Below are 110,595 nucleotides of genomic sequence, written 5' to 3'. Positions count from 1 at the left end.
GCAGCTTCGATCCCGCCGCCTTCGATCTCGTGCTAACGAATCAGCGGCTCTCAGAGGTCAAGTTCTGATCGTCAAGACGGCCTCAGATTGACGCTTACGTCCTAGCCGGATCCGCAAGCGCAAACAAAAAGAGCCGACGTCGCGAGACGCCGGCTCTTTCCTTTTGAATGACGACAAAGCGGGCCGATAAGCCGGATTCTGTGCACGCACCGGCCGAAACCGGCGCACGTGGCAATCATTCCTCTAGACGCGCCATTGCTGACGCGCTCAAGCTTCCTACCCGCAGACGAACGGGGGCCCCGTCCTGCATCGCGAAGATGCTTGCCTGCCTATTTGGAATTGCTCCGGGTGGAGGTTACCGTGCCGGAACGCCTCGCGACGTCCGCGGTGCGCTCTTACCGCACCGTTTCACCCTTACCTGATCTCCGGACTCGCGTCCGAAGCCATCGGCGGTTTGCTTTCTGTTGCCCTGTTCCGCGTGTTGCCACGGATGGCCGTTAGCCATCACCCTGCCCTGTGGAGTCCGGACTTTCCTCGCCCTCTTCGACCGAAACCGTCGAGGCCGCGATTGCCTGGCCCGCTTTGCGGCACCGATTCTAACATCCGGCTAGCGCCGGACCGTCCGGCGTCCCGGCCGGAACACCGTGGAATCGTCGTAGAACGCGGCGTCCGCATTCGCCTCGCACCAACCCGGCACACCCAGCACCGGCAGCGGCGCAAAGGCGCGGCTATCGAACGGCCCGGCGGCGATGCGCGCCGCAACGCTTTCGTCGATGAACGCGCGGCGGCCGTCATCGTCGAGGGAGAAATAGCGCGCCGGCACCTCGACGATCCACGCATGCCCCGTACACGCCTTGTACGGCGCGACGAGCTTCTCCAGCAACGCATGGCCGAAAATGCGCGCCTCGCAACGCGTACCCCACGCCGCGCGCCCGGCGACGAACAGCGCGCGCCAGTCGAAGCCGCGCAGGGCATCGGTGAGCGCGGCATCGGCGGAGAGGAAGACTATGGCGTTTTCGTCGAAGAGCGTGAGGGCATCCCGCACGGCGCCGCGCGTGGGTCCGATGCCGAGCGCCGCGATCTGCTCCGCCTGGCGCGCGTTGAGCGCCGCCTTGATGCGCGGATACGCGAACCACATCGACGCGTTGAAGAAATCGTGCAGGTTGTGGCGCGTGGGCACGCAGCCGGTCTCGGCAATGTGACCTTCGTAGGACGCACCGGCCGGCAACGCGTCCTGCGCGATAAACGCGAGCCGTGCGCCGCGTCCCGTTACGTGCGTGGCATCGAATGCGTCCGCGTTCAGCACCGCGAGATAGTCGGCATGACCGGCAAGCGCCGCGGCCTGCCAGCGCCTGCCGCGCGCTTCGATGGACGCAAGCCACGGCCGCGTCCAGTCGATGTCAGCGAAACCGGCGCTCACACCCGACGCTTCAGCTTGCGTCCGCGAAGCGCCAGCCGATGGTTTCGCCGCCGCGCAACGGCACGATGGTCGCGTCGCCGGCCGTGAATTCCGCGGGCAGCGTCCACGTACCGCGTTCCAGCGTCACGGTTTCCGTGCTGCGCGGCAGGCCGTAGAAGTCCGCACCGTGGAAGCTCGCAAAGCCTTCGAGCTTATCGAGCGCGCCGGCCTTGTCGAAGCTCTCGGCATACAGTTCCAGCGCATGCAGCGCCGTGTAGCAGCCCGCGCAGCCGCAGGCATGCTCCTTCAGTCCCTTCGGATGCGGCGCGCTGTCCGTGCCGAGGAAGAAGCGCGGATTGCCCGACGTCGCCGCCTCGACCAGCGCCACGCGATGCGTCTCGCGCTTGAGCACCGGCAGGCAGAAGTAATGCGGCCGCATCCCGCCGACCAGCATGATATTGCGGTTGTACAGCAGGTGATGCGCGGTGATGGTCGCTCCAATGGTGCCGTCGGGCCCCTCGGCCTCGCGCACATAGTCCGCCGCGTCCTTCGTCGTGATGTGCTCGAACACGACCTTGAGCGCGGGGAAATCGCGGCGCAGCGGCGTCATCACCCGGTCGATGAACACCTTCTCGCGGTCGAACACGTCGATGTCCCCATCGGTGACTTCGCCGTGAATCAGCAGCGGCATGCCGGTTTCCTGCATCGCCTCGATCGTCTTCGCGCACTTCGCGAGACTCGTGACGCCCGCGTCGGAGTTCGTGGTCGCGCCCGCCGGATACAGCTTCACGCCATGCACGAAGCCGCTCGCCTTCGCGCGGCGGATTTCATCGGGCGGTGTGTTGTCGGTGAGATAGAGCGTCATCAGCGGCTCGAAACGCGCACCGGCGCCTTCTTTCGGCAGCGCCGCCAGAATGCGTTCGCGGTAAGCGCTCGCCAGCTCGGTCGTGGTGACCGGCGGCTTCAGGTTCGGCATGATGATCGCGCGGCCGAACTGCCTTGCCGTGTGCGGCAGCACGGCTGCGAGGGTGGCGCCGTCGCGCACGTGCAGGTGCCAGTCGTCGGGGCGCGCGAGGGTGAGCGACTGAGGCGAGGAAGAGGTAGCGGACATGGCGAGATGACGGGGAACGTTGGAATGGCGCAAGCCACCCGAGCACAGGAAAAATCCGCCGTGGAAATTGCACAACGCGCGCGGTTATGAGCGGTTGGGCGATTTTTTCGCGCTTGCCTCGGTGATATGCTTGTCGGACGTATTGTAACAACCCGTTCAGGGCGACCGCCCGCCTGCCTCAGCGACATGTGCCAACTTCTCGGAATGAATTGCGCCGAACCCACGGACGTGACGTTCTCGTTCACCGGGTTTGCAGCGCGCGGCGGCGTAACCGATCATCACGCCGACGGCTGGGGCATCGCATTCTTCGAGGACAAGGCCTGCCGGCTGTTCATCGACCATCAGTCATCGGCCAGTTCGCCTCTGGCGGACATGGTCAAGCGCTATCCGATCAAGTCGAAGAACACCATCGCCCACATCCGCAAGGCGACGCAAGGGCACATCCTGCTGGAGAACTGCCATCCGTTCATGCGCGAACTGTGGGGCCGCCACTGGATCTTCGCGCACAACGGCGACCTGAAAGGCCATGCACCGGAACTGACCGGCGTCTATCAGCCGGTCGGCACCACGGATAGCGAACTCGCTTTCTGCGCGCTGCTGCAAGGCCTGCGCCGCCAATTCCCCTGCTCGCAGCCGCCGCTCGACGAGCTGTTCGACGCCCTCGCCGAACTCACGCGCGACATCACGCAATACGGCGTGTTCAACTTCCTGATGTCGAACGGCCAGGCGCTGTTCTCGCACTGCTCCACCCATTTGTACTATCTGGTGCGCAGCTGGCCGTTCTCGACGGCGCATCTGATCGACGCCGACATGTCCATCGACTTCGCCAAGTACACGACGCCGGAAGATCGCGTGGCGGTGATCGCCACCTCGCCGCTCACCGACGACGAAATCTGGACCCGCTTCGCCCCCGGGGATCTCGCGATGTTCCAGTGCGGCGCGCTGGCGCGCACGGTGAACGTGCCGGTGCCGGAGGCGGTCGCGAAGAAGGCGGCGGAACCTCTGGCGAAAGCCTGCGTCGGCTCGGCGCTGCAGATCGAGGAGATGCGCAGCACGGCCACGGTTGAATCGGAACTCGGGATCGAGTGAGATAAAAAACGGCGCTTCGAAAGCGCCGTTTTCATCATTACGCGGTCAAGCTCAATGCAGGATCTTCGCGAGGAAGTCCTTCGCGCGGTCCGACTTCGGATTCGCGAAGAACGCTTCCTTCTGGTCGTCCTCGACGATCAACCCGCGATCCATGAAGATCACGCGGTTCGCCACCTTCTTCGCAAAGCCCATTTCGTGCGTCACGCACATCATGGTCATGCCTTCCTGCGCGAGTTCGACCATCACGTCCAGCACTTCGTTGATCATCTCCGGATCGAGCGCGGAGGTGGGTTCGTCGAAGAGCATCGCGATCGGGTCCATCGACAGCGCGCGTGCAATCGCCACGCGCTGCTGCTGACCGCCCGACAACTGGCCCGGAAACTTGTCCGCATGCGCCCGCAGACCCACGCGGTCCAGCAGCTTCAGCCCCTTCCGCGTCGCTTCCTCGTTCGAGCGGCCGAGCACCTTGACCTGCGCAAGCGTCAGGTTCTGCGTGATGGTCAGGTGCGGGAACAGCTCGAAATGCTGGAACACCATGCCGACCTTCGAGCGCAGCTTCGACAGATTGGTCTTCTTGTCGGTGAGCGACTGGCCGTTGATCGTGATCTCGCCCTTCTGGAACGGTTCGAGACCGTTGACCGTCTTGATGAGCGTCGACTTGCCCGAGCCCGACGGACCGCACACCACGACCACTTCGCCCTTCTTCACTTCGGTCGTGCAGTCCGTCAGCACCTGAAACTGCCCGTACCACTTGGAAACATTCTTGATAGAGATCATCTTGCGACCTTTTTCTGAAGACTTTTGACGAGGGCCGACGCCACCACGCAAATCACGAAGTAGCAGGCGCCCGCGAACAGGATCATTTCGACGGACGTGCCGTCGCGGTCCCCGATGTTCGTGGCCGTGCGGAAGAAGTCCGCGAGGCTGATGACGTACACGAGCGACGTATCCTGGAACAGGACGATGGCCTGGGTGAGCAGCAGCGGCACCATCGCGCGGAAGGCCTGCGGCAGCACCACCAGCTTCATGGCCTGGCCGTAGGTCATGCCGAGCGCGAACGCGGCGTTCACCTGGCCGCGCGGCACCGCCTGGATGCCGGCGCGAATGATTTCCGAATAGTACGCGGCTTCGAACAGCGAGAACGCGACCATCGCCGAGGCGAGGCGGATGTCGATGTCCGCCGACAATCCGAGCACGTTCTGCAGCAACTGCGGCACGATCAGGAAGAACCACAGCAGCACCATCACGAGCGGGATCGAGCGGAACAGCGTGACGTAGGCGCTCGCGAACCATTGCAGCGGTTTCACGCCCGAGAGCCGGAACAGCGCGAGCACCGTGCCCCAGATGATCCCGATCACGATCGCCAGCACCGTGATCTGCAGCGTGATCTTCGCGCCGGTCATCAGCGTCGGCCAGGACGCGAGGATGTCACTCCAGTTGTAATGCATTACTTGCCTCCGATGTAGCCGGGCAGGCGCGTTCTGGCTTCGAGCCAGCGCATCAGCTGCATCACGATCAGGTTGATGAGCATGTAGGCGATCGTCACCGCGATGAACGACTCATACGTCTGCGCCGTGTAGTCGACGAGCTGGCGCGCCTGCGCGGAGAGATCGAGCAGACCGATGGTCGAGGCCACCGCCGAGTTCTTGAACACGTTGAGGAACTCCGACGTGAGCGGCGGCACGATGATGCGGTACGCGACCGGCATCAGTACGTAGCGGTAGGTCTGCCATTCGGTGAAGCCCATCGCGAGGCCTGCGCTGCGCTGGCCGCGCGGCAACGCGTTGATGCCCGAGCGCACCTGTTCGCACACGCGCGCGCCGGTGAAGAGCCCGAGACAGATGATCGACGATGAAAAGAACTGCGCCGACGGCGGCAGTTGCTTGAACCAGTTGCCCCAGGACACGGGCAGCAACTCCGGAATCACGAGATACCAGACGAAGAACTGCACGATCAGCGGGATATTGCGGAAGATCGCGACATAAACAGTGCCGATGGCCGCCAGCGTGCGGTTCGGGACCGTGCGCAGAATGCCGAACAGCGAGCCGACCACCAGCGCGATCACCCAGGCGGCGAGCGACACGGTAATCGTCACCCAGAAGCCGGAGATCAGCCAGCCGAGATAGGTCGTGGGCTCGCCGGTCGAAACGGGGCTCAGCAGTACGCCCCAGTTCCAGTGATAAGACATGGACTCACTCCAAAAAGAAACGGAAGAAGCAAGCTCCTTCCGTCTCGTTCGCTCAAAACTCGAACCGTTTAGTCAATTGCCTTGTCATTCGGGCTCTTGTAGAGAGCCTTGATGTCATCACTTTCCGGGAAGTTCAGGTTGAGGCCCTTCGGCGGGATCGGGCTTTCGAACCACTTCTTGTAGATCTTGTCGGCGTCGCCCGAGGTTTCGACCTTGGCGATGGCGTCGTCCACGACCTTCTTGAACTCCGGATCGTTCTTGCGGATCATGCAGCCGTACGCTTCATGCGATTGCGGCGCACCGACGATCACGAAATCGCCCGGGTTGTTCGACTTGGCGCGTTCGCCGGCGAGCAGCGCATCGTCCATCATGAAGGCCACCGCGCGGCCGGTCGACAGCGTCAGGAACGACTCGCCGTGATCCTTCGCGCTGATGATGTTCATGCCCATGTTCTTGTCCTGGTTCATCTTGCGAAGCAGGCGTTCGGACGTGGTGCCGGCGGTCGTCACGACAGTCTTGCCCTTCAGGTCGGCCCAGTCCTTCACGCCCGAATCCTTCTTGGTCATGAGACGCGTGCCGATCACGAAGATCGTGTTCGAGAAGGCCACTTGCTGCTGGCGTTCGGCGTTGTTCGTGGTCGAGCCGCACTCGATGTCCACCGTGCCGTTCTGCACGAGCGGAATGCGGTTCTGCGAGGTGATCGGCGTCAGCTTGACCTTCAGCTCGGACATGCCGAGCTTCGTCTTGACGGCTTCGACCACCTTGAGGGCGAATTCGTGGGAATAGCCGACGACTTGCTGCTTGTCGTCGTAGTACGAGAACGGAATGGACGATTCGCGATGCCCCAACGAGATGACACCCGTGTCCTTGATCTTCTTCAGCGTGCCGGCATCTTGCGCGTAGGCGCCCGTTGCGATGAAACCGAGCGCGGCAACCAGCAGCGCAGCCTTTTTAATCTTCATGTGTTCGATCTCCTGTGGCGAAAAACCGGGCCAAGTTTAGCAGGGTAATTATTCTGAAAGAATGATTGTTAACCCACTCCGTCTTATTTTTAAGACGGATGGCCGCCCGATTGCGACGGCGCATGTTACTGGCGTTTTTTGACTAACGCATGGCGTGTTACATCTGCCGCGCCCGCCTGTAGTTTTCATGCAAATGCGTGCGGCATTCTGTCGAATGCCGCACGCATGAATCAGTGAGCGCAACGCGGGTCCGCCTCCTGCAGACCGCTCACCCGTGGACCGCGTAGCAGATCAGGGATACAGGCCGCGCATCTCGCGCGCCTGGAGGATCCGCGAGCACGCGACGATGAACGCCGCCGTGCGCACCGACACCTGATGCTCGCTCGCCACCTGCCACACGCCGGCGAAGGCTTCGCGCATCACGCGCTCCAGACGCTGGTTGATCTCGTCCTCGGTCCAGAAGAAGCTCGAGAAGTCCTGCACCCACTCGAAGTACGACACAGTCACGCCGCCCGCGTTGGCGATCACGTCGGGGATCACGAGGATGCCCTTGTCGGTCAGGATGTCGTCCGCCGCGGTGGTCGTCGGGCCGTTCGCGCCTTCCACGACGATCTTCGTGCGGATCTTGCCGGCGTTCTTCTCGGTGATCTGGTTCTCGAGCGCCGCCGGGATCAGGATGTCGCTCTCGATCATCCAGAATTCGTCGGCCTGCACCGGGTCCGCGCCTGCGAAGCCGCCTACGCCGCCGTTCTGCGCGACGTGCTCGAGCAGCGCGACGGTATCGATGCCCTTCGAGTTATGCAGCGTGCCGGTGTGATCCTGCACGGCGATCACGCGCGCGCCCGCTTCCTGGAACAGCTTGGCCGCGATGCCGCCGACATTGCCGAAGCCCTGCACCGCGATGCGCGCGCCTTCGATCTCCATGCCGATGCGCCGCGCCGCTTCGCTGCCGACCACGAACACGCCGCGTCCGGTGGCTTCCCGGCGGCCGAGCGAGCCGCCGAGTGAGATCGGCTTGCCGGTGACGACGCCGGTGGCCGTCTGCCCCTGGTTCATGGAGTAGGTGTCCATCATCCACGCCATGATCTGCTCGTTGGTGTTCACGTCGGGCGCGGGGATGTCCGTGTTCGGCCCGATGATGATGCCGATCTCGCTGGTATAGCGGCGCGTCAGCCGTTCGAGTTCGCCGCGCGACAGCGTGCGCGGATCCACGCGGATGCCGCCCTTCGCGCCGCCGTACGGCACGTTCACGGCAGCGTTCTTCACCGACATCCACGCGGACAGCGCCATGACTTCCGAGAGCGTCACGTCCTGGTGGTAACGCACGCCGCCCTTGCCGGGACCGCGCGACGTGTTGTGTTGCACACGATAGCCTTCGAAGTGCGCGACGGTGCCGTTATCGAGTTCGATCGGGCAGTCGACGACGAGGATGCGCTTGGGACGCTTGAGGGTTTCGAGCCAGCGGGAGAGAGAACCGAGATAGGGAGCGACGCGATCAACCTGCTTCAGATAGTTTCCCCAAGGACCGAGATCATCGGCATTGAGGTACGACGGGATGGCATGTTTGGCGTCCGGCGTTTGCGCGTTCGACGAAGACATTGATGCTCCAGCGGTGAAGGAATGCAGCCATTGTCGAAAAACGGCCTCTGCAAATCCAATGCCGGATTTTTATCCCGTCATGCGTTTTGTGCATAACGTTCGAAAGCCTTACGTGGCGGCGGTTTCAGCCGCCTTGAGCAGCTCCTCGTTGACCGCGTCCCATAGCGCACGCATCAATGCCTGGCGCGGTTCCTCGCCCATCGATGCCAGCTTGTCGCGATACAGCCGGATGTCCATGGTCAGCGTGAACTGGCCGGCCGGCATGCCGCGCGTGCCCCGGTCGAGACGGATGAGGCGGCCCTCCTCCACCGCATCCTCCACGGCGCTGTGTGGCAGGAAGGCAATGCCGTGGCCCGCGATCGCCATCGCCTTCAGTCCTTCGGCCATGTCGGTTTCATAGACCTTGTCGAGATAGAGGCGTACCGGCGAGGTCGCGATGATCGTCTCGGTCATGCGGCCGAGGTACGCGTTCGGCGTGTACGACAGATACGGCACCGGCGATTCGGCGGACGCCGGCAGCGTGAAGCGCGCGCGGCCACCTTTCGTCACCGCGGAGAACGGGCTGATCGGTTCGGTGCCGAGCGTGAGCATGTCGTAACGCGCGGGATCGAGCGCGACCGGATGGCTGGGATGGTGATAGCCCATCACCAGATCGCAGCCGCCTTCCACCAGGGACAGCACCGCGTCGTGCACGTTGAGCGCGCGCAGGCGGGTGCGGATCCGCCCGAGACGCGCTTCGATATGCTCCAGCCAGCGCGGAAAGTAGGTCAGCGACAAGGTATGCGGCACGGCGAACTCGATGGTCGCCGCCGGCACGCCGCCCTGCCCGCGCAACAGCGTGCGCGCCTCGTGGAACTGCGAGAGCATCGCGAGCGCCTGCTCGTAGAAGACCTGGCCGGCCTGCGTGAGGCGCGTCGGATAGACGGACCGATCGATCAGTTCGGTGCCGAGCCACGCTTCGAGCGCCTGGATGCGGCGTGAGAAGGCGGGTTGCGTGATATGCCGTAATTCAGCGGAGCGGCTGAAGCTGCGCGTCTCCGCGAGCGAAACGAAGTCTTCGAGCCATTTGAGTTCCATGCTTCGTCGTGCGCGCAATGCGCCTGTGGCGGCAAAACACGCATTTTATCGACACACGGGCGACGCAGGCCCGCTGCTCAGCGCGATCTTCAAACCCTCGCCGCATCGCGCTGATCCGCCGCCGCTTCTCCGGTCTTCTGCTGCTGCAACGCCCACATCTGCGCGAACAGACCACCCGCATCGAGCAACTCGGCGAACGTGCCGCGTTCCACGATGCGCCCATGATCCATCACGATGATCTGCTGAGCATGCACCACCGTCGACAGCCGATGCGCAATGATCAGCGTGGTCCGCTCCCGCGCAATCGAATCCAGTTCGCGCTGGATGGCGCGCTCGGACTTCGAATCGAGCGCCGACGTGGCTTCATCGAAAATCAGGATCGGCGGGTTCTTGAGCAGCGTGCGCGCAATGGCGACACGCTGCTTCTCGCCGCCCGAGAGCTTCAGCCCGCGTTCGCCGACCGGCGTGTCATAACCCGCCGGCAAGGCCTCGATGAAATCGTGGATATGCGCCGCACGCGCCGCCGCGATCACTTCGTCGCGGCTCGCGGAAGGACGGCCGTACGCGATGTTGTAATAGATCGAATCGTTGAACAGCACCGTGTCCTGCGGCACGATGCCGATCGCCGCGCGCAGCGAGTCCTGTGTGACGTCGCGAATGTCCTGTCCGTCGATGCGGATGGCGCCGCCCTGCTCGCGCTCGAGATCGTAAAAGCGGAACAGCAGGCGTCCGAGCGTCGACTTCCCCGAGCCGCTGTGCCCGACCACCGCGGTCGTGGTGCCGGCGGCAATCGTGAAATCGACGTCATGCAGGATGGTCCGCGCGCGTTCATAGGCGAAGCTCACGTGCTCGAAGCGCACTTCGCCGCCGCGCACCGCGAGCGCTTGCGCATCCGGCGCGTCGGGCACTTCCCGGCCCGCGCCGAGCAGCGTGAACATGCGGTCCATGTCGGTCAGCGCCTGCTTGAGCTCGCGATACACGACACCCAGGAAATTGAGCGGTATATACAGCTGCAACATGAAGGTGTTGATCAGCACGAGATCGCCGAGCGTCAGGCGGCCGGCCATCACGCCCTGCGTCGCGCGCCACAGGATGAACACGAGCCCGACGCCGATGATCGTCTGCTGGCCGAAGTTGAGCATCGACAGCGAGCGCTGCGACTTGATCGCGGCCGCGCGATAGCGCTGCAGATTCTCGTCGTAGCGGCGCGTTTCCCATTCTTCGTTGCCGAAGTACTTGACGGTCTCGTAGTTGAGCAGCGAATCGATCGCGCGCGAATTCGCCTTCGAATCGAGATCGTTCATCGTGCGGCGGTAATGCGTGCGCCACTCCGTCACCTTCACGGTGAAGACGATGTACGTCACCAGCGCGATCCCCGTGACGATCGCGTAATACGCTTCGTACTTGGTCACGAAGAACGCCAGCACGAGGCCGACTTCGACGAGCGTCGGCAGGATGCTGTACAGCGAATAGGAAACGAGTTGCTGGATGCCGCGCGTGCCGCGCTCGATGTCGCGCGACATGCCGCCCGTCTGCCGCTCCAGGTGAAAGCGCAGCGACAGCGAATGCAGATGCCGGAACACGCGCAGCGCGAGTTGCCGCACGGCGCTTTCGGTGACCTTGGCGAACAGCAGTTCGCGCAGTTCGGTGAACAGCGAGGTGGAGAGCCGCGCGGCCGCATAGGCGACCACCAGCAGCCCGATGCCGCCGATCAGCACGATCCCCGGCGCATCCGTCGCGCGGCCGAGCGCGGTCAGATGCTGCACGGAAGACAGGCCATCGACGATCTTCTTCATCACGATCGGCACGCCCAGGTTCGCGACCTTCGCGCCGATCAGGCAGGTCAGCGCGAACGCGACGCGCCATTTGTACGTGGTGAGATAAGGCAGCAGCGAACGGATCGTCTGCCAGTCGTTGCGCGGGCCCTGGGGCACGGGCCCGGGCTCTCGGTTGGACGTGCGGCGCATGAGTATCGTGGGGCAAGCGCGCCGCTTCCAGCCGGAATGCGGCGCCGGGTAACGCATCGGTCGGCGGGGCGGGAGCCGGTCTCGCGCAGGCTTTCCCGTACAATTTATGGCAAGCGCCCGGCGCCGCTGCAAGTTGCCGCGCGGCCGGAAGCGCATCCATCTAACGGCATTGTCGCAGAAGGCCCAAGGGGCCGCTTGCGCCGGCCGCCCGCTCCTCCCTCGCCAACCGGAAACCTGCCATGACCGAGCAATCCAATCTTCCCCAGAAGCAGGTCGCGCTGCGCGTCGTGCCGCAACCCGCCGACGCCAACGTCCACGGCGACGTCTTCGGCGGCTGGATCATGGCGCAGGTGGACATCGCCGGCTCCATTCCCGCGAGCCGCCGCGCCAACGGACGCGTCGCGACCGTGGCGGTGAATTCGTTCCTCTTCAAGCATCCGGTATTCGTCGGCGACCTGCTTAGCTTCTATGCCGACATCGTGAAGACCGGCAACACGTCGGTCACCGTATCGGTCGAGGTCTATGCGCAGCGCATGAGCCTCGCCGAAGAGGTCGTCAAGGTAACGGAGGCGACGCTCACCTACGTCGCGACCGACCGCGACCGCCGTCCGCGCGTCCTGCCGCCGCTCGACTGACGCGCCTCAGCTCGGCAGCACGCCCTGTTGCAAGAGGCCCGGAATCGCTTCGTGCGGCATCGGGCGCGAGAAGAAGAAGCCCTGCATTTCGTCGCAGTCGCGGGCGCGCAGGAACTCATGTTGCGCGGAGGTTTCGACGCCTTCCGCGATCACCTGCAACTCCAGCGAATGCGCGAGCGCGATGATCGCCGAGGTGATGGTTTCGTCGTCGCTCGACGCGCCGATGTCCGCGACGAACGAGCGGTCGATCTTCAACCGGTGCACCGGGAAGCGCTTCAGATAGGACAGGCTCGAATAGCCGGTGCCGAAGTCGTCGATGGCAATGCCGATCCCGAGCGCGGATAGCTCGGACAGCATCGTGATCGCTTCCTCGGCGTTGCGCATGATCGCGCTTTCGGTGAGTTCGAGTTCGAGATAGCGCGGTTCCAGTCCGGTTTCATCCAGCACGGACGTGACCAGCCGCGCGATGTCGCGTTGCTGGAAATGGCGCGCCGACAGATTCACCGACACGCGCGCGGCCGGCAGGCCGGCGTCCTGCCAGGCCTTGTTCTGGCGGCACGCCTCGCGCAGCACCCACTCCGACAGCGGCCCGATCAAGCCGCTCTCTTCCGCGACCGGAATGAACGACGCCGGCGACACGAGCCCCTGTTCCGGGTCGTGCCAGCGCACGAGCGCCTCGATGCCGACAATCTGGCGCGTCGTCATGTCCACCTGCGGCTGATAGTGCAGCAGGAACTCGCCGTCGCGCAGCGCACGCCGCAGACGGCGTTCGAGATTCATGCGCGCGCCGACGCTCGCGTTCATCTCCGGCTGATAGAACTGATAGGTGTTGCGGCCCATGTCCTTCGCGCGGTACATCGCGAGGTCGGCCTTCTTCATCACGGTCTCGGCGTCGTCGCCGTCCTGCGGATAGAGACTCGCGCCCATGCTGCAACCCACGTACAGCTCGGTGTCGTCGATCCACACCGGCTCCGAGATGGCCGCGCGCGTACGCTCCATCCACGCAATCAGGCCGGCTTCGTCGGTCAGGTCGGGCAGCACGATCACGAACTCGTCGCCGCCATGGCGCGCCACCGTGTCGCTGGTGCGCGCCGTGCGGGCGAGCCGTTCCGCGATCACCGCGAGCAGGCGGTCGCCGACGCTGTGGCCCAGGCTGTCGTTGACGTTCTTGAAGCCGTCGAGGTCCATGAACACGACTGCGATCTTGGTCTCGCGCCGCCGCGCCGCTTCGATCGCGTGCTGCAGGCGGTCCTTCAGCAAATTGCGGTTCGGCAGGCGCGTGAGCGTGTCGTAGTTCGCCTGGTATTCGAGCTCTTCCTGATAGCGCATCAGGTCGGTCACGTCGTTGATGATGCCGATGTGATGCGTCGTCAGTCCCTGCGCATTCGGCACGGGCGCGACGAACAGCTGGTTCCAGAACAGCGCGCCGTCCTTGCGATAGTTGCGCACCACGACGCTCGCTTCGAGGTTGACATCGAGCGCGCGGCGGATCGCCGTGAGGCCGTCCTGCTCGCCGTCCGGACCATGCAGGAAACGGCAGTCCTGGCCGATGACCTCGCTCGGGTCATAGCCGGTGATGCGCTTGAACGCCGGATTCGCGTACTCGATGACATTCGCGCCGTCCACCACGCCCGTGATCAGGATGGCGTTGACGCTGGCGTCGAGCGCGCGGCTTTGCAGGCGCAGCGCCAGTTCGGCGCGCTTGTGGTCGGTGACGTCGTGATACGAGCCGAGCACGCCGATGGTCTGCCCTTCGCCGTCGAGCAGCGGCAGCTTGCTGGTGACGAGCGTGCGCAGTTGCTCGCCGATCACGATGTCGCGCTCGAAGTGCATCTTGGGCACGGTCGTGACGATGACTTCTTCATCGTCGGCGCGCACGACATCCGCAAGCGCGCCCCACGGCAATTCGTAATCCGTCTTGCCGATGACCTGCTCGTTGTACGCCAGGCCCGCGTCGCGCGCGAAGGCGTTGTTGCAGCCGAGATAGCGCAGGTCGCGATCCTTCCAGAACACGCGCTGCGGAATGTTGTCGATGACGGCTTCGAGCATCTCGTTCGAACGGCGCGCCTCGGCTTCCGCGTTGATGCGGTCGGTCACGTCGTTGGCCAGCATGAAGATGCCGGGCCGGTTCGAATATACGAGCGAGTGATGCGAGACATCGGCGGCGATGATCGAACCGTCCTTGCGCCGATAGCGCCATACGCCCGCCGAGGCCTGTCCCGCATTCGCCCGCTCGCCGGTCTCGCCCGCACTGCGCGCGAGCCGGGCGGCGAAGCTGTCGAAGTCGTCGGCGTGATGCAGGTCGCGCAGCGTCATGCCGAGAAACGCGGGTTCATCGAAGCCGAAGTGGGCGAGCGCCGCCGGATTAACCGCGATGAAACGCATGGTCTCGCGATCGACGATCCACATCGGCACCGGATGCGCCTCGAACAGGCTGCGGAAGCGCTCGTTGCTGCGCTGCCGCGCCCGCTCGATGCCGAGCTTCTCGCTCGACTGGCGCTCGTTGCTGGCGAACAGATAGATGAGCACCGCGCTGCCGGCGAGCATCGTGAAGATCAGCAGCAGCATCGCGCCGCTGGAGGCCTGCGCGGATTCGTCGAGCGCCGCAATGGTCGCGTTGTCGATTCTCGTGCGCACCGCCGACAGTTCTTCATCCACCGCCTGCTGGTCTTCGCCGAGCGTCACGAAGGCGGCGTCGGCCCAGGCGCGGGAAGCGTCGGGCGGTGCATGACGGGCGTGTTCGAACGCCTGATTGGCGTCGCGCCGCAACATGGAGGCGCGCGTGGCGAGCGCCTCGAATGCGCCGCTCATGCCGGGCTCGATCGAGAGCTGCGCGCGCAGGCCGCTTTCGAGCGCATCGAGGTGGGCTTCGCGCTCCAGGTGCCGCGCTTCGGTCTCGGCCACGCCGGTGGCCTCGAAGCGGCTGAGCTCGGGCAGCGCCTCGCCGAGCGTGCTGCGGTAGGCGCCCAGATCGCGCATGAGGCTCATCGAGCGCAGGGTGCGCGCATCGCTTTCGCGCAGTCCGCCAATGCGCTCGCAGGCGACGAAAGCGTTTGCGCCGAGCGCGGCCAGCACCACGGCGATGTTGACGAGCAAACCCCTGGAGAGGAAACGAGTCATGCGGCGGGCGTATCCCTTTGGTGCGCGTCGGACGCGGCTCGAAGAGACGCGCCCACGCGGTTGCGCGTTGTGAGAAACGCTCACATCGCGACTATTGGATAACGCCCAATATCGGCAGCAACAGCCCCGTATTTAGGGCTTGTTGCCGAATAATATGATCAATGCGTCAGCAAAACGTTTGCGAGCACTGCTCGTCATTCCAGGAGGCCGAACTCGCGCATGGCCGGCAGGAAGTCGTGATTGACCTTGTCCGTGTTGCGCGAGAGTTTCGCCAGCGCGTAGCGCTGGAAACGGTCGAGTTTGCCCCAGTGGGAAAGACTCGGCGCGCTCACGCCGCACAGGCTGCTTTGACGGATGACGGTCTCGGGCACGGCATCGGCGTGAGCCCAGACCGGATCCGGATCGCGCTCGATCTTCTCGGGTGCGGTGTTCGCATGCGTCTTCATCATCTCTTCGAGCGCGAGGTCGAAGTTCTTCTCGACTTCGGCTTCGTCTTCGACGGGAAAGCGCGCAAGCAATACGCGATCGTCATACGGAAGCTGCTGCCACTCGTCGAGCGTGATGCGCATGCCGAAGCGATCGAGATTGAAGCGCACGGCAAGCGGAATGAAGCGCAGATTCTCTGAAGATTCGACTTCGAATCCAAAGAGTCGCGCGGCGTCATAAAGTCCCATAACAAGCCTCGTTGGATTGAGGGCGTGCGCGACGCGCAGTGCCGCCTTAAGTTATTGTAGGGCCTTGGATCTGGCTGGAACCGTTGCAAACGAGCCGCTGGGCGCACCTTGAAAACGCGCGAACAGCAAGCACAGGCAGCAAGTCGCATACCCGACTTTACTCGAAGAAGCGGTCAGGAGCAGTAAAAGTGAGCCAACTCGAAACCGACGATCAACCCGGCTTCGTCGAGCGTCCGGTGCGCCGGCATCGCGCGGGCGCAAGTTCGGTGGCGGCCGACCAGGTCGGCCAGGAATGGCCGGTCGCGCTGGTGTACAACGGCATCTCGCACGCGGTCATGATGTGTACGCCGCGCGATCTCGAAGCGTTCGCCGTGGGCTTCTCGCTGACCGAGGGCATCATCGAACGCGGCAGCGACATCCACGACATTGAGGTCACGTTTCACGAACACGGCGACGTGCTGCCGCATGCCGAAGTGCAGCTGCAAGTCGTGCAGCAGTCGTTCATGGCGCTGAAGGACAAGCGCCGCGCCATGGCCGGCCGGACCGGCTGCGGCGTGTGCGGGATCGAAAGCATCGAGTTGCTGGATCTGCAGCCCGAACGCGTGCCGGACACTGGTTTTCTCGCGCGTCTCGCGCCGGATGCCATCGAACGCGCGGCGCGCGACCTGTCCGCGCATCAGGTGCTGTCGAAGCTGACGGGCGGCCTGCACGCCGCCGCGTGGTGCGATGAAACGGGCGCGATCCGCTGCGCGTTCGAGGACGTCGGCCGTCACAACGCGCTCGACAAGCTCATCGGCCATCTGGTCCTGCAACGGCAGGACACGACGCAAGGCTTCGTGTTCCTGTCGAGCCGCGCGAGCTACGAGCTCGTGCGCAAGTCGGCGCGCGTCGGCGTGCCGATGATCGCGACCATCTCCGCGCCAACGTCACTGGCCATCGCCATCGCGAAACAGGCGGGCTTGCGGCTCGTCAGCTTCGCGCGCGAGAACAGCTTCGTCGAATACGACGTCGAGTGAAACGGCTCACTCGAACTTGCTGAAGTCCGGCTTGCGCTTCTCGAAGAACGCCTGGAAGGCCTCGCGTGCCTCGGGCGCAGCCAGCATGCGGGCGAAGTGCGCGGCCTCGTCCGCCATGCGCGCGGTCACTTCGCCGGACTGCGCACCCTTCATCAGCGACTTGGTCACACGCAGCGACGACGCCGGCAGCAACGCGAGCCGCCGAGCCTTTTCGAAGGCGTAGGAATCGAGTTGCGCGGCATCGAGCGCGCCGTTCACGAAGCCCATGGCGATCGCCTCGTTCACGTCGAACGCCTCGCCCAGCAGCAGCTTTTCCGCCGCGCGCTGATAACCCGCCACACGTGGCAACAGCAGGCTCGACGCCGCTTCCGGACACAAGCCGAGCTGCGCGAACGGCAGCGAGAACTTCGCGTCCGGACTGGCGTAGACGAGATCGCAATGCAGCAGCATCGTCGTGCCGATGCCCACCGCCGTGCCGCCCACCGCCGCAACCAGCGGCTTGGGAAAGCCGCTCAGACGCCGCAGGAACTGGAACACGGGCGCGTCGAGGCCCTTGGGCGGATCGTTCAGGAAGTCGTCGAGATCGTTGCCCGCGCTGAAGACGCCGCCGTTCGCGCGAATCAGCGCCGCGCGCACGGTCGGGTCCATCTCGGCTTCGTACAGGCCGTCGGCCATTTCCTGATACATCGGCGCGGTGATCGCGTTCTTCTTGTCCGGACGATTGAGCACGATGCTCAGCACGCCGTCCGCGCGTTCGATCTGAATCTCCATGCGCTGCCTCCTTGTACCGGCGCGCGAGCCGTTGCAGAACGCCGGCTCGCGCACCGTTCGCGTCAAAGCCGTTCGATGATCCCCGCCGCGCCCATGCCGGTGCCGACGCACATCGTCACCATGCCGTACTTCAGGTTGCGCCGGCGCAGGCCGTGCACGACGGTCGCCGCGCGAATTGCGCCGGTCGCGCCGAGCGGATGGCCCAGCGCGATCGCGCCGCCGAGCGGATTGACTTTCGCGGTATCGAGACCGAGATCGCCGATCACCGCGAGCGCCTGCGCCGCGAAGGCTTCGTTCAGTTCGATCCAGTCGAGATCGTCCTGCTTCAGGCCCGCGGCCTTCAGCGCGGCCGGAATCGCTTCCTTCGGCCCGATGCCCATGATCTCCGGCGGCACGCCGCGCACGGCGAAGCTGACGAAGCGCGCCAGCGGCGTCAGGTTGAACTGCTTCAGGATCTTCTCCGACACGACGATCAACGCGCCCGCGCCGTCCGACGTCTGCGAACTGTTGCCGGCCGTGACCGAGCCTTTATTGGCGAACACGGGACGCAGCTTGCCGAGTCCTTCCACCGAGGTCTCGGCACGCGGACCTTCGTCGAGGGCGATCTCGCGCGTGTTGGTGCGCACCTGACCCGAGGCGAGATCCGGAAAGCGTTCGTTGAGCGTGTAGGCGGCGATCTCGTCGGCGAATTCGCCTGCCTGCTGCGCGGCCAGCGCGCGCCGATGCGACTCCGCCGCGAACGCGTCCTGCGCCTCGCGGCTCACCTTCCAGCGCTCCGCGACCTTCTCCGCCGTCAGGCCCATGCCGTACGCGATGCCGACGTCCTCATTGCGCTCGAAGATATGCGGCGACAGCGAAGGCTTGTTGCCCATCATCGGCACCATGCTCATCGATTCGCAACCGCCCGCGATCATCGCATCGGCCTCGCCGACACGAATGCGGTCGGCTGCCATCGCGAGCGCCGTCAGGCCCGACGCGCAGAAGCGGTTCACCGTGACGCCGCCGACCGTGTTCGGCAGGCCCGCCAGCAACGCGCCCATGCGCGCCACGTTGAGGCCCTGCTCGGCCTCGGGAATCGCGCAACCGATGATGGCGTCCTCGATCACGCTGGTGTCGAGTCCGGGCGCTTGCGCGACGGCGTTCCTGATCGCGTGGACCAGCAACTCGTCCGGGCGCGTGTTCCTGAACACGCCGCGCGGCGCCTTGCCGATCGGCGTGCGGCTCGCGGCGACGATGTATGCGTCTTGCAGTTGTTTGCTCATTGTGTGCAGCTCCTGTATGTCGCTATGTCGCGCGGGTCAGTTGCGGACCGGCTTGCCGGTCTGCAACATGCCCATGATCCGCTCCTGCGTCTTCTGCGTGCCGAGCAGCTCGACGAAGGCGCGGCGCTCCAGCGCGAGGAGCCATTCCTCGTCGACGAGACTGCCCGCCTCCACTTCCCCGCCGCACACCGCTTCCGCGATGCGGCTCGCGATCAGATAGTCGTGGTCGCTGATGAAGCGGCCGTCGCGCATGTTGACGAGCGACGCCTTGATCGTCGCGATCGCCGAGCGGCCCGCCACCGGCACCTGCTTCACGCGCAGCGGCGGCCGGTAGCCGGCATCGCTCAACGCGCGCGCTTCCTTCTTCGCGATGTCGAGCAGTTCGTGGACGTTGAAGACGATGGTGTCGGTGGGCTTCAGGTAGCCCATCGCGCGGGCATCGAAGGCGGAGGACGAGACTTTCGCCATCGCCGCGTTCTCGAACGGCTTCTGCAGGAACTTGAGCAGGTCGCTGGTGGCATTGACGGCGGCCGCTGCCTCCGCCGCGCGCAACGCCGCTTCCTTCAGGCCGCCGCCCGCCGGCACCAGGCCGACGCCCACTTCAACCAGCCCGATATAGCTTTCGACGTGCGCCACGCGCTTCGCCGACTGCAACAGCAGCTCGCAGCCGCCGCCCAGCGCGAGACCGGACACTGCCGACACGACCGGCACGTTCGCGTACTTCACGCGCAGCATCCCTTGCTGGAACTTCGCGACGAATGGCTCGATGCCCTTGGCGCCGCCCATCATGAACGCGGGCATCGCCTCTTCGAGATTCGCGCCCGCCGAGAACGGGCCGCCCGGCGTACCGAGTTGCAGCGAGCTCGGCTGCCAGATCACCACGCCGCGATACTCCTTCTCGGCGAGTTCGATGGCCTGCGTGAGGCCGTCGATCACACCCGGCCCGATCGTGTTCATCTTCGTCTTGAACGAGACGATCACGATGTCGCCCTGCTCGCGGTCGAGCCATGCGCGCATGCTTTCGGTCTCGAACAGCGTCTTGCCGGAGGTCTTCGGATTCGCACCGGTCTCGCCGATCAGCGGCGCGCGGAATACCTGCTTGCCGTAGACCGGCAGCGTCGAGCGCGGCACGAAGCGGCGTTCAGCAGGCGACCACGATCCTTCGTCCGAATGCACGCCCTTTTCCGCGACCGGACCGTCGAGCACCCATGCCGGCAGCGGCGCGTTCGAGAGCGCCTTGCCCGCGTCGATGTCTTCCTGCACCCAGCGCGCGACCTGTTGCCAGCCCGCTGCCTGCCAGCTTTCGAACGGCCCCTGGTTCCAGCCGAAGCCCCAGCGGATGGCGAGATCGACGTCGCGCGCGTTGTCCGCGATCGATTCCAGATGCACCGCGATGTAGTGGAACACGTCGCGGAAGATCGCCCACAGGAATTGCGCCTGTTTGTTGTCGGTCTCGCGCAGCAGCTTGAAGCGCTCGGCGGGCGGACGCTTGAGAATGCGGCCGATCAGCTCGTCGGCCTTTGCGCCGCCCTCGACGTATTGCGCCGTCTTCGGATCGAGCACCTTGATCGACTTGCCTTCCTTGCGATAGAAACCCGCGCCCGTCTTCTGGCCCAGCGCGCCGTTCTTGACCAGCGCTTCCAGCACGGGCGGCGTCTTGTAGACGGAGAAGAACGGGTCGTCCGGCAGGTTGTCCTGCATCGTCTTGATGACGTGCGCCATGGTGTCGAGCCCGACGACATCCGCCGTGCGGAAGGTCGCCGACTTGGCGCGGCCCAGACGCGCGCCGGTGAGATCGTCGACTTCGTCGAAACGCAGGCCGAACTTCTCCGCTTCCGCGATTACCGCGAGAATCGAAAACACGCCCACGCGGTTCGCAATGAAATTGGGCGTGTCCTTCGCGCGGACCACGCCCTTGCCGATCACGCTCGTCAGGAAGGTTTCGAGCTGGTCGAGAATGACGGGTTGCGTCGCCGCGGTCGGGATCAGTTCAACCAGATGCATGTAGCGCGGCGGATTGAAGAAATGCACGCCGCAGAAGCGCGCCTTCAGCTCGTCCGAAAAGCCCTCCGACAGTGCCGTGATCGACAGGCCCGAGGTGTTGCTCGCGAAGATCGCGTGCGGCGCGATGTGCGGCGACACCTTCTTGTAGAGATCGTGCTTCCAGTCCATGCGCTCGGCAATCGCCTCGATCACGAGATCGCATTCGGCGAGCTTGGCGATGTCGTCGTCGTAATTCGCCGGCTCGATGTAGTGCGCGTCTTCCTTGATGCCGAACGGCGCCGGCGACAGCTTCTTCAGGTTCTCGATGGCCTTCAGTGCAATGCCGTTCTTCGGGCCTTCCTTCGCGGGAAGATCGAAGAGCAGGACGGGCACGCGCGCGTTGATCAGGTGCGCGGCAATCTGCGCGCCCATCACGCCCGCGCCGAGCACGGCGACTTTGCGAATGTTGAGGGTGCTCACGGGTAAGCCTCCGGGATTACGGGTTTGCTTCGAAATGAAAGGCGTGGCGCACGCCGCGTTCCACCATGGATCTCGCAGCGTGCGTGAGACTCGCTCAGAACAGCGCTTCGTCGTAGTCCATCATCGGCTTGGCGCCGGCGCGCGCGGCGCGGATGGTCGAAGCCGTTTCCGGCAGGAGCTTGGCGAAATAGAAGCGCGCAGTGGCGAGCTTGGCCTTGTAGAAGGCATCGCCTGATGCGGCGTTGTCCAGCGCGACGCGCGCCATGCGCGCCCAAAAGTACGAGAACACCAGATGGCCGACCGTGCGCAGATACGGCACCGCGGCCGCGCCCACTTCGTCGGGGTTCTGCATCGCCTTCATGCCGATTTCCATCGTCAGCTTCTGCACCTTCTCGCCGATATCCGCGAGCGGATTGATGAACTCCTGCATCTCCGGCTTCACGCCTTCCTGCTCGACGAAGTCCGCCACCAGCTTGCCGAAGCGCTTGAGCTTCGCGCCCATGTCGCCCAAGATCTTGCGGCCCAGCAGGTCCAGCGCCTGGATCGAATTCGTACCCTCGTAGATCATGTTGATGCGCGCATCTCGCACGTATTGCTCCATGCCCCACTCGGAAATGAAGCCGTGGCCGCCGTAGATCTGCATGCCCATGTTCGTGCCTTCGAAGGCGTTGTCGGTCAGGAAGGCCTTGATGACCGGCGTCAGCAGCGCGACGAAATCCGCGGCCTCGCGGCGCACGGCTTCGTCCGAATGGGAGAGCTCCTTGTCGATGTTCAGCGCCGCCCAGTAGCTGAACGCGCGGCCCGCTTCGGCATAGGCCTTTTGCGTGAGCAGCATGCGGCGCACGTCGGGATGCACGATGATCGGATCGGCGGGCTTGTCCGGCGCCTTCGGCCCGGTCAGCGAGCGCATCTGCAGACGCTCCCTCGCGTACACGAGCGAGTTCTGATACGCGACTTCGGTGAGACCGAGCCCCTGCATGCCGACACCCAGACGCGCGGCGTTCATCATCACGAACATCGCGTTCAAGCCTTTGTTTGCTTCTCCGACGAGCCAGCCATGCGCGCCGTCGAGATTCATCACGCAGGTCGCGTTGCCGTGAATGCCCATCTTGTGCTCGATCGAGCCGCACTTGATGCCGTTGCGTGCGCCCGGCGCGCCGTGCGCATCCGGCACGAACTTCGGCACGATGAAGAGCGAGATGCCCTTGGTGCCCGTCGGCGCGCCCGGCAGACGCGCCAGCACCAGATGGACGATGTTCTCGGCCATGTCGTGCTCGCCGCTCGAAATGAAGATCTTCGTGCCGGTGAGGGCGTAGGAGCCGTCGGCGTTCGGCTCGGCCTTCGTGCGCAGAATGCCGAGGTCCGTTCCGCATTGCGGTTCGGTCAGGCACATCGTGCCGGTCCACACGCCCGAGACGAGCTTCGCCAGATACACCGATTTCTGCTCCGGCGTGCCGTGCGCGTGCAGGCATTCATACGCGCCGTGCGACAGGCCTGGGTACATCGTCCAGGCCTGATTCGCGGAGTTGAGCATCTCGTAGAGCGCGTTATTGACGAACGCGGGCAGGCCCTGGCCGCCGTACTCGGGATCGCAGCCCAGTGCCGGCCAGCCGGCCTCCACATACTGCCGGTAAGCTTCCTTGAAGCCGGACGGCGTCTTCACGACGCCGTCGCCCTCGTAGGTGCAGCCTTCGCGATCGCCGCTCTGGTTGAGCGGAAACACCACTTCCGAACAGAACTTGCCGGCTTCCTCGAGCACCTGGTTGATGGTGTCGGCGTCGAGGTCCGCATGGCTGGGCATGCTTTTCAGTTCGGCTTCGACGTTCAGCACCTCGTGCAGGACGAATTGCATGTCGCGAAGGGGGGCGGCGTACTGTCCCATGAGTCTCTCCAGGTTTCCAGGCTTCTCGTTGCGCGCCGCCTGACCGCTCCAGCCTGTGACTTTTGGGCGGCGCCGCTAACGCGTGTCGGTATGTTGCGAAGTCAGATTGACCGTCCCATTCGCGACCGGCGACACGCCGGTTTCGACGGCCGTACGCGGCAACTGATACGAGACGATCGTCTTTTCCAGCGCGTCCCGCGTCAGTTGCACGGCTTCCGGAAGATGCAGGAAGCGCGCGTCGTGATGCAGGCCGAGCGTAAAGCTGTACAGCTCGAAAAGCATCAGCTGCGGATCAGTCTCCGCTTTCAGATGCCCCTCGTCCTTCGACTGGCGGATCGCGCGCAGCAACGCCTCGCGCCACATGCTCACGCTGTGCACCAGCTGCTCGCGCACCGCGCTCGCGGCGCGGTCGTCGTACTCGACCGCCCCGCTGATATAGATACAACCCGTGGTCACTTCCTGGATGCGCTTCTCCATCCAGCGATTCATCATCGCGCGCAAGCGCGGCAGGCCGCGTGCTTCGCGCAGGCTCGGAAAGAACACCTCGTCCTCGAAGCGCCGGTGGTACTCGCGCACCACCTCCACCTGCAAATCCTCGCGCGACCCGAAATGCGCAAACACACCGCTCTTACTCATCTGCATCCGCTCGGCCAGAAGGCCGATGGTCAGCCCTTCCAGACCGTCCCGACTTGCCAAGTCCAGCGCTGCGTCGAGAATCGCGGCCCGCGTCTGTTCGCCTTTTCGCATGATGTCCCTACCGTTCTTATATGACCCGTGAAATCGAACGGCCGTTCTATTATTATGGCCGGACCAAGGTGAAACAAGCAATTTTTTAGAAACGCGTATCTAAAAATAGTCGAACAATGTCTTTAGGATAAGTCTCAACATTGCCCGCGCACATTGTCGCGTTTTAATTACGGACTGCCTGTAAGTGACTGCCCGACTTCCCAGTTCGTGGGAGCCACGTGCGCGTTTCTAAAATGGTTATTCTTGCGCAATCGTTGCGAGATGACAGATTAATCGTACTGCCCAATGGTGATGACCTTCATCATCAGACGATACGTGTTATACGCAAACCAATTAAGCACCCGCTCCGTAACGGGACGCGCCACATAATGCTTTTCATCGATGCGCCGGCCTTCATCGAAGGCTTTCAGAATGGCATCGTGCAATCCGGCAATTTCAGGATGATTGACGAGCACCATGTTGGCCTCGTTGTTGAGCACGAGCGAGAGCGCATCAAGATTGGATGAGCCGATGGTCGCCCAGTCCGCATCGACCACGGCCACCTTGCCGTGGAGCATGGTCTTCTCGTATTCCGCGATCCGCACGCCGTGCTTCAGCAGATTGCCGTAGAGAAACGGCGTTGCGTAGTCCAGCGCGACGAATTCCTTGCGCCCGATCACCAGCGACACGCGCACGCCGCGCCTGGCCGCATACACGAGCGCGCGGCGCAGCCGGCGGCCCGGCATGAAATAAGGATTCGCAAGCAACACTTCGCGTTCGGCATGGGCGATGGCGCGCAGATAAGCCTTTTCGATGGCGCGCCGGTTCAGCAGGTTGTCGCGCGCGACGAACGCCACGCATGGCCGGTCCACCGCGTGGATTTCGCCGAGACGCGCCCGCCGGCGCGCCACCATCGCGCGCTTCGCGCTCCAGCGGGTCGGCTGCGCCTCGGGTTCGCAGCCCGGCGGCGTTTCCTTTTGCGGCGGCTTCACGCCGAGCCGGATACGCTGCCATTGCGTCTCGAAGGCCTCGCGCACGTCCTTCACCACCGGCCCTTGCGCTTCCATCGCGAAGTCCCAGCGCGGACGCTCCAGTTGCGTGCCGTTCTGGTCGTAATCGTCGACGATGTTGATGCCGCCGCAATACGCGTAGGTGTCGTCGATCAGCGCGAGCTTGCGATGCGTGCGCGACCAGCCCTGCGGCCCGAACAGCAGATGCGGGTTGTAGATGCGATGCTCGACGCCCCGTTCCTGCCACAGCGTGAACATCGGAAGCTTGCTTCCGGTGCCGATGCCGTCCGTGATCACGCGCACCTTGACGCCGCGGTCCGCGGCGCGGATGAGCGCGTCGGACACGGCGCGGCCCATGTCGTCGTTGGCGAAGATGTAGGTTTCGAGCGAGACCGACTGGCGCGCCGCATCGATCCGTTCGATCAGCGCCGGAAAGAACTGCACGCCGCCCTTGAAGATGCGCACGTGGTTGCCGGCGGTGAAGCAGAAGCGCGGCGGACGACGGCCGGAGAACATGGCCTGGCGCAGCCGTTTGAAACTGCGCGTGGGACGCATGCCGATCATCGGTTATGCGCCGCGAGGCGTTCGGGCAATTGCAGGATCGCTTCCCGGTTCGACCACGAGAAGCAGGCGTCGGCGGCCTCGCGCAATGGCAGCCAGCGGTGCGCGGTGTGTTCGCGCGGGGCGAGGATCACTTCGAGACAATGCGGCACGAGCAGGCTGAACTGATGCTCGGTGTTGCGCACGACACCGTCCGCATAGCGATGCCGCCACTGCGGATAGATGTCGTACTGGATGCTGTGATGCCAGTCGAGCAGCGCCTGCTCCGGCACGAGACTTCCACCGATCACGATGCCCGTCTCTTCCGCCACTTCGCGCGCGGCGGTCTCCGCGATCGGTTCGTCGATGCGGTCCTTCGAGCCCGTCACCGATTGCCAGAAACCCTTGTGATCCGCGCGCTCGATGACGAGCACATCGAGCTCCGGTGTATGAATGACGACCAACACGGATTCGGGGATTTTGGGCGGCTTCTGCATGTCGGTGTGAACGCGTGTTGCTCTGTTTTGTCTTTGGCCCAAAGACTGTAACGCAAAAAGCGAAAAAGGCGCATCGAGCGCCTTTTTCATCACACCGACAAGCCGATGTGCTTAGTGCGTCTTCTGCTCCGGCTGACGCAGACGGATGTGCAACTCGCGCAGCTGGCGCTCGTCGACTTCGCTCGGCGCCTGCGTGAGCAGATCCTGCGCGCGCTGCGTCTTCGGGAAGGCGATGGTGTCGCGGATCGAATCGGCGCCGGACATCAGCGTGACCACACGATCCAGACCGAACGCGATACCGCCATGCGGCGGCGCGCCGTACTGCAGCGCGTCGAGCAGGAAGCCGAACTTCAGGCGCGCTTCTTCAGCGCTGATCTTCAGCGCGCGGAACACCTTGCTCTGCACGTCTTCCTGGAAGATCCGCACCGAACCGCCGCCGATTTCCCAGCCGTTCAGCACCATGTCGTAGGCCTTCGCAAGGCAGCGGCCCGGATCCGTTTCCAGATACTCGAGATGCTCGTCCTTCGGGCTCGTGAACGGGTGATGCGCGGCCACGTAGCGGTTCTCTTCCTCGTCGTATTCGAACATCGGGAAGTCGATGACCCACAGCGGCTTCCAGCCGGTTTCGAGCAGGCCCGTCGTGCGGCCGAATTCCGAATGACCGATCTTCAGGCGCAGCGCGCCGAGGCTGTCGTTCACGACCTTCGCGCGATCCGCCGCGAAGAAAATGATGTCGCCGTCCTGCGCGCCCGTGCGCTCCATGATGGCGGCCAGCGCCGCGTCATGCAGGTTCTTGACGATCGGGCTTTGCAGGCCGTCGCGGCCACGCGTCGTGTCGTTGACCTTGATCCACGCGAGACCCTTCGCGCCGTAGATGCGCACGAACTCCGTATAACCGTCGATATCGCCACGCGACAGCTCGCCGCCCTTCGGCACGCGCAGCGCCGCGACGCGGCCGTCCTTCGAGTTGGCCGGCATGCTGAACACCTTGAAATCCACGTCCTTCACGGCATCCGTGAGGTCCGCGAATTCGAGCTTCACACGCAGGTCGGGCTTGTCCGAGCCGAAGCGGCGCATCGCTTCCGAGTACAGCATGACCGGGAACTGCTCCGGCAGCGCGACGTCCATCGTCTCCTTGAAGACGTGACGGATCATGTTCTCGAACAGATCGCGGATTTCCTGTTCCGAAAGGAACGACGTTTCGCAATCGATCTGCGTGAATTCCGGCTGACGGTCGGCGCGCAGGTCTTCGTCGCGGAAGCACTTGGTGATCTGGTAGTAACGGTCGAAGTTGGCGACCATCAGCAGCTGCTTGAACAGCTGCGGCGACTGCGGCAGGGCGAAGAACTGGCCCGCGTTCACGCGCGACGGCACCAGGTAGTCGCGTGCGCCTTCCGGCGTGCTCTTGGTGAGCATCGGCGTTTCGATGTCGATGAAGCCTTGCTCGTCGAGATACTTGCGCACTTCCATCGCGACGCGATAGCGCAGGCGCAGGTTCTTCTGCATCTGCGGACGGCGCAGGTCGAGCACGCGATGCGTGAGGCGCGTGGTTTCCGACAAATTGTCGTCATCGAGCTGGAACGGCGGCGTCACCGACGCGTTCAGCACCGTCAGCTCATGACACAGCACTTCGATCTTGCCGCTCGTCAGGTTCGCGTTGACCGTGCCCTCGGGACGGTTGCGCACGACGCCCTTGACCTGCACGCAGAACTCGTTGCGCACGCCTTCGGCGACCTTGAACATGTCGGCGCGGTCCGGGTCGCAGACGACCTGGACGAGCCCTTCGCGATCGCGCAAGTCGATGAAGATAACGCCGCCGTGATCGCGACGGCGATGCACCCAGCCGCACAGCGAGACGGTTTGACCCAGACGGGCCTCGGTCACCAGACCGCAGTATTCAGATCGCATCGACATGATGTTGTGTCTTTCGTTGTTCGTTGATCAACGGCTCGCGCGTTCGGGTCTCGCTCTTTCGCTCGGCGGACTCACGGGGCGCGCGCGCCGGCATTACATCGGCGGCTCGGTGGGGCGGCGGGCTGGCGCTACCTGCGCCGACGCGCTCGGCGCGGGGGCCACCACGCCCATCGAGACGATGTACTTCAGTGCGGCGTCGACAGTCATGTCCAGTTCGACGACCTCGCTTTTCGGCATCATCAGGAAGAAGCCGGATGTCGGGTTCGGCGTGGTCGGGACATAGACGCTCACGTGTTCTTCATCGAGATGATTCAGCACGTCGCCGCCCGGAATCCCGGTAAGAAAACCGATGGTGTACGAGCCCTTGCGCGGATACTCGATCAGCAGCGCCTTGCGGAACGCATTGCCGCTCGACGACAGCAGCGTGTCCGACACCTGCTTCACGCTGGTGTACAGCGGGCCGACCACGGGAATGTGCCGCAGGACCGCGTCCCACCATCCGACGAGCTTCTGCCCGACGAAGTTCTGCGTCAGCAGCCCGACGATGAAGATGAAGGCCAGCGTCAGCACCGCGCCCACGCCCGGCAGATGGAACCCGACGATGCGCTCCGGCTGCCAGGCCTGCGGCAGCAGCAACAGCGTCTGGTCCATGGTGCCGATGACGAGGCCCAGCACCCAGAGCGTAATGGCGAGCGGGACCAGCACCAGGAGGCCGGTGAGGAACACGGATTTCAGCGTAGTCTTTTTCGTCGTCATTTACACGGGGCGAAGGCTGCGCCGGCTCTCGAAAACAGGGGAGATTCGGCTTGGCGGGCGAGCCGCGCCCGATGGAGCGCGCTCGGCGAGGTCACTGCAAGGCCCATCAGGTTCGGGCCGTTCGGGCCGCTCGGGCGGTGCAGACGGCGTTCTCAGGTAGCGTTCTCAGGCGGCGCTGCCCGAAGAAGCGGACGTGCCCGCCGCAGGCTTGGCCGCTTCCGATGCCGGAGCGGCGCTCGCCGGAGCCGTCGTGCCGCCGCCGGATACCGTGCCGCCTTCCGCTTTCGACGCCGCAGCATCCGATCCGTTCGCACCCGCAGCGTTCGATTCAGCGTTGCCGACCTTGCCGTTATTGCCATTCCCGTTGCTGTTTCCGCCGCGGAAATCGGTGACGTACCAGCCCGAGCCCTTCAGCTGGAAACCGGCGGCAGTCACTTGCTTCGAAAACGATTCCTTTCCGCACGCGGGACATTGCGTGAGCGGCGGATCGCTCAGTTTGCGCAACACATCTTTTTCGTGGCCGCAGTCTGCGCAGCGGTAGGCGTAAATCGGCATGGCACTGTTCCTACAATGATCTTTCGACGCTTGCAAAGCCTTGAATTATAGCCGCAAACCAATATTGCCCCGCGATTTTCAGGAACCCGGGACGCGACGTGAACTGGCTCATAGGTCTGGGCCGTTACGGTGAATTCAAGGGGCGAGGATCAGGAACGCCGCCAGGTCATCCAGCGTTCGCGGCCCGCGAATACGGGAATCGAGTCGCTGACCTCGCGCTCCTCGATCAGCTCGAAGTGCGGCGAGAGCAGCGCATCCAGATCGCCGCGCTCGATGCCGAACGGCGGCCCTTTCGGCGTCGCGCCAATGAAGAAGAAGCCGGCGAGCAGCGCACCGGGCGTCAGCAGCGTTGCCATCCGTTCGGCGTAATCCCGCCAGCGATCGCGCGGCAAGGCACAGAGAAAGGCGCGCTCGTACATCCAGTCGATGGCAAATGGCGGCTGATACGCGAAGAAGTCCGCCTGTTCCACCACCGCCGCGTGCGCGCCAAGTTGCTTGCGCGCGGCGTCGACAGCGCCCGGTGCGAAATCGATCGCCCGGACCGGCCAGCCGCGTTCCGCGAGGTACAGCACTTCATAGGCGCTGCCGCAGCCCGGAATCAGCACGTTCTGCGCATCGCGCGCCGCGACGAAAGTCTTGAACGCCTCAGGGACACCGGACTGGTCCCACGGCATGAAGCGCTCGGCGAAACGCTCGTCCCAGAAACCGGGCGAATTCGGATCGCGGTTGTCGAAGTCCGGGACGGCGGGCTGGGTCGGATCGCTCATGTTGGGGGCTCGCTGAAAAGGGTGCGCCGGAGAATCGATCAGGGATGGCCGAGCCACAACATTTGCGCGATCACGATGCCCGCACCCGCAATCGCGATCAGTCCGACGCCCAGAAGCGTCATCAGCAGACGATTGGTGCGCTTCTGCTCGGCCAGCAGCTGGCGCATCGTTTCTTCATTGCCGCCCTTGGGCGCGTCGTGATGTTCCGCCAGCAGATGATGGATCAGGCGGGGCAGTTGCGGAATCGTCTTGCTCCACTGCGGCGCCTCCATCTGCAGGCGCTCGTACCAGCCGCGCCAGCCGATCTGCTCGTTCATCCAGCGTTCCAGATACGGCTTGGCGGTTTTCCACAGGTCGAGTTCCGGGTCGAGCGAACGCCCGAGCCCTTCGACATTCAGCATCGTCTTTTGCAGCAGCACGAGCTGCGGCTGGATTTCGACGTTGAAGCGGCGCGAGGTGGAGAACAGCCGCATCAGCACCTGGCCGAGCGAGATGTCCTTCAGCGCGCGATCGAAATACGGTTCGCAGACGGCGCGGATCGCGCTCTCCAGCTCCTCGACGCGCGTGCTCGGCGGCACCCACCCGGACTCGAGGTGCAGCGTGGCGACGCGGTGGTAATCGCGCTTGAAGAACGCGAGGAAGTTCTGCGCGAGGTAATTCTTGTCGAAGTCCGACAGCGCCCCGACGATGCCGAAATCCAGCGCGATATAGCGGCCGAACGTTGCCGGATCGAGGCTCACCTGGATGTTGCCCGGATGCATGTCGGCGTGAAAGAAGCCGTCACGGAACACCTGCGTGAAAAAGATCTCGACGCCTTCGCGCGCCAGCTTCGGAATGTCCACGCCCGCCGCGCGCAGCGTCTCGACCTGGCTGATCGGCACGCCGACCATGCGCTCCATGACCAGCACGGTCGGCGCGGACAGGTCCCAGTACATTTCCGGCACCAGCAGCAGATCGAGGCCCTGGAAATTGCGGCGCAACTGGCTGCCGTTGGCGGCCTCGCGCATCAGGTCGAGCTCGTCGTGCAGGTATTTGTCGAACTCGGCCACCACCTCGCGCGGCTTCAGGCGCCGGCCGTCCGGCCACAGCCGTTCGGCCCAGATCGCGACGTCACGCAGCAACGCGAGGTCCGAATCGATCACCGGCAACATGCCCGGGCGCAGCACCTTCACCGCCACCGCCTTGCCCGCGTGCTCGCCATTTTTGATCTTGGCAAAATGAACCTGCGCAATCGACGCGCTCGCCACCGGCACGCGCTCGAAATCGTCGAACAACGCGTCGATGGGCGCGCCGAGCGATTTCTCGATGATCGCCACCGCGAGCGCCGAATCGAACGGCGGCACCTGATCCTGGAGCTTGGCGAGTTCGTCGGCGACATCGACGGGCAGCAGATCGCGGCGCGTCGAGAGCACCTGGCCGAACTTCACGAAAATCGGCCCGAGACTCTCCAGCGCGAGACGCAGGCGGATGCCGCGTTCGATATCGAAACGGCGGCCGAACGTCGTGATGCGCATCAGGTAGCGCACGCGACGATCGTTGATGCCGCTCATGACGAGCTCGTCGAGCCCGAAGCGGACGATCGTGAAAAATATCTTGAGAAAACGCAGAAAACGCATGGTTCGGATTCGCTTCAGCTCGTTATTCGTGCGAGTCGCGCACTGACTCGCCGCCGGGTCGCGCTGAAGCGCCGCTTGCCGGATGCTTGGGTTCGCCTGCGTTCACGCCGGCACGTTCGATTCTTTCGATGCGCTTCTCCACACGCGCCAGCGCATCGCGCGCTTTCGACAACTCGGCGTCGAAGGCCGCGAGCGCGCTGCGACGCACGAGCTGCGGACGTTCGTCGAGGAAAAATTCGCTGAAGGTGTCCAGCAGGTTGCGCCCGGTGCGCTGCGCCTGCTCCTGCACCGACCGCGCGACGATGCCCAGCCGATGCGCGGGCGCGTCGCCGATCACGCGCGCCAGGTCTTCCTCCGGATCCCAGCGCAGATGTTCGGCAAGTTTCGCCAGCGTGGTGGCGAATTCGGCGTCGCCCTCGATCCGCACATGCTTCATCACGGCCGCCTGGCCGCCCTGCACGAAGGCCGGCAGCGCGTCGAGCGGCACGGCGATGGTGACGTCGAACTGGGCGGCTTCGGCTTCGGTGGTCGCGGCGAAGAGGCCGTCCGGTTGCACCAAGAGGGCGATGGAAACCGGCGCGCACGACAGTTTCACGCGTTTGGCGGCATAGGGTTTCAGGCGCTCGAGCGCCCACGGCTCGCGCACGAGCAGATGATTCACGGCGGCCGCGAATGCGCCGGAGGCGGTCTTCAAGGCAGGGTTTGCTGCGGGACGGGCGAATTCGTCTGCGTTCGTCATCGGCTGTGAGATGAAAAAACCCGCGCGAGACGCTTCTCGCGCGGGTTCATATTCTACCGCCGCCACCGGCGATCACACTGACGCTTGCCGGTTCCGGCGGGTGCGCCGGCGCCGCGACGCGCTGGACGCGTCCGGCGCGCGGTGACGCTCAGCTGACCTGCTGGATGCCGGCCAGCAGCCAGCCTTCGTTGCCGGACTTCTGCTTGGACAGGTTCCACACCTCGACAAATGGCTCGGCCGCCGATCCTTCCGACTCGCGAATCAGACCATGGAAGCGCACGCTCGCCAGATATTCCTGCGGGCGGTCTTCCACGCCGAGGACGTCGGCGTTGAGCTGCACGACATCGGTACGATTCGGCGCACTGCCGCGCGCTTCGACGTCGAGCTTCACTTCCGCGAACATTTCGGGCGTGGTGAATTCGCGGATGTCGTTCGTGTTGCCACGATCCCAAGCGTCCTGCAGGCGCACGAAGTAGACCTTTGCGTTACGCACGAACGCTTCGGTATCGAAGCCCGCCGGCACGTTCGGATTGACCGCTTGCTGCTGCGGCGCCGATTCGATGTACGTCGCGCCGTAACCGCCCAATTGCTGCGGCACTTGCGCCGGCGCCGGGTCCAGACCCGTGCGCGCGCTTGCGCCGTACGGCGAACCCGAGGACGAGCCTGCACCGGCGTAAGCCGGCGTGTTGCCGCCCTGGGCGCCCTGACGCTTGCGCATGATGAAGCGGAACAGCATGACCGCGGCCAGCACGATGAGCGCGATGATGATCATGTTCGCCATGGCGCCGGCGAAGGCTTCGCCCAGGCCGAAATGCGACAGGAGCGCCGCGATGCCGAGACCCGCCGCCAGACCGGCGATGGGTCCGAGCCAGCGGTTGCGCGCCGGTTGCGCGGCGGCGGCCGGCGTGGCGGGCGCGGGTTGCGCCCGTTGTGCCTGCGCGGCCTGGCCCTGCTGCATGGATTGCGACGGCGGCGTCGCCTGATGTTGCTGCGTGGCGGTGGCCGACTGACGGCCCATGCTGCGGCCGCCGCCCATGCGCTTGGCGTCCGCCGTTTCCGCGAAGAGTGCGCCGGCCGCAATAACGCCAGCGAGCGCCAGTATTCCGGCCTTCCTGAAGAAGACGTTCAGGAAACCCCGGGGTTGGGGTATGCGCGAATCGGACATTTCGAATCCTTTGAAGAGTGGAACACTAAAATTTGGTCCCGACGTGTAACGCTACCACGCCACCTGACAAATTGTAATATTCGACTCGATCCAGGCCCGCTTGTTCCATCATTGTTTTCAAAGTTTCCTGGTCGGGATGCATCCGGATGGACTCTGCCAGGTACCGATAGCTCTCCGCGTCCTTGGCCACTTTCTCGCCCAGCCACGGCAAAATCTTGAAACTGTATAGATCGTACGGCTTTTTGAGCGGATCCCACACCTTCGAGAATTCCAGCACCAGCAAGCGCCCGCCCGGCTTCAGCACGCGCGTCATCTCGGCGAGCGCGCGGTCCTTGTGGGTCATGTTACGAAGACCGAAGGCAACAGTAATGATGTTGAAATAATTGTCCGGGAACGGAATCTTCTCGGCATCGCACAGCAGCGTCGGCGTCATGACGCCCTTGTCCACCAGGCGATCCCGGCCCACACGCAGCATCGATTCGTTGATGTCGGTGTGCCAGACTTCACCTGTTTCGCCGGCTTGTCGGGCAAACGCCATTGCCAGGTCGCCGGTCCCGCCCGCGATGTCCAGCACCTTGTAGCCCGGCCGCACCTTCGCCTGCCCGATCGTGAAATGCTTCCAGATCCGATGCAGTCCGCCGGACATCAGGTCGTTCATCAAGTCGTAGTTGCTCGCCACAGAGTGAAACACGCCCGCCACTTTCTTCGCCTTGTCCTGCTCGTCGACCGTTTCGTATCCGAAGTGGGTCTTGCTCATCGCGCTCTTTCCTCACCTGTTGTTCTTTCCAAGCCGCGCAATTGCCGCGCCGGGTGCGCGGCGATATGCCGCAGCTGCATATCGACTGATTTCAGTGGCAATGGCCGCCACCGGAGATCTTGACGGCCATCGGCGTGTCGCGGTCGACGCCCGCCGCCTCCAGTCTCGCCAGATAGTCGCGCCAGTGTTCGTCCTGGCGCGTCGCGAGATCATGAAGGATGTCCCAGGAGTAGATACCCGTGTTGTGGCCGTCTGAAAAATTGAGTTGCAGCGCGTAGTGCCCAACCGGATCGATGCCGATGATCGTCACCTCGCGCTTGCCAGTCTGCAGCGTTTCCTGTCCCGGCCCGTGGCCCTGCACTTCCGCCGATGGCGAATACACGCGCAGCAGCTCGAACGGCACACGATACGACGCGTCGCCGTATTGCAGTTCCAGCACGTGTGATTTCGAATGCACGACGACGCCGGTGGGAATCGGCGTCGTTGAAGTGAGTCCGCTCATGATCTCGTCTTATGGATGACCAAACTGCTGGTTCAGTTCGTTGCGTACCTGCTCGCGCAGGAGCGTTGCCTGGGCGCGCCGCTTCGACAGCTGCGATTCGGACACGGTGCGCTGGCGCGGCGCCCAGATCGGCAGCGGAAAGCGGGAGTCGTTGGAGAAGCGCGGGATGACGTGCCAGTGAACATGCGGCACCTGGTTGCCGAGGCTCGCGAGATTGATCTTCTCGGGCACGAGCACGCGGCGCATCACGCGCTCGACGCCATTCACGGCGGCCATCACACGCACGCGATCCGGGTCCGGCAAATCCGACATCTCGGCGACATGCGCCCCCCAGATCACGCGGCACAGGCCGGGCCAGTCGGGCTCATCGGCAAGGACGACGCGCAACGCGCCGTCCTGCCACAGTACTTCGCCGCCGTCTTCACGGCAAAACACACAGTCCATCTCGAACCTCTGGCGAATCGTCCTCGATGTCGCTATTACACCAGCACGCGCTCGATACCGCCATTGTTCGCGCGTTCGACGTACTGTTCCATCCAGTTCTCGCCAAGCACCTTGCGCGCGATTTCCACGACGATATAGTCCGCCTCGACGTTGGCGTCCTCGTTGTAGCGCGACAAGCCTTGCAGGCACGACGGGCAGCTCGTCAGGATCTTGACGTCCTGCGGCGCGGCGCCGTTGACCGGCTGCGGGCCGTCGCCGGCCTTGAGCACGGAGCCGGGCTGCGCGCCCGCTGCACCCGCCGACGCATTCGCGATGTTGATCGCGTTCGCGCCCGCTTCCGCGACGAGCGGAATGCCGCGCAGCTTGGCCGCGCCCTTGCGGATCTCTTCTTCCTTGCGGAAGCGCACCTGCGTGGAGACGTCCGGCCGCGTCACCGCGAGCGTGCCCGACTCGCCGCAGCAGCGGTCGTTCTTCTCGATCTTGTAGCCGTCCTTCTCCGAACCCATCAGCTGGTTGACCAGCTTGACCGGATCCATGGTCTTGATCGGCGAGTGACACGGGTCGTGATACATGTAGCGCGTGCCGCTCACGCCGTCGAGCTTGATGTTCTTCTCGAGCAGGAACTCGTGAATGTCGATGATCCGGCAGCCCGGGAAGATCTTCTCGAATTCATAGCCCGCGAGCTGGTCGTAGCAGGTGCCGCACGACACCACCACGGTCTTGATGTCGAGATAGTTCAGCGTATTCGCGACGCGGTGGAACAGGACGCGATTGTCGGTGACGATCTTCTCGGCCTTGTCGAACTGGCCGGAACCGCGTTGCGGATAGCCGCAGCACAGATAGCCCGGCGGCAGCACGGTCTGTACGCCCGCTTCCCACAGCATGGCCTGCGTGGCGAGGCCGACCTGCGAGAACAGCCGCTCCGAGCCGCAGCCCGGGAAGTAGAACACCGCTTCGGAATCGACCGTGGTTGTCTGCGGATTGCGGATGATCGGGACGATCTTGTTGTCCTCGATATCCAGCAGCGCGCGCGCCGTCTTCTTCGGCAAGTTGCCCGGCATCTTCTTGTTGACGAAGTGGATCACCTGCGTGACGACCGGCGGCTTGCCGACGGTTGCGGGCGGCTTCGCCGTCTGCTTCCTGACGAACTTCTTCAGCACGTCGTTGCCGAGGCGCTGCGCCTTGTAGCCGACGCCCATCATCGCGGTGCGCGCGAGATTGATGGTCTGCGGATTGGTCGCGTTCAGGAAGAACATGCCCGCCGCATTGCCCGCGTTGAACTTCTTCTTGCCCATCTTGCGCAGCAGGTTGCGCATGTTCATCGTGACGTCGCCGAAGTCGATCTTCACCGGGCACGGCGTCACGCACTTGTGGCAGACGGTGCAGTGGTCGGCGACGTCGTTGAACTCGTCCCAGTGCTTGATCGACACGCCGCGACGTGTCTGCTCTTCATACAGGAACGCCTCGACCAGCAGCGACGTGGCGAGAATCTTGTTGCGCGGGCTGTAGAGCAGGTTCGCGCGCGGCACGTGGGTCGCGCATACCGGCTTGCACTTGCCGCAGCGCAGGCAGTCCTTGATGGACTCGGAAATCGCGCCGATATCCGACTGCTGCATGATGAGCGACTCGTAGCCCATCAGCCCGAAGGACGGCGTATAGGCGTTGCGCAAATCGGCACCGTCGAACAGCTTGCCCTTGTTGAAGCGGCCGTGCGGATCGACGCGCTGCTTGTAGGCGCGGAAATCGCCGATTTCCTCTTCCGTCAGAAACTCCAGCTTCGTAATGCCGATGCCGTGCTCGCCCGAGATCACGCCGTCGAGCGAACGCGCCAGCTTCATGATGCGCGCCACCGCGTGATGCGCGTCCTGCAGCATCGCGTAGTTGTCGGAGTTGACGGGGATGTTGGTGTGCACGTTGCCGTCGCCGGCATGCATGTGCAGCGCGACGAACACACGGCCGCGCAGCACTTGCTTGTGGATGGCTTGCGCTTCGTCGAGGATCGGCTTGAATTCGCCGCCGTTGAAGATCTGGCGCAACTCGGCGCGGATCTCCTGCTTCCACGAGATGCGCACCGTGCGGTCTTGCGCGACGTGAAACACGTTGGCATCCGGTTGCACGTCGACGCGGTCCGCGAACTTCTCCGCGAGCGCTTCGTAGCCGAGCTGAAGCAACTGGTGCTGGGCCTCGCGCAGCGGCATGTCGAGGTGCTCGCCGACGAAAGTCCAGCGCTCGCGCACGCGCTTCAGCAGATCCAGCGCCTGTTGCACGCGGTCTTCGAGCAGCTCGGCGCTGGGGATTTCATTGGCGTCGTCGGTCTTGCCGAGCGGCAGCTTGCCGGTGCGGAAGAACGCTTCGAGCGCATTGACGAGTTCCAGCTTGTTCTTGATCGACAGCTCGATATTGATGCGCTCGATGCCGTCCGTGTATTCGCCCATGCGATTGAGCGGAATCACGACGTCTTCGTTGATCTTGAACGCGTTCGTATGCTTGGCGATGGCGGCCGTGCGCGAGCGGTCGAGCCAGAAGCGCTTGCGCGCCTCGGCGTTGACCGCGACGAAGCCTTCGCCGCTCTTGCCGTTCGCCATGCGCACGACTTCGGACGTGGCGGCGGCAACGGCATCGGCGTCGTCGCCGACGATGTCGCCGATCAGCACCATCTTCGGGAACGCGTTGCGCTTGCTCTTGGTGGCATAGCCGACCGCGCGCAGGTAGCGTTCGTCCAGGTGCTCGAGGCCGGCGAGGATCGCGCCGCCCTGCTTCGACGTTTCGAACAGATAGTCCTTGATCTCGACGATGCTCGGAATCGCATCGCGCGCCTGGCCAAAGAATTCGAGGCAGACGGTGCGCGTGTGCGCGGGCATCTTGTGCAGGATCCAGCGCGCCGACGTAATGAGGCCGTCGCAGCCTTCCTTCTGCACGCCGGGCAGGCCGGCGAGGAATTTGTCGGTGACGTCCTTGCCGAGTCCTTCCTTGCGGAACGTGCGGCCGGCAATGTCGAGATTCTCGGTGCGGATCAGCTTCTCGCCCGGCGCACGATTGCCGTCGAACCAGTCGAGCCGGAAACGCGCCACTTCGATGTCGTGGATCTTGCCGCAGTTGTGATCCAGGCGCGTGACTTCGAGCCAGTTGCCTTCCGGATCGACCATGCGCCACCACGCGAGATTGTCCAGCGCCGTGCCCCACAGCACCGCCTTCTTGCCGCCCGCGTTCATCGCCACATTGCCGCCGACGCAGGACGCGTCCAGCGAAGTGGGATCGACTGCGAACACGAAGCCCGCCTGTTCCGCCGCTTCGGTCACGCGCCGCGTGACGACGCCCGCGCCCGAGAAAATGGTCGCGACCTTGTGCTCGACGCCCGGCAGGCTGGTCATCTCGACCGGCCCCAGCTGTTCGAGCTTTTCCGTGTTGATGACGGCCGAGAACGGCGTCAGCGGAATCGCGCCGCCGGTGTAGCCGGTGCCGCCGCCGCGCGGAATCACCGTGAGCCCGAGTTCGAAGCACGCCTTGATGAGACCGGCGATCTCGGCTTCGGTGTCCGGCGTGAGCACGACGAACGGATACTCGACGCGCCAGTCGGTGGCGTCGGTGACGTGCGCGACGCGCGACAGGCCGTCGAACTTGATGTTGTCCTTCTGCGTCTGCCGGCCCAGCACGCGCGACGCGCGGCGGCGCAGGTCGGCCATGCGGGCGAATTCGGCGGCGAAGTCGTCGACGGCGCGGCGTGCTGCGGCCACCAGCAACTGCACGCGCCCGGCGCGTTCCTGGCTGCCGGCTTCGTCATGGTGAGCGGACAGGTCCGCGCTGCGGCGCTTCTCGATTTCGGCGAGACGGTGATTCAGCGCGTCGACCAGCATGCCGCGGCGCTTCGGGTTGTCGAGCAGGTCGTCCTGGAGATACGGATTGCGGCGCACGACCCAGATGTCGCCGAGCACTTCGTACAGCATGCGCGCCGAGCGGCCGGTGCGGCGCTCGTTGCGGAGTTCGTCGAGGACGGCCCAGGCTTCGTCGCCCAGGAGCCGCATCACGATTTCACGATCGGAAAACGACGTGTAGTTATAGGGAATTTCGCGCAGACGGGGTTCAATATCGAGCGCCAAGGCGGCATGGGCGCCGTTCGGATCGAAGGCTTGAGGTGCGTTCATGTTCGACGGTTCGGTGTGCCGGCGGGCGCTCTGCTAAGCGGAACGCCGGCGATGCGCGTGGGGGCGCAAATTTTCGAGTGAGACTTATCTTGGCGAAGGCCGCCGGAACCGCCCTGCGCAACGTGCTGCGAGGCGGACGTCATCAAGACGCCTTCGGTGTGCCCGGGATCAACGCCACGATCGCGCGTGACGCGCATGCCGCTCGGCCGCCGCGTGCGACGCGCGGGGGACATGCGCCAGAAAATCGATCCGAAGCTGCCGGTGCATCTGCCGATCCTGATTGCTGATACGTAAAAGGAAATTCTAACCCAGGATCATGACGCGCGTTGCCGGGCGCTAGCAGGCGGAAGGGCTTTTTGCTAGTACATTCGCGACGCGTTCATGGCATTTTCGACGCTTTTTTGCACGACCGTCCGGACGGTCGGAACATATGGGGGTGCGGCGACGAGCGCGACAGGCGCTATCATGGATGCTTTCGCCCTCAAAACCCGCACGCATGCGTGCCGCGTGACGATTTTCCGCATGACACATCCCGACTACCTGAAGAAAGTGCTGACCGCGCGTGTGTACGACGTCGCGCGGGAAAGCGAGCTCGAACCCGCGAACAATCTGTCGGCGCGCCTGCGCAATGCCGTGTTCCTGAAGCGCGAGGACAACCAGCCGGTGTTCTCCTTCAAGATTCGCGGCGCCTATAACAAGATGGCGAACCTCTCCGCCGACGAACTCGCGCGCGGCGTGATTACGGCCTCGGCGGGCAATCATGCGCAGGGCGTGGCGCTGTCGGCGGCGCGGCTCGGCTGCCGCGCGGTGATCGCGGTGCCGACCACCACGCCGCAGGTCAAGATCGACGCGATCCGCACGCATGGCGGCCCGACGGTCGAAATCGTGCTGGCGGGCGAATCCTATAGCGACGCCTACACGCGCGCCGTGCAGCTTCAGGAAGAACGCGGCCTGACCTTCGTGCATCCGTTCGACGATCCCGACGTGATCGCCGGGCAAGGCACCGTCGCGATGGAAATCCTGCGCCAGCATCAGGGCCCGATCCACGCGATCTTCTGCCCGATCGGCGGCGGCGGTCTGGCGGCGGGCGTGGCGGCCTACATCAAGGCCGTGCGTCCGGAGATCAAGGTGATCGGCGTGCAGACCGAGGATTCCTGCGCGATGGCGAAGTCGGTCAAGGCGGGCGAGCGCATCACGTTGAGCGAGGTCGGCCTGTTCTCGGACGGCACCGCGGTGAAGCTGGTCGGCGAGGAAACCTTCCGCCTGTGCCGGAAACTGCTCGATGACATCATCACCGTGGACACCGACGCCCTCTGCGCCGCCATCAAGGACGTGTTCCAGGACACGCGCTCGGTGCTCGAACCGGCGGGCTCGCTCGCGGTGGCGGGCGCGAAGCTGTATGCGGAGCGCGAAGGCATCGAGGGCAAGACGCTGATCGCGGTGACCTCGGGCGCGAACATGAATTTCGACCGCATGCGCTTCGTCGCCGAACGCGCCGAAGTGGGCGAAGCGCGCGAGGCGGTGTTCGCCGTGACGATTCCCGAGGAGCGCGGCAGTTTCAGGCGCTTCTGCGAACTGGTCGGCACCCGGAGCGTGACCGAGTTCAACTATCGCATCGCGGACGAAAAAGCCGCGCACATCTTCGTCGGCGTGCAGATCAAGTCGCGCAAGGAAACGGCGCAGATGATGACGGCCTTCGTCGAACATGGTTTCGCGACCGTGGATCTGTCGCACGATGAACTCTCGAAGCAGCACATCCGCTACATGGTGGGCGGCCGCTCGCCGCTCGCGCGCGACGAACGCCTGTTGCGCTTCGAATTCCCGGAGCGGCCGGGCGCGCTGATGAAGTTCCTGTCGTCGATGGCGCCGGACTGGAACATCAGCCTGTTCCATTACCGTAACCAAGGCGCGGACTATAGCTCGATTCTGGTCGGCATCCAGGTGCCGCAGACGGACAACGCGGAGTTCGAGCGTTTCCTCGCGACGCTCGGCTATCCGTGGTGGGACGAAGGCGCGAATCCGGTGTACCGCCTGTTCCTCGGCTGACCAAGATGTCTTTCACGCTCGAAGACAAGCTCGTCGTCGCGATTTCGTCGCGTGCGCTGTTCGATTTCGAAGAAGAGAACGGCGTCTTCGAAACCGGTGATCTCGCGCGTTACGAGGCCTTGCAGCGCTCGCGGCTCGATACGCCCGCGAAACCCGGCGTGGCATTCAGCCTGATCCGCAAGCTGCTTGCGCTGAACACACAGGAACAGCGTGTCGAGGTGGTGATCCTGTCGCGCAGCGATCCCATCAGCGGCCTGCGCGCGTTTCGCTCGTGCAAGGAGCATGGCCTGGCGATCGAGCGCGGCGTCTTCACGCGCGGGCGCTCGCCGTTCCGCTATCTGCGGCCGCTGCGCGCTTCGCTGTTTCTGTCGGCGAATCCGGAGGATGTGCGTGCGGCGCTCGACGCCGGCTTCCCCGCCGCCAGCGTTCTGCCCGAAACGGTCGTCGCGGCGAGCCATTACGCCCATGAGATTCGCATCGCCTTCGACGGCGACGCCGTGATCTTTTCCGACGAAGCCGAGCGCGTCTTTCAGGAGAGCGGCCTGCCGGCGTTCATTGGCCACGAACTCGACAAGAAGGATTCGCCCTTGCCGGGCGGACCGCTCAAACCGCTGCTCGCCGCCCTTCACAAGCTCCAGCGCATTGCCGCGCAAGGCGAGCGCGAAGGAACGACGCCCGCGAACGGCAGCCCGCCGATGCACATCCGCACCGCACTGGTCACCGCCCGCTCCGCGCCTGCACACGAGCGTGCGATCCGGACGCTGATGGCCTGGAACATCGAGATCGACGAAGCGATGTTCCTCGGCGGCCTCGACAAGGGCGACTTCCTGCGAGAATTCGAGCCCGACTTTTTCTTCGACGATCAAATTCGCCATTGCGAATCGGCCCGCGACGTCACCGTCACGGGGCACGTTCTCAGCGGCATAGCGAACGCCACATGACACCCGATCAATCTCCGCTCGGCAAGCCCGTCCACTACACCGAACAGTACGATGCGTCGCTGCTGTTCGCGATCGACCGCAAGCGCGCGCGCGATGCGATCGGCGTCCCTGCGCGGCTGCCGTTCTTCGGCACCGACATCTGGAATGCCTACGAACTCTCTTGGCTGAACCGTAACGGCAAGCCGCAGATTGCGGTCGCCACGTTCTTCGTGCCGGCGGATGCGCCGAACATCGTGGAGTCGAAGTCGTTCAAGCTGTATCTGGGATCGTTCGCGCAGACGCCGTTCGATTCCATCGACGACGTGCGCGCCGCCATCAAGCGCGACGTGTCGGCGATCTGCGGGGCGACGGTGTCCGTGCAACTCAGCGCGCCCGCGGATTTCGGCAAGCTCGTGATGGAAGAGTTCGATGGCCTGTCGCTCGACCGGCTCGACCTCGATTGCAACGTGTATTCGCCCGACCCGTCATTGCTGAGCGCGGCGCACGGTGAGACGCCCGTCGACGAGACGCTGTTCTCGAACCTGTTGAAATCGAACTGTCCAGTGACGGGCCAGCCGGACTGGGGCAGCGTGCAGATCCGCTACTATGGCTCGCAGATCGATCACGCGGGATTGCTGCGTTACATCGTGTCCTATCGCGGACACACGGGGTTTCATGAGCAATGCGTCGAGCGCATCTTCATGGACATCATGCGGGAGTGCAAGCCGGAACGGCTCGCGGTGTATGCGCGTTATACGCGGCGCGGCGGGCTGGATATCAACCCGTTCCGCACCAACTTCAATCTGCCGATGCCGGATAATGCGCGGCTGGCGCGGCAGTGATAAAGAATTTTCTCAACGAAAGCCGATGGAATTTTCTTACTGAGCTGAAGCCGCACATCTTAAGCACCAAGGCAACCCGAAATAAATCAGAGAAATCCGATTTATTTCGGGTTTTTATTTTCACATTCCACATGGTCATTGATTAGCAAACCGTATAAGATTTTAAAGTATCGCCGCTGCAAAGAAAGTTGAGCATGAGCAAGATATTTCAAGCGGGAGACGAACACCACTCGATTGAGGAACTCTGGGAAAGAGTTATCTCGGATATAAGATCGGAGTATTTATCTCCTGCACAAGATTTTCCTTGGATCATTGGATTCTCAGGCGGTAAGGATTCCACCTTGGTTGCGCACCTTGCGTTCGAAGCGCTTCTGACAATTCCTCCATCGCAAAGAACCAGGCCTGTACACGTAGTCTCAAACGATACTCTGGTTGAAAGTCCGTTCGTCATGCTGCATCTGAATAAGGTATGCAAAAAAATTGCAGCTTCGGCAGATGACTTGGGGTTACCGGTTTTCGTCGGACTTGATCTTGACGGCGCGAACGTCTCGTTCGATCTGCGCACTGCACCCCATCTGCTAGTTGGTGGGGCAACGGGGATGGGCAAAAGCGTGTGTCTGCACACGCTTGTCCTCTCGCTTCTGCTCGGTCGATCCGCAGAGACGTTGCAACTGGCACTCATCGACCCGAAGCAGGTCGAGTTTGCACCCTATTCCGGTCTCGACAACCTCTTTGGCGGGGAAGTTGTGCCGGACGTTGCAGGAGCTCTGAAGCTCCTGCAACGTCTCGTGGTTGAAATGGACACGCGCTACGCTACATTCGCAGGCTTGGGAGTTTCCGATATTGCTCAGGCTTTGAAAAAAGGCGCAGAGCTTCCGTACGTCGCTGTCGTGGTTGAGGAACTCGCGGACCTCGTTCTGCAGAGCAAGAAGATCGAGCCTCTTATCGTGAGACTCGCTCAGAAGGCTCGGGCAGCAGGAATTCATCTGATTCTCGCAACACAACGCCCGGATGCGAAAACTTTTTCCGGTCTGATTCGCAGCAATGTTCCAGCGCGAATCGCTCTCACAGTTCAGAAAACGTCGGAATCGATCATCGTCATCGACGAGGCTGGCGCGGAATCGTTGACGGGAGCAGGAGACATGCTAGTCAAACTTCCTGGAAAAGCGCTTGTTCGAGCGCACGGACCGATGATCTCACCCCAGGACATCAACGCAGTCGTGCAGGGCCGGTTGCCTTGAACTGATCGGCCTCGCGGAAAGCACTCGAACTTGAAGTGGCGAGCTGCTCGACTCGTCACTTCAGATTCGTATGAGGCCGCACTTCTCCGCGTAAGTGACCGACCAATGGGCTCAACTCACGCAGCCGCCTTCTTATAAGCCACGCAATCCACCTCGACCTTGCAGTCGATCACCATCGACGACACCACGCACGCCCGTGCCGGCGGGTTCGCGCCGAAATACTCCTTGAACACCTTGTTGAACGACGCGAAGTCGCGCGGATCGTCCAGCCACACGCCGCAACGCACCACGTGCTCCGTGCCGTAGCCCGCTTCCTGCAGGATCGCGAGCACGTTCTGAATCGCCTTGTGCGATTGCTCGACGATGCCGCCGTTGATCACCTCGCCGTTTTCCATCGGCGTCTGGCCCGACACGAACAGCCAGCCATCGGCCTCCACCGCGCGTGCGAACGGCATATGCGCGCCGCCTTGTCCCTTGCCGCCTTCCACGCCATAACGCTTCATCGCTTCACTCCTTGATTCAAATACAGGTTTAGAACGCACCGCGCGCATCGAGCTTCGATGCCGCGCCGCGCGCAACGAAATGTCCCGCGCGCGCACCGGTCATGGCCCGCTCGCGATACGTCAGCACCCCATTCACCCACACCGCGTCGATGCCGTCCGCCGCCTGCTGCGGCTGCGCAAACGTCGCGGCATCGCGCACGCGTTCAGGATCGAACACCACCAGATCCGCGTGATGGCCCACCTTCACCTCACCGCGCTCCGTCAAACCGAAGCGCCGCGCTGTCAGACCCGTCATCTTGCGCACCGCTTCCTCGAGCGGCATCAGCGACGTGTCGCGCGCATAGTGCCCGAGCACGCGCGGAAACGCGCCCCACAGACGCGGATGCGGCAACGGATCGTTCGGCAAACCGTCCGAGCCGACCATCGTCGCGGGATGCGAGAGGATGCGCCGCACGTCGTCTTCCGACATGTTGTGATACACCGCGCCCGCCGGCTGCAAGCGCTTCGCGGCTTCCTGCTGCGTCACCTGCCACGCGTCGGCCACTTCGCGGATCAGCTTGCCCGCCATCTCCGGATGCGGCGTCGACCAGGTGATCGTGATGTCGATGTCGCCCGTGACCTGCTTGAGATCGAGCGTCGACGAACTGCGGTTGTACGGATAACAGTCGCACGCGACCGGCTGCCCTGCGCGCGTGGTGTCGATCGACTTCAGCACTTCCGTGCTGCGCCCCCAGTTCGACGGCCCCGCGCACTTCAGATGCGAGATCACCACCGGCACGCGCGCATGGCGCCCGACGCGATAGGCCTCGTCCATTGCATCGAGAATGGCGTCGAACTCGGTGCGCATGTGCGTCGTGTAGAGCGCGCCCGCCTGCGCCAGCGGTTCGGCGAGCGCCTGCACTTCCTCGGGAGGCGCGCTGAACGCCGAGCCATAGGCGAGACCGCTCGACAAACCGAGCGCGCCATGCGCCAGCGCCTCTTCGAGCTGCGCGCGCATGCCGGCGATTTCGTCGCCGGTGGCGGCGCGGTCGAGCCTGTCCATGTGATTGCTGCGCAGCGCCGTGTGGCCGATCAGCGCGCCGACGTTCACCGCCGGGCGCGCGCCGTTCACTGCATCGACATAGGCAGCAAAGGTCGGATACTGGAACGCGGCGGCATCGCCGAGCAGGTTCATCGGGTCGGGCGGCGCGCCTTTCAGCGTCACCGGCGACGCGCTGATCCCGCAATTGCCGACGATCACCGTCGTCACGCCCTGGGTGATCTTCGGCATCATCTGCGGCACGCGGATCACGTGGGTGTCGTCGTGCGTGTGAACGTCGATGAAGCCCGGCGCGAGCACCTTGCCCTCGGCATCGAAGGTGTCGCCGGCGCGCCAGGCGGACAAGCCGCCGGGCGCCGTGATCGCGACGATGCGTCCGTCGCGCACCGCGACATCGCGCGCCACGGCGGGCGCACCCGTGCCGTCGATCACCCGCGCGCCGACGATCAGCGTATCGGCCAGTTCCATCATCAGTCTCCCAAGGGTTGACGCTCGCCGCCGCCGCGATGCGCGTCGAGCGCATGCTTCATGCGGCGCAGCAGTTCGCGGCTGGTGTCGGCCTGCTTGACGGCGAGTTCGGTGACGAGCAGGTCGAGCGCCATCATCATCGCGTAGCGCGACGACGACGGCTTGTAGATGAAGTCGCTTTCCATTGCGATGACCGGGATCAGCCAGTCGGCCAGCACGCCGAGCGGCGACGCCGGCGCGGTCAGCGCAATCACGCGCGCGCCGTACTGCTTCGCGAGCCGGCAGCTTTCGACCATCTCCGGCGTCTGCCCGGTCACCGAGAGCGCGACCACGACGTGTTCCTTCGACAATGTCGACGCCACCATCCGTTGCAGCAGGCCGTCCTGATACGACGCCACCGGCCGGCCGAGCCGCACGAGGCGAAAGCGCATTTCATCGGCGAGCGCGGTCGAGCCGCCGCCCATCCCGAACACGTAGATCATCGCGGCGGCGGCAAGCGCGTCGGCGGCCTCGGCCACCGGCGCTGCCGCGAGCGCGCCCTGGTTCTGCGCCAGCGTGCCCTGCACTTCCTCGAAGATGCGCGCCGCCAGCGAAGCCGGCACGGCGTCGGCATCGCGCGTCAGGAAGCGCTGGCCGACACCCGCCGCCTGCGCGAGCCGCAGCTTCAATTCGCGCACGTCCTCGCAGCCGACCGCCTTCGCGAAACGCGTGACCGTCGCGACGCTCACCGCCGCCTTGTCCGCCAGCGCGCCAATGCTCGCGCGCGACGCGGCCACGATGTCGTCGAGGATCAGCGCCGCCACCTTGCGTTCCGCGTCGCGCAGTTCGGGCGCGCGCTCCGCAATGCGTGCGACGATGTCGATACCGATGGAATGAGACGGGCCGTTCATGAGGTGCGCGGTTGACTCGCGATGATGTTACTAAATAACATTTCCATCCCGGATGCTACTTTGGTTACTATCGTAGCGTCAACATCGGAGCACGTGAGACGGCGCCCGAATCTATTTAAATGGACGATGGAGCAGCAGCGCATGAAAGTTACAAACTATCAAAGCCCCGCGATCGACCCGTTCGGCAAGGGCCTCGGCATGGTGCCGGGCACGGGCATCCAGTTGCAGGACGCGGCGCGCCTGCAATGGAACCTGCTCGAGGAAGATGTCAGCCTGCCCGCCGCCGTGCTGTACGCGGACCGCATCGAGCACAACCTGAAGTGGATGCAGGCATTCGTCGGCGAATACGGCGTGAAGCTCGCGCCGCATGGCAAGACTACGATGGCGCCGCAACTCTTCCGCCGTCAGTTGGAAACCGGTGCGTGGGGCATCACGCTGGCCACCGCACATCAGGTGCGCGCGGCGTATCGCGGCGGCGTGCATCGCGTGCTGATGGCGAACCAGCTGGTCGGCAAGCGCAACATGGGCATGATCGCCGAGTTGCTCACCGATCCGAATTTCGAATTCTTCTGCCTGGTGGATTCAGCCGACGGCGTCGATCAGCTCGGTGAATTCTTCAGCTCGGTGCGCAAGAAGCTCAATGTGCTGATCGAACTCGGCGTGCCGGGCGGGCGCACCGGCGTGCGTGACGACGCCCAGCGCGACGCCGTGCTCGCCGCCATCGCGCGCTGGCCGGGCACGATCGAACTGGCAGGCATCGAGTTGTATGAAGGCGTGCTGCAGGACGAAGCGCGGGTGCGCGAGTTCCTGAAAAGCGCCGTCGATGTCACGCGCGCGCTGATCGCCGACGGCAAGATCAAACGCCAGCCGGCGATCCTCTCCGGCGCGGGCTCCGCGTGGTACGACGTGGTCGCCGACGAATTCGCCAAGGCCCATAGCGACGCCATCGAAGTCGTGCTGCGTCCGGGCTGCTATCTGACGCACGATGTCGGCATCTACAAGAAGGCCCAGAACGAGATCTTCGCGCGCAATCCGATCGCGAAGAAAATGGGCCAGGGACTGAAACCGGCGCTGCAACTGTGGGCGTACGTGCAGTCGATTCCGGAGCCGGACCGCGCGATCATCGGGCTCGGCAAGCGCGATTCGGCCTTCGACGCCGGCATGCCGGAACCGGCGAAGCACTATCGTCCGGGCAACGACGCGCCACGCGACATCGCGGCTGAAGAAGGCTGGGAAATTTTTGGTTTGATGGATCAGCACGCGTATCTGCGCATCCGTCCGGGCGACGATCTGAAAGTGGGCGACATGATCGCGTTCGACATCTCGCACCCCTGCCTGACCTTCGACAAGTGGCGTCAGATTCTCGTCGTCGATCCGAAGTATCGCGTCACCGAAGTGATCGAGACGTTCTTTTAAATCTTCGCCTCGAGCGCGGCCGCCTGCGATGCATTGGCGGCCGCCACGTCCTGGATGCGTCCCTCGAACATGTGCAAAGCGCTCGACAGCGCCTCGATGGCCTCGTCGGGCAGCGACGCCATCGTGTCATGCAGGAACGCATTGCGGCGCGGCAGGCCTTCCTGCGCGATCGCCCGGCCTTGCGCCGTCAGCGCGACATTCGACACGCGATTGTCGCGCGCATCCACGCTGCGCATGATCCAGCCGAGTCCTTCGAGCGTCTTCAGCTGTCGTGTCAGCGCGCCGGGATCGACCTTCAAGTGCTCGACGAGCTTCTTCTGCGACAGCACGCCCGCATGCTCGTGCAGCGCGAGCAGGATGCGCCAGCGGGGCATCGGCTGACCGACGGCCGTCTCGAACGCCGACATGAACGCCCGATAGGTGCGTCCGAACTGCTGGATGACGGCGATACGGTCTTGTTCGTTCATGCTGTGTTTCCCGTGCTCATTCGGCGAGGATGACCGGTTCCTGCGGCCCTTTCAGGCGCACCGGAGGAACACGCCGCGACTGCCATACCGATACCACCGCGATCAGCGCCGCCAGCGCCAGCCCGATGTGGATCGCCGCCACCAGCGACTCGCGCGCGGACTCGAGCAGCATCGCGCCGTCGTGGCCCGCGGCGCTCAGTTGCGCGAGCAGCGCCTGTTGCCCGTCCTGATTGATGAGGATCTGCGGATCCGAGAGATCGCCGGCCCAGCGCAGCGCATGCGCCTTGTCGAGCGCGAGGTTCACGCCGCTCGCGTACAGCTGGCTCACGAGCGTACCGGTGAGCGCCGTGCCGATCATCCCGCCGATCATGCGCAGCGATTGCAGCAGCGCGGTTGCGATGCCGAGATGCGCGCGACCGGCCGTCTGCTGGGCGAACACGGTGAGGTTCGGCATCACGAAGCCGAGGCCCAGGCCGCCGAGCAGCATGACCACCAGCAACAGCGAGCGCGGCATGTTGTGCGTGGCCACGACGACACCCAGGCACGACAGCGCCAGCAGGGAGAAGCCGGCATACAGCATCAGGTTGGCGTTCTTCAGGCGCGTCACGATGCGTCCGTTCACGATGCTGCCTATCGTGATGAACACCACGAGCGGCGTGATCATCACGCCCGCATCCTTCGGCGACATGCCGAAGCCGCCCTGGAACAGCAGCGGCGCGTAGAACAGCAGCGAGAACATCGTGAAGCCGCCGAGGATCGCCAGCGTGAAGAGCGCGGCGAGCGCCGGGTTGCGGAACATGTCGATCGGCAGGATCGCGTAATCGCAGCGCTTTTCCCAGCGCCACAAGCCAAAGCCCGCCGCGATGGCGATGACCAGCAGGCCCGCCGTTGCCACGCCGAAGCCGTGCTTGGGCAACATCTCGACGAACAGTTGCAGCGCGCCCAGCGACGCCGCGATCAGCAGCGCACCGGGCCAGTCGAGCCGCATCTTGCCCTGGTGGACGACGTGACGCAGATGCGGCAGAAAGCGCCACACGAAGAACAGCGAGATCACGCCCACCGGCAGGTTGACGTAGAACACCGAGCGCCAGCCGTAGTACTGCGTCAGGAAGCCGCCGAGCGACGGCCCGACCGCATTGGCGATGCCGAACGCCGAACTCATCAGCACTTGCCAGCGCAGGCGCACGACGTTGTCCGGAAACAGATCCGCGATGCAGGCGAACGCGGTGCCCACCAGCATGCCGCCGCCGATCCCCTGCAGGCCGCGCGCGAGCACCAGGAACATCATGCTGTTGGCGAGCCCGCACAGGACCGAGGCGACCGTGAACACGACGATCGATGCAATCACGAACGGCTTGCGCCCGTAATAGTCACCGAGCCGCCCGAAGATCGGCACCGTGATGACGGAGGTCAGCAAGTAGGAGGTGGCGACCCAGGCGTAGAGGTCGAAGCCCTTGAGTTCAGCGACGATGGTCGGCAGCGCGGTGCCCACCACGGTTTGATCGAGCGCCACCAGCATGGTGACGAAAGAGACGCCCAGCATCGCCATGAGCGATTCGCGGAAAGGCAGAACCTGTCCGCTGGAATGATGCGCGGCGGTATGTACGGCCATCTTTGTAAGCGCAACGATTGACTAGTCAACGGAACGGGAATCATAGCATGCTGTGATCATCCAATCCGCGTGGCACTCTAATGCTTACGCTACGTAACGAACATATCCCAATGGAACCGACGCCGATCATTACCTCCCCGCTTTCCACCGACGATTTCGCCGCTCTGTCCCACGCCAAGGAGCTGCTGGAGAGTCCGTCACTCACCATGAAACTGGCGAGCGTCGTCGGCGCGCCGATCGAGAAGCTGCTCGGACGCTTGCCGGGGGCCGCGCAGGAAAAAGTCGACGAAGCGACGCAGCTCGCGCTCCGGAAGTGCCTGCAACTCGCATTGCGGACGATCGGCAAGAGCACGCCCTCTGGTTCGCTGCTCGCGCCGCCGCCCGACAAGCCGCACAATCTGATGCACAAGCTCGCCGTCGCGACGACCGGCGCCGCGGGCGGTGCGTTCGGCCTGTTCGCGCTGCCCGTGGAACTGCCCGTCACGACGACGCTGATGTTCCGCTCGATCTGCGACATCGCGCGCAGCGAGGGCGAGGACCTGCAGCGTGTCGAGACGCAGCTGCAATGCTTGATGGTGCTCGGCATGGGCGGCACGAAAGCCAGCGACGACAACGCCGATCTCGGCTACTTCATCGTGCGCGGCGCACTGGCGCAGTCGGTCTCGCGCGCGACCAGCGAGATCGCGGCGAAGGGCCTGGGCAGCCACGGCTCCACGGCGCTCCTCAAGTTCCTGCAGACCATCGCGTCGCGCTTCTCTGTGCAGGTCAGCGAGCAAGTGGCCGCCAAGTCGATCCCGGCGATCGGCGCGGTACTCGGCGCCATGGTCAATACCGTGTTCATCGATCACTTCCAGCAAATGGCGCACGGACACTTCACCGTGCGCAGACTGGAACGCCGTTATGGCGGCGCGGCCGTCGAGCGCGCGTATCAGACCATCGAGGTGATGGGCGGCCGATGAGCTTCGCGTGAAGCCGTTGCCTGTTCGATGAACGCCGCCGCGCGGGCCAGCGCCTCGCTGGCCTCCGGCATGAACGGCGCCCAGATCTGGAAGATGTGCGGCACGCTGCGCCAGACATCCAGCTGCACCGCGACGCCTGCGGCGCGCGCCCGCCCGGCGACGCGCGTCGAGTCGTCCAGCAGCAGTTCCGTGTCGCCGACCTGGATCAGCAGCGGCGGCAGGCCGGCAAATTCGCCGAACAGCGGCGACGCATACGGATGGCGCGCATCGGCGCCGCCGAGATACTGCGCGGCGACACGCGGAAACACTGCGGCGTGATACATCGGATCGCGGCCTTCGTTCGTCCGCATCGACGAGCCGCCGCAGGTCAGGTCCGTCCACGGAGAAAACAGGACCACCGCTGCCGGCAGCGGCGTGCCGGCGTCACGCAACGCGAGCAAGGTTGCGAGCGCCAGGCCGCCGCCCGCCGAGTCGCCGGCAAGGACGATCGACTGCGCGGGCGTACCTTCGTCGAGCAAGCGCCGATATGCCGCGACGCTATCGTCGATCGCAGCGGGAAAGCGATGTTCGGGCGCCAGCCGGTAATCGAGCGACAGCACGTTGGCGTGCGCCTGCGACGCGAGCCTGAAGGTAATCGCACGATGACTGCGCGGCGAGCAGAAGTAATAGCCGCCGCCGTGCAGATACAGAATCGTCCGCGGCGTGTGCGTCTCCTTCGTGAGCCATTCGTCACCGGATGCGCTGACTGTGAGCCGCCAGCCCTTCGGCACGCGCGGCGTCCACACTCGACGCGACGCATAGGACCGGGCCAGTTCGACGTCGAGTTCAGGCCGCGCGGTATGCGGCCGGATCCGCGTGCGCAACGCCCAGCAGGCTAGCGCGCGTTGCCAGCTCATCGGCGTGCGCTCAGTTCGACGGCATGACCTGACCGCGTATCTCACCGGTCGGGTTCTCTTGCGTGTGAATGTTGAAGTACCACTGTCCGGACATCAAGTCCGCGACCTGTTGTTCGTTGAGCGTCGCCTGGCCCTTCATGGGACTGGCAAGCGATTTCTTGTCGACCGGCACCTGCACCTTGGCGTTCTGCCCGACCGGCGCCGGGCCATGAAAATGCGCCATCGTCGCCGGACCTGACAGCTCTGCGTAGGTCGCGGTCCAGGCAAGGACGTGAGTGTCGGTGTCGAAGGTCGCGTCGAGCGTGCCATGGCCCTTGCTCACGCGCGGCGGGACTTCGCTCGAGGGTTGCAGGTTGGCTTTCAGCGCGACGGCATCGGCATGAGCCGCGCCCGATGCAAGCAACAGCAAAACCCATGCAGCGGTCCAGCGGACAGCGGATCGGCATGTCGAAATCATGTTTGCGCTCCTGGTGGCGGCCCGTGAGGCGCATCGATGATCTTCGCTCCTGCGCCCGGTGCATGCCATGGTAGTGCAATTCGGCTTGACGGCGCAGGTGGCCACGCGGCGCGATGCCAGGCAAGACAAAAACAAAAGGCACCGCGAGGTGCCTTTTGACAATGCGCCGCGCTCGCGGCGCGCCGCGTTACTTCGCGCGGATATCAGAAGCGATGACGGATGCCCGTGTTCACGAGCACCTGACGGCTGCTCGACGACGCGCCGAACGAGTTGTTGTAGTTGGCGATTGCCGCGGTCGGGTAGAAGCCTTCCGCACCGCCCGAGCCGATCTGCGCCACGCCTTCGACGTGGAAGTCCGTGCGCTTCGACAGCGCGTAGTCAAGCTGCACGCCGAACTGATGGTACTTGACCGTGTCCGTGCTCTTGCCGTAGCCGCTGGCCTTGGCCGTCGAGAACGTATAGGCCGCGCCGAGCGCGAGCGCCGGGGTCAGCAGATAGCGGCCGTTCACTTCGTAGTTGTTGATGACGAGCGAACCGCTTTCCAGCGCCGTGTTGTCGAGACGGCTTTGCGTCCACACGCCGCCGAACGTCATGGCCTCGATCGAGTACGCAGCGCCCGCGCCGAACGTGCGCTGACGCTGACCCGTGGCCGGACCGAAGCCGAACGTGTTGGTGAACTGCTCGCCGGTCACGGCGCCATTGGTCGTGGAGTTCACGCCGTTGGCCTGCATGTAGGCCGCGCCGAGCTTCAGCGGACCATTCGTGTAGCCGGCGCCGAAGCTGTAGGCCCGGTTGTCAGCAAAGCCGTTCGCGTTGTTCGAGAAGCCATAGAGGCCGCTGAACGTCAGGCCGGCGTAGTTCAGGCTCTGGTACTTGATGGAGTTGGCGATGCTGAAGTCGCTGTTCAGGTTGTCGTTGCCGCCGACGTGCCCGAAATACGTACCGCCCCACGTGCCTGCCGCGCTCAGCGGGCCGAGATAGTCGACGACGGAGTCGAACTGCTTGCCGAGCGTGATGGTGCCGAAGCCCGACTGCATCCCGACCCATGCCTGGCGGCCGAAGGTCGCGCCGCTGTCGTTCGACTGGCCGTTGTTGACGCTGAAGCCGCTTTCCACCGTGAAGATGGCCTTCATGCCGCCGCCCAGATCTTCAGAGCCGCGCAAACCCCAACGGCTTTCCTGCAGGTTGCCGCTGGTGAGACCGCGGAAGCTGCCCTTCTGCGGCTGGCCGGCAGGCGCGCCGGTGGCGACGTTGTTCACGAAGGTCATGCCCACGTCGAGCACACCGTACAGCGTAACGCTGCTTTGCGCGCTCGCCGCCGTCGCAAAAGATGCAGCGATGGCCGCCACGGCCGCTCCGATGAGATTCTTTTTCATGCGTATTCCTTTGTGTGAGTCCTGCGGACCCGATGGGTTGCTTCGGTTGAACGCTTGTCGAGCGGATCAACACATTGCTCGTTTAGCCTCTGTCCGAAATTCGGCACGGCAAAGTTTATGGCCCGGTTTTTTTGAGAAGCCGGCAAAGGAATCGCAAAAGGCTTTTCGAATAATTCGAAAAGCCCATTTTCGATATGGGAAAACCCTTGGTTGCGCGCACTTATCCAAGGCGTTGTCTGAAGCGCCACGACAGTTCGGTGTCTTGAAGTTGCGCGCATGCGACAGTGGTCGGGCTTTCGCTGCGCAGTGGTCATAAGGACACACCGCCAGAGCTTCGGATTGATCCGATTGCGTCGCGCTGAATCACGCTCATAACATCGCGCACGCTTATCACGCCGGTAAGCGCGGAACCGAATCAATCAGCGCGCTGGTTTCTCGTTGATTCGACATTCGTTCCGCGTTCGACCGCTTGCTCTTCCTGTCATGAATCTTCTCCACGCCATGCGCGTTTTCTCGAAGGTCGCGGAAACCGAATCGTTCGGACGCGCCGCCGCCGCGCTGGATCTCTCCAATGCCGTGGTCACCCGTTATGTTTCATTACTGGAAACGCATCTGAATACGCGCCTGTTGAACCGGACCACGCGCAGCGTGTCCTTGACCGAGGCTGGCCGTCTCTACGCGGAAGGATGCCGCGCGGTTATCGAGCAGGTGGAAGGCGTCGAGGCTTCGGTAACGAACAGTTCCGCCGATCTGTCGGGCACGCTGAAGCTCGTGGCATCGGCCTCGTTCGCCCTGCTCGGTCTCACACCGATGCTCGGACATTTTCACGACCGCTTTCCGGGCGTGAAGCTTCGGCTCACCCTGCTGCATCGTCCGGTGGATCTCGTCGCCGAAGGTTTCGATGTCGGCATCGTGACCGCGCACCAGGTCAATAGCGGCATGCTGATCAACCGGCCGTTGTTCAGGATCGGCGCAACGCTGGTGGCTTCGCCGGCTTATCTGAGCAGGGCCGGCGTTCCGGACCGGCCGGCCGCGTTGAGCCGGCACGCGTTCCTTGCGCCGTCCGCGGACATTCACGGCTCGACCTGGTCGTTTTCCGGCCCTTCGGGCGCAGTGGAAAATGTCGCGCTCGATCCTACCTACACGGTGAACAGCATGACCATGCTGCGACAAGCGGCGCTGTTCGGCATGGGCATCGCCGTGCTGCCGGAGAGCCATGTCAAACAGGACATGCGCGACGGTTCGCTGCTGCGCCTGTTGCCGGACTACGCAATCAGGGAAGCCGACAAGGAAGTGTCGATTGTTTATCCCGGGCGTCGTCACGTTTCGGCCAAGACACGTTCTTTCGTCGATTTCGCGCTGGACTACTTTCGCAGCCATGAAGCATCGGGTGAAAAGCGCGACGAGGTGTTGCCGTCCGGTCCCTGAGCATCAGCGCCTGTTGCGGACCGGAACCGTCAGATCAGCGCTGCGCCCTGCGTATGAATGCGCTCGACGAGTTGCTCGCATCGTTCGATCAATGCAAGGCCTTCCCGTTGACGAATTTCGGCCGACTGCACAGGCAGGTCGCGACGGAACACTTCGAGCGCATCGAGCAGCGGCCGATACTGCAATACGCTGGCGGCGCCGACAACCCGATGATGCCAGTCGCGCAGTTCATCCACCGTGCCGTGAAACAGCAGCTTGCGCAGCGCGAGCAGATCTTCGCGGAATGAGGAAGCGAATGCATCGAGCAGCGCTCGTACGGTGACTTCGCTGCCCCATACCTGCGCCATGGCGGCAAGATCCAGTTCATCCTTGTCCTCCAGCGGGAAGCCGCGGCTCGGTGGCGCGAGCGTCTGTGTCTCGGTGATCACGGTGCCCGACACGCGCCAGCGATTCAGATGCTCACGCAGCGTGGCCAGCCGCGTGGGCTTCACGAGGCAGTCGTCCATGCCGGCTTCACGACAGCGTCGCAACTCGTCGGGCGCGGTGCTCGCCGTGATGCCGAGGATAGGCAGGCGATAAGCCGTCTCGCGCTCTGCCGACCGAACCCGTCGCGCCAGTTCGTAGCCCGTCATGTTCGGCATGTGGCAATCCGTGATGAGGAAGCCATAGCGCGTGTCCGCGAGCGCCGCAAAGGCTTCCACCCCGTCATGCACGACGTCGCAGGCGAAACCCAGTAACGCCAGTTGATGCCGGATCAATTCCTGATTGACCGGATGATCTTCGGCCACGAGCACGAGCTTGCCGCTGCGCAGCGCATCCGCGCGGTCCGGGGCCGCCATCTTCGACACGCCGCCGAACACGGCGTGAGCGGCATGCGCCTGGGCGCGCACGGCGACTTGCGGCATGCCCGTGAAGGCCGCCACACAAGCCGCGCCGAGCCCGTGCCAGGAGATGGGGTTCACGCTCACGCGAATGTCGTCGTCGAGAATGCGGTAGCCGGTGGGCTTGGGCTTCTCGGTGAGGTGGATCACGCAGGCGCCCAGGGGCATGGCCGTTCTGTGCGCGTCGCTGAGGAAGACGATGTCCGTGTTCCTGCACGCCTCGAACCCGGACGCCACGAGTTCCGCCGGCGCACGCCGTTGCAACTGCAGGCCGAGCGCCTGGCCATAGTTGAGGAGCGCCTGTGCCAGCCGGTCGTCGTCGATGGCCACGATCCCGCGCTTGCCGCGCAGCCCTCCTACCTGATACTGCCGGGTGTCGACCGGCATGGCGAGGCGCACCGTCATGGCCGTGCCCACGCCGACCGCGCTCTTGAGCGTCATCGTGCCGCCCATGAGTTCGACCAGCCGGTTACAGATGGTGAGCCCGAGCCCGGTTCCGCCGAAACGCCGCGTGGTGGAAGTCTCGGCCTGCACGAACGGCTCGAACAGGCTTTCCTGCGCTTCGGCTGCAATGCCGATGCCGGTGTCCTTCACGCACAACTCGATCACCTGCTCCGTCTCGCGCTGCTCGACCGTGTACACATGCAGCGAGACATCGCCCTTGATCGTGAACTTGATGGCGTTGCTCATCAGGTTGAAGAGAATCTGCCGCAGACGCACGCTGTCGCCGCGGACGATGGCCGCCACCTCCGGCGCGACGTCCACGCGCACCCGCAAGCCTTTCTCATGCGCACGGGTGGCAAGCAGGCCGACCGCGCTGTCCACGAGCTCGCGCAGGTCGATGGGCGTGGATTCGATCGACAGGCGTCCCGCTTCGATCTTCGAGTAGTCGAGCAGGTCGTCGAGAATGTGCAGGAGCGCGCTCGCCGAGTCCTGGATCATGCCGAGCATCTGCGACTGGTCCGAATTCATCGGCGTGTTTTCCAGCACCTCTACGAGCCCCAGCACGCCGTTCATCGGCGTGCGGATTTCGTGGCTCATCATGGCCAGGAAGTCGTCCTTCGCACGCGAGGCCGCTTCGGCAATATCACGCGCCCGCGCGAGCTCCTCGGCCCGCGCATGCTCCACGCTGGCATCGGCCCAATAGCCGCTCCACACCACCGCGCCGTCTTCCTCGCGGTGCGCGACGAGGTCGGCGCGAATCCAGCGCGTGACGCCCTGCACGGTGGACCGGAACTCGGTATGCAGCGGTTCGAGCGTACGCGCCGACATCTCGATTTCCTCGAGCAGGCGCGCACTGTCTTCCGCATGCACGTGGGTCAGTGCGTGAATGGGCTCGTCGGCCAGCACCGCGACGTCCAGACCGAGCAGTTGCCGCGTGTCGCCGTCGATATACGGAAGACTGTATTTGCCCCGGCTCGCGCGCCGCAGCTGGAACACGACGGCCGGCAGCGAACGCGTGACGTCATGCAGGCGCCGCTCGGTCTGCCGCGCGCGCGTTTCGGCGTTGCGGATGTCCGTGATGTCGATCATGGTGCCGATCACGCCGGCCCATTCGCCGTTCGACGCCGCGAAGGCGCCCGCCCAGAACAGGCCGCAGCGCGGATTCTTCAGGTTGTCGCAAAACTGGGCCTCGAGTTCCTGACGCTGGCCCGTGGCGAGCGTGGTGCTGGTGAGTTCATGCAGCACCTTGCTTTGTTCATGTCCCCACGCCGCGACTTCCAGGCTGGTGTGACCGAGAATGTCTCCGCGCCGCACGCCCAGGGCCTGCTCGAAAGCGCGGTTCACCGCGATGTAGCGGTTCTCCATGTCCTTCACGACGAGCGGGTACGGCACGACTTCCATCATGGTTTGCTGGAAGCTGAGCTGGGTGCCGAGCCGCTGCTCGGTTTCGATTCGCTTCGCCATTTCCCGTTGCAGGAGGATGAGCGCACGCAATGTCACGAAAAACACCGCCACGACGCCGATGAGCATGGGCAACAGACGCAGGTCGGTGATGCTCAGGCCGGCGTCCGCGGCATGGCTGGCCAGCGGCATCAATGAACACAGGAGCACCAAACAACGGGCAAACGACACTGACGGCACTCTCAATTCAATCCTCTCTCAAACAGGCCGGCTGGTTCACGCCACGGCCAGGCACTTTTCCCGCCGATGCTCGATGTTGGCGCGGCGTCGGAACAATGCCCTTCTAGTCTGACGGCTATTCGCCATGCACCGAATCAGAACCCTCCCAAATGATGTGCGGCATGCGCCGCGCATGCATTGTTCAAGGATTCAGACCAGTCCCACCTGACGGAGAAACGCGGTGAGGTCCGCTTCGGATTCCAGCCCGAGCTTGCGCATGCCGCTGCGTTTCTGAGTCGCGATGGTTTTGCGGCTGCGTCCCGAATGTGCGGCGATTTCGTGTACCAGCAGCCCGCGCGCAACCAGCTGGAAGACCTCCCATTCGCGGCAGCTCAGCACGCCCGCGCGGGCGGGCGCGGCGACCGGCACGCCGCGCAGCGCGGCTTCGATGCCCGGCGACAGAAAGCGCTTTCCCGTCGCGGCCGTCGCGATGGCCAGACTCAGGCACGGCAGCCCGTCCCGTTTGTCGACCACGCCGTCCACGCCGAGATGGAGGAGTCCTGCCAGCATGCGTGGTTGCGAAATCATGGTCATCACGATGACTTTCGGCCGTGCTTTCTGCCAGAAGAGATGTTTCAGGAATCCGATGGCATTGCTCTCCCCCGCGATCCCGCGCATGCCGAGGTCCGAGAGCACGTAGTCGCATGGCGTTGCGTCCAGCCGCTCCGCCAGCTCCTGCGTGTCATGTGCGGTCGCGACGACTTCGAATCGCCCATCCCGTTCGAGAAATGCCTGAACGCCCTTCACGACGACCGGATGGTCGTCCGCAACGATCGCTCGGATCGGCGTGGTGATTCCCATAGTTTCCAGCGATATTTTGAGGACCTCCGGCGCACGCCTTGAGGACGAATGCCTGTCCCGGCGCGCGTCACTCAGGCGCGCCGGACTTCAGATCAGGCCGCTGTCCGCGATGAAGCGGAACAGCGCGGCGTCGGAAGACAGATCCAGTTTGCGCATGGCCGCGCATTTCTGCGCACTGATCGTCTTCACGCTGCGCTCCAGATCTCTCGCGATCTCGGTGATGTTCGCGCCGCGCGCATAGCGCTCGATCACGTCGAGCTCGCGGTTCGTCAGGCGCTGCCGGATGAAGCGCGCCTGCTTCCCGGTATCGGCGAGCGTCAGCATGCGACGGATCGTGGGCCCGAGATAGGTCTCGTTGGCCAGGACCGACACGATGGCCAGGTAGATGAGGTCGAGCCGGTCTTCCTTGCTGAGGAAGGCGTGCGCGCCGGCCTCCAGCGCCTGCTTGACGAGCGCCGCGTCGCCGTTGCGCGACAGGACGACGAGATGCACCGCCGGATAGCGCTGCGCCAGATGCCGGATCATTTCGACGCCCTCGCCAAAGCGTCCCCCTGGCATGTAGAAGTCGACGATCGCCACGTCGCAGCGGGTGCGTGCGAGCGACTCGTCGAGCTGGGTGGAATTCGCGTTGCGGCTCATCACCTCCACGTTGGGGAATTGCCCGGCAAGCCGCTCGACCGCGAGAATGACGAGCGGATGGTCGTCTGCAATCGCGAGACGGATGCGGCCGCCATGCGCGAACACCTGCGCTTCTTCCGCGAAATGCTTCGCGACCGACGTCCTTGCATCGCGCAGGTCCGCCTCCGCTGCACGCGCCGGGATTCCTGCATCAGATGCCGGAGCATTGTGATAGGAGTAGTGCATCTGAACCTCCAGGGGGAGAGCCGAACAGAAAGGCCGAACGGGAAGGCCGAACGGAAAAGCCGCGCGGTCAGTTCAAACCGCGTGCGCGCACGAAGGCAAACAGGCCGGGATCATTGCGCACGCCGAGCTTGTTCATGGCGTCGCGCTTCTGCCGGCTGATCGTGCGGACGTCGCGGTCGAGTTCCCGGGCGATCTCGGTGATCGAATGACCTTGCGCGAACAGGCGCACGACTTCGATTTCCCGCGGCGAAAGCGGCAAGGTTTCGGAAGGGAAGTCCGTCTCGGCTCCCGCTTCCGCAAGCGACGCCGCAAACGAGGCGCTCACATAGCGCCGTTCGACGCTTGCATGACGCACGGCGCTCGCCACGTATTCGATAGGCTCGGCCTTGTTCACGAGGCCCATCGCGCCGGCGTTCAGGATGGAACGCAGAATGGCGACGTTCGTGACGCTCGTCAGCACGACGACATTGACTTGCGGAAAGTCGTCCCGCACGGTGCGGATGAGACGAAGCCCGTCCTTGGCATCCGCGCCGTGTTCCGGCATGGCGAAGTCGGTGACGAGCACGTCGCACGCGACACGCTTGAGTTCAGCCAATAAGGTGCTCGCGTTATTCGCCTGACCGACGACTTCGATTGCCTCGTCTGAATCAAGCAACGCTTTCATCCCGACAAGGACGAAGGGATGATCGTCGGCCAGCATTACGCGAAGTTTCAAAGGGCCCTCATACTGTTTATCTGATTAACGGCTCATGTCTGAACGAGCTTTTGAATTGCATCAAAGTCAATGCCTTACCTGATTTTCGGAATCAATCCGAAGTCATTGCCTGTTAAAAAAACTATTAGCCACGGCTCTTCATGCAAACAGCGCTGAATAGCCGCATTGAGAGCATGCATGTCTATTTCTTCGGTTCTTTCAGCGTGTCAGCTTTCAAGATAGAGTGCGGATATCCCAACGACCATCAGATTATTCCGATTGACCGCATTTACTTTCCGCTATTGGCGCAATGTGTGTCGCGTGATCGTCGACGAGTTACAGATTAATACGGCCCGATAAAAAAAGGGAGAAGTCCGGCCTAAATTCAGAAGACGGCGCAAAAAAACAAAAAGCCGCGCCCTGGCGACTTGCCATTTCTCAAGCGAATGACTTGCCATTTCTCAAGCGAATTCGTCAGGTAACGGCCATACCGCGTGTATCCGCGGCGCATTGCGGCTTGCGCGAAGCGGCGTTTAAAAAAGAAAACCCCGCACCAGGCGGGGTTTGTTTTTGCAGATGGGCGACGCGATGTCAGAAGGGGATGTCGTCGTCCATGTCGTCGAAGCCGCCGCCGGCCGGCGCACCCGAACGGCCCGCGCCACCGCCACCGCCACCGGCGCCGCCCGCGCGGCCGCCCGCAGGCGCACGTCCGCCGCCACCACCACCACCACCGGAGCGTTCTGCCGGCGCGCTGCGGCTGTAGCCGCCGTCGTCACCGCCACCCGCGCCGCCGCGTCCGCCGAGCATCTGCATCTGGTCGGCGACGATCTCGGTCGAATAGCGCTCCTGGCCCGCCTGATCGGTCCACTTGCGCGTGCGGATGCGCCCTTCGATATACACCGATGAGCCCTTCTTCAGATACTCGTTGACGATTTCCGCCAGCCGGCCGAAGAACGCGACGCGGTGCCATTCCGTCAATTCCTTGAACTCGCCGGATGTCTTGTCCTTGTAGCGATCCGTCGTGGCGAGACGGATGTTGGCCACGGCGTCGCCGCTCGGGAGGTAGCGGGTTTCGGGGTCGGCGCCCAGATTGCCTACGAGAATGACCTTGTTGACTGATGCCATGATTTCTCCGGTAGATACCTTGCTTGCTGTCGGCCGCGCACTGCACCGGGCAATTCCGCTTCAGGCGGATCCGGTTGCCGCGCGCCGGCCAGATTCGATGATTCTTCGATACGTTACTGCGCTCAGGCCGCCTGCTGGTTCCGGCGCGGCGGCGGCTTCATCCAGGCCGCCACCAGCAGCCAGGCGCACACCAGCGCGGAACACGCGAAGAACACCGCGCTCGGCCCGTCCAGCTTCAGCAGCCAGCCGCCGATGACGCCGCCCAGCGCGAGCCCGATGGACTGCGTGGTGTTGTACACGCCTGCTGCCGCGCCCTTCCTCGTGCCGGGCGCGAGCTTCGACACCAGCGACGGCTGCGAGGCCTCCAGCACGTTGAAGCCGAGGAAGTACACGAACAGAATGGCGGCCACTGACCACAGCGTATGCGGAGCCACGCCCAATAACAATTGGCCGATCAGGATAAGACTGATCGCGCTCAGCATGACGGCTTTCATTTTTCCACGTTTCTCGGCGACGATGATCGCGGGCACCATCATGACGAAGGCGAGCCCCATCACCGGCAGGTAGATTTTCCAGTGCGACGCGACCGGCAGCCCGCCTGCTTCGAGAATGCGCGGCACCACCAGGAACAGCGCGGTCTGCGTGGCGTGCAGCACCAGCACGCCGAAGTTGAGGCGCAGCAGTTCGACGTTGTGCAGCACTTCCGCGAACGGCGCCTTGACGTGGACGGGGTGCGCGGGCGGATCGGGCACGATCCACAGCACCACGCCGACCGCGACAATCGACAGCGCGCCGATCACCGTGAACAACCCGCTCATGCCGACCCACTGGAACACGATCGGCGCGCCGACGATCGCCACCGCGAACGACACGCCGATGCTGCCGCCGACCATCGCCATGGCCTTGGTGCGGTTCTCTTCATGCGTGAGGTCCGCAATGAAGGCGATCACCGCCGACGACACCGCGCCCATCCCCTGGATCACCCGTCCCGCGATGATCCAGGCCATCGAATGCCCCACCGCCGCGACGAAGCTGCCGAGCGCGAACACCAGCAGCCCGAAGGCGATGACCGGCTTGCGGCCGAGCTTGTCGGAGACCCAGCCGTAGAAGATGTAGAGCATCGACTGGGTGACGCCGTAGGCGCCGAGCGCAATGCCGACGAGCAGCACGTTGTCGCCGCCGGGGATGGTTTTCGCGTAGATCGAAAACACCGGCATGATCATGAAGAGTCCGAGCATGCGCAGCGCGAAGATGGCGGCGAGCGACACGGTCGCGCGCAGCTCCGGCGCGGAGAGACGTGTGGACGTGGCAGACGGATTGGACATCAGGAACGGAAAGGTGAGGAGTCGGGTCTGGCTTGGCCCGGGGCGCGGCCACGCATGGCCGCCTTGTTCTTGCTTGAAACGGCACTATATGGAATGCATTGCTTGCTTTGCTTGCCGTCGCGGGCGCTGAACAGCGCTGCAGTCCGGCAGATCCCCGCGCCGGCCTGCTTGGTCTGCCTGGCCTGCTGGCGGGCTTCCGGCGGGGGCTTTTCCCCGAGTTTCCCACTCCGGGAGCCCGGGCCGCGCCCGTCAAAAGTCGTTATAGTAGCAGGTTTGGCCCCCCTCTCTTTCCGCTCGGCGCCGCCTGCGCAGCTTGTCCTCCAGGGCTTGCCCGCATGCCTGCCCCGGGCCGCCGGAGATCGTTGAACCCGCTGCTGGACCACTCGAAGAACCCCGGAACATACTCGTGGAAGAAATTCGCATTCGTGGGGCCCGCACCCACAATTTGAAGAATGTCAGTCTCGACTTGCCGCGCCACAAGCTGATCGTGATCACCGGGCTGTCCGGGTCCGGCAAGTCGTCGCTGGCGTTCGACACGCTCTACGCGGAAGGCCAGCGGCGCTACGTGGAGAGCCTGTCGGCCTACGCCCGGCAATTCCTGCAACTGATGGAAAAGCCGGACGTCGATCTGATCGAAGGTCTGTCACCCGCCATTTCCATCGAACAGAAGGCAACGTCGCACAATCCCCGCTCCACGGTCGGCACGGTCACGGAAATCCACGATTACCTGCGTCTGCTGTACGCGCGGGTCGGCACGCCGTATTGCCCGGATCACCTGATTCCGCTCGAAGCGCAAAGCGTCTCGCAAATGGTCGACGCCGCGCTCGCGCTGCCCGAGGAAACCAAGCTGATGATCCTCGCGCCCGTCGTGGCGGACCGCAAGGGCGAGCACGTCGAGCTGTTCGAGGAAATGCAGGCGCAGGGCTTCATCCGCTTCCGGATCCGCTCCGGCGGCGGCACCGCGAACGAAGGCGTTGCGAAGATCTATGAAGTCGATTCGCTGCCGAAGCTCAAGAAGACCGACAAGCACACCATCGACGTCGTCATCGACCGCCTGAAGGTGCGGCCGGACATGAAGCAGCGGCTCGCGGAATCGTTCGAGACCGCGCTGCGCCTGGCCGATGGCCGCGCCATCGCGCTCGAAATGGACACCGAGAAGGAGAAACTCTTCAGCTCGAAATTCGCGTGCCCGATCTGCTCGTACTCGCTGCCGGAACTCGAACCGCGTCTCTTCTCCTTCAACAACCCGATGGGCGCGTGCCCCGAATGCGACGGCCTCGGCCAGATCACCTTCTTCGATCCGAAGCGGGTGGTCGCGCATCCGTCGCTGTCGCTGGCGGCGGGGGCCGTGAAGGGCTGGGACCGGCGCAACCAGTTCTACTTCCAGATGCTGCAGAGTCTCGCGGCGTTCTATGAGTTCGACATCGACGCGCCCTTCGAGGATCTGCCCGAGAAAGTGCGCAAGATCCTGCTGTACGGGTCGGGCAAGCAGTCGATTCCGTTCTCGTACATCAACGAACGCGGGCGCGCCTCGGTGCGCGAGCATGCGTTCGAGGGCATCATCCCGAACCTCGAGCGGCGTTACCGCGAGACGGATTCGGCCGCCGTGCGCGAGGAGCTCGCCAAGTACCAGAACAACCAGCCCTGCCCGGCCTGCGACGGCACCCGGCTGCGCCGCGAGGCGCGCTTCGTCAAGGTCGGCGCCGACGATCAGGCGCGCGGCATCTACGAAATCAGCGGCTGGCCGCTGCGCGACACGCTCGGCTATTTCCAGACGCTGCGCCTCGAAGGCGCAAAGGGCGAGATCGCGGACAAGGTGGTCAAGGAGATCGTCGCGCGGCTTTCGTTCCTGAACAACGTCGGGCTGGATTACCTGTCGCTGGAGCGCAGCGCGGAAACGCTGTCCGGCGGCGAAGCCCAGCGCATCCGGCTGGCCTCGCAGATCGGCTCGGGACTGACCGGCGTGATGTACGTGCTCGACGAGCCGTCCATCGGGCTGCATCAGCGCGACAACGACCGCCTCATCCATACGCTCAAGCATCTGCGCGACATCGGTAATTCGGTGATCGTCGTCGAGCACGACGAGGACATGATCCGCATGGCGGACTACGTCGTCGACATGGGACCGGGTGCCGGCGTGCACGGCGGCGTGGTGGTCGCGCAGGGCACGCCCATCCAGGTGCAGAAGGATCCGAACTCGATCACCGGCCAGTATCTCTCCGGCAAACGGACGATCGGCTATCCGGCCGAGCGCGCCGTGCCGGACGAACGGCGGCTGCGCATCGTCGAGGCGCATGGCAACAATCTGAAACGCGTGACGCTGGATCTGCCCGTGGGTCTTTTGACCTGCGTGACCGGCGTGTCGGGCTCGGGCAAGTCCACGCTCATCAACGACACGCTCCAGCATGCGGTGGCGCAGCATCTGTACGGTTCGGCGACGGAGCCGGCGCCGTACGAATCGATCGAAGGTCTCGAGCATTTCGACAAGGTGATCGCCGTCGATCAATCCCCGATCGGCCGCACGCCGCGTTCGAATCCCGCCACCTACACGGGCCTGTTCACGCCGATCCGCGAACTGTTCGCGAGCGTGCCGGCGGCCAAGGAGCGCGGCTACGATCCCGGCCGTTTCTCGTTCAACGTCAAGGGCGGACGCTGCGAAGCCTGTCAGGGCGACGGCGTGCTGAAGGTGGAAATGCACTTCCTGCCCGATGTCTACGTGCCCTGCGACGTCTGCCACGGCAAGCGCTACAACCGCGAGACGCTGGAAGTCCAGTACAAGGGCAAGAACATCCACGAGGTGCTGGACCTGACCGTGGAAGCGGCGCACGAGTTCTTCAAGGCGGTGCCGGTGGTCGCGCGCAAGCTGAAGACGCTGCTCGATGTCGGTCTCGGCTATATCCGGCTGGGCCAGTCGGCGACCACGCTGTCGGGCGGCGAGGCCCAGCGCGTCAAGCTTTCGCTGGAACTGAGCAAGCGCGACACCGGTCGGACGCTGTATATCCTCGACGAACCCACGACAGGATTGCACTTTCATGACATCGCGCTGCTGCTCGAAGTGATCCACCGCTTGCGAGATCAGGGCAACACGGTGGTCATCATCGAGCATAATCTCGACGTGATCAAAACCGCCGACTGGGTCATCGACCTCGGTCCGGAAGGCGGCGCGGGCGGCGGGCAGATCATCGCCCAGGGGACGCCCGAGCAGGTCGCGAAGTCGAAGGCGAGTTTTACCGGCAGGTACCTGGCACCTTTGCTGCAACGGCCCAGATCGGCGGCGTGAGTTTCGCCCCCGGGCCACGGCGCCGGGGGCCGCGCCGCTCGCGCAACAGGCCGTCGAATCAGCCGCGCACGCCGCGGCGCGGACAACCGTCGTAAGCAGCAGGGGATAAGGAACGCAGTCATGGCGAAGCGCAACGAAGCGGCCAACGAGGAAGCGCGGGTCCGGGACCTGCCCACGCGCCACGTCAGGCTGACGAGCGACATGAGTTTGCCGAAGCTGTCGGCGGTCGAAATCGGCAGCTATCTGCTGGCGCTCGCGGCACTGTTTTTTACACTCAAGCTGCAACTGCTCGGCGGGCTGCTCGCGGGCATGCTGGTGTTCCAGCTGGTTCACATGATCGCGCCGGTGATCGAGCGTCATGTCGTGAGCCGCGGCGCGCGCCTGATCGCGGTCGGTCTGATCTCGGCGATCATCGTCGGCGCGCTGACCGGCGCGACCATGGCCACCATCCAGCATTTCGAGCACGATTTCCCGAGCCTGCAAAAACTGCTCGACCAGTTGATGAGCATCACGTCGAGCGCGCGTCTTTCGGTGCCGGACTGGCTCGCGAACTACCTTCCGGTCGATGCCGGGCAGATGAAGGACAAGGCCACCGAGCTGATGCACAAGCACGCCGAAATGCTCCAGCAGGGCGGCAAGGAAATGGCGCGCGGCTTCGGGCATATCGTGATCGGCATGATCGTCGGGGCGATCATCGCGGTTAGCGCGCCGCGCACCACGCATCATCGGCTGCCGCTGTCCACCGCGCTCGTCGCACGCGTGTCGCGCTTCTCCGACGCCTTCCGCCGCATCGTCTTCGCCCAGATCAAGATCTCGGCGATCAACGCCGTCTTCACCGCGTTGTACCTGCTGGTCGCGCTGCCGCTGTTCCATGAACGGCTGCCGCTGTCCAAAACCCTCGTCCTGCTCACCTTCATCGTCGGCCTGCTGCCGGTGATCGGCAATCTGATCTCGAACACGATCATCGTCGGTATTTCGCTGTCGGTGTCGTTCGGCACGGCGGTGGCGTCGCTCGCGTTCCTGATCCTGATCCACAAGCTCGAATACTTCCTGAATGCGCGCATCATCGGCGGCCAGATCGAGGCGCGCGCGTGGGAACTGCTGCTTGCCATGCTCGCGATGGAAGCCGCCTTCGGTATTCCAGGCGTGATCGCCGCGCCGATCTTCTACGGCTACATCAAGCGCGAACTGATCTACCTGCGGCTCGTGTAATACCCGAGCCTGAAAGAGACAACGCCCGCAAGACTTGACTCTTGCGGGCGTTGTGCTTTCTGAGGCTGAGGACGAATCAGCGGAACACGACCGTCTTGTGTCCGTTGAGCAGGATGCGATGCTCCGCATGCCACTTCACCGCGCGCGCGAGCGTCACGCATTCGACGTCGCGGCCGATCGCCGTCAGTTGCTCCGGCGTCATGTTGTGGTCCACGCGCTCCACTTCCTGCTCGATGATCGGGCCTTCGTCGAGATCCGACGTCACGTAGTGCGCGGTCGCGCCAATCAGCTTCACGCCGCGGTCGAACGCCTGGTAATACGGCTTCGCGCCCTTGAAGCTCGGCAGGAACGAGTGATGGATGTTGATCGCGCGGCCGGCGAGCTGGTCGCACAGTTCGGGCGAAAGAATCTGCATGTAGCGCGCGAGCACGACGAGATCGGTGTTGTGCTGCTCGACAATTTCCAGCACGCGCTTTTCCTGCGCCGCCTTGCCTTCGGGCGTCGATTTCAGCAGCGGCAGATGATGGAACGGAATGTCGTAGCTCGCCGCGAGCTGATAGAAATCCTTGTGATTGGACACGATCGCCGGAATCTCGATCTGCAGCTGGCCGGTGCGATAGCGGAACAGCAGGTCATTCAGGCAGTGGCCGATCTTCGACACCATGATGACCACGCGCGGCTTCACCGACGCGTCATGCAGCTCCCAGCGCATGCCGAACTCGTCGGCAAGCGTGCTGAAGGAGGTGCGCAGCGCGTCGATGCCCGGATCGCCGCCGACTTCCTGGAAATGCACGCGCATGAAGAATTCGCCGGTGCGGCTGTCGCCGAACTGCGCGGAGTCGAGGATATTGGCGCCGAGATTGAACAGGAAGCCTGACACGGCATGGACGATTCCCGGACGATCCGGGCACGACAGTTTCAGATAAAAGCTATGTTCGGTCGACATGACCTGTCCTCGTTCATTGGATTCTTGATGTTCACTGCGCGCGGTCTGCGGCGGGCGGCGCGAACAGCGCGGCGATGCCCTCGCACGCGTCCTCGTCGATCCACTGGCGGCGCAGCATGCAATCCAGCGTGGCGAGACTGGCATCGACCGTGAACGCGCCCTCTTCTATCCAGCGCGCGACTTCGCCGATGCGCGCGAGCCGGTGTTCGCCGACTTCGCCGTCCTGGTTGCGCGGCGCGAAATCGGGCGGCAGCAAGAGGTCGTAGACGAAGATCTGTTCGGCCTGCGTGCCCTCGGGCAGGGATTGCAGCACGTGCAGCGTGCGGCCGGGCTCGGCCGTCTGGGCGAGTTTCGCGCTCATGCCGGCTTCTTCCCAGCATTCCTTCACGAGCGTCGGCATCAGACCGAGCCCCCAGCCGATGCCGCCCGCGACGACGTTATCGAGCATGCCGGGATCGGTCGCCTTGGTGTCGCTGCGGCGCGCGATCCACAGTTCCGGCGCGCGGTCCGCGCATTTTACGATGCCGTTCAGATGCACCGCGTAGGTCATCGTGCCGAAGAAGCGCGACGCCGCGCGTTCGATGAACGCGAGCGGCGCGGCGTCGAAGTCATTGCGGATCGCGTAGGTTTCGTCGCGCCATCCGGGAATCTTGCCTTCGGCGTACAGCGCGCCGATCACCGCGCCGAGCGCCGCGCTGCGTGAATTCACATCGGCGAGCGTGGGTTGCAGGCGTACCGAGGCGGCGTCGAACTGGAAGACTTCGGGCCAGCGGCGCAGCGCGGCGACATCGGCATGGCGGATCCAGCCGACTCGTTCAGCGCCGATAAGGAATGGAGCGTGCGCGGCGGCGTCGAAACGGCGCGCCGCGTGGATGGCGGGCAGGGTCATGAGCGAGAAATAAGCGGGTCAGTCGCGCAGCGCGACGCGAATGCCGAGCGCGATGAAGGTCACGCCGGCGAGGCGGTCGAGCCACACGCCGACGCGCGGCCGGCGCGCCAGCCACGCGCCGATCAGGCCCGCGCCGATGCCGAACAGCGAGAACACGACCACCGTCTGCAGCATGAACACGCCGCCGAGTTCGAACATTTGCAGCATCACGCTTTGCGCGCCGTGCGGATCGACGAACTGCGGCAGGAACACGATGAAGAACAGTGTGACCTTCGGATTCAGCAGATTGCCGATCACGCTCTGGCGGAAGACCGTTGCAAGCGGCTGGCGCGGACGTGCATGCGCGTTGGCGAGACCATGGCTGCGCAACGCCTTGATGCCGATCCACACCAGATACGCCGCGCCCGCGAGCTTGACGGCCTGGAACGCGAGCGGCGACGAGCGCAGCAGCGCGGCGACGCCGAGCGCCGCGAGTGTCGTGTGGAACAGCACGCCGCAGGCGAAGCCCAGCGCGGCGACCACTCCGGCGAGCCGTCCCTGCGAGATGCCGCGCGCGAGCACTTGCAGGTTGTCCGGTCCCGGCGCAACGGTGATCGCCACCGAGGCCGCGAGAAACAGCAGGAAGTGGGGCATGTCAGTGTCCCCCGAACTCGCACACGGTGTAGAGCGGCACGCCGTTGTCGCGCAGGAGCTTCGAGCCGCCCAAGTCCGGCAGATCGATGATCGCTGCCGCCTCGACCACTTCGGCGCCGAGCCGTTCCAGCAGGATCTTGCCGGCCATCATCGTGCCGCCGGTGGCAACCAGATCGTCCACGATCACGACGCGGTCGCCCGGCTTGCAGGCGTCCTCGTGGATCTCGACGGTCGCGCGGCCATACTCGAGCTCGTACGACTGCGACAGCGTCCGGTACGGCAGCTTGCCTTGCTTGCGGATCGGCACGAAGCCGAGGCTCAGCTCGTACGCCAGGATTGGCCCGATGATGAAACCGCGCGCGTCCATGCCGGCAATGACATTGATGTCCTCGTCGATATAGCGCTGCACGAACAGGTCGATCAGCGTACGCAGCGCGCGGCGGTCCTGCAGCACGGGCGTGATGTCGCGGAACTGCACGCCGGCCTGCGGCCAGTTCTCGACAGTGCGCACGCGCTCCTTGATGAAACGCGCGGCGTCGCGCTCGGCGTTCGAAGAGGAAATGGACATGGTTTCTCCGGTGTTCGCGCCGTGAGGCCGCGCTCGCCCGTGACAGAAAGGAACAACAAAAGGAAATTACGCCGCCCGGCGATGTCGCGAGAGCCGTTCCTCGGCCTGTGCCAGCTTTTCGGGCAGGCCGCGCAGCACGACGATGTCATTGGCGCGCAACTTGGTTTCGGGATCGGGCGCGACACCCCGGATGCCGTGGCGCCGGATCGCGGTCACCTCGACCCCGCGGCCGACCAGCCCCAGATCGTCGAGCGAATGGCCGACCGCCTCCGACTTTGCGTCGATCGGTACGGATTGTAGCCGGACCTGCTCGTGGCCATCGTCGTCGTCGGCATCGTCGGCGCCGTGAAAGTAGCCGCGCAGCAGGCTGTAGCGCGCGTCGCGCATTTCCTCGACGCGCCGCACCACGCGCCGCATCGGCACGCCCATCAGCACCAGCGTGTGCGACGCCAGCATCAGGCTGCCCTCCACGATCTCCGGAATCACCTCAGTCGCGCCCGCGGCCGTGAGCTTCTCGAGATCGGCGTCGTCGACGGTGCGCACGATCACCGGCAAGGTCGGCGCGAGCTCATGGATGTTGTGCAGCACGCGCATCGCCGACGGCGTGTTCGCATACGTGATCGCCACCGTCGCAGCACGATGCAGACCCGCCGCCAGCAGCGACTCGCGCCGCCCGGCGTCGCCGAACACGACCGATTCGCCCGCCGCCGCGGCCGCCGCCACACGGTCCGGATCCAGGTCCAGCGCCACGTACGAGATGCCTTCCTGCTCCAGCATGCGCGCGAGATTCTGCCCGGCCCGGCCGTAGCCGCAGATGATCACGTGGCCGCTCTGCTTGAGGCTCTGCGTCGCGATCTTGGTCATCTGCAACGATTGCAGCATCCACTCCGTCGATGACAGCCGCAGCACGATGCGGTCGGCGTTCTGGATGATGAACGGCGCGGCGAGCATGGACAGCAGCATCGCGGCGAGGATCGCCTGGAGGATGGTGGAGTCGACCAGATGCGAATCCAGGATCAGGTTCAGCAGAACGAAGCCGAATTCGCCCGCCTGCGCCAGACCGAGACCCGTGCGCATCGCGACGCCCTGCGGCGCGCCGAACGCGCGCGACAGCGCAGTGATCATCACGGCCTTGAGCAGGATCGGCACGACGAAGAAGCCGAGCACCAGGAACGGATGCTCCCAGATCACGCGCGGGTTCAGCAGCATGCCGGTGGTCACGAAGAACAGGCCCAGCAGCACGTCGCGGAACGGCTTGATGTCTTCTTCCACCTGATGCCGGTACGGCGTCTCGGCGATCAGCATCCCGGCGATGAACGCGCCCAGCGCGAGCGACAGCCCGAACTTGTCGGTGATGAAGGCCGCGCCGAGCGTCACCAGCAACAGGTTCAGCATGAACAGCTCTTGCGAGCGGCGCCGCGCGACCAGGTCGAACCAGCGCGTCATGAACTTCTGGCCGATGAACAGCAGCACGGTCAGCGCAACGACGATCTTCACCGCCGCGATGCCCAGCCACATCGCCAGCTGGGACGAGTTACCGTTGCCGAGCGCCGCGATGATGATGAGCAGCGGCACCACGGCCAGATCCTGGAACAGCAGCACGCCGAAGATGTTGCGGCCGTGCTCCGATTCGAGTTCGAGCCGCTCGGCGAGCAGCTTGCTGACGATCGCCGTGGACGACATCGACAGCGCGCCGCCCAGCGCGAAGCTCGCCTCCCACGACATCTCGATCCAGAAATGCGCGATCCAGCCGAAGATCATGGCCAGCGCGATGGTGGCCCCGACCTGGCTCGCGCCGAGGCCGAACACGATGCGCCGCATCGAGCGCAATTTCGACAATGAAAACTCGAGCCCGATGGAGAACATCAGGAACACGACGCCGAATTCGGCGAGGTGCTGCGCGCGGTCCGTATCCGGCGCGATACCCGCCGCGTGCGGGCCCACGATGATGCCGACCGTCAGATAGCCGAGCATCGGCGGCAGGTTGAAATAGCGAAATACCACGACGCCCGCCACTGAACACAGCAGCAACAGCAACGTCATTTCGAGCGGAGAAATCATCCGTCTAGCGTCCTCGTTCGGCAGTGTGCGGCAGCGCGTGCGACCTTGCGCTGCGGCGTCTTGGAAGAGCCCGGGACGGCCGGACTCGCGGGGGCGGATAGGCGGCGGCGCGCGGCGCGCCGGGCGGCGCGGCAGAGAATCGCCTTTGCTATACTCCGCGCATGATAGCGAAAATCAATGGCGACCGGGCGCTGGCGCTGGCTCGCGATGTAATTCAGATCGAAGCCGACGCCGTTCGCGGCCTCTCTCCTCTTCTCGACGAAAACTTCATCAACGCGGTCGAAGTCCTGCTCGGCTGCCGCGGCCGCGTGGTCGTGTCGGGCATCGGCAAGTCGGGCCATGTCGCGCGCAAGTTCGCCGCGACGCTCGCCAGCACCGGCACCCCCGCCTTCTTCGTGCATCCGGCCGAAGCCAGCCACGGCGACCTCGGCATGGTCACCGCCGACGACATCTTCATCGCGCTGTCGAACTCCGGCGAAACGGAAGAACTCGTTGCCATTCTGCCGCTCATCAAGCGTCTTGGCGCAAAACTGATCGCCATCACCGGCCGTCCCGAATCGAGTCTCGCGCAACTGGCGGACATGCATCTCAACGCACGCGTCGACAAGGAAGCGTGCCCGATGAATCTCGCGCCCACCGCCAGCACCACCGCCGCGATGGCGCTCGGCGACGCGCTCGCCGTCGCCGTGCTCGACGCGCGCGGCTTCGGCCCCGAGGACTTCGCGCGCTCGCATCCGGGCGGCGCACTCGGCCGGCGGCTGCTGACCTATGTGCGCGACGTCATGCGCACCGGCGACGAAGTGCCCCGGGTCTCGCTCGATGCAACCGTTTCGGACGCGCTGTTCCAGATCACGGACAAGCGCATGGGCATGACCGCCGTGATCGACGGCGCGCAGCGCGTGCACGGCATCTTCACGGACGGCGACCTGCGCCGCATCCTGCAACGCGACGGCGATTTCCGTTCGCTGCGCATCGCCGATGTCATGACCCGTAACCCGCAGACCATCGCGCCGGATCATCTCGCGGTCGAGGCCGTGGAACTGATGGAGCGTTATCGCATCAATCAGATGCTGGTCGTCGACGCCGATGCGACGCTGATCGGCGCACTGAACATGCACGACCTCTTTTCCAAGAAGGTGATCTGATGGCGCAGCAGCCGTCTTCCATGCCGTCGGCCGGCGCAAGCGCCGCCGAGCGCGCCAGCCGCCTCCGTCTGATGGTGTTCGACGTCGACGGCGTCTTCACTGACGGCAGTCTTTACTTCACCGCCGAGGGCGACGCGATGAAGTCGTTCAATTCGCTCGACGGCCACGGCGTGAAGATGCTGCAGTCGGTCGGCGTGCAGACGGCGATCATCACGGGACGCCAGTCCGGCATCGTCGCGGCGCGCGCGAAGGAACTGGGCATCACGCATCTGTATCAGGGCGTGGCGGACAAGACCGTCGCGCTCGCTGAACTGCTCGAGAAGACCGGCATCCCGGCGGGCGACTGCGGCTACATGGGCGACGACTGGCCGGATCTCGCGGTGATGCGCCGCTGCGGCTTCGCAGCCGCGCCGGCGAACGCGCATCCGGACGTGATCCAGCGCGTGCATTGGGTTGCGCAGTCGCGCGGCGGCCATGGCGCGGTGCGCGAAGTCTGCGATGCCATCCTGCGCGCGCAACACCGCTACGACGACCTGCTCGCCGCGGCGCTCGGGGGCTGACGTCATGCAGCGCCCAGGAAAACTCGCCTCGCTGCTGCCGCTCCTCGCGATGGCCGCGCTCGCGGGTGTCACGTACTGGCTGTTGCAGGCCACGCTGCCGCCGGCGGCGCAAGCGCCGGAACAGCCGAAGCGCCATACACCCGATTATTTCGCGAACAACTTCTCGGTCTCCGAACTCGACGCCACCGGCTCGACGCAATATCGTCTGACGGCGAAGTCGATGGTTCACTATGAAGACGACGAAATCAGCGACCTGACGCTGCCCGCGCTGCGCATGTTCCAGCCGCAGAAGCCGACGGTCACGGCCACCGCGCAGCGCGGCACGGTGAACGGCGACGTCTCGGTCGTCAATCTCTATGACAATGCCCGCATCTTGCGCGCCGCTGGTTACGGAGATCCGCAGATGCAGGCGGATTCGCAGCATTTTCGCGTGCTGGTGAACGACGATGTCATCGAAACGGAAAAACCGGTTAGACTTCAGCGCGGCCCGTCCGTAATGACGGCCGATGGCATGAACTACAACAACGTGACCCGGGAAATGAAGCTCTTCGGCAACGTGCGCGGCTCGATCGCCGCCTCGGACATCAAGGGCGGCGCTTCCAAGTGACCCGGCACTCCCATCCGAATTGTGACTGCATGAACGAAAGGTTCCCCCGTCCTGATGGCGGCCCCGCGCGCGCCACGCACGCGCGCAGCATCGTGCGCCCCTTCTCGCGTTTCCCGCGACTCCCGGGCGCCGTGCTGAGCGCCGCCCTCGCGTCCTTGATCGCGTTGACGGCAGCGCCCGCGCACGCGGAAAAGGCCGACCAGGACAAGCCGCTCAACATCGAAGCGGACAACATGTCGTATGACGACCTCAACCAGAAGAACATCTTCACCGGCCACGTCGTCGCGACCAAAGGGACGATCGTCATCAAGGCCGACCGCGTCGAGGTCACGCAGGATCCGCAGGGGTATCAGTACGCCACCGGCACCTCCACGGGCAACAATCTTTCGTACTTCCGCCAGAAGCGCGACGGCGTGAACGAGTACATCGACGGCAACGCGGTGCGCATCGATTACGACGGCAAGAACGATTTCACGAAACTCACGACGCGCGCCACCGTGCGCCGCCTGCAAGGCCTGACGAACGTACAGGACGAGGTGCACGGCAGCGTCATCACCTATGACGGCCAGAAGGACTTCTACACGGCGAGCGCCGGCAAGGACGTCGCGGGACCCGGCAATCCGAGCGGCCGCGTGCGCGCCATGCTCGCGCCGCGCTCCGGCGGCGCCGCGCCGCTGAACGGCCCGCCGGCCACGCTGACGCCGTCGAACACCATTCAAGGAACGCCGCAGCAGTGAACGCGCCCGCCATGCCCCACCGTCAGCCGGAAGGCCAGTCGAGTTCGCTCGTCGTCCGCAATCTGAAGAAGCGCTACGGCTCGCGCACCGTCGTCAAGGACGTGTCACTCGACGTCAAGAGCGGCGAAGTGGTCGGCCTGCTCGGGCCGAACGGCGCGGGCAAGACGACTTCGTTCTATATGATCGTCGGCCTGGTGCCGCTCGACGCCGGCGAAATCGACCTCGACGGCAACTCGATCAGCCTGCTGCCCATTCACCAGCGCGCCCATCTTGGCCTGTCGTATCTGCCTCAGGAAGCATCGGTGTTCCGCAAGCTCACGGTCGAGCAGAACATTCGTGCGGTGCTCGAGCTGCAGACCGACGAGTCCGGCAAGCGCCTGTCCAAGGACGCCATCTCGCAGCGCGCCGAAGCCCTGCTCGACGAACTGCAGATCGCGCATTTGCGCGAGAACCCGGCGCTGTCGCTGTCGGGCGGCGAACGCCGGCGCGTGGAAATTGCGCGCGCACTTGCGACCAATCCGAGCTTCATTCTGCTCGACGAGCCGTTCGCGGGCGTCGATCCGATCGCCGTGCTGGAAATCCAGAAGATCGTGAAGTTCCTGAAGCAGCGCAACATCGGCGTGCTGATTACGGACCACAACGTCCGCGAAACGCTCGGCATCTGCGATCACGCGTATATCATCAGCGACGGCAGCGTGCTCGCGGCCGGTGCGCCGAGCGAGATCATCGAGAACGAGAACGTGCGGCGCGTGTACCTCGGCGAACACTTCCGCATGTGACCGCATCACGTGCGCAGCATGAAGCGCAAGCAGCAAAACTTACGTGCCGCCCTCGGGGCGGCACGCGTCATTCTGGATTCGCCGCGAGGTTTCGCGCGCGTGGCAAACTCTCTACAATGAAGAAAACCTTGCCATGAAAGCCAGCCTCCAACTCCGCCTCTCGCAGCATCTTGCGCTGACACCGCAACTGCAGCAGTCGATCCGGCTGCTGCAGTTGTCCACGCTCGAATTGCAGCAGGAGGTCGCCATGGCGATCTCCCAGAACCCGCTCCTCGAGAACGAAGACGACTGGATCGCCAGCCCGCTGCGGGTGGCGGCGGACGGTTCGCTGATCGCAGCGCCCGCGGCGTCCAGCGCGCCCGGCGACTCGATGATGAGCAACGGCTCGTCCTCCAGCGCCTCCAGTTCCGAACGCTCGGAAAACAGCGAGCCTCAGGGTGTCGACGAGTACAACGGCATGGGCTCGGACGGCGGTACGGATACGAGTTCGTGGAACCTGGAAGACTACGGCCGCGCGAGCAACGCCTCGGACGACGACGATCTTCCGCCGCTGCAGATCCATGAATCCACCACCACGCTGCGCGACCACCTGACCGCGCAGTTGCGCATGACTTCGGCGAATCAGCGGGATCGCGCGTTGATCACGTTCCTGATCGAGTCGCTCGATGAAGACGGCTATCTGACTTCATCGCTCGACGAAATCCAGGCCGACCTGCCCGAAGAACTCGAAGTCGAAGTCGACGAACTGAGCGCGGCACTCGCGTTGCTGCAGAGTTTCGATCCGTCGGGCGTCGGTGGAAGGTCGGCGTCGGAATGTCTGAAGCTGCAATTGCTGCGGCTCGAAGCGTCACCTACGCGGACGCTGGCGCTGGACATCGTCACGAACCATCTTGAATTGCTCGCCGCGCGCGACTTCACGCGCCTGCGCAAGCAGCTCAAGGCCAGCGACGACGCCCTGCGCGACGCGCACGTGCTGATCAAGTCGCTGGAGCCGTTTCCGGGCGCGGCGTATGGCAAGAGCGAAGCGGACTACGTGGTGCCGGACATCCTGGTCAGGAAGACCACCGGCGGCTGGACGGCCGAGCTGAATCCGGAGATCGTGCCGAAGCTGCGCATCAATCATTTGTACGCGAATATCCTGCGCAACAACCGGGGCGATCCGGGCAGCGGATCGCTGCGGCAACAGCTTCAGGAAGCGCGCTGGCTGATCAAGAATATTCAGCAAAGATTCGAGACGATCCTGCGTGTTGCGCAGGCTATTGTCGAGCGTCAGAAGAACTTTTTTGCACATGGCGAAATCGCCATGCGCCCCTTGGTTTTGCGGGAGATTGCTGATACGCTGGGTTTACACGAGTCGACGGTTTCTCGTGTGACCACCGGGAAGTACATGCTCACCCCGTTCGGGACGCTCGAGTTCAAATACTTCTTCGGTTCACACGTCTCGACTGACACCGGAGGCGCGGCATCGTCCACGGCGATCCGGGCCCTCATCAAGCAACTGATAGGAGCGGAAGAACCCAAAACTCCTCTTTCAGACAGCCGCATCGCCGAATTGCTGGCGGAACAAGGTTTTGTCGTTGCGCGGCGCACCGTAGCGAAATACCGCGAAGCGCTCCGAATTCCGGCAGTGAATCTGCGCAAGTCTCTATGACCCGTCTCTGTAGTCCATTGCATATTGCGATGGACGTTGACCGGCCGTCCCGCGAATGCGCGCACGAGCCGGCCGATGCGACCCGTTTTTCAAGCGCATTCTGTTGAAGCGCTGAGGGATCGCACCGCGACCGGCATCGGACGAGCTTCGTGGCATACGGCCACTAGCTTGGAGAGCAACTATGAATCTGAAGATCAGCGGACATCACCTCGAATTGACGCCTGCGTTGCGCGAGTACGTGATCACGAAGCTGGACAGGGTGCTCCGTCATTTCGATCAAGTTATCGACGGCAACGTTGTCCTCTCGGTCGACAATCATAGGGAAAAGGACAAGCGCCAAAAGGCGGAAATCAACCTGCACCTCAAGGGCAAGGACATTTTCATCGAGAGTTGTGACGCTGATATGTATGCGGCAATCGACCTGATGGTCGACAAGCTCGACCGCCAGGTCATCAAGCACAAGGACAAGATCCAGGGCCACGCGCATGAATCAGTGAAGTACCACGCGGAGCCGCAGAGCATCGAGGCGCCGTCGCCGTAAGACTGACCGATGCACCGCAGGCCCGCCGCCCGAACGACGGCGGGTGCATTTGGAGGAAAACCTCGAATCTGCTGACACGCGCCTGACGGAGTTGCATCGAACAGAAGCCGCCTTGCCTGGCGGCTTTTTTGTTGCATTTTGGCTGTGATTCGCCCAAGCCATTGATTTTCAGTGTTTTGTACTGCACATTGGATCGCCAACCGTACGTTTGCGCGGCGCACCATCGCGGTAAGGCCTGTTCTATAATGGTCCGGTAATTTTTCGGGGCCACACGACAGGCACGCTGCAGGGAACCGCCGTCAGCGCACTTTTTGTTTCACATCGCCGTGAGCGCTTTCAGACAGCAGCCACGATGAGGAGCTTTCAGGCCACGCATCAGCCTGCCAACATGAATCGTTTAGCCAAATTTCTTCCCATCGAGAACGTCGTTCTCGGACTGTCCGTTACCAGCAAGAAACGTGTATTCGAGCAAGCGGGCCTGATCTTCGAAAATCAGAACGGTATCGCCCGCAGTATCGTCACCGACAACCTCTTCGCTCGTGAAAGACTCGGCTCGACCGGCCTCGGCGAAGGCGTCGCCATTCCTCATGGCCGCATCAAGGGACTCAAGCAGCCGCTCGCCGCGTTCGTGCGCCTGTCCGAACCCGTCGCGTTCGAATCCCCCGACGGCCAGCCGGTCTCCCTCCTGATCTTCCTGCTCGTGCCCGAACAGGCCACCCAGCAGCATCTGGAAATTCTCTCGGAGATCGCGCAACTGCTCTCCGACAGCGAGGCGCGCGAGCGTCTGCACAAGGAAGAAAATCGTGAAGCGCTCTATCAAGTGCTCACGCAGTGGCAACCGTAATAGCCGCACGACCCGGGCGGATCCGCGTCCAGAGCGTGTCCGTCCTGTTCGCGTCCGTCCCGCTCCTGCATTGGACGCGCCTCGCTTACGTCAGGCTTCTGGGGCACAATCGGTCAAAAGCAGCGCCATGCGGCGTATCGAAGCAACCCGCTTCGTCGTCAAGCGAAGGCTGCTCCCGGCTTCCAACGGAGTTCCGGCCTCATGGATACGTCCAGCATCAACGCCCAAAGCATTTTCGACGACAACGCCGCCACTCTGAAGCTCAGTTGGCTCACGGGGCATGAAGGCTGGGAGCGCGGTTTCTCGAGCGAAACCGTAGCGAACGCGACGTCGAGCGCCGACCTCGTCGGCCATTTGAACCTGATCCACCCGAACCGCATCCAGGTGCTCGGCGACGCCGAGATCAACTACTACCAGCGCCAATCCGACGAAGACCGTTCGCGCCACATGGCCGAACTGATCGCGCTCGAACCGCCGTTCCTGGTCGTCGCGGGCGAAGTCGGCGCGCCGCCCGAACTGGTCCTGCGCTGCACGCGCTCGTCGACGCCGCTATTCACGACGCGCATGTCGGCGGCGGCGGTCATCGACAGCCTGCGCGCCTACATGTCGCGCATCCTCGCGCCGCGCGCGACCTTGCACGGCGTGTTCATCGACATCCTCGGGATGGGCGTGCTGCTCACCGGCGACTCCGGTCTCGGCAAGAGTGAACTGGGCCTGGAGCTCATCAGCCGCGGTCACGGCCTGGTGGCGGATGACGCCGTCGATTTCGTGCGGCTCGGCCCGGACTTCGTCGAAGGCCGCTGCCCGCCGCTGTTGCAGAACCTGCTCGAAGTGCGCGGTCTGGGCCTGCTCGACATCAAGACCATCTTCGGCGAGACCGCCGTGCGCCGGAAGATGAAATTGAAGCTGATCGTGCAGCTGGTGCGCCGTCCTGACGGCGAATTCCAGCGCCTGCCGCTGGAGAGCCAGACCGTCGACGTCCTCGGCCTGCCGATCAGCAAGGTGACCATCCAGGTGGCAGCAGGCCGCAACCTTGCTGTGCTGGTGGAAGCCGCGGTGCGCAACACGATCCTGCAACTGCGCGGCATCGATACCTTGCGCGACTTCATGGATCGTCAGCGGCTCGCCATGCAGGATCCGGACAGCCAGTTTCCCGGCAAGCTGATCTGAGGCGGTCGCGTAACGTAGATTGCAGCGAGCGCAGCGATCATTTCGCGCCCGGATTCGAATCAAGAGCAGGTGCTAAGATTAAGCGAACGAGTCGATTCCCATGCGTATCATCCTGATTACCGGCATCTCCGGTTCCGGCAAGTCCGTTGCCTTGAACGCGCTGGAAGACGGCGGCTACTACTGCGTCGACAACCTGCCGCCCCGTTTTCTGCCCGAACTTGCCGCCCATCTCGCGAAGGAAGGACAGACCCGCCTGGCCGTCGCCATCGACGCGCGCTCCAGCCTTTCGCTCGATGAAGTCCCCAGCATCATCCACACGCTCTCGGCCCAATACGACCTGCGCGTGCTGTTCCTGAACGCGAGCACGCAGTCGCTCATCCAGCGCTTTTCCGAAACACGCCGGCGTCATCCGCTGTCCGGTCCGCCGATGCGCGAAGCCGACGTCGGCTTGCTGAACTCGCTGGCCGAGGCGATCGAGCGCGAACGCGAACTGGTCGCCGGCCTCGCGGAGTACGGGCATCAGATCGACACCAGCAATCTGCGCGCGAATGTGCTGCGCGCATGGGTCAAGCGCTTCGTCGAAACCGACGCGGCCGATCTCACGCTGATGTTCGAATCGTTCGGCTTCAAGCGCGGCGTGCCGCTCGACGCCGATCTCGTGTTCGACGTCCGCACCCTGCCCAATCCCTACTACGACCGCGAGCTGCGCCCCTTCACCGGCCGCGACAAGCCCATCATCGACTTTCTCTCGGCGCAGCCGCTGGTCGGCGAGATGATCGAGGACATCGGCGCGTTCGTCGGCAAATGGCTGCCACGTTTTCGCGATGACAACCGCAGCTATCTGACCGTTGCGGTCGGATGCACGGGCGGACAGCATCGTTCGGTGTTCATCGCGGAGGCGCTTGCCGCGCGTTTTCGCGACCAGGCCAATGTGATCGTGCGGCATCGTGACGCGCCCATCCCGGTGGATGGCGAAGCGGTTCACGCGCGAACCTGATCGCCACGCTGGCGATCCACCCTGGAGGGACGCGATGTCTTCGATTCCCGCGAATCCGGTTCTGGACGATCTGCCGCTGTTTCCGCTTCACACCGTGCTGTTTCCCGGCGGGCTGCTGCCGCTCAAGATCTTCGAGGCGCGTTACCTGGACATGGCGCGCGGTTGTCTGCGCGAGCAATCGCCGTTCGGCGTCTGCCTGCTGAAAAGCGGGCATGAAGTTGCCTCGCCGGGCGATCCGTCGGTGCCGGAGCCGATCGGCTGCCTTGCCGAGATCGCCGAATGCGATGTCGATACTTTCGGCCTGCTGCTCGTGCAGGCGCGCGGCACGGCGCGTTTCAAGCTGATCGACCATCGCGTCGAGCCGAGCAACCTGCTGGTCGGCACCGTGCAGTTGCTGGGCGACGACCAGCCCTTGCAGGGCTCGGAAACGCTGGCCAAGTTCGGCGCATGCGCGGAAGTGCTGGAGCGCATCATCGATACGATCCGGGAGCGCGAACCGCAGAATCTGCCGTTCGTCGAACCCTTCCTGTTCGACGATCCCACCTGGGTGTCCAACCGCCTCTCCGAAATCCTGCCGATCCCGATGCGCGCCCGCCAGAAGCTGATGGAACTGATGGACGCCGGCGCGCGCATCGATGTCGTGCATCACTACATGCAGCACCATCAGCTGCTCTGACGCTGAGTGACGCCTTAAATCAGCGAACCGCTCAGCGCGTCGAGCAGCTTGCGCACGGGCGAGGGCACGCCGTAGGCATCGATGCGCGCAAGCGGCGCCCACACGGTTTCGACGTTCATCGCCTCGAGCGGCGCACCACGCGCCACGCCGATACGCGGCTCGATATCGAGCTTGAAGTGAGTGAACGTGTGGGTCAGCGGTGCGAGCCGCTGCAAGGACTCATCGCCGCCGAAGCGCTGCGCAAGCGTCGCGAGCGCCGTCTCGTCGGCCGCTTCGGGCAGGCTCCACAGGCCGCCCCAGATACCCGTGGGCGGGCGCTTTTCCAGCAGCACGGAATCGCCGTCCTTCAGCACCAGCATCCAGGTCTTGCGCGTCGGCACGGTCTTCTTCGGCCGGGCGGCGGGCAACTCGCGCTGCCGCCCTTCGACCTTCGCGACGCAATCCGCCATGAACGGACAACGCGCGCAGTCGGGCTTGCCGCGCACGCAGAGCGTCGCGCCGAGATCCATCAGACCTTGCGTGTACGCGGTGACCTCATCCGGCTTCGCCGCATCCGGCAACAGCGATTCGGCCAGCGTCCATAACGCGTTTTCCACGCGCTTTTCGCCCGTGAAGCCTTCGACACCGAATACCCGCGCCAGCACGCGCTTCACGTTGCCGTCGAGAATCGTCGCGCGCGCACTGAACGCGAACGACGCAATGGCCGCCGCCGTCGAACGGCCGATGCCAGGCAGTTCCGCCAGTTCGTCCACGGTCTGGGGAAAGGCGCCGCCGTGCTCGTACGCGACGACCTGCGCGCAACGATGCAGGTTGCGCGCCCGCGAGTAGTAGCCGAGACCGGCCCAGAGCGCCATGACATCGTCGAGCGGGGCATCGGCGAGCGCCGCCACCGAAGGAAACCGTTCGAGAAAGCGCGCGTAATACGGGATGACGGTGGACACCTGCGTCTGCTGCAACATGATCTCCGACAGCCAGATGCGATACGCGTCGCGCGTGTTTTGCCACGGCAGGTCGTGGCGGCCGTGAATGCGTTGCCACGCGATCAGGCGCGTGGAGAAATCGGTGAGGGCGAGCATCGGAGTCAGCGTTGGCAGCGCGGGCAGAAGTAGGTGGAGCGTTGCCCCTGGACGATCTGTCTGATGGGCGTGCCGCAGACGTGACACGGCAGGCCCGCGCGATCATAGACGAAGTAGTCGAGCTGGAAATAGCCCGATTCGCCATTGCTGCCGACGAAATCGCGCAAGGTGCTGCCACCCTTTTCAATGGCGGCGGCGAGCGTCACGCGCACCGCGTCGGCGAGCAGATCGTAGCGCACGAGCGAGATGCGTCCCGCGGCGGTCGTCGGGCGGATGCCGGCGCGAAACAGGCTTTCCGATGCGTAAATGTTGCCCACGCCCACGACGATCCCGCCCGCCAGCAGCGCCTGCTTCACCGACACCTTGCGTCCGCGCGTCTCCCGGAACAGCAGCGCGCCCGAAAACTCCGGCGAGAACGGCTCGACGCCGAGACTCGCGAGCAGCGGATGATCGAAGACGTCGCCATCGGCGCGGGGATGCCAGAGAATCGCGCCGAAACGGCGCGGATCGCGAAAGCGCAGGATGAAATCGTCGAACACGATATCGACGTGATCATGCTTCGCGGCGTCAGGCGGACGCGGCGTGTGACGCAGGACGCGCAGCGTGCCGGTCATGCCGAGATGAACAATCAGCCAGCCCTCCACGGTCTCGAACAACAGGTACTTGCCGCGCCGCTCGACCCGCTCGATCTTCAGACGATCGAGCGTCTTCGGCAGGTGCGCCGGAATCGGCCAGCGCAAGGCCGGCGTGCGGACATCGACATGCTCGACGCGCCTTCCGGCGACATACGGTTCGATTCCCCGGCGGGTGACTTCGACTTCTGGCAGTTCGGGCATTTGTGTGGAGTGAGACTTGCTGGGGCGTTGTGCCGGTATTTTAGCGACCGCGTTACAATCGACCGAAACATCGTCTGGAATTCCATGAACCCGTTCGTCATGAAGCTGTTTGCGAAGCGTCAGGCCGGCTTGGCGCATTCGTTCGCCATGCCCATGTCGCGCATCGCCGGCGCCGTCGCGCTTGCGATGTCGGCGCTTGCGTTCACGCCCGTACACGCTCAGGAACCCAATGCTTCACCCGTTCCAGGCGCAACCTCCGCTCCAAGCAGCGACGACCAGGCCGACGCGCAGAACGCCGCCGAACTGCTCACCGCGCCGGTCAGCGGCAGTGAAACGCAGGACCTGCCGAACGTATCGATGTCCAGCCAGATCGTCTTCCAGGTTCTGGCCGCGGAAGTCGCCCTGCAGCGCGGTCAGCCCGCGCCCGCATTCCAGACCTATCTCGCGCTGGCCCGCGACACGCACGATCCGCGTTTCGCGCAGCGCGCGACCGAGATCGCCATCGCCGCCCAGAGCCCGAACGACGCGCTCACATCGGCACAACTCTGGCAGCAGTTCGCGCCGCATTCGGAGCGCGCGTCGCAACTGAGCGCGTCGCTGCAGATCGTCGCCGGCAAGCCGGAAGACGCGAAGCCCACGCTCGAGCGCGAACTCGCGAAAGTGGCGCCCGCGCAGCGCGGCGAAGCGCTGTTGTCGTTGCAGGCGCTGCTGGCGCGCGGGCCGAATCGGGTGGGCGGTTTGAATGTCCTGAAGGACCTGACCGCCAACGACCAGGACCGGCCCGAAGCGCAACTCGCGCTTGCACGCCAGCAACTGCTCGCCGACGATCAGCCGGGCGCGAAGGCGTCGCTCGAAAAAGCGCTGCAGCTCAAGCCGGACTATCTGCCGGCCGCGCTGACGCTGGCGCGCATGGGTCCGCAGGAACGTCAGGAAGGGATCGCGTCGTTCGAGAAGTACGTCGACAAGAACCCGAAGTCGCATGATGCACGGCTTGCGCTGGCGCAGCTGTATCTGTCGGCCGACCGGCTCGACGACGCGCAGAAGCAGTTCGAGATCATGCGCAAGAACGACGCGAAGGATCTGACGCCGCTGATGGCGCTCGCGCTGATCAACATCCAGAAGAAGCAGTTCGACAAGGCGCAGGATTACCTGAACCAGTACGCGAAGGCCGCGGAGAACACGCCCGGCGCGGACCCGGGACAGGCGTACATCTACCTGGCGCAGATGGCGCTGGAACAGAAGAACGACGACGTCGCGAGCCAGTGGCTCGACCGCATTCCGCGCACGAGCCAGCAATACCTGCCCGCGCAGATCACGCGCGCGCAGATCCTCGCGAAGCAGGGCAAGGTCGATGAAGCGCGTGCGCTGCTCGGCAACCTGCAGAGCTCCGACCCGCGCGACCTCGCGTTGCTCGCGCGCACGGACTCGGCCATTCTGTTCGAGGCGCATCGCTATCCGGAAGCGGAAGATAACCTCGCGAAGGCTGTCGCGGCCTTTCCCGATGATCCCGATCTCATCTACGACTACGCAATGGCCGCCGAGAAGAACGGCCACTACGACGTGATGGAAACGCAGTTGCGCACGCTGATGCGCACGCAGCCGAACAATCCGCAGGCCTACAACGCGCTCGGTTATTCGCTGGTCGATCGCAACCAGCGGCTCGACGAAGCCGTGAAGCTGATCGAGAAAGCGGTCGCGCTCGCGCCCAACGACGCCTTCATCATGGACAGCCTCGGCTGGGCGCGCTTCCGTCAGGGCAATGCGGCGGAAGCGGAAAAGATCCTGTCGAGCGCGTACAAGATTCAGCCGAACGCGGAGATCGGCGCGCATCTGGGCGAAGTCCAGTGGAAGTCCGGGCAGCAGGACGAGGCGCGCGCCACGTGGCGCCAGGCGCAAAAACTCGAACCGGACAACGACACGCTCGTCAAAACGCTCAAACGACTCCAGGTGAACGATCTTTGATGGCATTCGACTTTCTCGCCGGCGCATCCCTTCGACGCGGTGCGCTCGGCCTCGCAACCGTACTCGCGATGTCCGGTTGCGCGCTCCAGCCGCGGCTTCCCACGACCTCCAACGCCAGCACGTCCCTCTCGACGCAGACGAGCCGTGAGTACCACGGCCGCTTCTCGGTGCAGTACAACGACCAGAACGGCGTGCAGCGCAACGCGTATGGCAACTTCGACTGGCAGGAAACCGGCGACACCGTCACGCTGCAACTGCGCAATCCGCTCGGCCAGACGATGGCGATCGTGACGTCGTCACCGTCGCTCGCCACGCTCGAACTGCCGAACCGGCAGCCCGCCAGCGCCGACAACGTGTCGCAGCTCATGCAGAACACGCTTGGCTTCGCGCTGCCGGTGGAAGGTCTGCGCTACTGGCTGCAGCCGTCGGCCGCGCCCACTTCCCGCGCGCAGACCACGCTGGATCCCGAGGCGAACAACGGCCGTCCGAAGGAGATCAAGCAGGACGGCTGGACGATCGACTATCTGGCCTATGCCGACGCGCCCGCCACCGGCGTCAAGCGCGTGAATCTCTCGCGCAGCGAACCGCCGCTCGACATCAAGCTGGTGCTCGACCAGTAACGTTTCCGCACCTTGTTTGAATACACCGCATGTCCGTAACCCACGATTCGCTCCGTGACTGTCTCGCGCCGGCAAAGCTGAACCTCTTCCTGCACATCACGGGACGCCGTCCGGACGGCTATCACTCGTTGCAGACGGTTTTCCAGCTGCTCGACTGGGGCGATCGCCTGCACTTCACGCGGCGCGATGACGGCGTCATCCGCCGCAAGACGGACGTGCCGGGAGTCGCCGAATCCGACGACCTCGTGGTGCGCGCCGCCCGCCTGCTCCAGCAGCACACAGGCGTGCAGCATGGCGTGGACATCGAGATCGACAAGCGACTGCCGATGGGCGCGGGCCTCGGCGGAGGCAGTTCCGACGCGGCCACGACTCTTTTGGCGTTAAATCGTCTCTGGGGTGTTGATCTTTCGCGTGAGATTCTGCAGAATCTCGGCCTGCAACTCGGCGCGGACGTGCCGTTTTTTGTCTTCGGGCAAAATGCTTTCGCAGAAGGAGTGGGCGAAGCGCTGCAAGCAGTAAAACTGCCGCAACGTTTCTTCCTGGTGGTGAATCCTGCTGTCCACGTCCCAACCGCGGCGATTTTCTCCGAAAAAAGCTTGACACGGGATACGAAAGTCGCCACAATGATGGACTTTCTTGCACAGCAAAGGTCAGACACTAACTGGCCAGACAGCTTCGGTCGAAATGACATGCAGGCTGTAGTTGCAGAAAAGTACGCGGAAGTTGCGCAAGTGCTCGAGTGGTTTTCCAGTCTCGCGCCAGCGCGAATGACCGGATCTGGAGCAAGCGTTTTTGCCGCTTTCCCCAGCCGAGCCGAAGCAGAAATGGCGCAAGTCAAACTGCCGGCAAGCTGGAAGAGTGTGGTAACGGCAAGTCTGGATTCTCATCCTCTCTTCGCTTTCGCGTCATAAGGTTTTGTTTTGCCGGGCATGTCCTACACTTCTCGGCGAAACTCAAAGTTAGTGTAGGGGAGTCGCCAAGTTGGTCAAGGCACCGGATTTTGATTCCGGCATGCGAGGGTTCGAGTCCTTCCTCCCCTGCCATTCTTTTTCTCGCGTTTTTCCTCTCGCCCCCAGCCGCAGACAGGTGCACGATGAGCAGTGACGGCCTGATGGTTTTTACTGGCAACGCCAATCCCGCGCTTGCACAGGAAGTCGTCAAAATCCTTGGAATCCCACTTGGCAAAGCGATGGTCAGCCGTTTCTCCGACGGCGAGATCATGGTCGAGATTCAGGAAAACGTTCGGGGCAAGGACGTGTTCGTGCTGCAGTCCACCTGCGCTCCCACGAACGACAATCTGATGGAACTGATGATCATGGTCGATGCGCTCAAGCGCGCATCCGCCGGCCGGATCACCGCAGCCATCCCCTACTTCGGCTATGCACGCCAGGACCGCCGTCCGCGTTCGGCGCGCGTGGCCATCTCGGCGAAGGTCGTCGCGAACATGCTGGAAATTGCCGGCGTCGATCGCGTGATCACCATGGACCTTCACGCCGACCAGATTCAAGGTTTCTTCGACATCCCCGTCGACAACATCTACGCCACGCCCGTACTGCTCGGCGACCTGCGCAAGCAGAATCATGACCATCTGCTGGTCGTGTCGCCGGACGTCGGCGGTGTGGTGCGCGCGCGTGCGCTCGCGAAGCAGTTGAACACGGATCTGGCGATCATCGACAAACGTCGTCCGAAAGCGAATGTCGCCGAAGTGATGAACATCATCGGTGAAGTCGAAGGCCGTACCTGCGTCATCATGGACGACATGGTCGACACCGCCGGCACGCTGTGCAAGGCCGCGCAAGTGCTGAAGCAGCGCGGCGCCAAGCAGGTGTTCGCCTACGCCACCCACCCGGTCCTGTCGGGCGGCGCGGCGGCGCGCATCACGGCGTCGGAACTGGATGAACTCGTCGTGACGGATACCATTCCGCTCTCGGCCGAATCCCTGGCGTGCGCGAAGATCCGCCCGCTGTCGAGCGCAGGCCTGCTCGCGGAGACGTTCTCCCGCATCCGGCGCGGCGACTCGGTGATCTCGCTGTTCGCCGAAGGTTAAGCAGAATTGGCGAAAAGACGCGAAACCCTCAGGCTTCGCGTCTTTTTGCATGATCGATGCGAACGTACGAAGGTTCGCATCGCTTGTTGTGGGATCACACCTTTTCGATGATCCCGGTTTCCCTGCCTGGTCGCGGGCAGATAGAGGAGTCAAACATGAAAGTCGTCGCTTTCGAGCGTAGCAAGCAAGGTACGGGTGCGAGCCGCCGCCTGCGCAACTCGGGCAAGACCCCGGGTATCGTGTACGGTGGTGCTGCGGACGTTCAACTGGTCGAACTCGATCACAACGCCCTGTGGCATGCCCTGAAGAAAGAAGTGTTCCATTCGTCGATCCTGGAACTGGAAGTGGCCGGCAAGTCGCAACAGGTTCTCCTGCGCGACGTGCAATACCACCCGTTCAAGCAGTACGTGCTGCACGTGGACTTCCAACGCGTTGACGCGAACAAGAAGTTGCACACCAAGGTGCCGCTGCACTTCATGAACCAGGAAACCAACCCGGCCGTGAAGCTGTCGGGCGCGGTGATCAGCCACGTCGTGACGGAACTGGAAGTGGAATGCCTGCCGGCAGACCTGCCTGAGTTCCTGGAAATCGATCTGGCCAAGATCGAAGCCGGCCAGACGATGCACGCCAAGGACATCGCGCTGCCGAAGGGCGTGAGCCTGACGATCGCCGTCGACGCAGAAAACCCGGTGGTGGCTTCGGCGACCATTCCGGCTGCCGTCGTGTCGGAAGAGTCTGGCGAAGCAGCTCAAGGCGAAACGCCGGCTGCCGAATAAGCGTCTTTATCGCTATCCTCTCGATCCGTCCGCAAGGGCGGTCGACGTGACCCGCCGGTGCGCAAGCCCGGCGGGTTTTTTTTGGCTTCTGACCGAGCGGGCCTTCGGGCTTGCGCTGATTCGACATGATCAAGCTGATCGTCGGCCTGGGCAATCCAGGCGCCGAATACACCGCGACGCGGCATAACGCGGGCTTCTGGTTCGTCGACCAACTGGCACGCGACGCCGGCGCCACGCTGCGCGACGAACGCCGCTTCCACGGTTTCTACGGCAAGGGACGCCTGCACGGCCACGAAGTGCATCTGCTGGAACCGCAGACCTTCATGAACCGCTCGGGGCAATCGGTGGTCGCGCTCGCGCAGTTCTTCAAGATCCTGCCCGATGACATCCTCGTCGCGCACGACGAACTCGACCTGCCGCCCGGCACCGTCAAGATGAAGCTCGGCGGCGGCAGCGGCGGCCACAACGGCCTCAAGGACATCTCCGCGCATCTGTCGTCGCAGCAGTACTGGCGCTTGCGGATCGGCATCGGGCATCCGCGCGATCTGATTCCCGAAGGCGCGCGCGCGGGCGCGAAGCCCGATGTCGCGAACTTCGTGCTGAAGCCGCCGCGACGCGAAGAGCAGGACGTGATCGATCAGTCGATCGAGCGCGCGCTCGCCGTGATGCCTTTCGTCGTCGCCGGGGAAACCGAGCGCGCGATGATGAACCTGCACCGTAACCCCTGACTGGAGCCGACCGTGAGCCGTTTCTGGAGCGACATCGTTCATCGACTGACGCCGTATGTGCCGGGCGAACAGCCCGCGCTGGCGCATCCCGTCAAGCTGAATACCAACGAGAATCCCTATCCGCCGTCGCCGCGCGTGCTCGAGGCGATTCGCCGCGAACTCGGCGAGGACGGCGCGTCGTTGCGCAAGTATCCCGATCCGACCGCGCGCGCGCTGCGTGAAACCGTCGCGCGGCATCATGGTCTGCGCGTCGAGCAGGTGTTCGTCGGCAACGGTTCGGACGAAGTGCTGGCGCATGCGTTCCAGGCGCTGTTGAAGCATGAGCGGCCGATCGCCTTCCCCGATATCACCTACAGCTTCTATCCGGTGTATGCGCAGCTGTACGGCGTCGAGTACCGGACGGTTCCGCTGAACGCGGACTTCGCCATCGACGTGGACGATTACCGTGCGCCGAGCGGCGGCGTGCTGCTGCCGAATCCGAACGCCCCGACCGGCCGCGCCTTGCCGCTGTCCGAGATCGAGGTGCTGCTGAAGGCGAATCCGGACGCACCGGTGATCGTCGATGAAGCGTATGTGGATTTCGGCGCGGAATCGGCCGTGAGCCTGATCGACGCCTATCCGAACCTGCTGGTCGTGCAGACGACGTCGAAGGCGCGCTCGCTGGCCGGCATGCGCGTGGGCTTTGCATTCGGCGATGCGGCGTTGATCGAAGCGCTGACGCGCGTGAAGGACAGCTTCAACTCGTATCCGCTCGACCGGCTGGCACAAGTCGCGGCGCAGGCCTCCTACGAGGATCCGTCGTGGTTCGAACAATGTTGCGCGAAGGTCGTGGCGAGCCGTGAAACGCTCGTGGCTCAGCTACAGGAACTGGGTTTCGGCGTGCTGCCGTCGGCTGCGAATTTCGTGTTCGCGAAGCATCCCGCGCACGACGCCGCAACGCTCGCCGCCGCGCTCAAGACTCGCGAGATCTTCGTGCGTCACTTCAGGCTGCCGCGCATCGACCAGCATCTGCGGATCTCGATCGGCACGCCGGCTGAATGCGCTGCGCTCGTCGCGGCCTTGAACGAAGTGATGGGCTGAACGTGGAGGAAGGGCTTATTCGCCCTTCGCCGCCATCAACGCGCGGTATTTGACGAGCAACTGTTCCGGCGTTTCCACATGCGCCGGATCGCGCGGAATGCATTCGACGGGACAGACCTGCTGGCACTGCGGCTCGTCATAGTGGCCGACGCACTCCGTGCATTTGTTCGGGTCGATCACGTAGATCTCGGGACCCATCGAAATGGCGTCGTTCGGGCACTCGGGCTCGCAAACGTCGCAGTTGATGCACTCGTCGGTGATGATCAAAGACATGCTTCACTCTCTTGCGCCGGTTCTCGCACCGGCATGAAACCCGCGCGCCCGGTCATCCGGGTGGCGGGTCCGGCGCTTCAGGGCGCCGCGGAATCCTTCTGAGACAGGATAACCACTTTATCGGTCAGCCGCTTTTCCACCGACGGGAACACGAACTTGCTGACATCGCCGCCCAGCTGCGCAATCTCGCGCACGATCGTCCCCGAGATGAACTGGTACTGATCCGACGGCGTCATGAACATCGTCTCGACATCGGGCAGCAGATAGCGGTTCATGCCGGCCATCTGGAATTCGTATTCGAAGTCCGACACGGCACGCAGGCCGCGCACGATGACGCGCGCGTTGTTCTTGCGCACGAAGTCCTTCAGCAAGCCGGTGAAGCTGCTCACCTGCACGTTGGGATAGTGACCGAGCACGTCGTGCGCGATATCCAGCCTTTCCTGCAGCGAGAAAAACGGCTTCTTCGCCCGGCTGTCCGCCACGCCCACGACGAGCTGATCAAAGATGCTCGATGCGCGCCGGACGATGTCCTCATGCCCGCGAGTCAGCGGGTCGAACGTTCCCGGATACACGGCGACAACCATGGGCTTCTCCTCTTCCAATTGACCTTGGGCCGCGTCTTTGCGACGACCTGTTCTGCTTCACGTCCCGCATCACCGGCTGCGCCAGTCTGGGGAACGCGCATTATTCCTCATTTTGGCGGCGCAGCAAATGATAGCGGACCGCACCCGCCTTGCCGTCACGCACCACCGACCAGCCGGCCAGCGCTTCGATCTGCGACACATCCAGCAAATCGCCGCACTCGACGTAAAGCGCGCCATCGGCATTGACGAGCGGCGCCGCCAGTTCGAGCGCGCGCAAGAGCAGCGCCTGATCGCCGAATGGCGGATCCAGGAAGACGACATCAAAGCTGCCGGGCGCGAGACTCGCGGCCAGGCGCAGCGCATCGGCTTCGGCGATCTCGATGTTGCGTGCGCCGAGCTTCGCCTGGTTCGCGCGCATTTGGGCAGCGGCCTTGGCGTTGCGCTCGACCATCAGCACGCGCGCGGCGCCGCGCGACGCCGCTTCGAAGCCGAGCGCGCCGCTGCCGGCAAACAGATCGAGACAGTGCTGTCCGCTCATGTCCTGGCCGAGCCAGTTGAAGAGCGTCTCGCGCACGCGATCGGGCGTGGGACGCAGGCCGTCGAGATCGAGCACCGGCAGCGGCGTGCGCTTCCAGTCGCCGCCGATGATGCGGATGGTGTGAGGTTTGCCACCGCGCGAGGGCGTATGGCTGGGCAGAACGGAGCGGGTAGCTGGGGAGCGAGGCATGAGGCAACGGGATTCGATTCCGGGCGCGCAGTTTTCGTCTGGATTGCGATTGTTCGCGATTGGTTTTCGTGCGCATCGAGCGCCCACGTTACCACAGCGGCCCGCAGTGCCGCGAACCGTGCGCTTGCGCCCCGGAAAGGGCTCCGCGCGCCTGATAAAATACGCGGCTTCCATTCCTTCGCGCGGGCTTGCCGGCGAGGCGCCCGGCGGGCGCACGCGACAGGCCGACGGATGACGCGCGCATCATCGCCACACACCCATGTTCAGCTTCTTCAAGAAATTCAAAAAGCCGGCTGACGAGCCGCTCGACACGCCCGAGGACTTGTCGCCCGAGGCGTCCGGCGAGGAAGAAGTGTCTGAGGCCGAGCTCGAACGGCAAGCGCTCGCGGCGGAAGAAGCGGCACAGGATGAGCCTGCTGCGGCACCAGCGCCTGTTACTGCGCCCGCGCCTGCGCCTGCACCTACGCCCGCACCTGCACCTGTCCCGTCAGCGCACGCCGAAGACGCAAAACCCTACTGGCAAGGCCGCACGCAGTCGCAATGGTCGCGCGGCCCGGAAACGGATCAGGCGAGCGAGGAAATCGTCCCGCCGCCCGATGCCGACCCCGCCGCGAAGAAGTCCTGGCTCTCGCGCCTGCGTCACGGCCTGTCGAAGACGAGCTCCAACCTGACGGGCATCTTCGTCAGCGCGAAGATCGACGAGGATCTGTACGAAGAACTCGAGACCGCGCTGCTGATGTCAGATGCCGGCATCGACGCCACCGAATTCCTGCTCGAATCCCTGCGCGAGAAAGTGCGCTCGGAACGTCTGACCGAGGCGTCGCAGGTCAAGGCTGCCCTGCGCGAATTGCTGATCGATCTGCTGCGTCCGCTCGAAAAATCGCTGATGCTCGGCCGCGCACAGCCGCTGGTGATGATGATCGCGGGCGTGAACGGCGTCGGCAAGACGACGAGTATCGGCAAGCTGGCGAAGCATCTGCAGCGCTTCAACCAGTCCGTGCTGCTGGCCGCCGGCGACACCTTCCGCGCCGCCGCGCGCGAGCAGCTGATGGTCTGGGGCGAACGCAACAACGTGACCGTGATCGCGCAGGAAAGCGGCGATGCCGCCGCGGTGATCTTCGACGCGGTCGGTGCGGCGCGCGCCCGCAAGATCGACGTCATGATGGCCGACACCGCCGGACGCCTGCCCACGCAATTGCACTTGATGGAAGAGCTGCGCAAGGTGCGCCGCGTGATCGCGAAGGCCATGCCCGATGCGCCGCACGAAGTGCTGCTCGTGATCGATGCCAACACCGGCCAGAACGCGCTCGCGCAAGTGAAGGCGTTCGACGACGCGCTCGGCCTCACCGGCCTGATCGTCACGAAACTGGATGGCACGGCGAAGGGCGGCATCATCGCGGCCATCGCGCGGCAGCGGCCCATTCCGGTTTATTTCATCGGCGTGGGCGAGAAGGTCGAGGATCTGCAGCCGTTCAGCGCGGAGGAATTCGCGGACGCATTGCTGGGTTGAATGCGGGGTCTGCGGAAAGAACAAGGGCGTTCGATGCGAACGCCCTTTTTCATCGGGCGATTCATCGTGCGAGAAGCAGCGACGCCGCGATCCACCACATCACGCAGCCCACGATCACGTCCAGCACGCGCCAAGAGACGTCCTTCTCGAACCATGGCTCCAGCAAGCGCGCGCCATAGCCGAGCGCGGTGAACCAGACAATCGACGAACACATGGCGCCCGCCGCGAACCATGCATTGCCGGGCCAGCCGCGCTGCGCGCCGATGCCGCCCAGCAGCACGACGGTGTCGAGATAAACGTGTGGATTGAGCAGCGACAGCGCGAGCACCGTCGACGCCGCGCCGAGCGCCGTCTGCGTTTCGCCGTCCGCGGCATGCAGATGTCCGGGCCCGCGCCAGGCCGCGAGGAACGCGCGCACGCCGTACAGGAACACGAAGATCGCGCCCGCCCAGCGGATCACGTCGAGCAGCACGGGCGCCCGCGAAATGAGCGCGCCCATGCCGCCGACGCCCAGCGCGATCAGCAGCACATCGATCGCCGCGCAGATCGTCACGACGACGCCGACATGCCTGCGCTTCAGCCCTTGCCGCAGCACGAAGGCATTCTGAGCGCCGATCGCCATGATGAGGCTCGCGCCGAGTCCCGCGCCCGACAGGAATCCCGGCAACGCCCCGGCCGAAACCGCCGCCGTCATTCGGCGTCTGGCTGCTGCGCCGGCGCGGCCCGGGCGAAGGCATCCAGCGTGCCCGCGTGATCCGCGATGCGCTCGATGGTCGGATAACGGCTCACGTCGATCCCGAAACGCCGCGCATTGAACACCTGCGGCACGAGGCAGAGATCGGCAACGGTGGGCGTGTCGCCGAAGGTCAGCGCGCCGACGCGCCGGTCCGCAGCGAGGCGCTGTTCCAACGATGCGAAGCCGGTTTCCACCCAGTGCCTGTACCACGCATCCTTCGATTCCTCGGGCACCTTGACCTGGTGTTTCAGGTACTTGAGCACGCGCAGATTGTCGAGCGGATGGATTTCGCACGCGACCTGCAGCGCCACTGAACGCACGAACGCGCGATCGGCGGGATGCTTCGGCAGCAGCGGCGGCTCCGGATGCGTCTCCTCCAGATATTCGATGATCGCGAGCGATTGCGTGAGCGTGTCGTCGCCATCGACCAGCGCCGGCACGATGCCGTCCGGATTCATCGCGCGATAGTCGGCCTTGAGCTGTTCGCCGCCGTCGCGCAGCAGATGGATGGCGGCGTACTCGTAGTCGAGCCCCTTGAGGTTCAGCGCGATGCGCACGCGATACGCCGCCGAACTGCGGAAATAGCTGTAGAGCTTCATGGCCGCGGGCTCAGACCACACGCACCGAGAATTCACCGATGCCGTCCACGCCGCCCTTCATCAAGTCGCCCTTCACGACCGCGCCGACGCCCTCGGGCGTGCCGGTGAAGATGAGATCGCCGGGGAACAGTTCGAACAGGGTCGACAGGTAGGCCACCGTCTCGCCCACCGACCAGATCAGTTGCGAGATATCCGAGCGCTGCTTTTCCTCGCCGTTGACGGTCAGCCAGATCGCGCTCTTTTCGAGGTGCCCGACCTTCGACACCGGGTGAATGGGGCCGATCGGCGCGGAGTGGTCGAAGCCCTTCGCGGTGTCCCACGGACGGCCGAGCTTCTTGGCTTCGGCCTGCAGGTCGCGGCGCGTCATGTCGAGGCCGAGCGCGTAGCCGTAGACGTAATCGAGCCCGCGTTCGGCGGGAATGTCCTTGCCCTGCTTGCCGATCGCCGCGACCAGTTCCATCTCGAAATGCAGGTTCCTGGTCTGTGACGGATAGGGCAACTCGCCGGTAGCGCCGGGCGCGACATTCAGCACGGCGTCGGCCGGCTTGCTGAAGAAGAACGGCGGCTCGCGATCCGGGTCGTGACCCATTTCACGCGCATGGGCCTCGTAGTTGCGTCCGACGCAGTAGATGCGGCGCACGGGAAACTGCTCGTTCGAACCGTCGACGGGCACGGCCGCGGCCGACGCCGGAGGAAACACATAAGTCATCCCGCTCTCCTGGTGCTGATTCTGGATTGGCAAAGCTTGAACGCGCGGTTCGGCCGCACGCTGCGTGAGAAGAAGGAGTTTAACGTGCCCGCGCAACTCGTGGCGAGGCCGGTGCGCCTTGTGCGGCGCGGCTTTCAGAGCTTTCGGCGCGCTGGCGCGACGCGTGCCGGATCAGGATGGCGGCAAGCCGTCAGACGAATGGCACGTCTGACAGAAGGCTGGCGCAACTTGCGTACGCCCGCCAAATGCGGTACTGAATGTTATTCCTGCACCCTGAAAATGCGCGGCGGCATCGCTCACAAAGACGCATCCGAACACCCACGTGAGCGCCCGGCCCGCGCCCCTCTCCGATGACCGACTCTGCTCTTCCCGTCTTCCCCTGCGCACGCTATATCAAGGAAATCGGCCGTGGACCGAACGGCGCGCGCGCCCTCTCGCACGACGACACCTACGCACTCTACGAAGCCATGCTCGACGAGCGCGTGCCCGAGCTCGAACTCGGCGCCGTGCTGCTCGCGTATCGCGTGAAAGGCGAAACGTCCGCCGAACTGAATGCCATGCTGGCGGCCGCGCATCGGTCGTTCGAGCCCTTGCACGTCCAGGATGGCCGCGAACACGCGCGGCCGGTTTCCATCCCGAGCTACAACGGCGCGCGCAAGACCCCGAATCTCGTGCCGCTGCTGTCGCACTTGCTGGCGCGCGAGGGCGTGCCCGTGCTGGTGCACGGCGTCAGCGACGATCCTGGCCGCATCACCAGCGCCGAAATCTTTGCTGAACTGGGCATCGCGCATGCCACTTCACACGACGAAATCGAAGACAGTCTCGCCTCGCGCCGCCTGGCGTTCGCGCCCATTAACGTGCTCGCGCCGAAGCTTGCGCGGCTGCTGGCGCTGCGGCGCCGGATGGGCGTGCGCAATTCGACCCATACGCTCGTCAAGATTCTCCAGCCGTTCGCGGAACCGGGGCTGAGACTCGTCAACTACACGCATCCGGAATATCGCGACAGCCTTACCGGCCTGTTCACCGCGCATCCGGAAGCCGCGGCGGGCGGTGCGCTGCTGGCGCGCGGCACGGAAGGCGAGGCGGTCGCGGACACGCGCCGTCAGGTCCAGGTGGACTGGTTCCACGACGGCCGCGTCGAAACGCTGCTCTCCCCGGAGCATTCGCAGGCGCACGCGCCGCATGTGGATCTGCCCGAAGCGCTGGACGCGGCGACCACCGCGCGCTGGACAGAATGCGTGCTGCGCGGCGATATTCCGGTGCCGCCGGCGGTCGCTCGGCAGGTGGAAGTGATCAGCGACGTGGTGCGCCGGACCGCCTGAGCGGCCAGGCTTCATCGGGATCGCCATTTGACACGGTATTCAACGGTGGTTTAAAGTCGAGCGCATGAGCTTCACCCCGAACACCTCCCTCCGAATTATTTCGGGCCGCCTAGCGCGGCCCCTATCGCTACGTCTAGCGTAAGTCGCCAGACGTAGCGCCGTGCGTCGCAAGGCGCCCGGTCCTCCGCCCGTTTTTCGCCGTTCCCGCAGTTCCTTTCTCACCACCTGTAGTCGTCAGTGTTTCGTTCGCGCATCCCGCGAAACGGAAACGCGAGGGTCACATGCACGCTGCTTCGCGCACGTTCACGTTGGTCGCAGGCGTCACCATCGCTGGTGATCCACGCGAACGCGCGCGCCGCCCGGTTTCTCGTGCATCCCGCCGTGCCCGGCCAGCCGCCGGTGCCGGCCGCTCTCGCAGGCGCTACGCAAACCGTCCGAAAAGAGGTCGACGATCATGATGCCGAGCCCCGCCGAGAAATACCGCCCGTTCCCGCAAGTCCGCCTCAATGGCCGCCGCTGGCCCAATCGCACGATCGAACGCGCGCCCATCTGGATGAGCACCGACCTGCGCGACGGCAACCAGTCGCTGATCGAGCCGATGAGCATCGCCGCCAAGCTCGAATTCTTCGAGATGCTGGTGAAGATCGGGTTCAAGGAAATCGAAGTGGGGTTCCCTTCGGCATCGCAGACGGATTTCGATTTCGTCCGCAAGCTGATCGACGAAAAACGCATTCCGGACGACGTCACCATCGAAGTGCTCGTGCAGTCGCGGCGTGAACTCATCGAACGGACGTTCGAGGCGGTCGAAGGCGCGAGCAAGGTGATCGTGCATCTCTATAACGCGATCGCGCCGTCGTTCCGCAAGATCGTGTTCAACCAGTCGAAGGACGAGGTGAAGGCGCTGGCGGTCGAAGGCACGCGCATGATCAAGGAATGCGCGGCCACCCGGCCGGGCACGCACTGGACCTATCAGTACTCGCCCGAAACCTTCAGCATGACCGAGCTGCCGTTCGCGCGCGAGGTGTGCGACGCCGTCGCGCAGATGTGGCGGCCGACGCCCGATCACAAGATGATCGTGAACCTGCCTGCCACGGTCGAAGCCGCCTCGCCCAACGTCTTCGCCGACCAGATCGAATGGATGGACCGCAACATGGGCTTCCGCGACAGCATCGTGTTGTCGGTGCATCCGCACAACGATCGCGGCACGGCGGTCGCCGCCGCGGAACTTGCGGTGCTGGCGGGTGCGGACCGCGTCGAAGGCTGCCTGTTCGGCAACGGCGAGCGAACCGGCAACGTCGATCTCGTGACGCTCGCGCTCAATCTCTACACGCAAGGAATCGATCCGGGCCTCGACTTCTCGGACATCGACGCCGTGCGCCGGCTGGTCGAACGCTGCAACCAGATTCCGGTGCATCCGCGTCATCCGTATGCCGGCGACCTCGTGTTCACCGCGTTTTCGGGTTCGCATCAGGACGCCATCCGCAAGGGCTTCGCGCAGCGCGAGCCGGGCACCGTCTGGGAAATTCCCTATCTGCCGATCGATCCCGCCGATCTCGGCCGCAGCTACGACGCCGTGATTCGCGTCAACAGCCAGTCCGGCAAGGGCGGCGCGACCTATCTGCTCGAACGCGGCCTCGGTTTTACGCCGCCGCGCCGCGTGCAGATCGAATTCAGCCACGCCGTGCAGCAGGTCACCGATGCCTCGGGCGCGGAAATCGGCGGCGAGGCGATCTGCGAACTCTTCAAGCGCGAGTATTTCGACGCGGGCGGGCCGGTGTCGCGCGTGGACGCAGCGACGTTGTCGGTGTTCGGCAAGCGCGTCACGGTGCCGGGCGCGGCGAGCGCCTCGAATGCGGCGAGCGGCGATGCATGGGCGCGGACGGTCGCGTCGGTGCTGGGCATCGAGGCCAGCGTCAACTGGCTTGAAACGGCCGTGACGGCGGGCGGCGATACGGCGGCGTTCGTCGGCTGCCGGGTCGGCGACGGGCAGACGCGCTTCGGCGTCGCGGTGCATGCGAATCCGGCGCTGGCGGTCGCCGATGCGGTCGTGAGCGCGGTGAACCGCTCGAAGCGCGTCGGACAGGTGGAACGGCAGGACGAGACGGTGGAGACGGCGTAACGCCGGGTTGAGGGGGCGGCGCGCGCAGCTATTCGAGTGCTATTCGAGTGCAACGCGCGTTGCCTGCAGCGCCAGCAGCTGCCACTGCCCTTCGCTCTGGACGTGGACCGCGGTGTAGGCGATGGGAAACAGCAGCGCGCCGTTCTTCGATTCCATTTCGATCAGCGCCCGCCCCGACACCAGGCAGGTGTCGCGGCCTGCTGCGAAGACGTCCTGCGACTGGATCTCGATCTGCCGATACCGCCGCCGGCCCGCGGTGATCGCGTCGATGAACTGGCGCTTGGTTTCGCGCTTGCCGTTGGTGTGGACATAGCAGACGTTCTCGGCCAGCAGCGCGTCGAGCGCCGGGCCGTCGCCTTCGACCATGGCCCGAAAGCGGTCGCGCTCGAGGCCGCGGATGGCCTCAATGGTTTTCGCCGGCATCTGTCGGTCCTCTTGAGTCGAGGAACCGCTGCGCCGGCGCCTCGTCAGAAGTTGTATTGCAGATAGAGCTGGCTGAAATTTATACCAGGATTCGGCTCTTTGATACTGGCGTTCGAGAGATGCTGGAAGCGGAAGCCCGCCTGATAGTTCTGCTTCTCGCCGAAGATCATGCCGACGCCGACCATGTCGGCGAACTGGAACGCGGTGGACACCGTGAAGTCCTGCGTGATCCGCGTGTGCGACAGCAGCCGCACGCCCACGCCCGCCTCGATGAACGGCCGGAAATAGCCCGAGCTCTTCACGAAACGCAGCACCGGCGTCAGACCGAATTCCCAGATGTTCGGGTGCACGGCATTGTCTTCAGTGGTATGCCAGTACGACACGTGGCCCTCCCCGACGACCGTAAAATGGAAGCCGCCGATTTCCCACCAGGTGAGGCCGGGATCCCAGACCAGGCCGAGATCGGCTTTTTTGATGTCGCGATCCGCGACGCCGCCGGCAAACTGCACGCCGAACCGGTCAGCATGCGCGGCAGCCGAGGCCAGGCCGAATGCGGCGCAGACTGCCAGACGGGACAGCGGACTCAGCCAGGAACTCTTTTTTTTATGCATGGGCACCCCATATGCTCCGATGACAGGCGGGTTCACGAGACGACAGTCGTCTGGCGGATTCTAGAGACCTTTTAAAACAATTGCAGGATTTGCTGCTGCCTTACACTTTTCGTTGAATTATCTTTCGTCTGCCAGGTTCAAACTGGAAATACATTCGACACTGCCGCCCATATCGGTAAGTCTGACCTTGTACGCCGCAACAGTCTGTCCTATTAAACCCGCAACTCTGATAGCATTTGTGGGAACTCCCGCATATCCCTCCCCTCTAACACTTAGCACTCGTTGAACCGGAGTGCTAATATCGTGCTTGACTTGCCGCGGCCGGAATCAACAGAAGGCCAAGGCAAACAGCAATTGTTGATTAAGGAGCTTATGAGCGTGTCCAATGCGATGACCCTTCCGAATGTACTGAGCTCGGCACCTGCCAAGGCATCTTCGGCAGGCGCGCTGACGTACGCACAGTCGTCGATGTTGACCGGCCAGATCGGCAACATCGATTCCTACATACAAGCAGTGAACCGTATTCCGATGCTGTCGCAAGCAGAGGAACGTCAGTACGCCACTGAATTCCGCGAACAGGGCAACTTGAACGCCGCGCGCCAGCTGGTGCTTTCGCACTTGCGGCTGGTCGTGTCGATCGCCCGCAACTATCTTGGCTACGGCCTGCCGCACGCGGACCTGATCCAGGAAGGCAACATCGGTCTGATGAAAGCCGTGAAGCGTTTCGACCCGGAGCAAAACGTGCGCCTGGTGTCGTACGCCATGCACTGGATCAAGGCCGAGATCCACGAATACATTCTGCGCAACTGGCGCATGGTCAAGGTCGCAACCACGAAGGCCCAGCGCAAGCTGTTCTTCAATCTTCGCAGCCACAAGACCAGCCATGCGGCATTCACGCCGGACGAGATCGAAGGCCTCGCGAGCGAACTGAACGTGAAGCGCGAGGAAGTCGCGGAGATGGAAACGCGTCTGTCGGGCGGCGACATTGCGCTCGAAGGCCAGGTGGAAGACGGCGAGGAAGCGTTCGCGCCCATCGCCTATCTGGCTGACTCGCACAACGAGCCGACCAATGTGATCGCCGCGCGCCAGTTCGACAAGCTGCAAAGCGACGGCCTGGCCGACGCGCTGGAGTCGCTCGACGAGCGCAGCCGCCGCATCATCGAGGCGCGCTGGCTCGACGTGCAGGACGACGGCTCGGGCGGCAAGACGCTGCACGAACTGGCCGATGAATTCGGCGTCTCGGCGGAGCGCATTCGCCAGATCGAGGCCAGCGCCATGAAGAAGATGCGTTCCGCGCTGCACGACTACGCGTAACGCCTGACTATGCCTTAAGCAGAAACTGCAAGGCCGGCCGTCGCAAGACGGCCGGCCTTTTCTTTTTTCTTGCTCCGAATGCAGCATGAGTAACGGCGCCCGCAGGCGCCGTTACGTTACGACAGCTCCATCACCGCATCACGCCGGCAGGGGCGCCGCGCCGCCGCCATTGTTCGACAGACGCGTCGACATCTGCGCGGCATAACGCTGCGCCGCCGCGCCCACGACAATGTGGAACGTATCCGCCGACACCCACGCCACATCCAGCGCCGACAGCCGCTGCCGATCCACCGACGAAGGATCGCGCACGACCACACGCAGGCGCGTCGCCGCGACGGCATCGAGCGAGGCCACATTGGTCGCGCCGCCGAACACCGCGAGCCAGCGCAGCGGATCGGGATCGAGCGGGCCGGCGGTTTGATCGCCGGAAGTCGCGGTAGCCGTAGCCGTGGCCGATGCCACAACAGCCGCCGCCGGTTGCGCCGGCGCCGACGATGCCGGCGTCGCGCCGCGCTCCGACGAATGCTCCAGTTCACCGCGGATTTCATCGGCGATGAGATCCGCTTCCGGCCCGATGATGACCTGCACGTTGGTCGCGCCGCGCTTGAGCACGCCACGCGCGCCAATCGTCTTCAACTGCGCTTCCGAGACCTTCTCCGAGTTCACGACCGAGAGACGCAGGCGCGTCGTGCAGGCATCGACGAGCGTCAGGTTCGACGCACCGCCCAGCGCGGCAATGTACTTCGCGGCACGCGAGCTCGCGGCCGACGCGGCCACCGTGCCCGGCAGCGGCGGAATCAGGCCGCCTTCCACCGTTTGCGTGGCATCGGTTTCAGCGTCGGTCGTGGCCGGCTCACGGCCCGGCGTCGCCATGTTGAAGCGGCGGATGAAGAAGCGGAACAGCCCGTAGTAGATGACGAAATAGATCACGCCGATCACGAGCGCCAGCCAGCCGCGCTGCGACAGCCCGTAGTTCAGCACGTAGTCGATCGCGCCCGCCGAGAACGTGAAGCCCAGATGGATGCCGAGCGCGGAGCAGATCGCAAGCGACAGCCCCGTCAGCACGGCGTGGATGCCGTACAGCACCGGCGCCAGAAACATGAAGCTGTATTCAATCGGCTCGGTCACGCCGGTCAGGAACGCGGTCAGGGCCATCGAGAACAACAGGCCGCCCACCACCGCGCGGCGCTCCTTCGGCGCTTCGTGGAACATCGCGAGGCACGCGGCCGGCAGGCCGAACATCATGATCGGGAAGAAGCCGGTCATGAAGCCGCCCGCGGTCTTGTCGCCGGCGAAGAAACGATGCAGGTCGCCATGCACGATCGCCCCGCCGTCGGGCGGGGTGAACGAACCGAACACGAACCAGGCCAGCGAATTGATGATGTGATGCAGGCCCGTGACGAGCAGGATCCGGTTCAGCACGCCGAACACGAAGGTGCCGAGCGCGCCGGCCGTCGTGAGCCAGTTGCCCGCGCTGTCGATGGCCGCCTGCACCGGCTGCCAGACATAGCCGAACACGATGCCGAGTATCAGGCAGGCGACGCCCGTGACAATCGGCACGAAGCGCTTGCCGCCGAAGAACGCCAGGTACTCGGGGAGCTTGATGTCCTTGTACTTGTTATACAGATAGCCGGCCACCATCCCGGCGATGATCCCCGACAGCACGCCCATGTTGAGCTTGTCGTTGATGTCCTTCATCACGGCGATCTCGATCAGATAGCCGATCGCACCGGCCAGGCCCGCCGTGCCGTTGTTGTCCTTCGCGAAACCCACCGCCACGCCGATGGCGAACAGCAGCGGCAGATTCGTGAAGATGGCGTCACCGGCGTCGGCGATCATCTTGATGTTGAAGACATCGGGCTGGCCGAGCCGCAGAAGCAGGCCGGCCACCGGTAGCACGGCGATCGGCAGCATCAGCGCGCGACCTAGTCGCTGCATTTTCGCAAACGGGTTGGCGTCCATCGGGTTCTCCAAAAATATAGGTCTTGTCGTTACTGCTTCGGGGATGGCCAAAAATGGCTTGCGCGCGACGGACCGCGGGGGACGATCAGTCCTGCGGCCAGATCTCGCGGCTTGCCGCTCTTACTGCCTGTGCCGATTCGAGCGCGAGGCAATCCTCGGCGCGCTGACGGCAAAGCTGATAGTCGAGATTGCGCACCCGCGCCTTGATGCCGGGCACCGACACCGGATCGACCGACAGTTCGGTCACGCCGAGGCCGACGAGCAAGGGCGCCGCAACCGGATCGCCGCCGAGCGCACCGCACACGCCGACCCACTTGCCGTGCTTCTCCGCGCCCTGCACCGCCGTCTTGATGAGGCGCAGGACAGCCGGATGCAGACCGTCCGACTGCGCGGCGAGATCGGGCTGGCAGCGGTCCATCGCGAGCGTGTACTGGGTCAGATCGTTGGTGCCGATGGAGAGGAAGTCCGCGTATTTCGCGAGCTGGTCGGCGAGCAGCGCCGCCGACGGCACCTCGATCATCACGCCCACTTCCACCGGCTCCGTGCGTCCCGCTTCGCGCGCCAGTTCGTCGATGCGCGCGCGCAGGCGCTGAAGCTCGCCGGAATCGGTGACCATCGGCAGGAGAATGCGCACCGCGCTCGCCGGCTTGACGGCCAGCAGGCCGCGCAGCTGGTCGTCGAGCAGATCGGGGCGCACTTGTGCGAGCCGGATGCCGCGCAGGCCCAGCGCCGGATTTTCCTCAGGCGGCAGCGTCAGGTAGTCGACTTCCTTGTCCGCGCCTACGTCCAGCGTGCGGATGATGGCCGTGCGGCCCTGCAAGGCGTCGACGATTCCTTGGTAGCTCTCCGCGTGCTCAGTGGCGGTGGGCGCCGACTGGCGATGGATGAACAGCAGTTCGGTGCGCAGCAGGCCGACGGCGTCGGCGCCGTTCTCGACGGCGGCCTTCGCGTCGTCGAGCGTCGCGATGTTGGCGGCGACTTCGATCGCCCGGCCGTCCTTCGTCGAGGCCGCTTCTTGCGACAGCTTGCGGTTCGCTTCGCGCACGCCGGCCAGACGATCGCGCTCGGCGCGGGCGCGTTCGACATCGACGTCGGTGGGCGCATGCTCGAGGCGGCCCGCCGAGGCATCGACGACGACCTGCGTGCCTTCCGGAATGGCGTGCAGCGCATCGCCGATGGCGACCAGCGCCGGGATGCCGATCTGCCGCGCGATGATTGCCGCGTGCGAAGTTGCGCCGCCGCGCGACATCACGAGCGCCGTGACGCGCGTGCGGTCGAGCGAGGCCAGGTCGGACGGGGTGAATTCGGTCGCCGCGAGCACGGCTTCCGGCGGCAGTTCCGCTGCCGCCGTATTGGTCAGCCCGAGCGCGCGCAGCACGCGCTTGGCGATGTCGCGCAGATCGGCGGCGCGCTCGGCGAGGAGATCGTCCTGCACGTTCGAGAGCAACGCGATCTGCGTCTGGATCGCTTCGCGCCACGCAAAGCCCGCGCTCTTGCCGAGGCTGATCAGATCGCGCGCGGCGTCAACCAAAGTCGGGTCTTCCAGCAGCACGCGATGCACCGCGAAAATCCCCGCCTCACCCACCGCGCCGCGCTGCGAGGCAGTGCGCACGGTCTCGCCGAGTTCGGCATCGACCTGGGCGATGGCGCGATCGAGCGCACGGCTTTCCGCCGCCGACGAACCGCTCGCCTGCTCCGGCGGCACGATGTCCTGGTCGTCCCATCGCACCAGCTTTCCGACCGCGATGCCCGGCGCGGCGCACACGCCCGCGAGCGTGTTGGGCGGCAGCGGCTGGCCCGCGTCGGCCGTCCGCGCAGCCGACGCGACAGGCGCCGGCGAACGCGTCTGCGCCCGCGATTCCTCGACTTCGCCATGCGCCTCGCGCAGCAATTCGGCGGCGACCGCGTCCACGGCCTGCTGCGCCTGCGCGCCGATGCCGACCAGTTCGACCGTCACGCCTTCGCCCGCACCGAGGCTGAGCAAGCCGACCACGCTCTCCACCGGCGCTTTCTTGCCTTCGTAACGCACTTCCACCTTGGCGTCGAAACCGCGCGCGGCCTCGCGCGCCCGCGCCGCCGGCCGCGCATGCAGACCGCCCGCGCTCGCCAGCGTCAGGCGGCGGCGCGCCTCTTCCATGACGAGCGCACCCGAGCGCGCCGTCTCGGCCCGCTCGCCGGCTTTCGCACGGAGAACCAGCAAGCGCGCACCGGACTTCAGCACGCCGCGCCCGGCGCGCTCGATGACATCGAACGCGTCGCCGTTGGCGATCGCGATCACGGAAACGAGGCTCGGCGCGTGTTGCGCGACAAAATCTGCGTTGAATTCGATCAGCGGCTGGCCGGCGCGCACCTCGGCGCCCTGCTCGACCATCGGCGCGAAGCCATCGCCGCCCAGCTCGACCGTGTCGATGCCGATATGCACGAGAATTTCCGCGCCCTCCTTCGTGCGCAGCGTCACCGCGTGATGGGTGCGCGCGAGATGGGTCACGGTGCCGTCGCAGGGCGCGGCCAGCACGTTGTCGAGCGGATCGATGCCGATGCCGTCGCCGAACATGCCCTGCGCAAACACGGGGTCCGGCACGTCGGCGAGCGGGACGATCGGGCCGGTGAACGGCGCGAGCAGCACGACATCGCTCGGGTTATCGGTGGAATGATTCAACAGGGACTCCTCGGCACGGCGCATCGGCTTTCTCACTCAATGGGTTTCGGTGACCTTGTTCAGGTGGCGCGGCGCGTCGGGATTGCGCCCGCGCGCGGCGGCCAGACCCGCGGCCATCACGTAGAACGAAAGGATCGCGGCAATCGGATCCAGCGCCGGATGATCCGTGGCGACGAGCGGCAGCTCCGCGTCCGCGACGTCCTCCGGCGCGGCGAGCAGCACGCGCGCGCCGCGTGCGCGCATGTCGGCGGCAAGCTGGATCAGACCCGCCTGCTCCGGTCCGCGCGGCGCGAACACGAGCAGCGGATAGTCGCGATCGATGATTTCCATCGGACCATGACGCACTTCGGCGCTGGAGAACGCCTCGGCCTGGATGCCCGAGGTCTCCTTGAGCTTGAGCGCGGCTTCCTGGGCGATCGCGAGACCGAGACCCCGTCCGATCACGATCATCCGGTCGATGTTCGTCAGCTCCGTCACCGCGCGCGTCCAGTCGAGCCGGCCCGCGGCGCGCAGTGCGTCCGGCAGGGATTCGAGCGCCTTCAGCAGTTCGGCGTCGCGTTGCACGTGAGCGACCACGATGGCCGAGAGCGACAGCATCGCGATGTAGCTCTTGGTCGCGGCCACCGAGAGTTCCGGACCCGCGAGCAAGGGCAGGAAGTATTCGCAGGCGCTTTCGAGCGGCGAGCCTTCGACATTGACGGCCGCGACCGTGAAGGCGCCGGCGTTGCGCAACGCCTGCATCGTGCCGACGAGATCCGGGCTCTTGCCCGATTGCGAGAACGCGACGGCCAATTGGCCCGACACGCGCAGCGGCGCCTGTTGCAGCGTGGCGACCGACATCGGCAGCGAAGCGACCGGCACGCCGAGGCGGCTCATGGTCAGGCTTGCGAAATAACTGGCGGCGTGATCCGAGCTGCCGCGCGCCACGGTCAGCGCGACGTGACGCGGCTGCTCCGCCAGTTTTACGGCGAGCGCCTCGACGCGCGAGGTATCGGCGAGCTGGGCCGCGACGACATCCGCGGCTTCCAGCGCTTCGTTAAGCATATTCGACAATGGATTCTCCTTCGACATACGTGGCGGTCAGCGCGTGGTCCCGGTCGAGCACGACGAGATCGGCCCATGCGCCGCGCGCGATGCGGCCGCGATCTTCGAGTCCGAGGTAATCGGCGGGATAGCGCGACAGGCGATTCGAGACGTCCGCGAGCGGAATGCCCAGCGAGACGAGATTGCGCAGCGCCTGGTCCATGGTGAGCGTGCTGCCGGCAAGCGTCCCGTCGGCGAGACGCACGCCGCCCATGCACTTGGTCACATGCTGGCTGCCCAGGCGATATTCGCCGTCGGGCATGCCCGCCGCCGAGGTGCTGTCGGTGACCACATACAGGCGCGGGATCGCACGCAGCGCGGCGCGGATCGCGCCCGGATGCACGTGCAGCAGATCGGGAATGAGCTCGGCGTATTCGGCGTGCGCGAGCGCCGCGCCGACCATGCCCGGATCGCGGTGATGCAGCGGCGACATGGCGTTGAACAAATGCGTGAAACCGCGGGCGCCGTGCTTGAGCGCGTTGACGGCGTCGTCATAGGTGCCGAGCGAATGGCCGAGCTGCACGCGTACGCCGCGCGCCGCCATGTCGGAAATGATGTCGAGATGGCCGGAGATTTCCGGCGCGATCGTCACCACGCGAATCGGCGCGAGTTCGAGGTACTTCAGCACCTCGCTGCGCACCGCGACGGCAGCCGCGTCCGGTTGCGCGCCCAGCTTGCCGGGATTGATGTACGGCCCTTCGAGATGCACGCCGAGCACGCGTGCGCCGCCTGCCGCGCGCCGCTTCGCCTGTTCGCCGAGACCGGCCACGACTTGCATGAGTTCGTCGCGCGGCGCGGTCATGGTCGTGGCGAGCAGGCTCGTCGTGCCGTGTTGCGCGTGCTGGCGCGTCACGGTGTCGGCGGCGTCGCCGCCTTCCATGATGTCGCGCCCGCCGCCGCCATGCACGTGCAGGTCGATGAAGCCCGGCAGGATGTATGGCGCATCGTTCGCGAGCGGATCGACGATATGCCCTTCGAGCGCCGTCACGCGGCCGTTCTCGAAACGCACCGAGCCGTGAATCCAGCCGTCGGTCGTGAGTATGTTTCCTTTCAGCATGAAGTTCTCTGGAAGTACGCGATGCTTGAATGAGGTTCAGTGTCGTCCGCGCCCTGCTGCGAGCAGGCTTCCATCGGATGGAAAGGCGAACGGCTTCCTTGGGTCCTCTCGTTCTGTTCTTTGTTGCTGATGCTGCGGGTGTTGCGGGGCTTGCGGGTGATGCGGGGCTTGCTGCTGATTGCGCTACCGGGAATTCATCGGTGCAGTTCCGCGACGAAGTCGTAGTAGTCGTCGCGGCAATAGGTATCCGTCAGTTCGATTGCGCGTTGATCCGCCGAATAGCCGATCCGCGTGATCACGAGCAAGGCGGCGCGCGGCGCGACACCCATCAGCCGGGCGATGTCCACACTCGCATTCACCGCGCGAAAGTGCTGCAACGCGCGCACCACCGACAGTCCACGCTCCTCCAGATAGCGATACAGCGACAGCCCGATTGCGTCCGGGTCCGGTACGACGGCCACCGGCAAGGTTGATTGCTCCACGGCCATCACGATGCCGTCCGCACGGCGCAGACGCTTCAGGCTCGCAACGGCCGCGCCCGGAGACAGACCCAGACGCACCGTTTCCTCCCGATTCGCTGTGCGCAGTCTGCGATCCAGCCAGACCGAATCCGACCTGAAGCCGCGCTGCTCCATTTTTCGCGTGAAGCCGGTCAGACGGGACAGCGGATCTTCGGTGCGTGGCGTGATGAAACTGCCGGCACCGCGTGCGCGCCGGATCAGGCCTTGCTCGACCAGCAGCGCCAGTGCCTTGCGCGCCGTGATGCG

The 110,595-nt window shown here is 64.4% G+C and carries 98 protein-coding genes, 1 tRNA gene and 1 other RNA gene (1 of these 100 running past the window's edge); 35 read left to right on the top strand and 65 right to left on the bottom strand.

From position 1 onward, the window contains the following. Positions 1 to 171: 171 nt before the first annotated feature. From rnpB to pyrC, 3 genes are all read right to left on the bottom strand, one after another. Positions 172 to 584: RNase P RNA component class A (gene rnpB, locus QCE69_RS01580), an RNA gene on the bottom strand. A gap of 23 nt (positions 585 to 607) precedes the next feature. Further along, on the bottom strand, positions 608 to 1,420 hold the full coding sequence (locus QCE69_RS01575) for a DUF3025 domain-containing protein (RefSeq protein WP_309929098.1): 813 nt from the start codon (positions 1,418 to 1,420) through the stop codon (positions 608 to 610). A 10-nt stretch (positions 1,421 to 1,430) separates the two neighbouring features. Beyond that, positions 1,431 to 2,510 (bottom strand): dihydroorotase, encoded by a 1,080-nt coding sequence (gene pyrC / locus QCE69_RS01570; RefSeq protein WP_309929095.1) that lies wholly within the window; start codon positions 2,508 to 2,510, stop codon positions 1,431 to 1,433. A 186-nt stretch (positions 2,511 to 2,696) separates the two neighbouring features. Here pyrC and QCE69_RS01565 point away from each other — a divergent pair, with 186 nt between their 5' ends. Next, positions 2,697 to 3,599, top strand: a complete 903-nt coding sequence (locus QCE69_RS01565) for a class II glutamine amidotransferase (protein ID WP_309913697.1) — start codon at positions 2,697 to 2,699, stop codon at positions 3,597 to 3,599. 51 nt (positions 3,600 to 3,650) lie between these two features. On the opposite strand, the gene QCE69_RS01560 is transcribed toward QCE69_RS01565, so the two are convergent. The 7 genes from QCE69_RS01560 to QCE69_RS01530 form a co-directional block, all read right to left on the bottom strand. Further along, positions 3,651 to 4,376, bottom strand: coding sequence for an amino acid ABC transporter ATP-binding protein (locus QCE69_RS01560; protein ID WP_309929093.1), 726 nt, complete (start codon positions 4,374 to 4,376; stop codon positions 3,651 to 3,653). Next, positions 4,373 to 5,047, bottom strand: a complete 675-nt coding sequence (gltK, locus tag QCE69_RS01555) for a glutamate/aspartate ABC transporter permease GltK (protein WP_309807197.1) — start codon at positions 5,045 to 5,047, stop codon at positions 4,373 to 4,375. The genes QCE69_RS01560 and gltK overlap by 4 nt, the downstream gene beginning before the upstream one ends. Further along, positions 5,047 to 5,787: an amino acid ABC transporter permease gene (locus QCE69_RS01550; protein WP_309929090.1), complete on the bottom strand. Its 741-nt coding sequence runs from the start codon at positions 5,785 to 5,787 to the stop codon at positions 5,047 to 5,049. The genes gltK and QCE69_RS01550 overlap by 1 nt, the downstream gene beginning before the upstream one ends. A 68-nt stretch (positions 5,788 to 5,855) precedes the next feature. Beyond that, a complete protein-coding gene (locus tag QCE69_RS01545) occupies positions 5,856 to 6,749 on the bottom strand; it encodes a glutamate/aspartate ABC transporter substrate-binding protein (protein WP_309913693.1) in 894 nt (297 codons plus the stop codon). Positions 6,750 to 7,040: 291 nt separating this feature from the next. Further along, entirely contained in the window at positions 7,041 to 8,348 is a 1,308-nt protein-coding gene (locus tag QCE69_RS01540; protein WP_309913690.1) for a Glu/Leu/Phe/Val dehydrogenase, read from the bottom strand. A gap of 108 nt (positions 8,349 to 8,456) precedes the next feature. Next, complete coding sequence (locus QCE69_RS01535; RefSeq protein ID WP_309913685.1) at positions 8,457 to 9,425, bottom strand: LysR family transcriptional regulator; 969 nt, start codon at positions 9,423 to 9,425, stop codon at positions 8,457 to 8,459. Between the two features lie 89 nt (positions 9,426 to 9,514). Next, positions 9,515 to 11,392 (bottom strand): ABC transporter ATP-binding protein/permease, encoded by a 1,878-nt coding sequence (locus QCE69_RS01530; RefSeq protein ID WP_309929087.1) that lies wholly within the window; start codon positions 11,390 to 11,392, stop codon positions 9,515 to 9,517. Between the two features lie 239 nt (positions 11,393 to 11,631). On the opposite strand from QCE69_RS01530, the gene QCE69_RS01525 reads away from it, so the two are divergent. After that, positions 11,632 to 12,027 carry an acyl-CoA thioesterase gene (locus QCE69_RS01525; RefSeq protein ID WP_309929085.1) on the top strand — a complete coding sequence of 132 codons (396 nt, stop codon included), beginning with the start codon at positions 11,632 to 11,634 and terminating at the stop codon, positions 12,025 to 12,027. A 6-nt stretch (positions 12,028 to 12,033) separates the two neighbouring features. On the opposite strand, the gene QCE69_RS01520 is transcribed toward QCE69_RS01525, so the two are convergent. Both QCE69_RS01520 and QCE69_RS01515 read right to left on the bottom strand, forming a co-directional pair. Next, positions 12,034 to 15,147 carry an EAL domain-containing protein gene (locus tag QCE69_RS01520; protein WP_309929082.1) on the bottom strand — a complete coding sequence of 1,038 codons (3,114 nt, stop codon included), beginning with the start codon at positions 15,145 to 15,147 and terminating at the stop codon, positions 12,034 to 12,036. A gap of 194 nt (positions 15,148 to 15,341) precedes the next feature. After that, positions 15,342 to 15,821: a nitrate reductase associated protein gene (locus QCE69_RS01515; protein ID WP_309929080.1), complete on the bottom strand. Its 480-nt coding sequence runs from the start codon at positions 15,819 to 15,821 to the stop codon at positions 15,342 to 15,344. Between the two features lie 188 nt (positions 15,822 to 16,009). On the opposite strand from QCE69_RS01515, the gene fdhD reads away from it, so the two are divergent. After that, positions 16,010 to 16,837, top strand: a complete 828-nt coding sequence (fdhD, locus tag QCE69_RS01510) for a formate dehydrogenase accessory sulfurtransferase FdhD (protein WP_309929077.1) — start codon at positions 16,010 to 16,012, stop codon at positions 16,835 to 16,837. 6 nt (positions 16,838 to 16,843) lie between these two features. Here the strand turns inward: fdhD and QCE69_RS01505 are convergent, their stop codons facing one another. The 18 genes from QCE69_RS01505 to QCE69_RS01420 all read right to left on the bottom strand — a co-directional run bounded on the left by QCE69_RS01505 (position 16,844) and on the right by QCE69_RS01420 (position 39,345). Continuing rightward, positions 16,844 to 17,608 carry an enoyl-CoA hydratase gene (locus QCE69_RS01505; RefSeq protein WP_309913668.1) on the bottom strand — a complete coding sequence of 255 codons (765 nt, stop codon included), beginning with the start codon at positions 17,606 to 17,608 and terminating at the stop codon, positions 16,844 to 16,846. 62 nt (positions 17,609 to 17,670) lie between these two features. Beyond that, entirely contained in the window at positions 17,671 to 18,870 is a 1,200-nt protein-coding gene (locus QCE69_RS01500) for an acetyl-CoA C-acyltransferase (protein ID WP_309913665.1), read from the bottom strand. Positions 18,871 to 18,906: 36 nt separating this feature from the next. Then, positions 18,907 to 21,333: a 3-hydroxyacyl-CoA dehydrogenase/enoyl-CoA hydratase family protein gene (locus QCE69_RS01495; RefSeq protein ID WP_309929073.1), complete on the bottom strand. Its 2,427-nt coding sequence runs from the start codon at positions 21,331 to 21,333 to the stop codon at positions 18,907 to 18,909. 94 nt (positions 21,334 to 21,427) lie between these two features. Then, entirely contained in the window at positions 21,428 to 23,215 is a 1,788-nt protein-coding gene (locus QCE69_RS01490; protein WP_309913659.1) for an acyl-CoA dehydrogenase C-terminal domain-containing protein, read from the bottom strand. Between the two features lie 75 nt (positions 23,216 to 23,290). Continuing rightward, positions 23,291 to 23,962, bottom strand: a complete 672-nt coding sequence (locus tag QCE69_RS01485) for a TetR/AcrR family transcriptional regulator (RefSeq protein ID WP_309913656.1) — start codon at positions 23,960 to 23,962, stop codon at positions 23,291 to 23,293. A gap of 269 nt (positions 23,963 to 24,231) precedes the next feature. After that, positions 24,232 to 25,467, bottom strand: a complete 1,236-nt coding sequence (locus QCE69_RS01480) for a phospholipase D-like domain-containing protein (protein WP_309931518.1) — start codon at positions 25,465 to 25,467, stop codon at positions 24,232 to 24,234. A gap of 44 nt (positions 25,468 to 25,511) precedes the next feature. Beyond that, a complete protein-coding gene (gene nudB / locus QCE69_RS01475) occupies positions 25,512 to 25,988 on the bottom strand; it encodes a dihydroneopterin triphosphate diphosphatase (protein ID WP_309913654.1) in 477 nt (158 codons plus the stop codon). 111 nt (positions 25,989 to 26,099) lie between these two features. Further along, positions 26,100 to 27,902 carry an aspartate--tRNA ligase gene (gene aspS / locus QCE69_RS01470; protein WP_309913649.1) on the bottom strand — a complete coding sequence of 601 codons (1,803 nt, stop codon included), beginning with the start codon at positions 27,900 to 27,902 and terminating at the stop codon, positions 26,100 to 26,102. Between the two features lie 93 nt (positions 27,903 to 27,995). Then, positions 27,996 to 28,658 (bottom strand): DUF502 domain-containing protein, encoded by a 663-nt coding sequence (locus QCE69_RS01465; protein WP_309913646.1) that lies wholly within the window; start codon positions 28,656 to 28,658, stop codon positions 27,996 to 27,998. A gap of 165 nt (positions 28,659 to 28,823) precedes the next feature. After that, the gene (locus tag QCE69_RS01460) at positions 28,824 to 29,213 is read right to left on the bottom strand and encodes a zinc ribbon domain-containing protein (protein ID WP_309931516.1); all 390 of its coding nucleotides are present in this window, start codon (positions 29,211 to 29,213) and stop codon (positions 28,824 to 28,826) included. A gap of 149 nt (positions 29,214 to 29,362) precedes the next feature. After that, positions 29,363 to 29,980, bottom strand: coding sequence for a methyltransferase domain-containing protein (locus QCE69_RS01455; protein WP_309929070.1), 618 nt, complete (start codon positions 29,978 to 29,980; stop codon positions 29,363 to 29,365). Positions 29,981 to 30,018: 38 nt separating this feature from the next. Further along, positions 30,019 to 31,596, bottom strand: a complete 1,578-nt coding sequence (gene ubiB, locus QCE69_RS01450) for a ubiquinone biosynthesis regulatory protein kinase UbiB (protein ID WP_309913640.1) — start codon at positions 31,594 to 31,596, stop codon at positions 30,019 to 30,021. 22 nt (positions 31,597 to 31,618) lie between these two features. Then, a complete protein-coding gene (locus QCE69_RS01445; protein ID WP_404987148.1) occupies positions 31,619 to 32,335 on the bottom strand; it encodes an SCP2 domain-containing protein in 717 nt (238 codons plus the stop codon). A gap of 148 nt (positions 32,336 to 32,483) precedes the next feature. Further along, positions 32,484 to 33,500, bottom strand: a complete 1,017-nt coding sequence (locus tag QCE69_RS01440; protein WP_309929065.1) for a Tim44-like domain-containing protein — start codon at positions 33,498 to 33,500, stop codon at positions 32,484 to 32,486. A 25-nt stretch (positions 33,501 to 33,525) separates the two neighbouring features. Next, positions 33,526 to 34,257 carry a bifunctional demethylmenaquinone methyltransferase/2-methoxy-6-polyprenyl-1,4-benzoquinol methylase UbiE gene (ubiE, locus tag QCE69_RS01435; protein ID WP_309913633.1) on the bottom strand — a complete coding sequence of 244 codons (732 nt, stop codon included), beginning with the start codon at positions 34,255 to 34,257 and terminating at the stop codon, positions 33,526 to 33,528. 91 nt (positions 34,258 to 34,348) lie between these two features. Further along, entirely contained in the window at positions 34,349 to 34,759 is a 411-nt protein-coding gene (locus QCE69_RS01430) for a DUF971 domain-containing protein (RefSeq protein ID WP_309929062.1), read from the bottom strand. Between the two features lie 9 nt (positions 34,760 to 34,768). Then, the gene (locus tag QCE69_RS01425; RefSeq protein ID WP_309807165.1) at positions 34,769 to 35,203 is read right to left on the bottom strand and encodes an HIT family protein; all 435 of its coding nucleotides are present in this window, start codon (positions 35,201 to 35,203) and stop codon (positions 34,769 to 34,771) included. A 35-nt stretch (positions 35,204 to 35,238) separates the two neighbouring features. Beyond that, positions 35,239 to 39,345, bottom strand: coding sequence for an FAD/FMN-binding oxidoreductase (locus QCE69_RS01420; protein ID WP_309929060.1), 4,107 nt, complete (start codon positions 39,343 to 39,345; stop codon positions 35,239 to 35,241). A gap of 522 nt (positions 39,346 to 39,867) precedes the next feature. On the opposite strand from QCE69_RS01420, the gene ilvA reads away from it, so the two are divergent. From ilvA to QCE69_RS01400, 4 genes are all read left to right on the top strand, one after another. Beyond that, a complete protein-coding gene (gene ilvA, locus QCE69_RS01415) occupies positions 39,868 to 41,391 on the top strand; it encodes a threonine ammonia-lyase, biosynthetic (RefSeq protein WP_309931514.1) in 1,524 nt (507 codons plus the stop codon). Positions 41,392 to 41,396: 5 nt separating this feature from the next. Beyond that, positions 41,397 to 42,332, top strand: coding sequence for a 5'-nucleotidase (locus QCE69_RS01410; RefSeq protein ID WP_309913624.1), 936 nt, complete (start codon positions 41,397 to 41,399; stop codon positions 42,330 to 42,332). Beyond that, complete coding sequence (gene queF, locus QCE69_RS01405; RefSeq protein WP_309807162.1) at positions 42,329 to 43,153, top strand: NADPH-dependent 7-cyano-7-deazaguanine reductase QueF; 825 nt, start codon at positions 42,329 to 42,331, stop codon at positions 43,151 to 43,153. Before QCE69_RS01410 ends, queF begins: the two co-directional genes overlap by 4 nt. Positions 43,154 to 43,347: 194 nt before the next feature. Continuing rightward, positions 43,348 to 44,394, top strand: coding sequence for an FtsK/SpoIIIE domain-containing protein (locus tag QCE69_RS01400; protein WP_309929057.1), 1,047 nt, complete (start codon positions 43,348 to 43,350; stop codon positions 44,392 to 44,394). Positions 44,395 to 44,510: 116 nt separating this feature from the next. Here the strand turns inward: QCE69_RS01400 and QCE69_RS01395 are convergent, their stop codons facing one another. From QCE69_RS01395 to QCE69_RS01385, 3 genes are read right to left on the bottom strand one after another with little or no spacing between them, the layout of a single operon-like run. Next, on the bottom strand, positions 44,511 to 44,897 hold the full coding sequence (locus QCE69_RS01395) for a RidA family protein (protein WP_309807160.1): 387 nt from the start codon (positions 44,895 to 44,897) through the stop codon (positions 44,511 to 44,513). Between the two features lie 28 nt (positions 44,898 to 44,925). Beyond that, on the bottom strand, positions 44,926 to 46,404 hold the full coding sequence (locus QCE69_RS01390) for a D-aminoacylase (RefSeq protein ID WP_309929054.1): 1,479 nt from the start codon (positions 46,402 to 46,404) through the stop codon (positions 44,926 to 44,928). Positions 46,405 to 46,406: 2 nt separating this feature from the next. Then, a complete protein-coding gene (locus QCE69_RS01385; protein WP_309913609.1) occupies positions 46,407 to 47,294 on the bottom strand; it encodes a MurR/RpiR family transcriptional regulator in 888 nt (295 codons plus the stop codon). Positions 47,295 to 47,435: 141 nt separating this feature from the next. On the opposite strand from QCE69_RS01385, the gene QCE69_RS01380 reads away from it, so the two are divergent. Next, positions 47,436 to 48,710, top strand: a complete 1,275-nt coding sequence (locus tag QCE69_RS01380; protein ID WP_309913606.1) for an amino acid deaminase — start codon at positions 47,436 to 47,438, stop codon at positions 48,708 to 48,710. On the opposite strand, the gene QCE69_RS01375 is transcribed toward QCE69_RS01380, so the two are convergent. Both QCE69_RS01375 and QCE69_RS01370 read right to left on the bottom strand, forming a co-directional pair. Further along, positions 48,707 to 49,177, bottom strand: a complete 471-nt coding sequence (locus tag QCE69_RS01375; RefSeq protein ID WP_309913602.1) for a MarR family transcriptional regulator — start codon at positions 49,175 to 49,177, stop codon at positions 48,707 to 48,709. The two genes, QCE69_RS01380 and QCE69_RS01375, sit on opposite strands and share 4 nt — an antisense overlap. Positions 49,178 to 49,193: 16 nt before the next feature. After that, complete coding sequence (locus tag QCE69_RS01370; RefSeq protein WP_309913600.1) at positions 49,194 to 50,789, bottom strand: MFS transporter; 1,596 nt, start codon at positions 50,787 to 50,789, stop codon at positions 49,194 to 49,196. A 110-nt stretch (positions 50,790 to 50,899) separates the two neighbouring features. Between QCE69_RS01370 and QCE69_RS01365 the strand changes: the two genes are divergently transcribed. Then, positions 50,900 to 51,748: an EcsC family protein gene (locus tag QCE69_RS01365; protein ID WP_309913597.1), complete on the top strand. Its 849-nt coding sequence runs from the start codon at positions 50,900 to 50,902 to the stop codon at positions 51,746 to 51,748. On the opposite strand, the gene QCE69_RS01360 is transcribed toward QCE69_RS01365, so the two are convergent. The 3 genes from QCE69_RS01360 to QCE69_RS01350 all read right to left on the bottom strand — a co-directional run bounded on the left by QCE69_RS01360 (position 51,718) and on the right by QCE69_RS01350 (position 54,477). Beyond that, on the bottom strand, positions 51,718 to 52,644 hold the full coding sequence (locus tag QCE69_RS01360; RefSeq protein ID WP_309929051.1) for an alpha/beta hydrolase: 927 nt from the start codon (positions 52,642 to 52,644) through the stop codon (positions 51,718 to 51,720). The two genes, QCE69_RS01365 and QCE69_RS01360, sit on opposite strands and share 31 nt — an antisense overlap. A gap of 10 nt (positions 52,645 to 52,654) precedes the next feature. Beyond that, positions 52,655 to 53,101 carry a CHRD domain-containing protein gene (locus QCE69_RS01355; protein WP_309913590.1) on the bottom strand — a complete coding sequence of 149 codons (447 nt, stop codon included), beginning with the start codon at positions 53,099 to 53,101 and terminating at the stop codon, positions 52,655 to 52,657. A gap of 203 nt (positions 53,102 to 53,304) precedes the next feature. Further along, positions 53,305 to 54,477: a porin gene (locus tag QCE69_RS01350; RefSeq protein WP_309929048.1), complete on the bottom strand. Its 1,173-nt coding sequence runs from the start codon at positions 54,475 to 54,477 to the stop codon at positions 53,305 to 53,307. Positions 54,478 to 54,960: 483 nt separating this feature from the next. On the opposite strand from QCE69_RS01350, the gene QCE69_RS01345 reads away from it, so the two are divergent. Next, positions 54,961 to 55,905 (top strand): LysR family transcriptional regulator, encoded by a 945-nt coding sequence (locus tag QCE69_RS01345; RefSeq protein WP_309913584.1) that lies wholly within the window; start codon positions 54,961 to 54,963, stop codon positions 55,903 to 55,905. Positions 55,906 to 55,934: 29 nt separating this feature from the next. Here QCE69_RS01345 and QCE69_RS01340 read toward each other — a convergent pair whose 3' ends face one another. The 6 genes from QCE69_RS01340 to QCE69_RS01315 form a co-directional block, all read right to left on the bottom strand. Continuing rightward, on the bottom strand, positions 55,935 to 58,823 hold the full coding sequence (locus QCE69_RS01340; protein WP_309929045.1) for an ATP-binding protein: 2,889 nt from the start codon (positions 58,821 to 58,823) through the stop codon (positions 55,935 to 55,937). A gap of 237 nt (positions 58,824 to 59,060) precedes the next feature. Further along, positions 59,061 to 59,711: a response regulator transcription factor gene (locus tag QCE69_RS01335; RefSeq protein WP_309913578.1), complete on the bottom strand. Its 651-nt coding sequence runs from the start codon at positions 59,709 to 59,711 to the stop codon at positions 59,061 to 59,063. Positions 59,712 to 59,798: 87 nt separating this feature from the next. Beyond that, a complete protein-coding gene (locus QCE69_RS01330) occupies positions 59,799 to 60,575 on the bottom strand; it encodes a response regulator transcription factor (RefSeq protein WP_309913575.1) in 777 nt (258 codons plus the stop codon). A gap of 67 nt (positions 60,576 to 60,642) precedes the next feature. Then, positions 60,643 to 61,290 (bottom strand): response regulator transcription factor, encoded by a 648-nt coding sequence (locus QCE69_RS01325; RefSeq protein ID WP_309899011.1) that lies wholly within the window; start codon positions 61,288 to 61,290, stop codon positions 60,643 to 60,645. A gap of 570 nt (positions 61,291 to 61,860) precedes the next feature. Next, positions 61,861 to 62,394 carry a single-stranded DNA-binding protein gene (locus tag QCE69_RS01320; protein ID WP_309929043.1) on the bottom strand — a complete coding sequence of 178 codons (534 nt, stop codon included), beginning with the start codon at positions 62,392 to 62,394 and terminating at the stop codon, positions 61,861 to 61,863. Positions 62,395 to 62,516: 122 nt separating this feature from the next. Continuing rightward, the gene (locus tag QCE69_RS01315; protein WP_309929041.1) at positions 62,517 to 63,719 is read right to left on the bottom strand and encodes an MFS transporter; all 1,203 of its coding nucleotides are present in this window, start codon (positions 63,717 to 63,719) and stop codon (positions 62,517 to 62,519) included. 406 nt (positions 63,720 to 64,125) lie between these two features. Here QCE69_RS01315 and uvrA point away from each other — a divergent pair, with 406 nt between their 5' ends. After that, positions 64,126 to 66,999 (top strand): excinuclease ABC subunit UvrA, encoded by a 2,874-nt coding sequence (gene uvrA / locus QCE69_RS01310; protein ID WP_309929038.1) that lies wholly within the window; start codon positions 64,126 to 64,128, stop codon positions 66,997 to 66,999. Between the two features lie 120 nt (positions 67,000 to 67,119). After that, entirely contained in the window at positions 67,120 to 68,211 is a 1,092-nt protein-coding gene (locus QCE69_RS01305) for a hypothetical protein (RefSeq protein WP_309807142.1), read from the top strand. Between the two features lie 76 nt (positions 68,212 to 68,287). Here QCE69_RS01305 and purU read toward each other — a convergent pair whose 3' ends face one another. From purU to QCE69_RS01280, 5 genes are all read right to left on the bottom strand, one after another. Then, complete coding sequence (purU, locus tag QCE69_RS01300; RefSeq protein ID WP_309913564.1) at positions 68,288 to 69,157, bottom strand: formyltetrahydrofolate deformylase; 870 nt, start codon at positions 69,155 to 69,157, stop codon at positions 68,288 to 68,290. A gap of 31 nt (positions 69,158 to 69,188) precedes the next feature. Further along, the gene (locus tag QCE69_RS01295) at positions 69,189 to 70,046 is read right to left on the bottom strand and encodes a DUF4743 domain-containing protein (protein WP_309929036.1); all 858 of its coding nucleotides are present in this window, start codon (positions 70,044 to 70,046) and stop codon (positions 69,189 to 69,191) included. 18 nt (positions 70,047 to 70,064) lie between these two features. Next, positions 70,065 to 70,679, bottom strand: a complete 615-nt coding sequence (locus QCE69_RS01290) for a LysE family translocator (protein WP_309913558.1) — start codon at positions 70,677 to 70,679, stop codon at positions 70,065 to 70,067. Position 70,680: 1 nt separating this feature from the next. Further along, the gene (locus QCE69_RS01285; RefSeq protein WP_309807138.1) at positions 70,681 to 71,247 is read right to left on the bottom strand and encodes an adenine phosphoribosyltransferase; all 567 of its coding nucleotides are present in this window, start codon (positions 71,245 to 71,247) and stop codon (positions 70,681 to 70,683) included. Between the two features lie 66 nt (positions 71,248 to 71,313). Beyond that, positions 71,314 to 73,308, bottom strand: coding sequence for a cation:proton antiporter (locus QCE69_RS01280; protein ID WP_309929033.1), 1,995 nt, complete (start codon positions 73,306 to 73,308; stop codon positions 71,314 to 71,316). A 161-nt stretch (positions 73,309 to 73,469) separates the two neighbouring features. Here QCE69_RS01280 and kdsD point away from each other — a divergent pair, with 161 nt between their 5' ends. The 11 genes from kdsD (at position 73,470) to QCE69_RS01225 (ending at position 83,015) form a co-directional block, all read left to right on the top strand. Continuing rightward, positions 73,470 to 74,453, top strand: coding sequence for an arabinose 5-phosphate isomerase KdsD (gene kdsD / locus QCE69_RS01275; protein WP_309913555.1), 984 nt, complete (start codon positions 73,470 to 73,472; stop codon positions 74,451 to 74,453). A 20-nt stretch (positions 74,454 to 74,473) separates the two neighbouring features. Next, complete coding sequence (locus tag QCE69_RS01270) at positions 74,474 to 75,013, top strand: HAD family hydrolase (protein ID WP_309919534.1); 540 nt, start codon at positions 74,474 to 74,476, stop codon at positions 75,011 to 75,013. A 4-nt stretch (positions 75,014 to 75,017) separates the two neighbouring features. Further along, positions 75,018 to 75,620: an LPS export ABC transporter periplasmic protein LptC gene (gene lptC, locus QCE69_RS01265; RefSeq protein ID WP_309929030.1), complete on the top strand. Its 603-nt coding sequence runs from the start codon at positions 75,018 to 75,020 to the stop codon at positions 75,618 to 75,620. Between the two features lie 29 nt (positions 75,621 to 75,649). Next, positions 75,650 to 76,357, top strand: coding sequence for a lipopolysaccharide transport periplasmic protein LptA (lptA, locus tag QCE69_RS01260; protein WP_309913549.1), 708 nt, complete (start codon positions 75,650 to 75,652; stop codon positions 76,355 to 76,357). 11 nt (positions 76,358 to 76,368) lie between these two features. Beyond that, positions 76,369 to 77,136 carry an LPS export ABC transporter ATP-binding protein gene (gene lptB, locus QCE69_RS01255; RefSeq protein ID WP_309807133.1) on the top strand — a complete coding sequence of 256 codons (768 nt, stop codon included), beginning with the start codon at positions 76,369 to 76,371 and terminating at the stop codon, positions 77,134 to 77,136. A gap of 133 nt (positions 77,137 to 77,269) precedes the next feature. After that, the gene (locus QCE69_RS01250) at positions 77,270 to 78,787 is read left to right on the top strand and encodes an RNA polymerase factor sigma-54 (RefSeq protein WP_309929028.1); all 1,518 of its coding nucleotides are present in this window, start codon (positions 77,270 to 77,272) and stop codon (positions 78,785 to 78,787) included. A 181-nt stretch (positions 78,788 to 78,968) separates the two neighbouring features. Further along, on the top strand, positions 78,969 to 79,328 hold the full coding sequence (gene hpf / locus QCE69_RS01245) for a ribosome hibernation-promoting factor, HPF/YfiA family (protein ID WP_309807131.1): 360 nt from the start codon (positions 78,969 to 78,971) through the stop codon (positions 79,326 to 79,328). A 388-nt stretch (positions 79,329 to 79,716) separates the two neighbouring features. After that, positions 79,717 to 80,172, top strand: a complete 456-nt coding sequence (gene ptsN, locus QCE69_RS01240) for a PTS IIA-like nitrogen regulatory protein PtsN (protein WP_309913543.1) — start codon at positions 79,717 to 79,719, stop codon at positions 80,170 to 80,172. Positions 80,173 to 80,373: 201 nt separating this feature from the next. Continuing rightward, on the top strand, positions 80,374 to 81,342 hold the full coding sequence (hprK, locus tag QCE69_RS01235) for an HPr(Ser) kinase/phosphatase (RefSeq protein WP_061172712.1): 969 nt from the start codon (positions 80,374 to 80,376) through the stop codon (positions 81,340 to 81,342). 100 nt (positions 81,343 to 81,442) lie between these two features. Next, positions 81,443 to 82,339, top strand: coding sequence for an RNase adapter RapZ (gene rapZ / locus QCE69_RS01230; protein ID WP_309929027.1), 897 nt, complete (start codon positions 81,443 to 81,445; stop codon positions 82,337 to 82,339). A 34-nt stretch (positions 82,340 to 82,373) separates the two neighbouring features. Then, positions 82,374 to 83,015: an LON peptidase substrate-binding domain-containing protein gene (locus QCE69_RS01225; protein ID WP_309929025.1), complete on the top strand. Its 642-nt coding sequence runs from the start codon at positions 82,374 to 82,376 to the stop codon at positions 83,013 to 83,015. Between the two features lie 14 nt (positions 83,016 to 83,029). On the opposite strand, the gene mutY is transcribed toward QCE69_RS01225, so the two are convergent. Both mutY and mutM read right to left on the bottom strand, forming a co-directional pair. Beyond that, the gene (gene mutY / locus QCE69_RS01220; RefSeq protein WP_309929021.1) at positions 83,030 to 84,091 is read right to left on the bottom strand and encodes an A/G-specific adenine glycosylase; all 1,062 of its coding nucleotides are present in this window, start codon (positions 84,089 to 84,091) and stop codon (positions 83,030 to 83,032) included. Positions 84,092 to 84,096: 5 nt separating this feature from the next. Then, complete coding sequence (mutM, locus tag QCE69_RS01215; RefSeq protein ID WP_309913534.1) at positions 84,097 to 84,927, bottom strand: bifunctional DNA-formamidopyrimidine glycosylase/DNA-(apurinic or apyrimidinic site) lyase; 831 nt, start codon at positions 84,925 to 84,927, stop codon at positions 84,097 to 84,099. Positions 84,928 to 85,011: 84 nt separating this feature from the next. On the opposite strand from mutM, the gene QCE69_RS01210 reads away from it, so the two are divergent. The 8 genes from QCE69_RS01210 to hisC all read left to right on the top strand — a co-directional run bounded on the left by QCE69_RS01210 (position 85,012) and on the right by hisC (position 92,140). Next, entirely contained in the window at positions 85,012 to 86,889 is a 1,878-nt protein-coding gene (locus QCE69_RS01210; protein WP_309913532.1) for a tetratricopeptide repeat protein, read from the top strand. Beyond that, the gene (gene lolB / locus QCE69_RS01205; protein ID WP_309913530.1) at positions 86,889 to 87,509 is read left to right on the top strand and encodes a lipoprotein insertase outer membrane protein LolB; all 621 of its coding nucleotides are present in this window, start codon (positions 86,889 to 86,891) and stop codon (positions 87,507 to 87,509) included. Before QCE69_RS01210 ends, lolB begins: the two co-directional genes overlap by 1 nt. Positions 87,510 to 87,538: 29 nt before the next feature. Continuing rightward, a complete protein-coding gene (ispE, locus tag QCE69_RS01200) occupies positions 87,539 to 88,420 on the top strand; it encodes a 4-(cytidine 5'-diphospho)-2-C-methyl-D-erythritol kinase (protein WP_309929019.1) in 882 nt (293 codons plus the stop codon). Between the two features lie 55 nt (positions 88,421 to 88,475). After that, positions 88,476 to 88,552, top strand: a tRNA-Gln gene (locus tag QCE69_RS01195). Between the two features lie 50 nt (positions 88,553 to 88,602). Continuing rightward, positions 88,603 to 89,556: a ribose-phosphate pyrophosphokinase gene (locus QCE69_RS01190; protein ID WP_309807122.1), complete on the top strand. Its 954-nt coding sequence runs from the start codon at positions 88,603 to 88,605 to the stop codon at positions 89,554 to 89,556. Between the two features lie 155 nt (positions 89,557 to 89,711). Then, complete coding sequence (locus QCE69_RS01185) at positions 89,712 to 90,332, top strand: 50S ribosomal protein L25/general stress protein Ctc (RefSeq protein WP_309811349.1); 621 nt, start codon at positions 89,712 to 89,714, stop codon at positions 90,330 to 90,332. Positions 90,333 to 90,457: 125 nt separating this feature from the next. Next, the gene (gene pth / locus QCE69_RS01180) at positions 90,458 to 91,060 is read left to right on the top strand and encodes an aminoacyl-tRNA hydrolase (protein ID WP_309913525.1); all 603 of its coding nucleotides are present in this window, start codon (positions 90,458 to 90,460) and stop codon (positions 91,058 to 91,060) included. 12 nt (positions 91,061 to 91,072) lie between these two features. Beyond that, the gene (gene hisC, locus QCE69_RS01175) at positions 91,073 to 92,140 is read left to right on the top strand and encodes a histidinol-phosphate transaminase (RefSeq protein ID WP_309929017.1); all 1,068 of its coding nucleotides are present in this window, start codon (positions 91,073 to 91,075) and stop codon (positions 92,138 to 92,140) included. A 15-nt stretch (positions 92,141 to 92,155) separates the two neighbouring features. Here the strand turns inward: hisC and QCE69_RS01170 are convergent, their stop codons facing one another. The 3 genes from QCE69_RS01170 to rsmD form a co-directional block, all read right to left on the bottom strand. Continuing rightward, positions 92,156 to 92,413, bottom strand: a complete 258-nt coding sequence (locus tag QCE69_RS01170; RefSeq protein ID WP_309807119.1) for a YfhL family 4Fe-4S dicluster ferredoxin — start codon at positions 92,411 to 92,413, stop codon at positions 92,156 to 92,158. A gap of 77 nt (positions 92,414 to 92,490) precedes the next feature. Beyond that, on the bottom strand, positions 92,491 to 92,997 hold the full coding sequence (gene coaD / locus QCE69_RS01165; protein ID WP_309807118.1) for a pantetheine-phosphate adenylyltransferase: 507 nt from the start codon (positions 92,995 to 92,997) through the stop codon (positions 92,491 to 92,493). Positions 92,998 to 93,097: 100 nt separating this feature from the next. Next, on the bottom strand, positions 93,098 to 93,724 hold the full coding sequence (gene rsmD, locus QCE69_RS01160) for a 16S rRNA (guanine(966)-N(2))-methyltransferase RsmD (protein ID WP_309929015.1): 627 nt from the start codon (positions 93,722 to 93,724) through the stop codon (positions 93,098 to 93,100). Between the two features lie 259 nt (positions 93,725 to 93,983). On the opposite strand from rsmD, the gene ftsY reads away from it, so the two are divergent. Then, entirely contained in the window at positions 93,984 to 95,234 is a 1,251-nt protein-coding gene (gene ftsY / locus QCE69_RS01155) for a signal recognition particle-docking protein FtsY (RefSeq protein ID WP_309929013.1), read from the top strand. A 61-nt stretch (positions 95,235 to 95,295) separates the two neighbouring features. Here ftsY and QCE69_RS01150 read toward each other — a convergent pair whose 3' ends face one another. Genes QCE69_RS01150 through QCE69_RS01140 form a run of 3 tightly spaced genes read right to left on the bottom strand, consistent with a single transcriptional unit; the run spans position 95,296 to position 97,278 of the window. Further along, the gene (locus QCE69_RS01150) at positions 95,296 to 95,928 is read right to left on the bottom strand and encodes a LysE/ArgO family amino acid transporter (RefSeq protein ID WP_309929011.1); all 633 of its coding nucleotides are present in this window, start codon (positions 95,926 to 95,928) and stop codon (positions 95,296 to 95,298) included. After that, the gene (gene maiA / locus QCE69_RS01145) at positions 95,925 to 96,569 is read right to left on the bottom strand and encodes a maleylacetoacetate isomerase (RefSeq protein ID WP_309929008.1); all 645 of its coding nucleotides are present in this window, start codon (positions 96,567 to 96,569) and stop codon (positions 95,925 to 95,927) included. Before maiA ends, QCE69_RS01150 begins: the two co-directional genes overlap by 4 nt. Before the next feature lie 10 nt (positions 96,570 to 96,579). After that, positions 96,580 to 97,278: a fumarylacetoacetate hydrolase family protein gene (locus QCE69_RS01140; RefSeq protein ID WP_309913513.1), complete on the bottom strand. Its 699-nt coding sequence runs from the start codon at positions 97,276 to 97,278 to the stop codon at positions 96,580 to 96,582. 350 nt (positions 97,279 to 97,628) lie between these two features. Between QCE69_RS01140 and ybiB the strand changes: the two genes are divergently transcribed. After that, a complete protein-coding gene (ybiB, locus tag QCE69_RS01135) occupies positions 97,629 to 98,600 on the top strand; it encodes a DNA-binding protein YbiB (protein ID WP_309929006.1) in 972 nt (323 codons plus the stop codon). Between the two features lie 321 nt (positions 98,601 to 98,921). On the opposite strand, the gene QCE69_RS01130 is transcribed toward ybiB, so the two are convergent. Beyond that, positions 98,922 to 99,056 carry a hypothetical protein gene (locus QCE69_RS01130; RefSeq protein WP_309929004.1) on the bottom strand — a complete coding sequence of 45 codons (135 nt, stop codon included), beginning with the start codon at positions 99,054 to 99,056 and terminating at the stop codon, positions 98,922 to 98,924. Between QCE69_RS01130 and leuA the strand changes: the two genes are divergently transcribed. Continuing rightward, a complete protein-coding gene (gene leuA / locus QCE69_RS01125; RefSeq protein WP_309929002.1) occupies positions 99,055 to 100,719 on the top strand; it encodes a 2-isopropylmalate synthase in 1,665 nt (554 codons plus the stop codon). The genes QCE69_RS01130 and leuA overlap by 2 nt on opposite strands. 39 nt (positions 100,720 to 100,758) lie before the next feature. Here leuA and QCE69_RS01120 read toward each other — a convergent pair whose 3' ends face one another. Both QCE69_RS01120 and QCE69_RS01115 read right to left on the bottom strand, forming a co-directional pair. Next, positions 100,759 to 101,142 carry a nuclear transport factor 2 family protein gene (locus tag QCE69_RS01120; RefSeq protein ID WP_309807110.1) on the bottom strand — a complete coding sequence of 128 codons (384 nt, stop codon included), beginning with the start codon at positions 101,140 to 101,142 and terminating at the stop codon, positions 100,759 to 100,761. Positions 101,143 to 101,186: 44 nt separating this feature from the next. Beyond that, entirely contained in the window at positions 101,187 to 101,753 is a 567-nt protein-coding gene (locus tag QCE69_RS01115; protein ID WP_309913506.1) for an acyloxyacyl hydrolase, read from the bottom strand. Positions 101,754 to 102,131: 378 nt separating this feature from the next. On the opposite strand from QCE69_RS01115, the gene rpoH reads away from it, so the two are divergent. Further along, complete coding sequence (rpoH, locus tag QCE69_RS01110; RefSeq protein ID WP_309811346.1) at positions 102,132 to 103,067, top strand: RNA polymerase sigma factor RpoH; 936 nt, start codon at positions 102,132 to 102,134, stop codon at positions 103,065 to 103,067. Positions 103,068 to 103,205: 138 nt separating this feature from the next. On the opposite strand, the gene nagE is transcribed toward rpoH, so the two are convergent. From nagE to QCE69_RS01085, 5 genes are all read right to left on the bottom strand, one after another. Further along, the gene (gene nagE / locus QCE69_RS01105) at positions 103,206 to 105,029 is read right to left on the bottom strand and encodes an N-acetylglucosamine-specific PTS transporter subunit IIBC (RefSeq protein ID WP_309928999.1); all 1,824 of its coding nucleotides are present in this window, start codon (positions 105,027 to 105,029) and stop codon (positions 103,206 to 103,208) included. 85 nt (positions 105,030 to 105,114) lie between these two features. Next, complete coding sequence (gene ptsP, locus QCE69_RS01100) at positions 105,115 to 107,712, bottom strand: phosphoenolpyruvate--protein phosphotransferase (RefSeq protein ID WP_309931513.1); 2,598 nt, start codon at positions 107,710 to 107,712, stop codon at positions 105,115 to 105,117. A gap of 12 nt (positions 107,713 to 107,724) precedes the next feature. Continuing rightward, positions 107,725 to 108,732, bottom strand: a complete 1,008-nt coding sequence (locus tag QCE69_RS01095; protein WP_309931512.1) for an SIS domain-containing protein — start codon at positions 108,730 to 108,732, stop codon at positions 107,725 to 107,727. After that, the gene (gene nagA / locus QCE69_RS01090; protein WP_309913500.1) at positions 108,725 to 109,828 is read right to left on the bottom strand and encodes an N-acetylglucosamine-6-phosphate deacetylase; all 1,104 of its coding nucleotides are present in this window, start codon (positions 109,826 to 109,828) and stop codon (positions 108,725 to 108,727) included. The genes QCE69_RS01095 and nagA overlap by 8 nt, the downstream gene beginning before the upstream one ends. 194 nt (positions 109,829 to 110,022) lie before the next feature. Further along, positions 110,023 to 110,595, bottom strand: the 3' portion of a protein-coding gene (locus tag QCE69_RS01085) for a GntR family transcriptional regulator (protein ID WP_309913497.1). Its footprint extends 162 nt past the window's final position; 573 of the gene's 735 nt are visible here — the last part of the coding sequence; the start codon falls outside the window, past its right edge — the gene reads right to left on this strand; it ends in the stop codon at positions 110,023 to 110,025.

Origin of the sequence: Caballeronia sp. LZ032 (genome assembly GCF_031451315.1) — a bacterium.
GTDB lineage: Bacteria > Pseudomonadota > Gammaproteobacteria > Burkholderiales > Burkholderiaceae > Caballeronia.
This window is presented reverse-complemented; position numbering and strand designations above follow the sequence as displayed.

Coding starts and splice junctions, on each gene's coding strand:
- queF (WP_309807162.1), top strand. CDS start 42,329: ATGACACCCGATCAATCTCCGCTCGGCAAGCCCGTCCACTACACCGAA.
- QCE69_RS01525 (WP_309929085.1), top strand. CDS start 11,632: ATGACCGAGCAATCCAATCTTCCCCAGAAGCAGGTCGCGCTGCGCGTC.
- QCE69_RS01535 (WP_309913685.1), bottom strand. CDS start 9,425: ATGGAACTCAAATGGCTCGAAGACTTCGTTTCGCTCGCGGAGACGCGC.
- lptB (WP_309807133.1), top strand. CDS start 76,369: ATGCCCCACCGTCAGCCGGAAGGCCAGTCGAGTTCGCTCGTCGTCCGC.
- aspS (WP_309913649.1), bottom strand. CDS start 27,902: ATGTCGATGCGATCTGAATACTGCGGTCTGGTGACCGAGGCCCGTCTG.
- nagA (WP_309913500.1), bottom strand. CDS start 109,828: ATGCTGAAAGGAAACATACTCACGACCGACGGCTGGATTCACGGCTCG.
- ubiB (WP_309913640.1), bottom strand. CDS start 31,596: ATGCGTTTTCTGCGTTTTCTCAAGATATTTTTCACGATCGTCCGCTTC.
- QCE69_RS01185 (WP_309811349.1), top strand. CDS start 89,712: ATGAAAGTCGTCGCTTTCGAGCGTAGCAAGCAAGGTACGGGTGCGAGC.
- QCE69_RS01560 (WP_309929093.1), bottom strand. CDS start 4,376: ATGATCTCTATCAAGAATGTTTCCAAGTGGTACGGGCAGTTTCAGGTG.
- QCE69_RS01305 (WP_309807142.1), top strand. CDS start 67,120: ATGGCGAAGCGCAACGAAGCGGCCAACGAGGAAGCGCGGGTCCGGGAC.
- QCE69_RS01365 (WP_309913597.1), top strand. CDS start 50,900: ATGGAACCGACGCCGATCATTACCTCCCCGCTTTCCACCGACGATTTC.
- QCE69_RS01120 (WP_309807110.1), bottom strand. CDS start 101,142: ATGCCGGCGAAAACCATTGAGGCCATCCGCGGCCTCGAGCGCGACCGC.
- QCE69_RS01375 (WP_309913602.1), bottom strand. CDS start 49,177: ATGAACGAACAAGACCGTATCGCCGTCATCCAGCAGTTCGGACGCACC.
- QCE69_RS01390 (WP_309929054.1), bottom strand. CDS start 46,404: ATGGAACTGGCCGATACGCTGATCGTCGGCGCGCGGGTGATCGACGGC.
- QCE69_RS01410 (WP_309913624.1), top strand. CDS start 41,397: ATGTCTTTCACGCTCGAAGACAAGCTCGTCGTCGCGATTTCGTCGCGT.
- QCE69_RS01505 (WP_309913668.1), bottom strand. CDS start 17,608: ATGGAGATTCAGATCGAACGCGCGGACGGCGTGCTGAGCATCGTGCTC.
- QCE69_RS01335 (WP_309913578.1), bottom strand. CDS start 59,711: ATGGGAATCACCACGCCGATCCGAGCGATCGTTGCGGACGACCATCCG.
- QCE69_RS01130 (WP_309929004.1), bottom strand. CDS start 99,056: ATGATCGTCGACCTCTTTTCGGACGGTTTGCGTAGCGCCTGCGAGAGC.
- QCE69_RS01290 (WP_309913558.1), bottom strand. CDS start 70,679: ATGCCCCACTTCCTGCTGTTTCTCGCGGCCTCGGTGGCGATCACCGTT.
- QCE69_RS01440 (WP_309929065.1), bottom strand. CDS start 33,500: ATGTCCGATTCGCGCATACCCCAACCCCGGGGTTTCCTGAACGTCTTC.
- ptsP (WP_309931513.1), bottom strand. CDS start 107,712: ATGCGCCGTGCCGAGGAGTCCCTGTTGAATCATTCCACCGATAACCCG.
- ptsN (WP_309913543.1), top strand. CDS start 79,717: ATGAATCGTTTAGCCAAATTTCTTCCCATCGAGAACGTCGTTCTCGGA.
- ilvA (WP_309931514.1), top strand. CDS start 39,868: ATGACACATCCCGACTACCTGAAGAAAGTGCTGACCGCGCGTGTGTAC.
- QCE69_RS01425 (WP_309807165.1), bottom strand. CDS start 35,203: ATGGACTGTGTGTTTTGCCGTGAAGACGGCGGCGAAGTACTGTGGCAG.
- QCE69_RS01420 (WP_309929060.1), bottom strand. CDS start 39,345: ATGAACGCACCTCAAGCCTTCGATCCGAACGGCGCCCATGCCGCCTTG.
- QCE69_RS01430 (WP_309929062.1), bottom strand. CDS start 34,759: ATGAGCGGACTCACTTCAACGACGCCGATTCCCACCGGCGTCGTCGTG.
- mutY (WP_309929021.1), bottom strand. CDS start 84,091: ATGCTCGCCCTCACCGATTTCTCCACGCGCCTGATCGCGTGGCAACGC.
- pth (WP_309913525.1), top strand. CDS start 90,458: ATGATCAAGCTGATCGTCGGCCTGGGCAATCCAGGCGCCGAATACACC.
- QCE69_RS01355 (WP_309913590.1), bottom strand. CDS start 53,101: ATGATTTCGACATGCCGATCCGCTGTCCGCTGGACCGCTGCATGGGTT.
- QCE69_RS01480 (WP_309931518.1), bottom strand. CDS start 25,467: ATGTTCTCCGGCCGTCGTCCGCCGCGCTTCTGCTTCACCGCCGGCAAC.
- QCE69_RS01350 (WP_309929048.1), bottom strand. CDS start 54,477: ATGAAAAAGAATCTCATCGGAGCGGCCGTGGCGGCCATCGCTGCATCT.
- rsmD (WP_309929015.1), bottom strand. CDS start 93,724: ATGCCTCGCTCCCCAGCTACCCGCTCCGTTCTGCCCAGCCATACGCCC.
- QCE69_RS01360 (WP_309929051.1), bottom strand. CDS start 52,644: ATGAGCTGGCAACGCGCGCTAGCCTGCTGGGCGTTGCGCACGCGGATC.
- QCE69_RS01400 (WP_309929057.1), top strand. CDS start 43,348: ATGAGCAAGATATTTCAAGCGGGAGACGAACACCACTCGATTGAGGAA.
- QCE69_RS01395 (WP_309807160.1), bottom strand. CDS start 44,897: ATGAAGCGTTATGGCGTGGAAGGCGGCAAGGGACAAGGCGGCGCGCAT.
- lptC (WP_309929030.1), top strand. CDS start 75,018: ATGCAGCGCCCAGGAAAACTCGCCTCGCTGCTGCCGCTCCTCGCGATG.
- QCE69_RS01500 (WP_309913665.1), bottom strand. CDS start 18,870: ATGAGCAAACAACTGCAAGACGCATACATCGTCGCCGCGAGCCGCACG.
- QCE69_RS01520 (WP_309929082.1), bottom strand. CDS start 15,147: ATGACTCGTTTCCTCTCCAGGGGTTTGCTCGTCAACATCGCCGTGGTG.
- ybiB (WP_309929006.1), top strand. CDS start 97,629: ATGACCGACTCTGCTCTTCCCGTCTTCCCCTGCGCACGCTATATCAAG.
- QCE69_RS01150 (WP_309929011.1), bottom strand. CDS start 95,928: ATGACGGCGGCGGTTTCGGCCGGGGCGTTGCCGGGATTCCTGTCGGGC.
- mutM (WP_309913534.1), bottom strand. CDS start 84,927: ATGCCCGAACTGCCAGAAGTCGAAGTCACCCGCCGGGGAATCGAACCG.
- QCE69_RS01460 (WP_309931516.1), bottom strand. CDS start 29,213: ATGCCGATTTACGCCTACCGCTGCGCAGACTGCGGCCACGAAAAAGAT.
- lptA (WP_309913549.1), top strand. CDS start 75,650: ATGAACGAAAGGTTCCCCCGTCCTGATGGCGGCCCCGCGCGCGCCACG.
- nudB (WP_309913654.1), bottom strand. CDS start 25,988: ATGCAGAAGCCGCCCAAAATCCCCGAATCCGTGTTGGTCGTCATTCAT.
- QCE69_RS01490 (WP_309913659.1), bottom strand. CDS start 23,215: ATGGGACAGTACGCCGCCCCCCTTCGCGACATGCAATTCGTCCTGCAC.
- nagE (WP_309928999.1), bottom strand. CDS start 105,029: ATGGACGCCAACCCGTTTGCGAAAATGCAGCGACTAGGTCGCGCGCTG.
- QCE69_RS01330 (WP_309913575.1), bottom strand. CDS start 60,575: ATGCACTACTCCTATCACAATGCTCCGGCATCTGATGCAGGAATCCCG.
- QCE69_RS01315 (WP_309929041.1), bottom strand. CDS start 63,719: ATGTCCAATCCGTCTGCCACGTCCACACGTCTCTCCGCGCCGGAGCTG.
- kdsD (WP_309913555.1), top strand. CDS start 73,470: ATGATAGCGAAAATCAATGGCGACCGGGCGCTGGCGCTGGCTCGCGAT.
- QCE69_RS01170 (WP_309807119.1), bottom strand. CDS start 92,413: ATGTCTTTGATCATCACCGACGAGTGCATCAACTGCGACGTTTGCGAG.
- QCE69_RS01270 (WP_309919534.1), top strand. CDS start 74,474: ATGCCGTCGGCCGGCGCAAGCGCCGCCGAGCGCGCCAGCCGCCTCCGT.
- QCE69_RS01370 (WP_309913600.1), bottom strand. CDS start 50,789: ATGGCCGTACATACCGCCGCGCATCATTCCAGCGGACAGGTTCTGCCT.
- QCE69_RS01540 (WP_309913690.1), bottom strand. CDS start 8,348: ATGTCTTCGTCGAACGCGCAAACGCCGGACGCCAAACATGCCATCCCG.
- QCE69_RS01095 (WP_309931512.1), bottom strand. CDS start 108,732: ATGCTTAACGAAGCGCTGGAAGCCGCGGATGTCGTCGCGGCCCAGCTC.
- ispE (WP_309929019.1), top strand. CDS start 87,539: ATGTCCGTAACCCACGATTCGCTCCGTGACTGTCTCGCGCCGGCAAAG.
- ftsY (WP_309929013.1), top strand. CDS start 93,984: ATGTTCAGCTTCTTCAAGAAATTCAAAAAGCCGGCTGACGAGCCGCTC.
- purU (WP_309913564.1), bottom strand. CDS start 69,157: ATGTCGACCGAACATAGCTTTTATCTGAAACTGTCGTGCCCGGATCGT.
- QCE69_RS01485 (WP_309913656.1), bottom strand. CDS start 23,962: ATGCGAAAAGGCGAACAGACGCGGGCCGCGATTCTCGACGCAGCGCTG.
- QCE69_RS01545 (WP_309913693.1), bottom strand. CDS start 6,749: ATGAAGATTAAAAAGGCTGCGCTGCTGGTTGCCGCGCTCGGTTTCATC.
- QCE69_RS01115 (WP_309913506.1), bottom strand. CDS start 101,753: ATGCATAAAAAAAAGAGTTCCTGGCTGAGTCCGCTGTCCCGTCTGGCA.
- gltK (WP_309807197.1), bottom strand. CDS start 5,047: ATGCATTACAACTGGAGTGACATCCTCGCGTCCTGGCCGACGCTGATG.
- QCE69_RS01285 (WP_309807138.1), bottom strand. CDS start 71,247: ATGTCCATTTCCTCTTCGAACGCCGAGCGCGACGCCGCGCGTTTCATC.
- leuA (WP_309929002.1), top strand. CDS start 99,055: ATGATGCCGAGCCCCGCCGAGAAATACCGCCCGTTCCCGCAAGTCCGC.
- QCE69_RS01515 (WP_309929080.1), bottom strand. CDS start 15,821: ATGGGACTTTATGACGCCGCGCGACTCTTTGGATTCGAAGTCGAATCT.
- hpf (WP_309807131.1), top strand. CDS start 78,969: ATGAATCTGAAGATCAGCGGACATCACCTCGAATTGACGCCTGCGTTG.
- QCE69_RS01250 (WP_309929028.1), top strand. CDS start 77,270: ATGAAAGCCAGCCTCCAACTCCGCCTCTCGCAGCATCTTGCGCTGACA.
- hprK (WP_061172712.1), top strand. CDS start 80,374: ATGGATACGTCCAGCATCAACGCCCAAAGCATTTTCGACGACAACGCC.
- QCE69_RS01565 (WP_309913697.1), top strand. CDS start 2,697: ATGTGCCAACTTCTCGGAATGAATTGCGCCGAACCCACGGACGTGACG.
- QCE69_RS01445 (WP_404987148.1), bottom strand. CDS start 32,335: ATGACGAACGCAGACGAATTCGCCCGTCCCGCAGCAAACCCTGCCTTG.
- QCE69_RS01140 (WP_309913513.1), bottom strand. CDS start 97,278: ATGACTTATGTGTTTCCTCCGGCGTCGGCCGCGGCCGTGCCCGTCGAC.
- QCE69_RS01380 (WP_309913606.1), top strand. CDS start 47,436: ATGAAAGTTACAAACTATCAAAGCCCCGCGATCGACCCGTTCGGCAAG.
- coaD (WP_309807118.1), bottom strand. CDS start 92,997: ATGGTTGTCGCCGTGTATCCGGGAACGTTCGACCCGCTGACTCGCGGG.
- ubiE (WP_309913633.1), bottom strand. CDS start 34,257: ATGAGCAAGACCCACTTCGGATACGAAACGGTCGACGAGCAGGACAAG.
- QCE69_RS01190 (WP_309807122.1), top strand. CDS start 88,603: ATGAGCAGTGACGGCCTGATGGTTTTTACTGGCAACGCCAATCCCGCG.
- QCE69_RS01530 (WP_309929087.1), bottom strand. CDS start 11,392: ATGCGCCGCACGTCCAACCGAGAGCCCGGGCCCGTGCCCCAGGGCCCG.
- maiA (WP_309929008.1), bottom strand. CDS start 96,569: ATGAAGCTCTACAGCTATTTCCGCAGTTCGGCGGCGTATCGCGTGCGC.
- pyrC (WP_309929095.1), bottom strand. CDS start 2,510: ATGTCCGCTACCTCTTCCTCGCCTCAGTCGCTCACCCTCGCGCGCCCC.
- QCE69_RS01345 (WP_309913584.1), top strand. CDS start 54,961: ATGAATCTTCTCCACGCCATGCGCGTTTTCTCGAAGGTCGCGGAAACC.
- QCE69_RS01295 (WP_309929036.1), bottom strand. CDS start 70,046: ATGACCCTGCCCGCCATCCACGCGGCGCGCCGTTTCGACGCCGCCGCG.
- QCE69_RS01455 (WP_309929070.1), bottom strand. CDS start 29,980: ATGAGCGATCCGACCCAGCCCGCCGTCCCGGACTTCGACAACCGCGAT.
- QCE69_RS01320 (WP_309929043.1), bottom strand. CDS start 62,394: ATGGCATCAGTCAACAAGGTCATTCTCGTAGGCAATCTGGGCGCCGAC.
- QCE69_RS01340 (WP_309929045.1), bottom strand. CDS start 58,823: ATGCCGCTGGCCAGCCATGCCGCGGACGCCGGCCTGAGCATCACCGAC.
- QCE69_RS01465 (WP_309913646.1), bottom strand. CDS start 28,658: ATGACGACGAAAAAGACTACGCTGAAATCCGTGTTCCTCACCGGCCTC.
- QCE69_RS01280 (WP_309929033.1), bottom strand. CDS start 73,308: ATGATTTCTCCGCTCGAAATGACGTTGCTGTTGCTGCTGTGTTCAGTG.
- lolB (WP_309913530.1), top strand. CDS start 86,889: ATGGCATTCGACTTTCTCGCCGGCGCATCCCTTCGACGCGGTGCGCTC.
- QCE69_RS01225 (WP_309929025.1), top strand. CDS start 82,374: ATGTCTTCGATTCCCGCGAATCCGGTTCTGGACGATCTGCCGCTGTTT.
- QCE69_RS01550 (WP_309929090.1), bottom strand. CDS start 5,787: ATGTCTTATCACTGGAACTGGGGCGTACTGCTGAGCCCCGTTTCGACC.
- QCE69_RS01210 (WP_309913532.1), top strand. CDS start 85,012: ATGAACCCGTTCGTCATGAAGCTGTTTGCGAAGCGTCAGGCCGGCTTG.
- rapZ (WP_309929027.1), top strand. CDS start 81,443: ATGCGTATCATCCTGATTACCGGCATCTCCGGTTCCGGCAAGTCCGTT.
- QCE69_RS01385 (WP_309913609.1), bottom strand. CDS start 47,294: ATGAACGGCCCGTCTCATTCCATCGGTATCGACATCGTCGCACGCATT.